General features: G+C 59.4%; 93 protein-coding genes, 2 tRNA genes, 1 rRNA gene and 2 pseudogenes. 46 read left to right on the top strand and 52 right to left on the bottom strand.

Going from position 1 to position 100,384, the window contains the following annotated elements:
* Window positions 1-179 precede the first annotated feature (179 nt).
* The 4 genes from MHX61_RS06870 to gyrA all read right to left on the bottom strand — a co-directional run bounded on the left by MHX61_RS06870 (window position 180) and on the right by gyrA (window position 3,395).
* Window positions 180-252 (bottom strand) — tRNA-Ala (locus MHX61_RS06870).
* A 9-nt stretch (window positions 253-261) separates the two neighbouring features.
* Window positions 262-338, bottom strand: a tRNA-Ile gene (locus tag MHX61_RS06865).
* Window positions 339-500: 162 nt separating this feature from the next.
* Window positions 501-839, bottom strand: a complete 339-nt coding sequence (locus MHX61_RS06860; RefSeq protein ID WP_049378050.1) for a DUF3566 domain-containing protein — start codon at window positions 837-839, stop codon at window positions 501-503.
* 3 nt (window positions 840-842) lie between these two features.
* Window positions 843-3,395, bottom strand: coding sequence for a DNA gyrase subunit A (gene gyrA / locus MHX61_RS06855; RefSeq protein ID WP_239193727.1), 2,553 nt, complete (start codon window positions 3,393-3,395; stop codon window positions 843-845).
* Window positions 3,396-3,473: 78 nt separating this feature from the next.
* Here gyrA and MHX61_RS06850 point away from each other — a divergent pair, with 78 nt between their 5' ends.
* The 5 genes from MHX61_RS06850 to MHX61_RS06830 are packed head-to-tail and all read left to right on the top strand — an operon-like array spanning window position 3,474 to window position 6,333.
* A complete protein-coding gene (locus MHX61_RS06850; protein WP_204610636.1) occupies window positions 3,474-3,695 on the top strand; it encodes a CopG family transcriptional regulator in 222 nt (73 codons plus the stop codon).
* A 6-nt stretch (window positions 3,696-3,701) separates the two neighbouring features.
* Entirely contained in the window at window positions 3,702-3,962 is a 261-nt protein-coding gene (locus MHX61_RS06845) for a cell filamentation protein Fic (protein ID WP_204610638.1), read from the top strand.
* A 38-nt stretch (window positions 3,963-4,000) separates the two neighbouring features.
* Window positions 4,001-4,357, top strand: coding sequence for a hypothetical protein (locus MHX61_RS06840; RefSeq protein WP_239193725.1), 357 nt, complete (start codon window positions 4,001-4,003; stop codon window positions 4,355-4,357).
* A gap of 20 nt (window positions 4,358-4,377) precedes the next feature.
* Complete coding sequence (locus MHX61_RS06835; protein WP_239193723.1) at window positions 4,378-4,815, top strand: hypothetical protein; 438 nt, start codon at window positions 4,378-4,380, stop codon at window positions 4,813-4,815.
* 42 nt (window positions 4,816-4,857) lie between these two features.
* Window positions 4,858-6,333: an MFS transporter gene (locus tag MHX61_RS06830; protein WP_239193721.1), complete on the top strand. Its 1,476-nt coding sequence runs from the start codon at window positions 4,858-4,860 to the stop codon at window positions 6,331-6,333.
* A gap of 69 nt (window positions 6,334-6,402) precedes the next feature.
* Here MHX61_RS06830 and gyrB read toward each other — a convergent pair whose 3' ends face one another.
* From gyrB to dnaA, 5 genes are all read right to left on the bottom strand, one after another.
* Window positions 6,403-8,472, bottom strand: a complete 2,070-nt coding sequence (gene gyrB, locus MHX61_RS06825) for a DNA topoisomerase (ATP-hydrolyzing) subunit B (RefSeq protein WP_239193719.1) — start codon at window positions 8,470-8,472, stop codon at window positions 6,403-6,405.
* 157 nt (window positions 8,473-8,629) lie between these two features.
* Window positions 8,630-9,199 (bottom strand): DciA family protein, encoded by a 570-nt coding sequence (locus MHX61_RS06820; RefSeq protein WP_005326879.1) that lies wholly within the window; start codon window positions 9,197-9,199, stop codon window positions 8,630-8,632.
* Complete coding sequence (gene recF / locus MHX61_RS06815) at window positions 9,192-10,367, bottom strand: DNA replication/repair protein RecF (RefSeq protein ID WP_239193717.1); 1,176 nt, start codon at window positions 10,365-10,367, stop codon at window positions 9,192-9,194. Before recF ends, MHX61_RS06820 begins: the two co-directional genes overlap by 8 nt.
* Window positions 10,367-11,548: a DNA polymerase III subunit beta gene (gene dnaN, locus MHX61_RS06810; protein WP_005325994.1), complete on the bottom strand. Its 1,182-nt coding sequence runs from the start codon at window positions 11,546-11,548 to the stop codon at window positions 10,367-10,369. The genes recF and dnaN overlap by 1 nt, the downstream gene beginning before the upstream one ends.
* Window positions 11,549-12,280: 732 nt before the next feature.
* Window positions 12,281-13,918 (bottom strand): chromosomal replication initiator protein DnaA, encoded by a 1,638-nt coding sequence (gene dnaA / locus MHX61_RS06805; RefSeq protein WP_239193716.1) that lies wholly within the window; start codon window positions 13,916-13,918, stop codon window positions 12,281-12,283.
* A 670-nt stretch (window positions 13,919-14,588) separates the two neighbouring features.
* Here dnaA and rpmH point away from each other — a divergent pair.
* The 8 genes from rpmH to MHX61_RS06765 are packed head-to-tail and all read left to right on the top strand — an operon-like array spanning window position 14,589 to window position 19,475.
* Window positions 14,589-14,732, top strand: coding sequence for a 50S ribosomal protein L34 (gene rpmH, locus MHX61_RS06800; protein WP_003847033.1), 144 nt, complete (start codon window positions 14,589-14,591; stop codon window positions 14,730-14,732).
* A gap of 3 nt (window positions 14,733-14,735) precedes the next feature.
* Window positions 14,736-15,098, top strand: coding sequence for a ribonuclease P protein component (gene rnpA / locus MHX61_RS06795; protein ID WP_005326013.1), 363 nt, complete (start codon window positions 14,736-14,738; stop codon window positions 15,096-15,098).
* A 47-nt stretch (window positions 15,099-15,145) separates the two neighbouring features.
* Complete coding sequence (gene yidD, locus MHX61_RS06790; RefSeq protein ID WP_005326014.1) at window positions 15,146-15,361, top strand: membrane protein insertion efficiency factor YidD; 216 nt, start codon at window positions 15,146-15,148, stop codon at window positions 15,359-15,361.
* A 13-nt stretch (window positions 15,362-15,374) separates the two neighbouring features.
* A complete protein-coding gene (gene yidC / locus MHX61_RS06785; protein WP_239193715.1) occupies window positions 15,375-16,352 on the top strand; it encodes a membrane protein insertase YidC in 978 nt (325 codons plus the stop codon).
* Between the two features lie 29 nt (window positions 16,353-16,381).
* Window positions 16,382-16,981 carry a 16S rRNA (guanine(527)-N(7))-methyltransferase RsmG gene (gene rsmG / locus MHX61_RS06780; protein WP_239193735.1) on the top strand — a complete coding sequence of 200 codons (600 nt, stop codon included), beginning with the start codon at window positions 16,382-16,384 and terminating at the stop codon, window positions 16,979-16,981.
* Between the two features lie 10 nt (window positions 16,982-16,991).
* Window positions 16,992-17,840: a ParA family protein gene (locus tag MHX61_RS06775; protein ID WP_005326017.1), complete on the top strand. Its 849-nt coding sequence runs from the start codon at window positions 16,992-16,994 to the stop codon at window positions 17,838-17,840.
* Between the two features lie 6 nt (window positions 17,841-17,846).
* On the top strand, window positions 17,847-18,887 hold the full coding sequence (locus MHX61_RS06770; protein ID WP_239193714.1) for a ParB/RepB/Spo0J family partition protein: 1,041 nt from the start codon (window positions 17,847-17,849) through the stop codon (window positions 18,885-18,887).
* A gap of 9 nt (window positions 18,888-18,896) precedes the next feature.
* The gene (locus tag MHX61_RS06765) at window positions 18,897-19,475 is read left to right on the top strand and encodes a hypothetical protein (protein WP_239193713.1); all 579 of its coding nucleotides are present in this window, start codon (window positions 18,897-18,899) and stop codon (window positions 19,473-19,475) included.
* 10 nt (window positions 19,476-19,485) lie between these two features.
* Here the strand turns inward: MHX61_RS06765 and MHX61_RS06760 are convergent, their stop codons facing one another.
* The 5 genes from MHX61_RS06760 to pepN all read right to left on the bottom strand — a co-directional run bounded on the left by MHX61_RS06760 (window position 19,486) and on the right by pepN (window position 25,252).
* Window positions 19,486-20,667: an N-acetylmuramoyl-L-alanine amidase gene (locus MHX61_RS06760; protein WP_239193712.1), complete on the bottom strand. Its 1,182-nt coding sequence runs from the start codon at window positions 20,665-20,667 to the stop codon at window positions 19,486-19,488.
* A gap of 87 nt (window positions 20,668-20,754) precedes the next feature.
* Complete coding sequence (trxA, locus tag MHX61_RS06755; RefSeq protein ID WP_049378064.1) at window positions 20,755-21,078, bottom strand: thioredoxin; 324 nt, start codon at window positions 21,076-21,078, stop codon at window positions 20,755-20,757.
* Between the two features lie 6 nt (window positions 21,079-21,084).
* Entirely contained in the window at window positions 21,085-22,011 is a 927-nt protein-coding gene (trxB, locus tag MHX61_RS06750) for a thioredoxin-disulfide reductase (RefSeq protein WP_239193711.1), read from the bottom strand.
* A gap of 84 nt (window positions 22,012-22,095) precedes the next feature.
* Entirely contained in the window at window positions 22,096-22,644 is a 549-nt protein-coding gene (locus MHX61_RS06745; protein ID WP_005326023.1) for an RNA polymerase sigma factor, read from the bottom strand.
* Window positions 22,645-22,726: 82 nt separating this feature from the next.
* Window positions 22,727-25,252 (bottom strand): aminopeptidase N, encoded by a 2,526-nt coding sequence (gene pepN / locus MHX61_RS06740; RefSeq protein ID WP_239193710.1) that lies wholly within the window; start codon window positions 25,250-25,252, stop codon window positions 22,727-22,729.
* 503 nt (window positions 25,253-25,755) lie between these two features.
* Between pepN and MHX61_RS06735 the strand changes: the two genes are divergently transcribed.
* Window positions 25,756-26,028 (top strand): alkyl hydroperoxide reductase, encoded by a 273-nt coding sequence (locus tag MHX61_RS06735; RefSeq protein ID WP_034973367.1) that lies wholly within the window; start codon window positions 25,756-25,758, stop codon window positions 26,026-26,028.
* A gap of 62 nt (window positions 26,029-26,090) precedes the next feature.
* Here MHX61_RS06735 and MHX61_RS06730 read toward each other — a convergent pair whose 3' ends face one another.
* On the bottom strand, window positions 26,091-26,474 hold the full coding sequence (locus MHX61_RS06730; RefSeq protein ID WP_370505896.1) for a heavy metal-responsive transcriptional regulator: 384 nt from the start codon (window positions 26,472-26,474) through the stop codon (window positions 26,091-26,093).
* A gap of 601 nt (window positions 26,475-27,075) precedes the next feature.
* On the opposite strand from MHX61_RS06730, the gene MHX61_RS06725 reads away from it, so the two are divergent.
* The 3 genes from MHX61_RS06725 (at window position 27,076) to merA (ending at window position 30,148) form a co-directional block, all read left to right on the top strand.
* On the top strand, window positions 27,076-28,041 hold the full coding sequence (locus tag MHX61_RS06725; RefSeq protein ID WP_005532162.1) for a cytochrome c biogenesis CcdA family protein: 966 nt from the start codon (window positions 27,076-27,078) through the stop codon (window positions 28,039-28,041).
* Window positions 28,038-28,586, top strand: coding sequence for a TlpA disulfide reductase family protein (locus MHX61_RS06720; protein ID WP_239193709.1), 549 nt, complete (start codon window positions 28,038-28,040; stop codon window positions 28,584-28,586). Before MHX61_RS06725 ends, MHX61_RS06720 begins: the two co-directional genes overlap by 4 nt.
* Before the next feature lie 119 nt (window positions 28,587-28,705).
* Window positions 28,706-30,148, top strand: coding sequence for a mercury(II) reductase (gene merA, locus MHX61_RS06715; protein ID WP_014309781.1), 1,443 nt, complete (start codon window positions 28,706-28,708; stop codon window positions 30,146-30,148).
* Between the two features lie 286 nt (window positions 30,149-30,434).
* Here merA and MHX61_RS06710 read toward each other — a convergent pair.
* Window positions 30,435-31,778: pseudogene (locus MHX61_RS06710) on the bottom strand (IS256 family transposase).
* A 64-nt stretch (window positions 31,779-31,842) separates the two neighbouring features.
* Here MHX61_RS06710 and MHX61_RS11385 point away from each other — a divergent pair.
* Window positions 31,843-32,553 (top strand): ASCH domain-containing protein, encoded by a 711-nt coding sequence (locus tag MHX61_RS11385; protein WP_239193708.1) that lies wholly within the window; start codon window positions 31,843-31,845, stop codon window positions 32,551-32,553.
* Between the two features lie 179 nt (window positions 32,554-32,732).
* Here MHX61_RS11385 and MHX61_RS06700 read toward each other — a convergent pair whose 3' ends face one another.
* The 5 genes and pseudogenes from MHX61_RS06700 to MHX61_RS06680 form a co-directional block, all read right to left on the bottom strand.
* A complete protein-coding gene (locus tag MHX61_RS06700) occupies window positions 32,733-33,236 on the bottom strand; it encodes a hypothetical protein (protein ID WP_239193706.1) in 504 nt (167 codons plus the stop codon).
* A gap of 180 nt (window positions 33,237-33,416) precedes the next feature.
* Window positions 33,417-34,127, bottom strand: a complete 711-nt coding sequence (locus tag MHX61_RS06695; protein WP_049361038.1) for an IS6 family transposase — start codon at window positions 34,125-34,127, stop codon at window positions 33,417-33,419.
* Window positions 34,128-34,363: 236 nt separating this feature from the next.
* A complete protein-coding gene (murJ, locus tag MHX61_RS06690) occupies window positions 34,364-37,792 on the bottom strand; it encodes a murein biosynthesis integral membrane protein MurJ (RefSeq protein WP_239193704.1) in 3,429 nt (1,142 codons plus the stop codon).
* Between the two features lie 18 nt (window positions 37,793-37,810).
* The gene (locus MHX61_RS06685; RefSeq protein WP_239193702.1) at window positions 37,811-40,006 is read right to left on the bottom strand and encodes a DUF6049 family protein; all 2,196 of its coding nucleotides are present in this window, start codon (window positions 40,004-40,006) and stop codon (window positions 37,811-37,813) included.
* Window positions 40,006-40,509, bottom strand: a pseudogene (locus MHX61_RS06680) (NUDIX hydrolase); the annotation flags it as partial. The pseudogene MHX61_RS06680 and the gene MHX61_RS06685, both read right to left, overlap by 1 nt.
* Before the next feature lie 178 nt (window positions 40,510-40,687).
* On the opposite strand from MHX61_RS06680, the gene MHX61_RS06675 reads away from it, so the two are divergent.
* The 4 genes from MHX61_RS06675 to MHX61_RS06660 are packed head-to-tail and all read left to right on the top strand — an operon-like array spanning window position 40,688 to window position 43,820.
* The gene (locus MHX61_RS06675) at window positions 40,688-42,124 is read left to right on the top strand and encodes a CCA tRNA nucleotidyltransferase (protein WP_239193700.1); all 1,437 of its coding nucleotides are present in this window, start codon (window positions 40,688-40,690) and stop codon (window positions 42,122-42,124) included.
* The gene (locus MHX61_RS06670; protein WP_239193733.1) at window positions 42,124-42,720 is read left to right on the top strand and encodes a YqgE/AlgH family protein; all 597 of its coding nucleotides are present in this window, start codon (window positions 42,124-42,126) and stop codon (window positions 42,718-42,720) included. The genes MHX61_RS06675 and MHX61_RS06670 overlap by 1 nt, the downstream gene beginning before the upstream one ends.
* A gap of 39 nt (window positions 42,721-42,759) precedes the next feature.
* A complete protein-coding gene (locus tag MHX61_RS06665; protein WP_239193698.1) occupies window positions 42,760-43,488 on the top strand; it encodes an AzlC family ABC transporter permease in 729 nt (242 codons plus the stop codon).
* Window positions 43,488-43,820 (top strand): branched-chain amino acid transporter permease, encoded by a 333-nt coding sequence (locus MHX61_RS06660; protein ID WP_239193696.1) that lies wholly within the window; start codon window positions 43,488-43,490, stop codon window positions 43,818-43,820. The genes MHX61_RS06665 and MHX61_RS06660 overlap by 1 nt, the downstream gene beginning before the upstream one ends.
* A 12-nt stretch (window positions 43,821-43,832) precedes the next feature.
* Here the strand turns inward: MHX61_RS06660 and MHX61_RS06655 are convergent, their stop codons facing one another.
* The 5 genes from MHX61_RS06655 to MHX61_RS06635 all read right to left on the bottom strand — a co-directional run bounded on the left by MHX61_RS06655 (window position 43,833) and on the right by MHX61_RS06635 (window position 46,704).
* Window positions 43,833-44,141, bottom strand: a complete 309-nt coding sequence (locus MHX61_RS06655; RefSeq protein ID WP_239193694.1) for a hypothetical protein — start codon at window positions 44,139-44,141, stop codon at window positions 43,833-43,835.
* A gap of 15 nt (window positions 44,142-44,156) precedes the next feature.
* The gene (locus tag MHX61_RS06650; protein ID WP_239193692.1) at window positions 44,157-45,122 is read right to left on the bottom strand and encodes a bile acid:sodium symporter family protein; all 966 of its coding nucleotides are present in this window, start codon (window positions 45,120-45,122) and stop codon (window positions 44,157-44,159) included.
* 101 nt (window positions 45,123-45,223) lie between these two features.
* Complete coding sequence (locus MHX61_RS06645) at window positions 45,224-45,589, bottom strand: Rieske 2Fe-2S domain-containing protein (protein ID WP_239193690.1); 366 nt, start codon at window positions 45,587-45,589, stop codon at window positions 45,224-45,226.
* Between the two features lie 85 nt (window positions 45,590-45,674).
* Entirely contained in the window at window positions 45,675-45,896 is a 222-nt protein-coding gene (locus MHX61_RS06640; RefSeq protein ID WP_239193688.1) for a hypothetical protein, read from the bottom strand.
* A gap of 337 nt (window positions 45,897-46,233) precedes the next feature.
* A complete protein-coding gene (locus tag MHX61_RS06635; protein ID WP_239193687.1) occupies window positions 46,234-46,704 on the bottom strand; it encodes an SdpI family protein in 471 nt (156 codons plus the stop codon).
* 191 nt (window positions 46,705-46,895) lie between these two features.
* On the opposite strand from MHX61_RS06635, the gene MHX61_RS06630 reads away from it, so the two are divergent.
* Entirely contained in the window at window positions 46,896-48,107 is a 1,212-nt protein-coding gene (locus tag MHX61_RS06630; RefSeq protein ID WP_239193686.1) for a dicarboxylate/amino acid:cation symporter, read from the top strand.
* A gap of 65 nt (window positions 48,108-48,172) precedes the next feature.
* Here MHX61_RS06630 and trpA read toward each other — a convergent pair whose 3' ends face one another.
* Genes trpA through MHX61_RS06600 form a run of 6 tightly spaced genes read right to left on the bottom strand, consistent with a single transcriptional unit; the run spans window position 48,173 to window position 54,862 of the window.
* Window positions 48,173-49,039, bottom strand: coding sequence for a tryptophan synthase subunit alpha (gene trpA / locus MHX61_RS06625; protein WP_239193685.1), 867 nt, complete (start codon window positions 49,037-49,039; stop codon window positions 48,173-48,175).
* Window positions 49,039-50,244: a tryptophan synthase subunit beta gene (gene trpB / locus MHX61_RS06620; RefSeq protein WP_239193684.1), complete on the bottom strand. Its 1,206-nt coding sequence runs from the start codon at window positions 50,242-50,244 to the stop codon at window positions 49,039-49,041. Before trpB ends, trpA begins: the two co-directional genes overlap by 1 nt.
* Before the next feature lie 13 nt (window positions 50,245-50,257).
* The gene (trpCF, locus tag MHX61_RS06615) at window positions 50,258-51,664 is read right to left on the bottom strand and encodes a bifunctional indole-3-glycerol-phosphate synthase TrpC/phosphoribosylanthranilate isomerase TrpF (RefSeq protein WP_239193683.1); all 1,407 of its coding nucleotides are present in this window, start codon (window positions 51,662-51,664) and stop codon (window positions 50,258-50,260) included.
* Window positions 51,664-52,698 carry an anthranilate phosphoribosyltransferase gene (trpD, locus tag MHX61_RS06610; RefSeq protein ID WP_239193682.1) on the bottom strand — a complete coding sequence of 345 codons (1,035 nt, stop codon included), beginning with the start codon at window positions 52,696-52,698 and terminating at the stop codon, window positions 51,664-51,666. Before trpD ends, trpCF begins: the two co-directional genes overlap by 1 nt.
* Window positions 52,699-52,700: 2 nt before the next feature.
* Window positions 52,701-53,348, bottom strand: coding sequence for an anthranilate synthase component II (locus MHX61_RS06605; protein WP_239193681.1), 648 nt, complete (start codon window positions 53,346-53,348; stop codon window positions 52,701-52,703).
* Window positions 53,345-54,862, bottom strand: coding sequence for an anthranilate synthase component 1 (locus MHX61_RS06600; RefSeq protein WP_239193680.1), 1,518 nt, complete (start codon window positions 54,860-54,862; stop codon window positions 53,345-53,347). The genes MHX61_RS06605 and MHX61_RS06600 overlap by 4 nt, the downstream gene beginning before the upstream one ends.
* 322 nt (window positions 54,863-55,184) lie before the next feature.
* Here MHX61_RS06600 and MHX61_RS06595 point away from each other — a divergent pair, with 322 nt between their 5' ends.
* On the top strand, window positions 55,185-56,666 hold the full coding sequence (locus tag MHX61_RS06595; RefSeq protein ID WP_370658408.1) for an NAD-dependent succinate-semialdehyde dehydrogenase: 1,482 nt from the start codon (window positions 55,185-55,187) through the stop codon (window positions 56,664-56,666).
* Between the two features lie 262 nt (window positions 56,667-56,928).
* Entirely contained in the window at window positions 56,929-58,140 is a 1,212-nt protein-coding gene (locus MHX61_RS06590; RefSeq protein WP_239193667.1) for an MFS transporter, read from the top strand.
* A gap of 283 nt (window positions 58,141-58,423) precedes the next feature.
* Here the strand turns inward: MHX61_RS06590 and MHX61_RS06585 are convergent, their stop codons facing one another.
* Window positions 58,424-59,056, bottom strand: a complete 633-nt coding sequence (locus tag MHX61_RS06585) for an MOSC domain-containing protein (RefSeq protein WP_239193665.1) — start codon at window positions 59,054-59,056, stop codon at window positions 58,424-58,426.
* Window positions 59,057-59,066: 10 nt separating this feature from the next.
* On the bottom strand, window positions 59,067-61,640 hold the full coding sequence (locus MHX61_RS06580; RefSeq protein ID WP_239193663.1) for a hypothetical protein: 2,574 nt from the start codon (window positions 61,638-61,640) through the stop codon (window positions 59,067-59,069).
* A 173-nt stretch (window positions 61,641-61,813) separates the two neighbouring features.
* Here MHX61_RS06580 and leuS point away from each other — a divergent pair, with 173 nt between their 5' ends.
* Window positions 61,814-64,660: a leucine--tRNA ligase gene (gene leuS, locus MHX61_RS06575; protein ID WP_239193661.1), complete on the top strand. Its 2,847-nt coding sequence runs from the start codon at window positions 61,814-61,816 to the stop codon at window positions 64,658-64,660.
* Here leuS and MHX61_RS06570 read toward each other — a convergent pair whose 3' ends face one another.
* Window positions 64,661-65,302: a hypothetical protein gene (locus tag MHX61_RS06570; protein ID WP_239193660.1), complete on the bottom strand. Its 642-nt coding sequence runs from the start codon at window positions 65,300-65,302 to the stop codon at window positions 64,661-64,663.
* 335 nt (window positions 65,303-65,637) lie between these two features.
* Here MHX61_RS06570 and MHX61_RS06565 point away from each other — a divergent pair, with 335 nt between their 5' ends.
* Window positions 65,638-66,096, top strand: coding sequence for a MarR family winged helix-turn-helix transcriptional regulator (locus MHX61_RS06565; protein ID WP_204610700.1), 459 nt, complete (start codon window positions 65,638-65,640; stop codon window positions 66,094-66,096).
* Between the two features lie 78 nt (window positions 66,097-66,174).
* Here the strand turns inward: MHX61_RS06565 and MHX61_RS06560 are convergent, their stop codons facing one another.
* Complete coding sequence (locus MHX61_RS06560; RefSeq protein WP_179387129.1) at window positions 66,175-67,149, bottom strand: MDR family oxidoreductase; 975 nt, start codon at window positions 67,147-67,149, stop codon at window positions 66,175-66,177.
* A 78-nt stretch (window positions 67,150-67,227) separates the two neighbouring features.
* Here MHX61_RS06560 and MHX61_RS06555 point away from each other — a divergent pair, with 78 nt between their 5' ends.
* Window positions 67,228-67,818 (top strand): VanZ family protein, encoded by a 591-nt coding sequence (locus MHX61_RS06555; protein WP_239193659.1) that lies wholly within the window; start codon window positions 67,228-67,230, stop codon window positions 67,816-67,818.
* Between the two features lie 148 nt (window positions 67,819-67,966).
* On the opposite strand, the gene MHX61_RS06550 is transcribed toward MHX61_RS06555, so the two are convergent.
* The 4 genes from MHX61_RS06550 to MHX61_RS06535 form a co-directional block, all read right to left on the bottom strand.
* Window positions 67,967-68,719, bottom strand: a complete 753-nt coding sequence (locus tag MHX61_RS06550; protein ID WP_239193658.1) for a DUF364 domain-containing protein — start codon at window positions 68,717-68,719, stop codon at window positions 67,967-67,969.
* Window positions 68,720-68,801: 82 nt separating this feature from the next.
* Entirely contained in the window at window positions 68,802-69,776 is a 975-nt protein-coding gene (locus MHX61_RS06545; RefSeq protein ID WP_239193656.1) for an NAD(P)-binding domain-containing protein, read from the bottom strand.
* A complete protein-coding gene (locus MHX61_RS06540; RefSeq protein ID WP_150850579.1) occupies window positions 69,776-70,393 on the bottom strand; it encodes a response regulator transcription factor in 618 nt (205 codons plus the stop codon). The genes MHX61_RS06545 and MHX61_RS06540 overlap by 1 nt, the downstream gene beginning before the upstream one ends.
* Entirely contained in the window at window positions 70,386-71,534 is a 1,149-nt protein-coding gene (locus MHX61_RS06535) for a sensor histidine kinase (RefSeq protein ID WP_150850584.1), read from the bottom strand. The genes MHX61_RS06540 and MHX61_RS06535 overlap by 8 nt, the downstream gene beginning before the upstream one ends.
* 105 nt (window positions 71,535-71,639) lie before the next feature.
* On the opposite strand from MHX61_RS06535, the gene MHX61_RS06530 reads away from it, so the two are divergent.
* Window positions 71,640-72,623, top strand: coding sequence for an ABC transporter permease (locus MHX61_RS06530; protein WP_150850578.1), 984 nt, complete (start codon window positions 71,640-71,642; stop codon window positions 72,621-72,623).
* A 1-nt stretch (window position 72,624) separates the two neighbouring features.
* Window positions 72,625-73,266: an ABC transporter ATP-binding protein gene (locus MHX61_RS06525; RefSeq protein ID WP_005326966.1), complete on the top strand. Its 642-nt coding sequence runs from the start codon at window positions 72,625-72,627 to the stop codon at window positions 73,264-73,266.
* Window positions 73,267-73,272: 6 nt separating this feature from the next.
* On the opposite strand, the gene MHX61_RS06520 is transcribed toward MHX61_RS06525, so the two are convergent.
* Together MHX61_RS06520 and MHX61_RS06515 are read right to left on the bottom strand one after the other, a co-directional pair.
* A complete protein-coding gene (locus MHX61_RS06520) occupies window positions 73,273-74,850 on the bottom strand; it encodes a bifunctional ADP-dependent NAD(P)H-hydrate dehydratase/NAD(P)H-hydrate epimerase (RefSeq protein WP_239193654.1) in 1,578 nt (525 codons plus the stop codon).
* A gap of 18 nt (window positions 74,851-74,868) precedes the next feature.
* Window positions 74,869-75,684: an Fpg/Nei family DNA glycosylase gene (locus tag MHX61_RS06515; RefSeq protein ID WP_239193652.1), complete on the bottom strand. Its 816-nt coding sequence runs from the start codon at window positions 75,682-75,684 to the stop codon at window positions 74,869-74,871.
* 127 nt (window positions 75,685-75,811) lie between these two features.
* Between MHX61_RS06515 and MHX61_RS06510 the strand changes: the two genes are divergently transcribed.
* The gene (locus MHX61_RS06510; protein ID WP_005326977.1) at window positions 75,812-77,308 is read left to right on the top strand and encodes a DUF1846 domain-containing protein; all 1,497 of its coding nucleotides are present in this window, start codon (window positions 75,812-75,814) and stop codon (window positions 77,306-77,308) included.
* A gap of 112 nt (window positions 77,309-77,420) precedes the next feature.
* A complete protein-coding gene (locus MHX61_RS06505; RefSeq protein WP_239193650.1) occupies window positions 77,421-78,356 on the top strand; it encodes a rhodanese-related sulfurtransferase in 936 nt (311 codons plus the stop codon).
* Here the strand turns inward: MHX61_RS06505 and MHX61_RS06500 are convergent.
* From MHX61_RS06500 to MHX61_RS06475, 6 genes are all read right to left on the bottom strand, one after another.
* The gene (locus MHX61_RS06500; protein WP_239193648.1) at window positions 78,353-79,099 is read right to left on the bottom strand and encodes an aminotransferase class IV; all 747 of its coding nucleotides are present in this window, start codon (window positions 79,097-79,099) and stop codon (window positions 78,353-78,355) included. The two genes, MHX61_RS06505 and MHX61_RS06500, sit on opposite strands and share 4 nt — an antisense overlap.
* Window positions 79,096-80,955 (bottom strand): chorismate-binding protein, encoded by a 1,860-nt coding sequence (locus MHX61_RS06495; protein ID WP_239193646.1) that lies wholly within the window; start codon window positions 80,953-80,955, stop codon window positions 79,096-79,098. Before MHX61_RS06495 ends, MHX61_RS06500 begins: the two co-directional genes overlap by 4 nt.
* Window positions 80,956-80,972: 17 nt before the next feature.
* On the bottom strand, window positions 80,973-81,455 hold the full coding sequence (locus tag MHX61_RS06490; protein ID WP_239193644.1) for a hypothetical protein: 483 nt from the start codon (window positions 81,453-81,455) through the stop codon (window positions 80,973-80,975).
* Window positions 81,456-81,464: 9 nt separating this feature from the next.
* The gene (locus MHX61_RS06485; RefSeq protein WP_239193642.1) at window positions 81,465-82,436 is read right to left on the bottom strand and encodes a universal stress protein; all 972 of its coding nucleotides are present in this window, start codon (window positions 82,434-82,436) and stop codon (window positions 81,465-81,467) included.
* A gap of 87 nt (window positions 82,437-82,523) precedes the next feature.
* The gene (locus tag MHX61_RS06480) at window positions 82,524-83,024 is read right to left on the bottom strand and encodes a MarR family winged helix-turn-helix transcriptional regulator (protein WP_179387141.1); all 501 of its coding nucleotides are present in this window, start codon (window positions 83,022-83,024) and stop codon (window positions 82,524-82,526) included.
* A 54-nt stretch (window positions 83,025-83,078) separates the two neighbouring features.
* A complete protein-coding gene (locus tag MHX61_RS06475; protein ID WP_239193640.1) occupies window positions 83,079-84,167 on the bottom strand; it encodes an inositol-3-phosphate synthase in 1,089 nt (362 codons plus the stop codon).
* Between the two features lie 117 nt (window positions 84,168-84,284).
* Here MHX61_RS06475 and MHX61_RS06470 point away from each other — a divergent pair, with 117 nt between their 5' ends.
* The 8 genes from MHX61_RS06470 to dnaB all read left to right on the top strand — a co-directional run bounded on the left by MHX61_RS06470 (window position 84,285) and on the right by dnaB (window position 91,983).
* Window positions 84,285-84,662 carry a DUF5318 family protein gene (locus MHX61_RS06470; protein WP_034667960.1) on the top strand — a complete coding sequence of 126 codons (378 nt, stop codon included), beginning with the start codon at window positions 84,285-84,287 and terminating at the stop codon, window positions 84,660-84,662.
* A 75-nt stretch (window positions 84,663-84,737) separates the two neighbouring features.
* A complete protein-coding gene (locus MHX61_RS06465; RefSeq protein ID WP_239193638.1) occupies window positions 84,738-86,987 on the top strand; it encodes a transglycosylase domain-containing protein in 2,250 nt (749 codons plus the stop codon).
* A gap of 6 nt (window positions 86,988-86,993) precedes the next feature.
* Window positions 86,994-88,391: a glycosyltransferase 87 family protein gene (locus MHX61_RS06460; protein ID WP_239193636.1), complete on the top strand. Its 1,398-nt coding sequence runs from the start codon at window positions 86,994-86,996 to the stop codon at window positions 88,389-88,391.
* A complete protein-coding gene (locus MHX61_RS06455; RefSeq protein ID WP_198492222.1) occupies window positions 88,388-88,576 on the top strand; it encodes a hypothetical protein in 189 nt (62 codons plus the stop codon). Before MHX61_RS06460 ends, MHX61_RS06455 begins: the two co-directional genes overlap by 4 nt.
* A 122-nt stretch (window positions 88,577-88,698) precedes the next feature.
* Complete coding sequence (gene rpsF, locus MHX61_RS06450; RefSeq protein WP_005326996.1) at window positions 88,699-88,989, top strand: 30S ribosomal protein S6; 291 nt, start codon at window positions 88,699-88,701, stop codon at window positions 88,987-88,989.
* Window positions 88,990-89,038: 49 nt separating this feature from the next.
* Window positions 89,039-89,584 carry a single-stranded DNA-binding protein gene (locus tag MHX61_RS06445; RefSeq protein WP_005325943.1) on the top strand — a complete coding sequence of 182 codons (546 nt, stop codon included), beginning with the start codon at window positions 89,039-89,041 and terminating at the stop codon, window positions 89,582-89,584.
* A 48-nt stretch (window positions 89,585-89,632) separates the two neighbouring features.
* The gene (gene rplI / locus MHX61_RS06440) at window positions 89,633-90,085 is read left to right on the top strand and encodes a 50S ribosomal protein L9 (protein WP_005325949.1); all 453 of its coding nucleotides are present in this window, start codon (window positions 89,633-89,635) and stop codon (window positions 90,083-90,085) included.
* A 467-nt stretch (window positions 90,086-90,552) separates the two neighbouring features.
* Window positions 90,553-91,983 carry a replicative DNA helicase gene (dnaB, locus tag MHX61_RS06435; protein WP_005325950.1) on the top strand — a complete coding sequence of 477 codons (1,431 nt, stop codon included), beginning with the start codon at window positions 90,553-90,555 and terminating at the stop codon, window positions 91,981-91,983.
* 1 nt (window position 91,984) lies between these two features.
* On the opposite strand, the gene MHX61_RS06430 is transcribed toward dnaB, so the two are convergent.
* The 3 genes from MHX61_RS06430 to MHX61_RS06420 form a co-directional block, all read right to left on the bottom strand.
* Window positions 91,985-92,449, bottom strand: coding sequence for a VanZ family protein (locus MHX61_RS06430; protein WP_239193729.1), 465 nt, complete (start codon window positions 92,447-92,449; stop codon window positions 91,985-91,987).
* A gap of 120 nt (window positions 92,450-92,569) precedes the next feature.
* Window positions 92,570-94,723 carry a cation-translocating P-type ATPase gene (locus MHX61_RS06425; RefSeq protein WP_239193634.1) on the bottom strand — a complete coding sequence of 718 codons (2,154 nt, stop codon included), beginning with the start codon at window positions 94,721-94,723 and terminating at the stop codon, window positions 92,570-92,572.
* 8 nt (window positions 94,724-94,731) lie between these two features.
* Window positions 94,732-94,932 carry a heavy-metal-associated domain-containing protein gene (locus tag MHX61_RS06420; RefSeq protein WP_005325954.1) on the bottom strand — a complete coding sequence of 67 codons (201 nt, stop codon included), beginning with the start codon at window positions 94,930-94,932 and terminating at the stop codon, window positions 94,732-94,734.
* Window positions 94,933-95,049: 117 nt separating this feature from the next.
* Between MHX61_RS06420 and trxA (MHX61_RS06415) the strand changes: the two genes are divergently transcribed.
* Entirely contained in the window at window positions 95,050-95,418 is a 369-nt protein-coding gene (gene trxA / locus MHX61_RS06415; RefSeq protein WP_005325956.1) for a thioredoxin, read from the top strand.
* Window positions 95,419-95,501: 83 nt separating this feature from the next.
* Entirely contained in the window at window positions 95,502-96,239 is a 738-nt protein-coding gene (locus tag MHX61_RS06410; RefSeq protein WP_005325958.1) for a PspA/IM30 family protein, read from the top strand.
* On the opposite strand, the gene MHX61_RS06405 is transcribed toward MHX61_RS06410, so the two are convergent.
* A complete protein-coding gene (locus tag MHX61_RS06405) occupies window positions 96,236-97,333 on the bottom strand; it encodes an NYN domain-containing protein (RefSeq protein WP_005325960.1) in 1,098 nt (365 codons plus the stop codon). The genes MHX61_RS06410 and MHX61_RS06405 overlap by 4 nt on opposite strands.
* Window positions 97,334-97,536: 203 nt before the next feature.
* On the opposite strand from MHX61_RS06405, the gene MHX61_RS06400 reads away from it, so the two are divergent.
* The 4 genes from MHX61_RS06400 to MHX61_RS06385 all read left to right on the top strand — a co-directional run.
* Window positions 97,537-97,911 (top strand): GntR family transcriptional regulator, encoded by a 375-nt coding sequence (locus MHX61_RS06400; protein ID WP_005327000.1) that lies wholly within the window; start codon window positions 97,537-97,539, stop codon window positions 97,909-97,911.
* The gene (locus tag MHX61_RS06395) at window positions 97,908-98,711 is read left to right on the top strand and encodes an AAA family ATPase (protein WP_239193632.1); all 804 of its coding nucleotides are present in this window, start codon (window positions 97,908-97,910) and stop codon (window positions 98,709-98,711) included. The genes MHX61_RS06400 and MHX61_RS06395 overlap by 4 nt, the downstream gene beginning before the upstream one ends.
* Window positions 98,708-99,679, top strand: a complete 972-nt coding sequence (locus tag MHX61_RS06390) for a beta-carotene 15,15'-monooxygenase (protein ID WP_239193630.1) — start codon at window positions 98,708-98,710, stop codon at window positions 99,677-99,679. The genes MHX61_RS06395 and MHX61_RS06390 overlap by 4 nt, the downstream gene beginning before the upstream one ends.
* Window positions 99,680-100,266: 587 nt before the next feature.
* Window positions 100,267-100,384 (top strand): 16S ribosomal RNA (locus MHX61_RS06385); the annotation flags it as partial.

Here is a 100,384-nt window from a genome sequence, read left to right as displayed (position 1 = left end):
CAAACCACGCAAAGCACTCAACTGGCGCACCCCAGCCGAAGTCATGACCAACGCCCTCACACAAACCGGTAGCATCAAACCAAACTAACCATCATCGTTGCAACGACCCCTAGAATCCGCCACGACCGCGGAAATGAAAAAGTCCGGCCCCTCCGAAGAGGAAGCCGGACTTCATGCTGTGGAGCATAGGAGAATCGAACTCCTGACCTTCTGCTTGCAAAGCAGATGCTCTACCAATTGAGCTAATGCCCCATTGTTCCGTGGTGGGCCTAGCTGGAATCGAACCAGCGACCTCATCGTTATCAGCGATGCGCTCTAACCGACTGAGCTATAGGCCCTTGTGCGGAACGAGAATTAACTCTACATACTATCCCCGGATTTATACAAATCGCCTGTTCAAGAAGCATTTCAGACCACTAAACAAAAGGGGACGATTCGCACGGAAGAAAGAAAAATACCGGCACCCGAAGGTGCCGGCATCTTCAAACGCAAGAGAGGCGCTAGCGATTGTCTAGGTCGACCCGCAGGCCGCCAAAGACATCCACGATGGCGTTGTAAATAACCGCCATCAGTGGTGCCAGCAACGTAAGGAGAACGGCGAAAATAACGCCGATGAGCGCGGAGGCGGAGATAATGACACCGAAGGTGACCTCGAATCCGCCGCCGACGCCGCCGACGAGGCTATTGAGCGATTCCCAGATGCCCACCTGGTTCAGGCCGATGTAGAGCAGGCATACGGCCAGCATCCAGGCAATGAGTCCGACGAGTGACAAGGCCAGACCAACGCGGAAAGCGGAGGTGGGCGAGATTCGCGTAATCGTTACGTCTCGTCGTGCCATTAATTACTCCTCATCCTTGGAAGCATCGCCAGCCTTGTGCTCCTGCTGGACCTCATCCACGGTCTTTTCGCCCTTGGCTACAGCCTGAGCGTCTTCCTCACCATCTTCTTCGACGTTGCGGTCGATGGCAAGCAGTTCGACGTCGTCAGCCAGGTTCACCAAGCGCACGCCCATGGTCGCACGGGAGGACGGACGAATCTGGTCCACCTCGGTGCGGATGACGCCGCCGGCGGAGGTGATGGCGAAGATCTCGTCATCCTCATCGACGGAGATGGCGCCGATGAGCTTGCCGCGCTTCGGGGTGTACTTGAAGGTCATAACGCCCAAGCCACCGCGGCCCTGCAGGGTGTATTCCTCAATGGCGGTGCGCTTGCCGTAGCCGCCAGAGGTGGCGACCAGAAGGAACTCGCCATCGTGAACCACGGACATGGATAGCAGCTGGTCATCGCCGCGGAAGCGCATGCCCTTCACACCGGCGGTAGCGCGGCCCATGGGGCGCAGCTGGTCGTCGTCGGCAGTAAAGCGGATAGCCTGGCCCTGCTCAGAGGTGAGCAGGATGTCATCGCCCTCGGAGACGAGCTGTGCGCCGATGAGCGCATCGCCCTCGTTGAGGTTGATGGCGATAAGGCCAGCGGAACGAGCGGACTCATAATCGGTCAGGCGGGACTTCTTCACGCGGCCCTGCTGGGTGGCGAGGACCAGGTAAGGAGCGTCCTCGTAGGACTGAATCTGGATGACCTGCGCGATCTTTTCTTCCGGCTGGAATTCCAACAGGTTAGCCACGTGCTGGCCGCGTGCGGCGCGACCGCCCTCTGGCAGCTCATAGGCCTTAAGACGGTAGACGCGGCCGAAGTTGGTAAAGAACAAGATCCAATCGTGCGTGGAGCAGACGAAGAAGTTCTTCACAATATCGTCCTGCTTGAGCTCAGCACCGCGCACGCCCTTGCCGCCGCGCTTTTGCGCCTTATAGGAATCCACCTTGGTGCGCTTAGCGTAGCCGGTGGAGGTAATGGTGACCACGACGTTCTCGCGGGCAATGAGGTCCTCATCGGTGACATCGCCGGTGGCCGGGATGATCTCGGTGCGGCGTTCATCGCCATACTTATCGACGATCTCTGCCAGCTCATCGTGGACAATCTGGCGCTGACGCTCCTCGCGGGCGAGGATGTCCTTCAGGTCAGCAATCTCGCGCTCGATCTCGGCCAACTCGTCGATGATCTTCTGGCGCTCCAAGGCAGCCAGCTTGCGCAGCTGCATGGCCAGGATGGCATCGGCCTGGATATCGTCGACGTCGAGAAGCTCCTTCAAGCCTTCGCGCGCCTCGTCCACGGTGGGCGAACGGCGGATAAGGGCGATGACCTCATCCAGCATGTCCAGGGCCTTGACCAAACCGCGCAAGATGTGGGCGCGCTTCTCGGCCTCGTTCAAGCGGTACTGGGTACGGCGAACGATGACCTCGATCTGGTGCTCCACGTAGTAGCGCAGCATCTGATCCAGGCGGAGGGTGCGCGGCACGCCGTCAACAATGGAGAGCATGTTGGCACCGAAGGAGGTCTGCAGCTGGGAGTGCTTGTAGAGGTTATTGAGCACCACGCGAGCCACAGCGTCGCGCTTCAGGGTGACCACGATGCGCATGCCCACGCGGTCGGAGGACTCATCCTCGATCTTGGAAATGCCCGCAATCTTGCCGCTGGCCACGGACTCCGCGATATTGGAGATGAGGTTATCCGGGTTGACCTGGAACGGCAGCTCGGTAATCACGATGGTCTGACGGGAGCCAGACTCCTCGATGGAGGTCACACCGCGCATGCGGATGGAGCCGCGGCCGGTGGTGTAGGCATCCTTAATGCCCTGATCGCCCACAATGAGGCCAGCGGTGGGGAAATCCGGGCCCTTGACGCGTTCCATGCAGGCTTCCAGCGCAGCCTCTTCATCGGCGTCTGGGTTATCCAGCATCCAGTAGATGGCCTCGGCCAGCTCGTTGAGGTTATGCGGCGGAATATTGGTGGCCATACCCACGGCAATACCGCCAGAACCGTTCATGAGCAGGTTCGGAACGCGGGACGGCAGGACGTCCGGCTCGCTGGTCTTGCCATCGTAGTTGGGCGAGAAGTCCACGGTGTTCTCGCGGATATCGCGCACCATCTCCATGGCCAACGGGGTGAGCTTACACTCCGTATAACGCATTGCTGCCGGGCCATCGTTACCGCGGGAACCGAAGTTACCCTGGCCATCCACCAGCGGATAGCGCATGTTCCAGGACTGGGCCAGACGCACCAAGGTGTCATAGATGGCGGAGTCACCGTGCGGGTGGAACTGACCCATGGTGTCCGAAACCGGGCGGGCGGACTTCACGTAGCCACGCTCCGGGCGGTAACCGGAATCGAACATCGCGTAGAGGATGCGGCGGTGCACCGGCTTCAGGCCATCGCGCACCTCCGGCAGGGCGCGGCCGACGATGACGGACATGGCGTAGTCGATGTAACTCGACTCCATCTCCTCATTAATGTCAATGGGAAATATGCGATCAAAAAGATCGTCGTTATTGTCACTCATAACGCCAAATTCTACCCTCTAGCGCCTTTCAGGGCTCGAATTGCCGCACGGGTGGTATCACCGTGGTATCACTGAAGTATGGCAATGACATTGCGGCTCACAGACGAGCAGGATCACGCCCTTACCTTGTTGGCTTCCGCGCAGGGCACCTCCAAGCACGAGGCGGTGGTGCGCGCCGTTGTTTCAGCGGCAGCCCGCACGCTTGCCGACGCCCACGTGCAATCCACCGCCCGCGCCCTCCTCCCCGGCCGCGCTGAACTAGAGACGGAAATCCGCCGGGCTCGGCCCGCGCGGCCTTAGGTAGTCATGAGCACTGAGCAGCTCTGCCTCTTAGCGCAGGAGTTTTGCGCACGCTTTAACGTTCGCATCACCAACTTCGCCGCTCTTGCGGCCGCCGCAGCCGCCAGCACCGCCAAGTTAGAAGGAATAGCCATCCACGACAGCCACCGCGATGCCGCCGGTTCCATGGCGGAGGTCTTAGCTCGTGTGCCGGCGCTAAGCGGGCATAACGCAGAGTTCGCAAAGTTCAGCGTGCGCGTCTACCTTAGTGTTAAAGAAGTTGCCTAAGTTATTGGGGATAGTGACCCAAGAAAGGAACTACCACCATGTCCCACTTCAAAAAGATCGCCGCCTCGAGCCTGACCGCCGTGGCGCTAGCTGCCACCGCCGTCACTGCTCCTACCGCCACTGCAGCTGATGCTGATTCCTGGAAAGACAACATGAATCCAGACTTTGAACAAGGCCAGCCTGGTGGCTCCTCTACTGGCTCTTCCCAGCTGGACCTCACTTTGATCATCACCGCAGCGGCTGCTGGCGTCACCGCGCTGGCTGGTGCCGTGGCTCTTTACTCCCCTAACGTGGATCTGGAAAAAGCCGCGCGCGATGCCGGCTTGAGCCAGATCGCCGATCAGATCGCCGCGATTCAGGCCAACCTTCCCGGCTTGCCGGGACAGCCCGCCTAACTCGCGTAAGGTGGTGCAGCATGACACATCTTTCTGAACTTATGTGGGGTCCGCAGCGCACTGCGGTAGTAAGCGATTGTGGCGAGTTGGTTGAGGGGGTCGTCGCCAAGCAATCGGGCATTACCGGTATGGCGCTGAAAGGCGCCGTCGCCGCCGCAAAGAAGGTCGATTCCGCCATCATTACCAAGGCCCTAGGCCGCGTGTTGCCGGATGTCCTGGATGCTCTGGATCCGCACTGGCAAGAATTTTCGGAAAGTTCCGAGCAGGATTTCGGTTCCTTCGTGGAGCCGCGCAGCGCCCAGGTGAGCGATTCCATCATGTCGGTAGCCGATAAGCACGCAGAGCAAATCAATTCCCCCGCGCTGTCCAAGCCTTATAACTCCCTGCGCGGCAAGGCCTCGAAATTCCTCACCCCCGCGGTCCCAGATTTCGGCCGCGTACTGCAAAAGCATATGTAGTTTCCTTGCGGTTGAATCGCATTCCAAACGCCAGGTATAAGTGTGGAAGTGACTACTTCCGAAGCTAACCAAACTGAGTACCCCGCCGGCCAGGATCCTGCCCGCTGGCGGGTACTTATCGTTTTGCTCACGGCACTCTTTATGTCGCTGCTGAGCGTATCCATCGTCAACGTGGCCCTGCCGTCTATTCAATCTGGCCTCGGAGCCTCTAATTCGGATGTGCAATGGGTACTCTCCGGCTATGCACTCACCTTCGGCGTTATCCTCGTGGCGGCCGGTCGCGCCGGAGATCTCGTCGGCCGCGGCGGAATCTTTTTAGCGGGCATCGCTATTTATTCCATCAGTGCTGCGGTCGCCGGCTTCGCTCCAAACGCTGAATCACTCAATGCCGCCCGCTTTATCCAAGGCGTAGGTGCCGGCCTACTCAACCCACAAGGCGTGGGCATGATCCAGCAGTACTTCCGCGGTGCCGAACGGGCCCGCGCCTTTGGATATTTTGGCTCCACGGTGGGGATAGCCGTAGCCATCGGGCCAGTGCTCGGCGGCCTGCTCATTCGCCTCGGCGGACCGGATCTGGGTTGGCGATTGACCATGCTGGTCAATTTCCCCGTCGGCCTAGTCGCTATCGTTTTGGGACTGACCTGGTTTCCACGGCCACTGTTTTCCCGGGTGCGCGATGAAGCAGGAAATAAGCTGGGTGTTTTCAAGACCTTGGCTACCCTTGATCCCATCGGCGCGCTGATCCTGGGTACCGCCGTGTGGGCTATCCTCTTCCCCTTCATGGAATCCTCTGGATCACCGGCCGTGTGGTGGCTTCTACTGCTAGGGGCCGTTCTGCTCGTAGCGTGGGTACAGTGGGAGCGCCACCACAAATCCACTGGTCATCCGCCGATGGTGGACCTCAATATCTTTTCCACCCCAAGCTTTCGCAATGGCACCATCATCGCCACCTTGTGGTTTATGGGCATTACCAGCATTTGGGTGCTCGTGGCACTCTACTTCCAAAGCGGACTCGGACACTCCGCCCTCGCGGCCGGATCCGTAGGTATCCCCGCCGCCTTATTGAGCTCCATTTCCGCTACACTGGCCGGCCGATCCGTATCCGTCCACGGCCGCAAAGTCGTGGTGCTGGGCATGCTCGTGACCATCTCCGGCCTCATTGCCACCATTGCGCTCATCTGGGCCACTGAGCAATGGGGCGCTAGTGAATGGTGGATGGTCCTTTCGCTGGCCTTTGTTGGCGGCGGGCAAGGCTCGGTCATCTCCCCCAACCAAACGCTCACCTTGGCGCATGTTCCACAGGCCTACGCCGGATCGTCCGGCGCCGTCCTCCAAACCGGGCAGCGCATCGGTACGGCCATTGGGCTTGCCGTTATTACGGCCATCGTTTTTGCCACCTTGCACGGCACGAGCGCGGACTGGCCGCTGTCCATCATTGCCGGCTTCGGCGTCATCCTCGCCATGTGCCTCGCTTCCCTAGGATTCGCCATAGCGGATCAGCGCAGCTCCCAGGCCTAGGCCCGGCGCTTTCCGACGCCACAATTAAAGCCCACCGCGGTAATTCCACGGTGGGCTTCATGCTGCGCTTTAGATATCCAGGAAGCGGACGTCCTTCGCGCGGCGGGTAATAAAGGAGCGGCGGGCCGAGACATCGTCACCCATGAGGATGGAGAAGAGCTCATCGGCGCGCTGCGCGTCTTCCAAGTCCACACGGCGCAGGATGCGGGTGCTCGGGTCAAGCGTGGTCTCCCACAGCTCAGCGGCGTTCATCTCGCCCAGACCCTTGTAGCGTTGGATGCCGTCATCTTTGTTGATCTTGCGGTTTTGCTCCAGGCCCTCGGCCAGCAGCTTATCGCGCTCGTCGTCGGAAAAGGCATAGCCCGGAGTACCCTTGGACCACTTGAGCTTGTACAGCGGCGGGTTAGCCAGGTACACGTGCCCGTCCTCAACCAACTGGGGCATGAAGCGGAAAAGCAGGGTCAATAGCAGCGTAGCAATGTGCTGGCCGTCGACGTCGGCATCGGCCATGAGCACGATCTTGTCGTAGCGCAGCTTCTTGATATCGAATTCCTCGTGGATACCGGTACCCAGTGCGGTAATAATCGCTTGGACCTCAGCATTCTTGAGGACCTTATCCATGCGGGCCTTCTCCACGTTCAAGATCTTGCCGCGCAGCGGCAAGATGGCCTGGAACATGGAATCGCGGCCGCCCTTAGCAGAGCCACCTGCGGAGTCACCCTCCACGATGTAGAGCTCGGAAATCTTCGGATCCTTCGAGCGGCAATCCGCGAGCTTGCCTGGCAGGCCACCGAGGTCGGTGGCGGACTTGCGGCGCACCATCTCGCGAGCCTTGCGGGCAGCCATGCGAGCATGCGCGGAGGACACGGCCTTATTGATGATGGCCTTAGCCTCAGCCGGGTTGGCATCGAACCAGTCATTGACGTGCTCGTTGACCGCGCGCTGGACAAAGCCCTTGATCTCGGAATTGCCCAGCTTGGTCTTGGTCTGGCCCTCGAACTGCGGATCGCCCACCTTGACGGAAATGACTGCCGCCAAGCCTTCGCGGCAGTCATCGCCGGAAAGGTTGCCGTCCTTTTCCTTGAGGAGCTTATGCTCCTTGGCGTAGCGGTTCATCAGGGAGGTCAGGGCCGCACGGAAGCCCTCTTCGTGCGTGCCGCCCTCGTGGGTGTTGATGGTATTGGCAAAGGTGTGAACGGACTGCTTATAGCCCTGGTTCCACTGCAGCGCTACCTCGACCTCGTGATCCTCGCCCTTCGCATCGAAGGAAACGATGGTCGGGTGGATCGCGGTCTTGGACTTATTGAGGTACTTGACGTAGTCGGTCAAGCCATCCGGGTAGTGGAAGGTTACCTTCTTGCGGCGCTTCTTATCCGCCGCAGCGTCCTTCGCCTCGCCGGATTCTTCGTTGAAGGTATCTCCGGCGTCCGGGGCATCATCGAAGGAGGTTTCATCCGCGCTGGTCTCGCCGGATTCTGCATCGGCGATCTCTTCCAGCTCGATCTGTTCTTCGGTGACGCGCTCATCAATGAGCTCAATGCTCAGGCCCTTATTCAGGAAGGCCATTTCCTGCAGGCGGCGCGAAATGGTGTCGTAATCGTACTCGGTAGTTTCAAAAACTTCCGGGTCCGCCCAGAAGCGGATCTTGGTACCCGTGCCGCGGGCATTGCCGCCCTCAACCAGATCATCCGGGATGGCGTTCTGGAAGTTTTGGTACCAGTGCTTGCCGTCGCGCTTGATCTCCGCCTCCACGCGGGTAGAAAGCGCGTTCACCACGGAAATGCCGACGCCGTGCAGGCCGCCGGAAACGGCGTAGGAGTCGGAGTCGAACTTACCGCCGGCGTGCAGCTGGGTCATGACCACCTGGATGGTAGGTGCGCCAGAGGCGTGCATTTCTACCGGGATGCCGCGGCCATTATCGATGACCTCGACGCCGCCATCTTCCAGCAGCTTGACGGTAACTTTGTCGGCGTAGCCGGCCATGGCCTCATCGACGGAGTTATCGACGATCTCCCAAATGAGGTGGTGCAGGCCGCGCGAACCGGTCGAACCAATGTACATGCCGGGGCGCTTACGGACGGCCTCGAGACCCTCCAGGATCGTAATTGACCCGGCATCATATGCGTGTTCTTCAGCCACGGATTCGTGCTCTCCTTTTGGCTATAGCTAATTCTAAGACCTTGACTATTCTACACGGATACCCCCTACTGAAAGACACCCCACACCCGTGAGAGATAGGAATCTGGGGCGCTCTGAGGTTATTTACGTTGTGCAGGTCTGAGTAAACCTCAGCCTATTAGCCATAGGTATCTTGTGATCCTTGCGGTTTGACCCACTGCCGCCCCTCATAGTTGCGCCTTTGCTTCGGCCCGTGAATCCGCAGTTCCACAATGACATCGGGGCCTAGGCGGTCAGAGATTTTGCGCAGGATTTGCCGCTGCAGGTAGCGCAGCTCCGTTGCCCACGTGGAGTTATCGCAGGATACATAGACAATCTTGTCCTTAATCCGCTGCGGCTGCGTATGCGCGGCAATGCGCTCGCCCACCAGATGCTCCCAATTGCCCATCACCCAGCCATTGGCCAGATCATGCTCCCACCCACGATTGACCACCTCGCGGTTAATTTGGGATCCCAGGCTCGGCACGGCCAGGGTGCGCCGCTTCTTCCTGCCATCCGGGCCAGTGGGTATGCCCCGTTGATAGCCCATATACCCCTGCTTTTGCGCCTTCTCCAGCGAAGGCACCGGCATCTTCGGCACCGGGCGGGTCAGCTTCGGCGGGTTCTTGGAGGTGGACCGAACAAGCTTGAAGTACTGGGTGACGGGATCGATGCGCTGCTTGCCGACGCCCCCTTGATCCTCACTCATTCCCCTCACCTTCCTCGGCGCTGAGCTTGGAAATGCGGCCGGTCTCGGTATCTTCTACGCTCACGCGGTAACGCACGATGGGTTCCAAGTTTCCGGGCAGATCCTCATCTACGGCCGCGGTGATGAGCACCTGTTCGGCCTCGGCGGCCAAGTGGACCAGCTGCTTGCGGCGCTTGGCATCGAGCTCGGCAAAGACATCGTCCAAGATGAGCACCGGATCGGATCCTCCCTCCTGGCGCAGGAGGTTGAATTCCGCCAGGCGCAGCGCGATGGCATAGGACCACGTCTCGCCGTGGCTGGCAAAGCCCTTGGCCGGCTGATCGCCCAGGTTGAGCACCAGATCATCGCGGTGCGGGCCCACCAAGGAAATGCCACGTTCGATCTCGCGCTGCCGGGCGGCGGCCAGCTCAGTGAGCATAACCGCTTCGAGTACGTCGCGATCGGAGGTATCGATCGTGGACTTATATTCCACGTGCGCCGGCCGCGATTCTGGTGCCAGGCCGGAATAGGCGGCGGGGATGTGGTCCAAGAGGGCGTCGACAAGCGCAAGGCGTGCGGCGATCACCTGGGCACCGAGCCGGGCAAGCTGCGCATCCCAGGTATCCAAGGTGGCCAACGCAGCGGCGCCATCGCTATCGGAATAGCCGCGTCGCAGGCTGCCGGAGGCCGATTTCAGCAAGGCATTGCGTTGCTTGAGCACCTTGTCGTAGTCGGCCTTCACGCCCGCTAGGCGCGGAGTCCGCGAGGCAATGATGCTATCGAGGTAGGCGCGGCGCCCGGCCGGCTCCCCGCGCACCAGGGCCAAGTCCTCCGGGGAAAAGAGCACAGTTTTTACCACGCCCAGCAACTCACGGGGGCTGCGCAGGCGGGTGCGATTAATCTGTGCTTGGTTGGCCGCGTGGGGCTTAATCAGCAAATGGGTAGTAAGCTCGCGGCCTTGGTTCACCGCGGTAATGGATACCCGCGCGCTGTCTGCGCCCTGGCGCACCAGCGGTGCATCGTGTGAAACGCGGTGGGAAGAAAGGTGGGCGGTATAGCCAATGGCCTCGACGATATTGGTCTTGCCAAAGCCGTTGCGCCCGACAAAAAGGGTGATCCCCGGCCCTAGCTGCACATTAAGTTCGGGCCACGAGCGAAAATCCCGAACATCGAGATCCCTGACGTACATTAGCCCGGCAGGCGAACCGGCATGAGCAGGTAGGTGAAGTTGGTCTCCGGCGTGGGGAAGTTGCCATCTTCATCGGCCTCAGGCAGCTCTTCCGGTTCTGGGATCATGATGGCTGGGCGGGAAGGCTCGGTAAAGCCGAAGACCACGCGGTCGGTATTGATAACGCCCAAGCCATCCTTGAGGTAGCCCGGATTAAAGGCGATGAGGAATTCATCGCGGCCATGGAATGCGCACGGCAGGGTCTCGGTCGCATTACCAGCATCCGCACCGGCGGAAAGGGTTACCTGGCCATCGGCGAATTCCATCCGAATCTGCGCGTTGCGATCCGTCAGCAAAGACACGCGGCGGATTGCTTCCTGCAGAGGGGCGACCTCAATGGAGGCAATATTGGTGTGATTCTTCGGCAGCAGCGGCTGCACATTAGGGAAGTCCGCATCCAGCATGCGCGTGGTGGTCTCGCGATTATCCGCGTGCAGGCCAAAGAGGCCATCGGCACCAATATTGTCATCGGTGCCCACAGCGATTTCCACTGGGATATTCAGGTGCGGATCCAAAGAACGACCGGTTTCCTGCAGGGTCTTCGCAGGCACCAAGAGCTTGGCTTCTACATCCGGCGATTTCGGCTCCCATTCCAAGGTACGCATGGCCAGGCGGAAGCGGTCCGTCGCCGTCATCTCAATGTCCTTGCCACGGATATCCATGTGCACACCGGTGAGCATGGGCAGGGTGTCATCCTTGCCGGCCGCGGCAGCGACCTGGTGGATGGCCTCGACGAACAACTGCGGCTGAATGGTGCCGGTAACCTCCGGCAGGACCGGAAGCTGCGGGTAATCATCCAGAGGGATCAGTGGCAGCTCAAAGCGGGAAGAACCACAGGTAACCAGGGCCTTGGAATCTACCTGGGAGATCTCCACTTCCTTATTGGGAAGGGAAGCGACGATGTCAGAGAGGAGCTTGCCGGCTACCGCGATCTGTCCGGGTTCATCCACCATGCCGGCGATGCGGACGCGGGTGGAAACCTCGTAATCGAAGCCAGTGAACTCAAGACCATTGTCATCCGCGGTGATCAGCATCGCGCGGAGCACGGGCTGGGTGACCTTGGACGGCAGGCTGCGAGCAACCCACGCTACGGCGTTGGCAAGGTCATCTTTGGCAACGCGAAATGACACGGCTTCATCCATGGTGCGAAGAGCTCCTCTGAGGCAAGTAGGAAATTTGTTACTTACAAAAGACTGGCTTCCAACTTACCGCATCGGGCGCGGTGCGCCACAACGTGTAATTCCATCTTTGCCCGCCCGATCGGCGCCTGGCCGAAGATAGGCCGGGCCGAATTCCACACACCCTCTTTCTTCTATACAGATCAGAGAAATAATTTAGTAGTAGTAATAAGCGCTGTGAGATCTGTGGGTAACTAGGTAAATGACAAGTTCAAGACGCAGATCCGGGGTGTGCCAATTCTTGTGATCTTGCTGTGATCAATCGGGGCGAATTGTGGACAACTAACGGGATCACCGTTTTATCCACAGGTTTTGTCATTTGATCACCGATCTACACACAGCGCTGATCACAGGGCAGTTCTCCCAGCATAGGGCCTGTGGAATTTAAAACTGTGAGTAAGATCTACGAATTACAAAAATGAAATTACACAAGTGTGAATAACGCTGTGGATAACTCTTTTCCCAGCTAATTGATTACTTTTAGTGGATCTTCCGGGTTCTTTGTGGAATTACACGAGTGTGTGGGCGGCTGACGGACGGTTCTGTTCCTAGTTTCGGTGTCTCGGCTAAGGAGCTCGGATCTTGTAGTTCTGGTTTCACCTTTAAGTAGCGCGATCAGAATCCGCGAACTGCCAGAGGGAAAACAAAAGCGCCCTCCTTTATATAAGGAAGGCGCTGCGGCAGTGGTGGGGAGAACTACGCGCGACCGCGATTCTTGATGCGCTGGGTAAGCGCCTGGATCTCGTCGTAGGTATTGCGCTTTTCAGTCATCTCTTTGCGGATCTTGCGATCTGCATAAATGACGGTGGTGTGGTCCTTGCCGCCGAACTGTTCACCGATCTTGGGAAGGGATAGTTCGGTCAGTTCGCGGCACAGATACATAGACAACTGGCGTGCATGCGCCACCGCACGCTTCTTGCCAGCACCGCGCAGAGTTTCTACATCAATATCGAAGAATTCTGCCGTGACCTCCATGATCGAGGTAGCGGTGATTTGCCGGTCAGCGGAATCTGGGGCCAAATCACGCAGTGCGATTTCCGCCATCTCTACGTTGATCGGCTCATTCACCAAGGAGGAATAGGCCGAAACGCGGATCAACGCGCCCTCGAGCTCACGAATAGATGACTCAAAACGCGAGGCAATGAGTTCAAGCACGGAGCGATCCACCTCGGTGCCGTCATTGGCCGCCTTCTTCATCAAAATCGCGATACGCGTTTCTAGATCTGGCGGCTGAATATCGGTGATAAGACCGCCTTCAAAGCGGGTGCGGAGGCGATCTTCCAGCGTGGTTAGCTGCTTCGGTGGGCGGTCCGAAGACAAAATGATCTGCTTATTGGCTTGGTGCAGCGCATTGAAAGTATGGAAGAACTCTTCCTGGGTGGATTCTTTGCCTTCCAAGAACTGGATGTCATCGACCATCAAAATATCGAGATTGCGGTAGCGCCGCTTGAATGATTCCTGACGGTCATCGCGCAGGGAATTAATATAGTCATTCGTGAATTCTTCCGAAGACACATACTTCACGCGCAGACCCGGATGCAGTACCTGGGCGTAATTGCCGGCGGCATGCAAAAGGTGCGTTTTGCCCAGACCAGAGCCACCCCAGATAAATAGTGGGTTGTACGCACGTGCGGGGTTCTCGGCCACAGCTACGGCGGCACCATTGGCAAAACGATTCGAAGAACCGATCACGAAGCTATCGAAGGTGTGCTTCGGATTGAGGGAAGTCTCACGGTTGGGATCGTGTGCCGGGGCCTCGCGCGGGATGCGGGCGGAATTGGTGTCAGAACCGGAGAAATTTCCCGCAGATTCTGCCTGCTGTTGGTTATAGTGCTGAGCCAGCTCATCCAGGCTTGCAGGGGCGTGACTTGACTGCCAATTGTTCTGGGAAGGGGCCTGCTGTGCAGCGGCATCCGTTTGCTGCGGGCGCGGAATGTAGTTCTGGGTAGATTCCGTGTTCTGTGGCGGTTGCGATTGAGAGGGCTGCTGTTGTTGAGGGGGAGTTGGCTGTGGTGCAGGGTCCGCGGCCGGCGGCTGTGGCTCTTGCGGGGTGGCAAGGGTAACCGCAAAGGAACACGGCCGACCGAGGTGGCGGGTTAGGGCCTTGGCGATGTGCTCTCCCAACTCATTTTCGACCACATTTTTGGCATCCAGGTTCTCGGCGGCGACGAGGGTGTAGCCCTCGACCATCATGATGGGGCGAACCAGTTGGAGGTAAAGGCGCTGTGAGTGCGAAAAACTAGGGACCTCGGAATTGGGTTGCTCGGATTGTGCGAGCAGGTCATCAACGACCGCGCGCCAAACGGCATGCAGGTTCGCTTGTGGGTCAGTCACAACAGGCTACCTTTGTGGAATTTAGTCGGGGACGGGTGGACATTGAATAACAATTTTCACCGCGGATTCCACTGTGGTTTTCACATCGGTTTTTATCGAGTCACCTCGAACTCCACAGAGTTATCCACAGATGTGGATGAAATAGTTATTCACAGCTTAGTTCATGACTGTGGATAACTCTTCATTGGCCGGTTTATGGCCTTACGCTGCGGAAACTACAAAAGTCTCAAGCGTTGATTTAGAGTTATCCACATGACCGGTTGGGCTGTGGAATTTGATTCTTCTGTTCTACCGCCGAAACGGCGGGTGTGTCTAGCGAGAAAAATTCACCACCCGGGAGTAGGTCGGGGTGGGCCTTGCGGTGTGGTGGATTAGGTGCAGCAAGAGCACAGAATCTGGCCCTCTAGCTGCAGGAAAAAACATTTATGTAATTTCGGGTGTACCCGGGTGTCGATTTGTTCCCAGCGGCAGAAATCACGTAATCTGGCATGGTCTATTGCAACGAAGAGTTGCGCGTGAAAGTGACAGCGTCACCTCGCACTGGCTGGGCCCGTCGGCTAGCCGTGCACCGGAGAGACTGTGATGCGTCAGGTTCATGGAATCTATTCATCAGTGGGCGTGCCGCTGCATCGCGGTGGTGTGCCTACGCACAACTTCAAGGAGAATTAACGTGGCAAAGGGTAAGCGCACGTTCCAGCCGAACAACCGTCGTCGTGCTCGCAAGCACGGCTTCCGCACCCGCATGAGCACCCGTGCAGGTCGCGCCATTGTTGCAGCTCGTCGCAAGAAGGGCCGCGCAAAGCTGACTGCATAAGTTATGCTTCCAGCCCAGCACAAGCTCACGTCGCCGACGCAATTTCGGCGCACGATGAAGGGCAGTCGCCGGGCGGGCACTCGTACGGTCGTCGTGCATGCGCGCGACAACGCAGGTACGGACAAGGCAGCCGATATCGCCGCCACTGGGCCGCGATTCGGGCTGATTGTTTCTAAAGCCGTCGGGAATGCAGTGGTTCGCCACCGCACCTCCCGGCGGCTTCGCCATGTGTGCATGACATTCATTCCCAAGCTGCCCGCCAGCGTGGACGTTGTCATCCGTGCCTTGCCCGCCAGCGCCACTGCTAGCAGTGAGCAATTAGAAAAAGATCTTGCCAAAGCACTGCGCAAGCAATGGGATATCTAAATTCCCGCGGGGAGGAAATTCCCCCAGCCAGAGGATTGGCCAAACCAATGGTCAAAGTGGTTCGTTTCTACCAAAAACATGTCTCTGGCCTTAAGATGGTATCGACCTGTCGGTTCGAGCCGACATGCAGTGCTTATGCCCTAGAGGCGCTTTCTCAACACGGCGCAATCAAGGGTACGGCGATGGCAATAGCCAGGGTCTGCAAATGTGGCCCCTGGCATCCGGGCGGATTCGATCCGGTCCCGGGTACCAACAACAACTGAGGATTAAACACTCGTGCTTGATTTAATTTACTGGCCAATTTCGGCCGTTTTGTGGTTCTGGCACTGGCTGCTGTCCCTCGTAATGGACCCTGCCTGGGGCATTACCTGGATTCTGGCCATTGTGCTGCTGACCTGGACGCTTAAGGCACTCATGGTCAAGCCGACCATTAGCCAGATTCGTTCCTCGCGCAAGATGCAGGAAATCCAGCCTAAAGTGCAGGAAATCCGCGCGAAGTACGGCAATGATCAAACCAAGGCCGCGCAGGAAATGCAGAAGGTCTACAAGGAGTCCGGCGTTCGTCCGATGGCCGGCTGCCTGCCAGTCTTCGTGCAGATTCCAATGTTCGTTGGTTTGTTCCACGTGCTGCGCTCCTTCGACCGCACCGTCGCGGTAGCCGGTGGCATTGGCCACCCCAGTGGCGATCCAATGTCCGTTGAGGATAACGCCAATACCGCGAACTACATCTTTAAGCCGGAGCTAGTCCAGCAGTTCTTGGATGCCAAGATTTTCGATGTCCCGCTGGTGACCAATCTGCGCTTGAACTCGCCGATTGTGGAGGGCGTTACTACCAGCCAGGCCGCCGTTATCATCGTTCCGATGATCGCCGTGATTGCGGTTATGACGCACTTCAACGCCCGCATGAGCCTGAACCGCCAGGAAAAGCGCCGCGCCGCTGGCAAGACCCAAGCACCGCAGGGGCAGAATGCGGAAATGATGCAGCAGCAAATGGCCATGATGTCCAAGATGATGCTGTGGGTCATGCCAGCCATGCTGGTTTTCTCCGGCTTCATCTGGCCGATTGGCTTGCTGTTCTACATGATGGCCAATACGGTCTGGACCTTCTTCCAAACCCGCATCGTCTATGCCAAGATGGACCGCGAGGAAGAAGAAGAGGAAGCCGCTAAGGTAGAGGCCAAGCGCACTTCCGCGCCTAAGCCGGGTGCCCGCAAGAAGGACAACCGCACCAAGAAACAGCGCAAAAACAAATAAACACGGAGGAGAACCCCATCGTGTCCGAGATGGACCCGTCAGTAGTATTCGGCTCCCGCTTGCCCCTCGCGCAGGCTTACCATGATTCGCTCGCTACAGACGGGTCCACTCGTGGTTTTATAGGCCCCCGCGAGGTGCCACGCCTGTGGGACAGGCACATTATTAACTGCGCCGTCGTCAAGCAGGCAATCCCGGAGGGTGCCATGGTTATCGATGTCGGCTCGGGGGCCGGATTGCCCGGTATTCCGTTGGCCATTGCGCGCCCGGACCTGCAGATCACCCTGATCGAGCCGCTGCTCAAGCGCTATAACTACCTCAACGAGGTCGTAGAAGAGCTGGGCCTAGACAACGTGACGGTCTTGCGCGGCCGTGCTGAGGAAGGCCCGATTAAAAAGGCCGTGGCGGGCGCAGACGTGGTCACCTCCCGCGCCGTCGCACCGCTGGGCAAGCTGGCGAAATGGTCACTGCCGCTCGTACGCAAGGGCGGTGAGATGATTGCGCTGAAGGGCTCTTCGGTACACGAGGAACTGGAACGCGATGCCGATGACATTAAGAAGGCCGGCGGTGGAAAGGCCGAGGTCAGCACCATCGAGGGAACCACGATCATTCGTGTCCCGCGCGTGAACTAAAGTAGACGGCATGACTAATCCGCGCCTTATCACCATTGCTAACCAGAAAGGCGGCGTAGGCAAAACCACCTCCGCCGCCAACTTGGCCGCAGCACTAGCCACAGAGGGCAAAAAAGTGCTGGTGATCGATCTTGACCCGCAGGGAAACGCCTCCACGGCCATGGGCGCGGAACATAATTCCGGCACCGATTCCAGCTATGAGGTGCTCCTTGGGGACTGCACCGCCGAGAAGGCCATGCAGCCCTCCTCGCACAACGAGAACCTTTTTTGCATCCCCGCCACCATTGATCTGGCTGGCGCAGAGATTGAAATGGTCTCCTTGGTGCGTCGCGAATTTCGGCTGTACGACGCCCTGCATAATGGCTTCCTTGAAGAGCATGGCTTTGAATATGTCTTCATTGATTGCCCGCCATCGCTGGGTTTGCTCACCATCAACGCCATGACGTGCGCTGAAGAGGTCATCATCCCGATTCAATGCGAGTATTACGCTCTGGAGGGCGTGGGCCAGCTGCTGGGCAATATCTCCATGATTCGCGAGCACCTCAACGAGGATCTGCATATTTCCGCCGTGCTGCTGACCATGTATGACGCCCGCACGCGCTTGGCCGAGGACGTGGCAGATAACGTCCGCGAACAGTTCGGAGCCGTGGTGCTGGCCAATGTTATCCCGCGCTCCGTGCGCGTTTCCGAGGCACCGGGGTACGGTACTACGGTTATTGATTATGCTCCCTCGTCCACCGGTGCCCGCGCCTACCTTGCGGCCGCGCGCGAGCTTGACCGGCGTGGCGATTACCGCCCGCACCCGACCACCGGGGCGATTGGCGTGAGCCCAGAGATTTACGCGGAATTGGAAGGATAGGAACTCATGGCAGAACAGAAGCAAGGCGGCCTTGGCAAGGGCCTAGCCGCACTCATCCCGTCCGGTCCTGATGCCCCTACCCGCAAGCCGCGCCTGGGTGATTCCGCCGCGGATATTATTTTGGGCAATTCCACCCCGCAGCCGGGCCGGAAGGGTGGTGAAGGCAAGCGCGTAAAGGGAGCCCCCACCATTCAGCAGGGTTCTGGCTCTAAGTCCTCCAAGAAGCGCCAAGCCACCCCGGCTCCTATCGGTGCGACCTACCGTGAGATTTCCATTGGGGATATCATCCCCAACCCGAAGCAGCCGCGCACCGTCTTCGACGAGGATGAACTCGGCGAGCTCGTCCACTCGATCCGCGAGTTTGGTCTGTTGCAGCCCGTTGTCGTCCGTCCTTCCGAGGAAGGCGGCTTTGAGCTCATTATGGGTGAGCGCCGTTGGCGCGCTTCCTCCAAGGCGGGCCTAGCCACGATTCCGGCCATCGTGCGCGATACCAAGGATGACAACCTGCTGCGCGATGCTTTGCTGGAGAACATCCACCGCGTACAGCTCAACCCCTTGGAAGAGGCGCACGCCTACCAACAGCTGCTGGAAGAGTTCGGCGTTACCCAGAACGAGCTGGCGGATCGCATTGGCCGTTCGCGCCCACAGGTGACCAATATGCTGCGCCTGCTCAAGCTGCCGGTAGAGGTACAAAAGCGCGTTGCCGCCGGGACCTTATCTGCCGGCCATGCCCGCGCGCTTTTGTCCTTGGAGGACACCGAGGCCATGGAGTACATTGCCAACCGCATTATCGCGGAGGGCCTTTCCGTGCGCGCTACTGAGGAGGCCGTGACCCTCTACAAGCGCGATGGTAAGCCGGCCGAAGCCAAGAAGAAGCAGCCGGCACCGCAGCCGCAGTACTTTACCGATTCCGCTGAGCGCCTGTCCGACCGCTTCGATACCAAGGTCACCGTGACCATGGGCAAGCGCAAGGGCAAGATGGTCGTGGAATTTGGTGACCAAGAAGATTTCGAGCGCATCATGTCGCTTATTGAGGGCCAGCAGTAGTCCGAGGCGATGATCCTCGAGCCGGTGATCGAAGGCACGCGCATCCACCGCCAGGCTGCGCGTAGTACCTTTTGGGAGCTTGAGGCTGCGGTCAGCGATCCCGTTTTTGAAAAGGAAGCATGGCTGGCTACCACCCTGCTGTCTTTTGGGCAGTGCGGCTTTACCGTGGGCGAGGACGCCACCATTTTGTTTTGCTCCCGCGAGGATGCCGCCGGCACCGCCAAACTTCCCACAGCACCCATTTCTGAGGATGCGGAGGTTATTACCTCGCTCTTCGTCAAGGCGCATCTAGCGGGGCGTGGCATTGAGGCAGTGCTTGTCTACGCCGCCATTATGCACCTAACTAACCGCGGCAGCTGCGCAGTAGAGGCTTTTGGCTATTACGGTGACCCCGTCACTGCGGCAGAATTTTTGGGCCATAAGCCAGCCTATATCGGGCTAATGGCTTATGACACCCTGCGCTCAGCGGGCTTCGAGGTGGCCGCCGATCACCCAGTACTCCCCCGCCTGCGCTTGGAGCTTCCACCGGAGCACGATGTGCTCAGTGCGGCGGCTGTTGAAGATTTGCTTGCTCGCGCTTTGGCTTAGGTGACTAGGTCTAGGCCTGCTCGGCTTGCAGAAGCTCGGAGAACTTATATGCGCCTGTCACGGCGGTGTCCTGCTCCATGAGGTACATGCGCTTTACTGCAATGACGATGGCTTCGGCAATGTCATCGCGGCGGGACGGATTGGTGAGAATCTTTACGTCTTCTGGGTTGGTCAGATATCCTAGCACGATCTGGATGACCGGCATCTGGGTCAGGCGCAGCAGATCCCAGGTGCGGCCGTGGTTGCCGCAGTCTAGCAGCTCGGTGCGGGCGACGATTTCGCGCTGGATGAACCCGGAAAGGGTCTCACCAATGAGCGAGGAATTGCCCAACTCAGAACCAAAGTAGAAGGTAGCAACACCATTGGCCTTCTCATTGGGGTAAGAATCGCAGGCTAGGGAAATGACCATGTCCGCATCGAAGGCATTGGCCAGCTCGGCGCGGGACTTGACGTCCGCATCGGAGGTTCGAGGACGGGAGATGATGGTTTCCATTCCTGCGGCAATCATGCGCCCCTCGATGCGTTGGGTGAGATCCCACAGGATTTCCTGCTCGGAAATATCACCGAAGCGACCCTTGACCAGCTGGCCGGCGTCGCCGCCGCTTAGGGCGGGATCGATGACGACGCGCTTGCCCGCGAGCTTTGGGCCGGCGTTGCGAACGCGCTCACGCTCTTGGATATTGTGCGCGGAACCACCGGTAATACGACGGCCGAGCAGTCCAAGGGCGCGGATGGTGGCGGGGCCGCACACACCGTCTTCTTGCAGGCCGCAGTTGTGTTGGTATTCCTTCAGCGAGGCGTGGGTTTTAGGGCCGAAGTGGCCATCTACACGCTGCTGGTAGAAACCAAGTTCCTGCAGTTGCTGCTGCAGCTGGGAGATATCGTCACCCACCAGTGTATTTGCGGGCTCGTAGCTGAGCACGCGGCTGCCGAGCGTGTACGAGGCTTGGCGCAGTTCGCGCAGGGTGAGGTCATCGATCTCACCCGTGGGCACGATGCCGCGCGATTGCTGAAAGGCCTTGAGGACCTCAGACAAATTGGCATCAAAGCTCTTGTCGCTCTCGGAGTACTTCTGCTTCTTCCATGCAGAAAGCTCCCCCTTGAAATCTGACAAGAGGCCGAGACGGGCCAAGGTGGCGCGAGCCTCAGCTACACGCACGCTTGTATCGCCGACTCGAAGAACGCGATTCACGCCTTTTACCCCTTTCGCAGCCCGCTTTAGTTTGGGCCGCATTCCAGAATTTCTACACGCTTAATCTAATAGAAATTAGATTAACAGTTAAAGCTGCTTTTTCACTTGCGCCACGATGTCATCTTTAGAACGCAGACCAACAAATTCATCTACCTTCTCGCCGTGGTTGAAAATCAGCACATTTGGGATGGACATGATCTGGAACATGGCGCCCAGATTGCGCTCTTCATCGACGTTAACCTTGGCGACGGTGACTTGGCCGTCCAACTCCTCCGCTACCTCTTCCAGGATGGGGGAAAGCTTCTTGCACGGGCCGCACCATTCGGCCCAGAAGTCGACGACGACGGGCTTATCGGACTCGATGACGTCCTTACGGAACGTATCGGTGGTTACTTTCTTGACATTGCTCATACTGAATTAACGGTTTTCTGCGAGGAAATGTTCCGCATCAATTGCCGCACGGCAACCGGAGCCGGCCGCGGTAATTGCCTGCTGGTAGTGGTCATCCACCAAGTCACCGCAGGCGAAAACGCCTGGCAGGGAGGTCTTGGTGGTGGGTTGTTCAACTACAACATAGCCGTTGTCATTGAGTTTGACCTGATCATTGAGGAAGGAAGAGCGCGGATCATGGCCAATTGCTACGAACATGGCAGTGACGTCCAAGGTGGAAGTCTCGCCGTTGGTGACGTCCTTGAGTTTGAGTCCGCCGACCTTGCCATCGGCTTCAATAACTTCTTCGACGACCTTATTGGTCTCCCACTTGATCTTTTCGTTGGCCTGGGCGCGCTCCAGCATGATCTTGGAGGCGCGGAAGTTCTCGGAGCGGTTCACAATGGTGACAGAGTCCGCGAACTTGGTGAGGAAGGTAGCCTCCTCCATGGCAGAGTCGCCGCCGCCGATAACGGCAATATTGTGGTCCTTGAAGAAGAAGCCATCGCACGTAGCGCAGGTGGATACACCGCGGCCGGAGAGTTCTTCCTCACCGGGAACGCCGAGGTGGCGCGGGGCGGCACCGGTGGCGAGGATAACGGTGCGGGCTTCAAAGAGCTCGTCACCCACGTGCAGCTTTTTAATATCGCCTTCCAGCTCTACGGAGTCAACTACCTCCATGCGGAGATCCGCACCGAAGCGGATAGCCTGGGCGCGCATTTCTTCCATGAGCTCTGGGCCCATGATGCCCTTTTGGAAGCCGGGGTAGTTTTCTACCTCGGTGGTATTCATAAGCTCGCCGCCGTACTCGAAGCCCTCGAAGACAATCGGGTTGAGCTCGGCGCGTGCCGCGTACAGCGCGGCGGTGTAACCGGCAGGGCCGGAACCTACGATGGCAACATCGTGGACGGTCATTGCTAACTCCCTAAAATCAGAGTGTGGTTTCGCGTAACGCCCTGAGTCTACCCGCCACGCTGACAAACGTCGGTATTAGCAAACTCACCCCATGGCGGCGCGTAGGACTTCCCTCGCTCGGGCGCGGCGGGATTTAATGGTGCCGGGCTTTACCCCTTGGGCGGTGGCAACTTCGCCGACACGGAACCCGGCGACGTCGGTAAGCACCAGCGCCTCGCGCTGATCCTCGCGCAGCAGCTGCATGGCTTCTCGCACCACTAGCTGCTCCGCTAGGTTTTCGGAAGGGTTATGCGCGAGCAGCGGGTTGCGATCGTCGTCGAAGTCCTCCGCATCTAAAGAAGCATTTTCCCTGTTAGAGCGGTGGTTCAAGTAGTCATAGCCAGAATTTTTCACCAGCCGGTGCAGCCAGGTCGAAAGCGCAGACTCGCGGCGATAGGAGTGCAGGTTGCAGCTGGCGCGCAGGAAGGCCTCCTGGACCACATCTTGGGCATCATGATCGTTTCTGGTGTAGCGCCGCGCCACCGTGGTCAGCCGCGTGCGGTGGCGTTCCACGATGGTGGAAAAGGCCTTATTATCCCCCTCAATAAAAGCATCAACTAGTTCTTCGTCACTGCGGTCATGGCTCAGCGTCATATGTAGATTCCCCCCGGATCAACAACTGTTATACACAGTGTGACCCGAGGGGAATTAGGGCGCGAGCGCTAGGCGGTACAGTCTATTGACCAGCCCGCACGCGCAGGGTGCGCCGCAGGTTATCGCGGCATTCCAGCAGGATGCGGCGCAGCGCTCCTGGCAGATCCCGATGCAGCAGGCGCGTGGTGGCGGCATCGGCCATCGGCAACTCTGGGTAGAAGCCACGGATGAGGCGGTTAGCAATCTCAATCGGGTGCGCGGCCCAGATATCTTCCACGCGGGAGAAGAACTCCTCCGCAAAGGCCTCCTGCAAGCTAGCTGAGCGCGGGGCATTGAATCCGGCGACCAGTGCGTCGACCTCGGCATTGGAATATGCGCCGGGCGTGAGCGCCTTATCGAACGCGGAGCGCTTGGTCTCCGGCGTGGGGAACGCGTGGCTGGCGCCGAGGAATTCGGTAGCGCCGGTCAGCGTATTATCGCGCTGCTTTTCCTCTTCGAGCTCGGCCAGAGTTACGCCATTGCGGGCAGCGAGGGCGCGCAGGATCGACCAGCGGATTTCGGGGTCCAAGCGAAGGCCGACAATGTCACCGGAGAGCAGGGCCTTAAGGCGTTCGGTGCCGGATTCCTCCGGCGTTGTGGCGAGTGCGCGGATGGCGGCGCGAGCGAGCACAAGCTGGGCGTCCGAGGCTGGTTCGGCCTCGGCCAGGTGGCCCCAGATCGCCTCGGCATAGTCGGTGCGGACCTGCTCGCGGTCGGCGTCTGCCACATAGTGTGCAATGGCGAAATTGGCATTGGCGCAGGCAGTAGCCAGCAGCGTCGTGTTGGTCTCGTAGGCTTCGTGCTTGACGACGACCCCCACATAGTCAATCGCCGACATTTCCCCATCGCGGGTGAGGTTCCACAGGGCGGTCCAGATTACCGCGCGGGTCAATTCATCCTCGATCTCGGTCAGGCGCTCGCCCGCTGTGTCTAGGGAGGTCTCGTCGAAGCGAATCTTGGCGTAGGTATGGTCGGCGTCGTTAAGCAGCAGCAATGCCGGGGCCGGAAGGCCTGCCGCTTCATCGATGATGGTGCGGGTGGTGCCATCGCCGGCGGGGAGATCGATGTCGATCTCGCGGTACTTGTGCAGGGACGCATCAAAGAGCGAAGCGCTCAGGCGGTGCGGCCGAGTGACGTCCTCGGCGTCTGCACTGACGGCCAGCTCCGCAATTTTCTCGCCTTCGGTGTGCAACTCCGGGGTGAGGGTATCCGGGCCCCAGGTTCGCAGCCAGGCCTGCGACCAGGCATCAAGATCGCGGTCCGTGTGCTTCTTGAGTGCCCGCAGGAGGTCATCAAAGGTGGCGGCGGCAAAGGCGTGCTCCTGGAAGTAGTCGCGCGCACCGGCGTAGAAATTATCGCGGCCGACGTAGTGCACCAGCTGCTTGAGCACCGCCGCTCCCTTGGCATAGGTAATGCCATCGAAGTTCTGACGTGCGGCATCCACGTCCGGGATTTCCGCCTTGATGGGGTGCGTGGTGGGCAGCTGATCCTGCAGGTAGGCCCAATTCTTGCGGGCGCCGGCAAAATTGGCCCAGGCCTCGGTGTAGTCGGTGCCGTGGACGGAAGAATCCGCGCCCATAAATTCCGCGAAGGACTCCTTGAGCCACAGGTCATCCCACCACTGCGGAGTGACCAGATCACCGAACCACATATGGGACATCTCGTGCAGGATGGTATTTGCACGGCCGGCATGCTGCGCGCGGGTGGCGCGGGAGCGGAAAATGTAGTTCTCCGTAAATGTCACTAGGCCGGGGTTTTCCATGGCACCCAGGTTGTATTCGGGTACAAAGATGGAATCGTACTTGCCCCACGGATAGGGATAGCCAAAGTTCTGGTGGAAAAAGTCCATGCCTTGGGCAGTAAGCTCCAGGATTTCCTCGTCCAGGTGCTCAAACATGGATGCGCGCGCAAAGGCGCGCAGCTGTGCCGAGTGGCTGCCATCCGGGGCGGTCCACGTGCGCTCTTGGTACCGGTAGGGGCCGGCGGCGAAAGAAGTCAGGTACGTCGACAGCGGCGGGGTTGGCGCAAAAGTAACGGTGGCGAGATCGCCCTCCTCGCTGCGTTCGACTTCCGGTTGGTTGGAAAGGATCTGCCACCTTTTCGGTGCGGTCATGCGCACGTGGAAGACGGCCTTGAGATCCGGCTGCTCCAGGCAGGGGAAGATGCGGCGAGCATCGGAAGGCTCGAGGTGTGAATACAGGTAGGTCGCGTCATCGGCCTGATCGTGCATCCGATGCAGACCCTGGCCGGTGCGCGAATAGCGCGAGTAGCCGGTGACCTCGATGGCGAGCTCCTCCCCTACCGGCAGGCCGTGCAGCCGGATGATGCTGCCATCAAAGTCCACCTCCTGCGGGGTGCCATTGACCTTGACCTCCGCGACGGATTCGCCCAGGTAATCCAGAAAAAGCTCAGGCTCGCTGCTGCTGAGTTCGAGGCGGGTAGTCACGCGGTAGGTGGGGCTATCGAGTACCTCCGAGAGATCGAGGTGGAGGTGATAGGCGCGCAGGTCCACCGCCGCTGCGCGTTCTTGGAGCAACTCGTGCTGCGTCTTAGTTCGTGGTGCGGTCATATCTACGAACTATAGTTACCGCCGTCACGTAGGGTGCGGGGTTGGGGTCTAAGTTCCGCTGCCTTTTAGAGGCAAACTACCCAGCGGGTATTGGGACCTCGCTGTGGACCAGTTGGATTAGTTTTTGCCGTCTCACACTCTTCAAGTGGCGCAAGATGTCAGTGACCATCAGCAAGCGTCACACCACACTGAGGGATGCAACCTATGGAAACCGTCAGGCGATAACACCACACTCACCACTTTCTGTAAACATAAGGCCTAGACCCCACTAGACGCGTGTAAAACAATGCTAGGAACGGCCATATTTACAGGAAACATTCTGCTCCAAAGCGGCGTAACAATAGGGTGTAATCAACTTTTACAAGTGTTATCTGTCTCGGAGAGGATAAGAATCAGAGCACGATCCTCTACGTCCGGTTCCTACCCCAGATCATTCCCACCGAAAGCCGCCGCCAACCGGCCTGACCTCGCTCACTCGCCGGGCCACGGCATCACCATGGGGCTTGACCTTCGAGCCGGGAGCCCGGGTGCTTGCCAAGGTCCAGCGAAGCTCTCCTGCTGCCGTGAACTATGTCGCGGTGGACATCGCGTCCTACGAGACGGCCGATGAAATCAGGGAATTCCTGGCCGGAAATGGGGCGTCATCCCTGGCCTTTGCCTCTGATACCGATACGCGGCTCATCACCGCCTACCGGATAAACCAGGTAAGCACCGCTGTAATCCTGGACGCCGCGGGCACGGAGGTCTTCCGTGCCGTGGAGCCGGGTGCTGCGTAACTGCGGACGGCACTGGCCGCGGCGGGAGCCGGCTCAGTGAAGCCCCTTAGCCTGCGGCGGGCTCAGATGTAACTGCAGATTTGTTCAGCATCGCAGCGCTGAGGGTCGGCCACCTCGGCGGTTGCATATTGTTCGGCCACGGTCACCCGGAGCGCGGTGAGCTCCGCGATTTTCCGGTCCAGGTCCTGCAACTGTTTCCCCAGGACATCCCGTACGTGGGTGCAAGGCGTCAAACCGCTATCGCGGATCCGCAGAATGCCCTGGATCTGCGCCAGGGTCAGCCCGGCGATTTGGCTGCGGCGAATGAATTCGAGGCGGCTGAGGGTGTCGTGGGCGTAGTCACGATAGCCGTTGGCCGAGCGCTCAGCCGGTGGGAGCAGGCCCCGGTCCTCATAGAACCTGATCGTCTTGGTTGTTATACCGGCAGCATCAGCAACTTCACCGATTCGCATTTCGGGTCCTCATCTCGTTCCAAAAAATCGCATATGACTCTTCCATCGTACTGGAACGTTCCGCATCGGCACCCGCAAACCAACAGGTCCCGTCGCCAGCTTGACCTTCCCCCTTAGTGGAAGGTTGATGATGGGGTGTGACGTACTACTGGCCGTCCGGTTTCGTGTTGGGGTCCCCTGTCGGGGTCCCGGGCACGAGCCGGACATATGAAGGGATGATCATGTCAATAAAAGTGAAAGGCCGGGAGCGCTCTGGCCTGGTGCTTGCGGCAGGCACTCTGCTGTCCTCCCTTGGTGTTGTGATGGTGGCGCTCGTGTGCTGCGGGGTACCCGTTCTGACGGCTGCAGCCGGTGTTTTCGCCGCGGCCGGCGCAATGGCCGGCAACCTCTGGTTCATTGCCGCCGCAGCCCTTGCCGCGGGGGCCCTGCTCCTGCGGGCGCAGCGTCGGGGCAGCCCGGGGACGGATTGTTGCGCCCGTTCCCGCCCGGGGGCCAGCCTGTCCGCGGGTTCTACTCCAACACCTCATTCATCGTCGGAGCAGGAGCGGTCCGGGCAGTCCCGGGCCGGTGCTTCTGAGGATGCGGGGTCACAGGGATGACGGGTGTTTTGGGTCTGGCCTTTCTGACCGGAATGCTTGCCACGGTGAATCCATGCGGGTTTGCGATGCTGCCAACCTATCTGGCGTACTTCATTGGTTCCGGCCCCGGTGCGGGACGGAAGCGGCCGTTGCTTGCAGGTCTTCAGGCCGGGGTTGCCCTCAGCGCCGGTTTCGCCACTGTCTTTGTTACGGCCGGCCTGCTCGCCGCTGTAGGCCTGCGGTCGGTGGCGTCGGCGCTTCCCTGGGCGGCGGCGCTGATCGGAGCGGTTATTGTGGTTGCCGGCCTTGGCATGGTGTTCGGATGGCAGCTGCCCGGGGCGAGGTTGAACCTGCCCCGGATTCTGAAGACGGACGGGACCAGTTCGGGCCTCAGGGCGGTCTTTGGCTACGGGGTGGCCTATGCGGTGGCTGCGCTCTCTTGCAGCCTGGCCCTGCTGCTGGCTGTTGTCGCCCAGGCTGTGTCCACCGGGAGCCTGGCCGGACTGCTGGCGGTCTTCGCCGCCTACGCCCTGGGCTCCTCGGTGGTGCTGGTCCTTCTGTCCCTCGGTGCAGCGGTAGCGCGGGACGTCCTGGCACGCCACGTCCGAAGGATCCTGCCGTTTGTTAATCGTCTCGGCGGAGCCGCGCTTATCCTCGCAGGGATCTACCTGTTGCTCTACTGGGTTCCGGCCCTGTCCGGCGGGCAGGCCGGGGAGATCATGGGCGGGACGGTCACCGAAGCCAGCGTGGCGCTGTCCGGTTTCATCTCGGGCAACTGGCCCATCATCACCCTCACCGCGGTGGCCGCCGTCCTCGCCGCCGCGGCCCTGGCCCTGCGGCGCCGCAGTAAAAGCAAGGCACAGGACAACAGCGCAATCACGGATGGGGCTGAGAGCAGCGACAGCACCGAAGCGTGCTGCGGCCCGGAACATCTTCTTCCCGACACGGCGCCAGGGCGCACCAACCAGAAAGGAAACCCATGACAACGACCAGAAACCACCGGCGGATCTTCACCATTACTGCCGTCGTAGCGGCCGCGGCCCTCATCCTGGTCCTGGCCCTCACTGCGTTGAACCGCGGGAGCGAAACCGCTCCCGCCGCCGGGCCAGCGGGCGCAAACAACGTGGACAGGATCGAGATCACATCTGTGGACGGCAAGGCCCTCACCGTCCCTTCCACCCGCCCGACAGTGCTGTATTTCATGGCGAGCTGGTGCTATACCTGCGTTCCGCAGGCAGAAGCGATGAAGGAACTGGAACAGGAATATGCCGATAAGGCAGACTTCGTCGCCGTGGACGTGACGCCGGAGACCACAAAAACCCAAGTGGACCAGTTCCGCGAACTGGCCGGCACACCCGGATACCCCTTCGTTGTCGACCGGACCGGGGAACTCACCCAAAAGTACGCGGTCACATCCCTGGACAGTACCGTCGTCATCGCACCTGACGGTGACATCCTGGGCCGGGCCGATTCCCGGCCCATGAAGGCCGATGCCCTGAAGGCATTTCTTGACACAACACTTCCGTAGCAACACCGATCTCTTCGCTCCCGTTCTTGACCTTCCCGTGCAGGGGAAGGTGCAGACTGGGGACAGCATGCAAAAAGGAACGCCCCCGGGGTGTTCATTCGAGACTCCATGGAGGACTAATGCCTGAGGCAGCACCAGATTTTGATTTAGCCGTGATCGGTTCCGGAGGCGGCGCCTTCGCCGCCGCCATCCGGGCCACCAAGCTGGGCAATCGGGTCGTGATGATCGAACGCTCCACGGTGGGCGGGACCTGTGTGAACACCGGGTGCGTTCCCTCCAAAGCCCTGCTGGCCGCCGCCGAAGCCCGGCATGTCGCTGTGGATGCGACCGGAAGGTTCCCCGGGATCAGCACTTCCGCCGCCCCGGTGGACATGGGTGTACTGATAGACGGGAAACGCTCCCTGGTCGAGGGAATGCGCTCGGATAAATACGTGGATCTGGCCGCCGACTACGGATGGGACCTGCGCCAGGGCACCGCGGTGTTCGCCGGCACCCCGGAGGAACCGGTCCTGGAAATCACCGGACCCGACGGCACCCGCGACTCCCTGACCGCCGCCCATTATCTGGTCGCGACCGGTTCGACCCCGTGGGCACCCCCGGTGCCGGGACTGGATGAAGTCAACTACCTGACCTCGACCACCGCTATGGAACTGAACGAGGTGCCCGAGTCCCTGATCGTCTTCGGCGGCGGGTACGTGGCCCTGGAGCAGGCGCAGCTTTTTGCCCGCCTCGGATCCAAAGTGACCTTGCTGGTCCGCTCCAGGCTTGCCTCGCACGAGGAACCGGAAGCCTCCCGTGCGCTGATGGGCGTCTTCGCCGACGAGGGCATCCGCGTGGTCCGCCGCGCAGCCGTAACTTCGGTCCGCACAGATCCCGCCGGCGCAGAGGTCCTTGTCACCGCCACGGTCGCCGGGGGCCAGGAGGAATTCCGCGCCGCAAAGCTGCTGGTAGCCACCGGCCGACGCGCCGTCACCGACGGACTGAACCTGGACGCCGTCGGCGTCAAAACCGGCGACACCGGCCAGATCCTGGTCGAGAGCACACTCGCCAGCTCCAACCCCAGGATCTGGGCCGCAGGGGATGTGACCGGGCACCGAGAATTCGTCTACGTCGCGTCCGCCCACGGAACCCTGATGGTGGAGAACGCCTTCAACAACGCCGGGCGCGAGGTCGACTACCGGCACCTGCCCCGCGTGACGTTCACCAGCCCGACACTGGCCGCGGTCGGCATGACCGACAAGGAAGCCAACGAGGCGGGCATCCGGTGTGAATGCCGGGTCCTGCCCCTGGAATACGTTCCCCGGGCACTGGTGAACCGGGACACCCGCGGCTTCATCAAAATCGTCGCCGACGCCGACACCGGACGGATTGTGGGGATCACCGCCGTCGGCAAGGAGGCCGGTGACCTGGCCGCCGCCGGAGTCTACATCCTCGAGGCCGGCATGACCGTTGACCAGGTCGCGAACCTCTGGTGCCCATACCTGACCATGGCCGAAGGGATCAAAATCGCCGCACAGTCCTTCACCACCGACGTCTCCAAACTCTCCTGCTGCGCCTCCTGACCCGCGCCAGATCCCAGCCTAATCCCATTACGTTGTTGGCAGTTCCGCTTGAAGGAGCCCAGGATTCGTACTCCTAGCCCCATGCTGGGGCAGGCTATGTTTATCTGCGTTCCTTCTGCCTTGTGGCAGTGGAACTAGTCGCTGGCTTCGGTATGGCTTATTTTCGTCCCTGTCTGAAAATGATCCGGGGGGTGTTCCCGATCTCTGTCTTCGCATAGATCAAGCGCGTTAGCATTTATTACCCTTAAAGAGGAGCGTGTCAAGTTGTTTGTGTGTGGGGCTAGGTTTATAGGTATTTGTCGAAGCGGTCGGGGTAGGCCACGGCCATTTGGTTAATGGCTTGTTTCCAGCCGGAAACTCTGGCTCCTTCCATGAGTCTGCCGGCTGTCGCTGAGACTCGTTTGCCCTGCTTCGCCCTCTTGGCAGCGCGTTTGTCTTCAATATTGCAGATCATCAGCCACAGCGTCTTCAGCGCTGATTCATCGTTGGTGAACTGCACCCTGTTACGGGTAGCTTTACGCAGTTCATTGTTGAATGATTCAATGGAGTTCGTCGTATAGATAACCTTTCTGGCTGCTGGTGGGAACTGCAAAAACGGTACGAAACGCTGCCATGCACCTCGCCAGACCTTGACTGAGCGTGGATACTTTTCTCCCAATTCAGAGGCTTCAAATTCGTCTAAGGCCGCCTTAGCTGTGGACTCGTCCGTGGCGGTGTAAATCTTTTTCAACGCGGCCGATACACCCCGGCGATCCCCATAGGCTACTCACCGGTTCGCTGCGCGAATCAGGTGCACGATACAGGTTTGCACCATAGAGTTCGGCCAGGTTGCCTCGACTGCTTCTGGTAGGCCTTTCAGCCCGTCACAGCAGACGATAAAGACGTCTTTGACACCACGGTTAGAAAGATTCGCGCATACTTGCGCCCAAAATGAAGCGCCTTCTTCTTTGGCAATCCACAATCCTAAAATGTGCTTGATACCGTCGAGATCCACGCCGATTGCCATGTACGCGGACTTGTTGACTACTCGGCCACCGTCGCGGACTTTAATGCGCAGCGCGTCCAGGAAAATGACTGGGTAGAACTCGTCTAGCTGGCGGTTTTGCCAGACCATGACTTCATCCAAGACGGCGTCAGTAACCGCAGAAATCGTCTCATGGGAAACGTCAACACGCATCGCAGTTGCCATATGATGCTGGATATCCCTAATTGTCATCCCACCGGCATACAAGCTGACGATCATGTCATCGACATCAGTCAAGCGCCTAGAACCTTTAGGGACCATAGTCGGCAAGAATGTGCCAGCCCGATCCCTCGGGACATCAACGGTAACTGGCCCGTAGTTAGAATCCACGGTCTTTGGATACGACCCGTTGCGGTGATTGTCTGTCCCAGCAGCAGCTTTAGCGCTCCTGTCGCCAGACTCGTAGCCCAAATGGGCATCCATTTCAGCGTTGAGTCCCCTGGTAATCGAGGCCTGCAACATACCGCGAACCAGGTCATTGGCATCCGTTGTGGACGTGCCTAGGTCATCAATCAGTTTCGCGATTTCAGGGTTAGCAAGCAGCTTCTTTTCAATCGCATCAATCTTGGCTTTATCAGCCGGATCTCGTCGTGCCACAGTAGTCATTCTGGTCCATCTCCTCATGCAGGTTGGGAACCCACACACAAACCATCAGACACTCTCTTAAAGAGTGATTACCAACGAACTTCGAAATTTACTAGCCAAAGCAACCACCCATGCACAGCGTTTTCAAGACGGAGAAGACCACACTGTAGCCGCAGCACTCCTTACCAAATCAGGCAAACACGTACTCGGTTTGAACGCGCACCACTTCCTCGGTGGTCCTTGCGGGGAAGTCTCGGCTTTAGCCAACCATGCTGCTAGTTATCCAGAGGACCCAATCCAAGCAGTAGTCGCCGTATACGGACCTACTGGTCAAGTTATTCCTCCCTGCGGTAAATGCCGCCAGGTGCTTTTTGATGTTGATCCGTCCATTCGGTGCATCGTGCGCGGAAGCAATGGGCTTGAAGCACCTGCTGTGAAAGAGCTTTTACCGTTCGCATTTAACTGGCGAGATATGGAACAAGAGCAGCGCATCTACATGTGGGAAGGCTACGAGGAATCAATTCGTAGCGGAGAAAAGCAACAAACCATCCGGGTAGATGATCCTTTCCATGAAGGAAGTGCCCAAATTGTCTTCGAGAAAGAATCCGGAGAGGTCGTCACTATTCCGGCACAGGTTACGTCCGTTGTCTCTACCCAGCGAAGTGAATTGTCGGAAAAGCAAGCTAGAAATGACGGTTTTGGCTCTCTTTCCGAGCTTCAGGAAGCGCTAGATACTCACTATCCCGGATTAGCTGCCGATGACGAAGTAGACGTCGTAGGGTTCAAGCTCCAGTAACTCGAACGAGCTCAAAGCGTGTTTGCTTTCTGTAGAAGCAGTAGAAACTACAGCAAAAGGCTGGGGCAATCCATGGCGAACGGTGCAGATTGTGGCGCTTGGGTGTACTCAAACAGAACAAAACCCGGGACACTTCAGATTTCAGAATCAACCTACGTAGTTGATGAACAGCCAGACGGTCATCGGTGCTTATGGACAGGCAAGTAAGTAGTCCTAGGGGAACTCCCAAAGACTGCGGCGAGAGGATGCGCTTTCCAGTTTTCCCCAGTATGGAGAAGGTGTTCTATCCCGGCTTGGCAAAACATACCGGCCCAAATCTGCGCAGTCATCTTTCCAATACGTTTCGTTGACCTCAACTGCAGCGCCGCCGCAAACTCACCCGTAACTCTGTCGGGCTGGTTGAGCACTGAAAACACGAAAGAATAAGGATCCGCGCTCAATCTTTTTATCGCTTCGCCAAACTCGTCGGTCTGCTTCACGAGCAAATTCTGATAAATATCATCAGTCTGCTCTTGCTCTTTAGCTGAAACAGAAATATAGCGCTCAGTGAGCGTAGTCAAACTGAGTAATGGTATGTTGACGAGTTCTGTTTTTGAAAAAACACCAATTCTCGCAAGATTCAAGCGGACGTCATCGACCGTCTCGGCCTCGGTTAACCCCCGAGCCCACACATCAGCTTCCAACGCACCACACCTTAATAGAGGCAAACTCCATAATTACAAGTGTAACGATTGCTTTGGAAACTCCACTCACCTGAAGGCGTCTGTCCAAGGGTCGTTACGTTGGGTGCTGTTGCAAAGTTGGGCGGAGAGCCGAGACGACCCAGTTTCTCATTTCCTGATGGCCGCTGCGTGCCGGCGTTCTCAGGCCGTCTCGAAGACCCGGTTGACGATCACCGCGTCCGGATTGGGGTGCCCATAAGCAAACATCGTGCCCTGACCTTTCCGTAATGAATGCATCGCTTCCATCCCTTTCAACGTCCGGTAGGCGGAAATTCGGTTTTTGAACGCCCCCTTCGGTCCCAGGATTCTTTTAAGTCGGCCATGATCTCCCTCGAGAACGTTGTTCAGGTATTTCACCTGCCGGTGCTCCACCGTCTGAGGGCAGATTCCCTCCGCCTTCAGCTCGGATATTGCCTTGGCCAGAGCTGGTGCCTTGTCGGTGTTGATGACCCGCGGGGACCCGGCTGTCGTATTCGATCGCAGCGTCTTGGCCAGGAAACGCTTGGCCGCAGCCACATTCCGTTTTGGTGAGAGGTAGAAGTCTAAGGTCTGCCCACCGGCGGTAATAGCCCGGTAGAGATAGCACCACGTGCCGCCGACCCGGATATAGGTCTCATCCACCCGCCAGGACCGGGCCTGCCAGTCGGGTACCTGCCGGTACCAGCGAGTGTGCTTATCCAGCTCAGGGGCGTATTTCTGCACCCAGCGGTAGATCGTGGTGTGATCGACTGGCGCACCCCGCTCGGTCATCATTTCCTCCAAATCGCGGTAGCTCACCCCGTAGCGGCAGTACCACCGCACCGCCCACAGGATGATGTCACGGGGGAAATGACGACCGGAGAAGATGCCCATGGCTCTGATTATTTCACGCCGGTCTTTCTACTGCCCCAACTTTGCAACAGCACCATGAATACTCCTAAGGCTGTTGTGTGCGTTACGCCCCACAGTGTAAGTACCACTTCTAAATAGTCAACATGTGAAGTAAATAATTTTTGAACGTGCAGGTCAGAGAAGTGTGAATGCGGAAAAGATTTAAAAAGAAGGCCGAATCGAGGGGCGTGTCCTCGATTCGGCCGTGTGGGTTGTGCCTAGGGCTGTCCGACGAGCTCAATATCTGCGATGGTTGCCTTATCGGACTTGGGCAGCTCGGTGATCATGAAGAGGATCCCATCGAATTGCTCGGTGGTTTCCTCCAGTTCGATATCTTCCTTGCCGCTTTCGAACTTGCCCCTGGCCAGTTGATGCAGGGAGCCAGCTTGTGGGTTCTCCGGATTGAAGCTGTCCTGATTTACGCCATAGACCGCGTACCTCGCCCCAGTGGAGTTGGACTGCACCACCGGCAGGACCGCAAGGTGCGTTGGCGTATCCAAAGTGACGAGGACGCCGGTGTCCTCCTCGGCGGTGGACCACGTGGTGGCCGTTTTGCCATCGATAAGCGCTGCATCGTCTTGGTTATCGGGGACGGTAACCGCAGAGGAAGGCTGGAGACGCACCGGCGGGGTATCCGGAATATCCGTGCTGCCGTGAATGGTCTCGCTGACCGGGTTGGATGCCTCCACATTGCTGAGCAAGGACATGATCCAGGTGGTGAGCGCGGCCATTGCTACGACGAAGATAGTGGCGAAGATGCCGATAATGATGACGCCGGAACCGGAATAACCGCGGCCGCCAAAGCCGGGTTCTTGCGCCGGGTCATCCTCTTGATCCGGTTCTACCTGTGCCTTCACCGGCAGGGCCTCAGGCGCTTCTTCTGGTTCATGCGGTGCAAAGTCGTGCAGGCGCTGGGCGATGCCGGCCAAGGTTAGCGCCTGTGCCTCTTGCAGCTCCTCCATCTTTTCCTCGCGGCTGTCCTCATCAGCACTATCGAGCGCGTAGTGCGCATCTTCGACGCGCTGGGCGGCCTCGTCCGCGGGGAGGTTGGCGTCCTCAGAAATATCGCGCAGCTTCTTCGGCGAAGGTTCGGTGGACTCCACCAGCAGCTCGAGGGCGGAGCTTAATGCTTCGCGGTCGGTGGCTGCGGAGGTGCCGTCCAGCACGGCGGGGAAGGCAACCTTGACCACGCCATCGGTAGAGACGCGGAAACGGTCGCGGTGCTCCACGCCGAGGGTGAGGCCGGCGTCGTGGGCAGCGGCGGCATCAGCAAAAAGCGGCGCAGTAGCACGAGCCACGGAATGGGGATCGAGGTTATCGGCCTCAGCCACCTGCTTAAGGGAGGTGCCCTCAAACCAATCCGCTACCACCAGGCAGCCGGTGCGGTAGGACAGGACCTGGATATTATCCGCCACGGTATCGAGCTCCAGCTCGGCAAGGCGGCGGGTATTGCGCGAAATCTCTGCGGAGCGGCGGGCAGCGATTCCTGGCGTCGACGGCGCAATTGGCGCCAGGCTATTGGTATCGACGAACGTCAAGGCGACCAGGCGACCGGTGGACTGTTCGCGTGCCTGCCAGAACTGCGCACCGGTGACCGCACCGTGATCCTGCAGCAGGCGGAAGCGGCCATCCGATACCGGGGCACCCGGGACTAGGCGTGGGCCGCGGACGATGCCCGCGGACATCGGCGGCGGCACCAGGGTGGCATTGAAGGCGTCCTGGGTAAATACCGGCCGGATTTCCGGCACGTCGGGCTCCTCCAGCTCGATGGCCTTCGAGGAATCGACCTTGATGAAGCGGGACATGCCCGGGATGCGCTGCAGGGCGCGGGCCAAGTTCTGCACCTCCGGCAAGGAGGATTTGGACAGCACCAGGCCGGTGGCGATGAGGAAGATGACGCCGAGCACCGCGACCTTGATCAGCGAGACGATGGACGGCAGATTCTCCGGGAGGAGGAAATTCACGCCCCAGTACAGCACCCAGGAGACGACCAAGCCCACTAGGCCGGCACCGGAAGCCCACAGCACGGTCTGCGTGACGGCCTTGCCGCCGAGGCTGCCGAGCTTGCGCTTGAGCAGGAAGCCGCCAATTACCGCGCCGGAGACGAAGCCAAAGCCATTGGCCGTACCGAGCAGAATCACCACGCGGTCCGGGTTGGATGTCATCAATGGTGCCAAGAGCGTGAGGACGATCTTGGTCAGCGTGATGCCGGCGATGATGAAGGTAGGCGTCCAGGCTTCCTCGCGGGCATAGAACACGCGCAGGTGCAGCAGCACCAAGGCATACGGGATAAGCGTGAAAGCGGAGAAGCTGATGGTCAGGCCGAGCTGCTCGGCGCTCTCGGCGCCGTAGGCACCGTATTGGAAGAGGGCGCGGGCGATAGGAACGCCGAAGCCGGTCATGAAGATGACGATGGGGATAAGCGCGATGAAAGTCAGCTTGGAGCCCAGGGTGAGATCGCGGACCACGGCATCTACATCGCCGTCGGCGGCGTTGCGGGACAGGCGAGGCATAATTGCCGTCAGAAGCGTCACGCCGATAACGCCATAAGGCACCTGCAGCATGAGCCAGGCATTCTGATAGACCAGCGGTGCGCCGGCATCCGCATAGGCGGCCACGCGGGAGGTGACCACGTAGCCCAGCTGGGAGATGGCCACATAAGTAATAATGGCCAAAGCCATGCCGCCGAATTGCTTGATGCGCGCATCCAGGCCCCATTTGGGGCGCAGATTAATGCCGGCCTTCTTGAGATACGGCAATAGGATGAGGCACTGCACCATCACCGCTGTGGTGGTGCCCAAGCCCAAGAGCATGACGTGGGGATCGGCCACCGGCGTGGGCTCATGCGGGTCTAGTTGGCCGGGCAGGAAGCGATAAGCCAGCAGCACGCCAATGGAGATGAAGTTATTGATCACCGGTGCCCAGGCGCCCGGACCAAAGACATTCTTGGTATTGAGGACGGCCTGGAAAAGGGCGAAGAGGCCGTAGAAAAGAATCTGCGGCAGCAGCAAGAAGGCCAAGGAAGTTGCCTGCACGGCATTGGCCTTGGAATCTTCCGGCAGCATCATCCTGGTTAAGAAGGGTGCGAGGACCACGGAGGCGATGGTGACTATGCCCAGGATGGAAAAGGCCAGGGTAAATAGCCGCCGGACAAAGGTCTCGCCGCGGTCCGTGTCTTCCTTTTCGGCGCGCACGAGGACGGGCACAACCAGAGAGGTCAGCACTGCACCCAAAACGATCTCGGTGACGAGGTTGGGGATCTGGTTGGCGCTACTAAACGCAGTTCCCACCGTGGCGCCGAGCGTGGCGCCGATGAGCATCTGGCGCAAGAAGCCAGTGATGCGGGATAGTAGCGTCGCGATGGCCATCGTGCCCGTTGCGCGAATGACATCCTGATTGGATGATTCATTGTCCGCGTTGCGTCCAGTGAGCGCGGACTTATCCTCCTCAGGAGGAACGGTGGTGTCCTTCACCGCTGGGGTGGGGCGCTTTTCTGGTACCGGAGCGGGAGGAGAGGCCTGGACGATGCGGCCGCGGGCACCCGCTGGGGCGGGGTGCTCTGCCGGCACGGCGGCATCCTTCGGGTCAACTACACCCGCAGGTGACTTCTCCACGTGTTCGGCCTCGCGGCCAGTCTTATCAGTCATAGAGGATACAACTTCAACTTACTTTTTAAGCCTTTGTGATTTTTTGCGCCGATGGCGGCCTAGCCGGAAGAGCGTGGCTAAGACCAGCGCAAGGGCGCCGGCTATGCCGACGCCATACACGCTTACGATACCGGCACGCGTCTGCACAGCGATATTGATGGGCTCGGAGATGGTTTGCTTTTCCGGGGTAGCAAGCCACAAGCCAATGTCCGTGCGATCGACGTCCTTAGGCATATCGGCGGTCATGGATACAGTAATAGAGCCCTTGGCCGGAATACGGACGCTCTTGGGCGTGTTGAGGCGCGCGCCGTCGGGGGCATCGTATTGCAGCTTGGCCTCCACCGGTAGTGGCAGGCCATTTTCTGCCACGATGAGCAGCGGCGATGACTCGGATACGCGGGTGTAGACATTGCCCGGTGGGATAAGTGCCACAGAAGAACGCAGGTCCCGCAGCGTATCGGAATGCACATCCATCGTGTGAGTGAACCGGCGCTGCGCCTCCGCATTGGCGCCCAAGCTATCGCGGTTGGTCAGCGAGAGGGCGGCTAGCAGATCCCGGCGCAAAGGCAAGACAAATTCATAGCGAGTGAGCGCGATATCGGGATCATCGACCATGATATTCATCAGCTCATCGGTATAGCGGGCCTGCTGCTCCACGCGGACGATATCGGATTCGGCGAAGGCGGCGGGATCGCTAAAGGGGCTGCCGGGCAGTGAACCAGGCTCTGCGGTCTCCTGCTTTAGGCTGCCGACGGTGCGCGGATGGGACTTACCGGAAGCGATGAGTGCCTCGGCAGAGTCGAGTGCGTACTCGGCCGCGCTGGGATCCAAGTAATTAGGCAAGCGCGCCACGGTGTCATCGCTGGCGGCCAAGCTCAGTGCGGCGCCGCCGGTGATGGCACGAGAAAGATCGGAATCGAGCGAGTAATCGTAGCGCAGCTCCGGGTTGGAATAGCCCACCGTCTGTGGTTTGGAGCCGGTTTGGGCGAGGAGGGCGCCCAAGGAGGCGTCGAAAGTCACGGCGCGGCCGGGCCACGAAGTATTATCCGCCACCAATGCGGGCAGGGGCAGCTGCTGATCCACATAGCCGGAGCCGACCGCGAGCACGGTGGTGGCCGGCTTGGCACCGAGGATTCGCTCGATGGTGTGATTGCCGCGTTGCAGTCCTTCGTAGGTAAGGAAGGGATTATTCGCTTTGGCCACGGAGGAAGCATTGGCGTTCGCCCACGGCATAGACATAAAGCAATCGAGCTCGCGCAGTCGCTTGAGCCAGCGGGCAGCATCCTCTTTCCCCGTGCCGGGTTCGAGGTGCACATCGTCCTCGTTAGTAAACCACGAATCGCGCAGGCGCTTAGGGCGCTCGGCTTGAGGTGGGCGGGCCGAACCTACTTTATAGCCCTCCGCCATGCGGTTGACCGTATCCAAGAGAGCGGGATCGATGGCTACGCAGCCTGCCCCGCGCAGATCGTGGCTGGCATACGTGCTGACCAATCGATCGAGCCGGCCACCCTCCGCCAGCTCACCGGCCAGCTCATCAGAGGAGAGGATAAGGTCCTCTCCCCCAGCGCCGCCTGGTACCGAGTCAATATCGGCGCTGATGGGATAGATCACGGTGAGATCGTGGGGTGTGGGATCCGAGGGGGCATCGCCAAGCGCCTGCTCCTTCCCCTTTATCTGGCCAACAAGGCGTTCCTCCGCAAAGCTGACCGCCTCGCCGCCTACGGTGCCGGTGAGGGTAAACAGCAGCGGATAGGAGCCAGGCTCTTCGATGGCCAGGGTCTGCTCGCCGTGCAGGGAGGTAGGAACCTGGAAGGTGACCTCCCGGGATTCGCCCGGCTGCAGGGGCGCGGTGGTAGTGCTGGGACCGTAATACGGGAATTCGCCGGTGGCCAACTGCGTGCGGGCCTGCGCGGTATCCTCCACGGCATCGCCGCGGCGGCTTGTGAGCTGGAGATCCTCCATAACTTCATCGGTAGGATTGTGCAGCCGGAAGGTCAGTTTGAGGTCTTTGCCCACGGTAAAGGGCTCGGCCGCAAGGAGATCAAGGTGGGCCCGCTCCGGCCCGCGCGCACCCAACCATGCCTGGATATCCTGCTGCTTTTCGGCGGCCGCGTCCATCTGCGCGGCGGCTTCTGGTAGCGGCATGCACAAGCCCCACCCCGCTACCGCCATGCAGCCGCCCACGGCGGCCCAAGACTTCAGGCGCTGGCGCATTACCGTGGCGTCACTTTCCCCGCCGCGGCTTCCTTTCGTGCGAGATCGGGAAGGAGATCATGCGCGATGCGCGCCAGCTTGCGCTCATCGGCGTAGGCCAAGTGCTCGATGAGTTCGGAGACGGGGATCCACGAGACCTCAGTGACCTCTGGATCCTCATCGTTCATAATGCCGTCTACAAAACGCAGCAGGTGGTGGTGCACGGTCTTATGGATGCGCACCCCATCAGAGACGAACCAGTAATCAATCATGCCGAGGTCCGCAAAAACCTCACCAGAAATGCCGGTTTCTTCCCATACCTCGCGTTCAGCGGTGACCTCCTTGGCCTCGCCATTTTCCACGTGGCCCTTGGGCATGGACCACAGCAGGCGCCCGCGGCGGTCGAGGCGGCCGATGAGCGCTACATAAAGCCGGGAAAGGTCGACGTTGCCATTGGCATCGACGCACTCCGCCAAGCCGGAGACAACGAGGCCACCCGCGGAGGTTTCATCGCGGGTTTCCATGGCCGTGGATTGGCCATTGCCACCGCGGTAGGGCTTGCGCTGCTGGGTGGTGCGGCGCGCGCGATTATCCGGCCGGCGGCGCCGCCTGCGCCGGGACCGGTTGCGGTTGCGGCCGCCTCCCTTGGAGGGGCCCTGTTCTTGGTTAGTCATCCCTGCCAATCGTAGTAGACTCTCACCCGTGAATTTTCAGGACACTCAGCTAATCGGCGTTCTTGCCCGCGCGGAATCCACCGTCTCCTCCCTCAGCAACCTGCTAGGCGGACTGGTGGAGAAATTTGCCGCGCGCGGCTACTCGCTCTACCTCGTGGGCGGCTCTGTGCGCGATGCGCTTTTGGGCCGCTTGGGAAACGACCTGGACTTTACTACCCCAGCCCGCCCCGAGGTGGTCAAGGAGATCCTCGATGAGTGGGCCGAAACCGTGTGGGATACCGGCATAGACTTCGGTACCGTCTCCGCGGCCTACAAGGGCCAGCAGATTGAGATCACTACCTTCCGCTCCGATTCTTATGACGGCCAGTCCCGCAATCCTGAGGTCGTTTACGGCGACACCTTGGAAGGCGATCTTGTCCGGCGCGACTTCAAGGCCAATGCGATGGCCATTGAGCTGCTTGCCGACGCCTCCTTTAAGTTCCACGATCCCCTCCACGGCCTCCAAGACATAGCTGACCGAGTGCTCGATACCCCGGATAAGCCGGAGATCTCCTTCCACGATGATCCGCTCCGCATGCTGCGTGCGGCTCGTTTTGCCTCTCAGTTGGAATTCCGCGTGGCTGATCGCGTCGTGGAGGCCATGCGGGATATGGCTGGCGAGATCCAGCGCATCACCGTGGAGCGCGTGCAGGTGGAGCTGGATAAGCTCATCTGCGGCACGGCCCCGTGGGAGGGCATCGATCTACTGGTATCTACGGGAATCGCGGACTATATTTTCCCCGAGATCCCCGCGCTACGCATGACCGCGGACGAACACGCGCAGCACAAGGACGTCTATGCGCACTCGCTCAAGGTGCTGAGCCAGGCCATGGACCAGGAAGAAGATGGTCCAGACCTCGTCCTGCGCTGGGCGGCGCTGCTCCACGATATTGGCAAGCCGGATACCTTTGATAACACCGATGGCAAGGTCTCCTTCCACCACCACGAGGTGGTGGGCGCCAAACTCGCCCGTAAGCGCCTGCGCAAGTTGAAGTATCCCAAGGCCACCACGGAGTCCATCGGCCAGTTGGTGTACCTACACATGCGCTTCCACGGGTTTGGGGAAAATCAATGGACTGATTCCGCCGTGCGCCGCTATGTCACCGACGCCGGCGATCTTCTCCCTCGCCTGCACAAGCTGGTGCGCGCCGATTGCACCACCCGCAATGCCAAGAAGGCCCGCCGCCTCCAGCGCACCTACGATCAGCTCGAGGAGCGTATCGAAGAGATCGGCCGCAAGGAGGACCTGGCCCGCGTGCGTCCAGACCTCGACGGCAACGAGATCATGGAGATCTTAGGCCTCCAGCCCGGCCCTGAGGTGGGCCAGGCGTGGTCCTATCTCAAGGAGCTGCGCCTCGAGCATGGTCCCCTCGAGCGCGAGGAAGCGATTGCGAAGTTGCGCGAGTGGTGGGATTCTAAACAGTGATGTTTGCCGATAGATTATTCAACGCCCTCGAGCGCAATGACCCCGCCCCCGGCCAGCTGCTTATCGCCGCTCCGGGCATGCTTTCGCCGGAATTCGCCCGTTCCGTCGTTCTCGTCATTGAGCACAATGACATGATGACCTTCGGCGTAGATCTGACCAAGCGCTCCGAGGTGGCGATTTTCAATGTGCTGCCGGAATGGCTTCCCGTCGTGGCCAAGCCGCAGGCGCTGTACATCGGCGGCCCGCTCAATCAGCAATCCGTCGTAGGGCTCGCGCAAACCAACCAGGGCGTCGATCCGGACAAGCATGACCGACTCACCCGCCTCGCCCCGCGCCTCGCGCATGTGGATCTGCGCGCGGAGCCGGAAGAGATAGAGCCCTTGGTCTCGGGTATGCGCATGTTTGCCGGCTACGCCGAGTGGGGCCCGGGCCAGCTAGAAGAGGAAATCGAGGCCGGCGAATGGTTCGTCTCCCCTGCCCTGGCCCAAGACGTTATTACGCCGGGCCCGGCCGACCTCTGGTCCGATGTTATGAAGCGCCAACCCATGCCGTTGCCGCTGTACTCCACCTACCCTGTCAACGTGGAAGACAATTAATTCCTATCGCGCTGCAGGCAGTGGGCTAAACTAGCCCGCATGCGTGAGGATATTTCACAAGGTTTGCGGGATACCTGGGCCGCCGCCATCGGCCTCATTCCCCTCGGCGTTGCCTTCGGCCTGCTCATGGTCCAATCCGGCTTCAGTTGGTGGTGGACGCCGATTTTCTCCATCGTCATTTATGCCGGTTCGATGGAGTTCCTGGCCATTTCCATGGTCACCGGCGGCGCCACAGCCGTGGCTTCCCTGGTCACCGGTTCCATGGTGAACTTCCGCCATATTTTCTATGGCCTCACCTTTCCTCGCCACCGCATTCACTCGCGCCTAGGCAGGGCTTATTCCACCTATGCGCTTACCGGCGAAACCTATGCCATCGTCTCCTCCCTCCCCACCGATGACCGCCCGACCGGGGCCCGGATCCTCACCATCCAAATTTTTTGTCAGGCTCTGTGGGTAGGCGGTGGCGTTGTCGGTGCTCTCGCCGGCCAGGTGATTCCCTCTACCGTGCAGGGCATGGAATTCGCCCTAGTGGCGCTGTTCGTCGTGCTGGCGATGGATTCCTTCCGCAATAACCAGGATTTCTCTTTACCCCTAAGCGCGGCTCTGGTGGGAATCCTCGCAGCCGCCTTCGCCCCTGGTCAACTCCTCATGGTGGCCCTGAGCGCCTACTTCATTCTGCTGATTATCCGGTATCTATCTCCAGGCTTCGATGCAGCTTTTAGCTTGCGTAGGCGAGGCGACGTTAAGAGATTCCGGGAGGAGTGCTAATGCCCGCTGGAGTCACCCTTGCTTCCATCGCGGCCGTCCTAGTTCCCGTCGGCCTCATTACCGTTGTACTACGCCAACTTCCTTTCTCCTTTGTGAAATGGATGAAGGATAGTCAGTTCTTTTCCTTGCTCGGTATGATGATGCCTGTGGGCGTGATGACCATCTTGGTGGTGTATACCGTCCACGGGCAGTCCAGCGCCCCCGGTGGCATCTGGGCGGCTCTCCTCGGAGTGGTGGTTACTTTCCTGCTTCACCTGTGGAAGCGGGAGTCTGCGCTGTCCATCTTCGGTGGAACCGCCTTCTATATGCTCCTCGCCAACGTAGTCTTTTAGCCCTTGCGACTCTTATAGGCCGAACTTGGCGGTGGCCTCGGACCACAGGGCGTCGAACCGAGACTGATCCACGTACTGCGCGCTAATGTCCGGAAAATCGTCGTAGGTGTCCGGGTGCGGGACAACCTCTTGCGGCTGATCTACGTTTCCCGTGGAACTATTCGGTGTTGCTACCCCGACGATGGCATCCGAGGGATCCAGCGCAATCATGCGCACCATGCGGCAGCTGCTTGCGTCGCGCTCTTCCATTTCTGCCATGTGGATCGCTGAGCCTACGCCGGGCACATTCAGTTCGGTTCGTACGTAAAGGTAATTCGTCATGGCACTTAAGTGTAGTTACGTGCCGGGGTGCTGCGCGTAACGGGCCGCTAGCCACGAGCACATCATCAGCTGAACCTGGTGGTAAATCATCAACGGGAGGATTAGTAGACCAAGAGACGCGCCGCCAGAAGCAAAGATGACCGACGCCATTGGTAGTCCCGTGGCTAATGACTTTTTCGATCCACAGAACTCGATTGCGATGGTATCGGCGCGGTTGAATCCCATCTTTTGGCTTGCCTTTTTGGTGAGCCACAGCATGAAAGCGACGAAGATCGCGGCGAAGGCGACGAGGAACACCAGGTCCCACAGAGAAATAGAGGACCAAATTCCGTCCACCACACCCTTGGAAAAAGCGGAATACACCACCATCGCGATTGAGCCGCGGTCCACGACCTTAGTGGCCTTGCTTTGTGCAACCTTGCCTACCCAGCGCCGAGTAAGCTGACCTAAAACAAATGGCGCCAACAATAGAAGTGCAATTTCGCCGAATACTGACGTATCGATGTGAACTCCTCCCCCAGTTCCCATGAGGAACATGACGAGCAATGGAGTGATGATCACTCCGACCAAGTTTGAGGCGGAAGCCGATACGATTGCGCCCGCCACGTTTCCTTTCGCGATTGAGGTGAAGGCAACCGAAGACTGCACCGTGGATGGAACCAGCGTGAGGAATAGGATTCCTAAGTACATGTCATTCGATATGACAGCGGTGAGCGGCCGCAGTGCTATGCCTATAAGTGGGTAAACCACAAAGGTAAAAGCGAGAATTGTGAGGTGTAGCCGCCAGTGTTTTAGTCCGTTGAGGGCTTCTTGAGTGGAAAGCCTCGCGCCATACAAAAAGAAGAGTAGCGCGATGGCTACGTTTGTTAATTGGCCGAAAATGTCGGCAAAGTTCCCGCGGGCTGGTGCGATTATCGCAATGATGACCGCCAAGATAATGAGGACAATTAGTGGGTCGGGCTTCTTCAAACGCTGCAGCATGCTAAGAGTTTAAACCCGATTCGTCATCACATGCTGCAGATACTCGGGCCAAGAAAACACAACCCGTGTAGTTTCACGTGAAACTACACGGGAGATGCACCTTAGGCCGTGGTGACGTTAGAGCCGTCTTGTTTAACTTCGTATTCTTCCAATGGATCGCGCCCTGGGCCGGAGATTACGCTTCCATCGCTGAGATTGTAGGAGGTGTTGTGTGCCGTGCAGGTGGCCGTCATACCATCAATCTCGGTGATTGGATTGTGTTGGTGGGGGCAGGTTTGAGAATAGGCCTTAAACTCGCCTTCCTTGGGCTGAGTGAAGATCACGCCATCGACAATCTTCGCGGAGCCAATCGGAATCTCGGTAGCCGCAATTTCTGCGGACGGAGAGGAGCCACAGGCCGCGGCGTAGACGCCTGCAAATGTGGTGGCGGATCCAAGCAAGAACATTCGACGGGAGCACTTGATCATGCTTCTACTCTAGCCTGTCGGTCTTGTGTATTGTGCCGTTCCCGTTTGTGCGGTTGAAATCAACGTTTCACGTGAAACACTGTAGTTAGTTAGCTAGGAGCCCTTCCCAAGTCTCCGGAGAGCCCTCGGAACTAGCGATAAGTTCATAGGTGCCAGACTCGATGCCTAAATCATCTACGATGCTCTGTGCAGATTGCTGTTCGTGTGCTTTTGCTACGGACGTCGCTACCTTGTGGTCTTGCTCAGTGTGAGCGCCGATAACAAAAGTTGAAGCGGCGATGGCCGCCAGGGCGGTACTTTTCTTCATGGACTATATTCTGCCCTTTAGGGTACTGATTACGTCCTTAGCCGCCGGGGCTCCATGGCAGTTTTACGCAACCTCTACCCTCCCTCGCAGGAACCAGAATGGGACGATGGACCTACTGTAGGTGCGGTCAAGTATGGGTTAGGCCAGAAGATATCCAGAGTTATAATATCGGCTGTTACTAAAATCGAGTAAGCAACTGCTCCGGAAAGTAACGTCACTGTGACTAGACTGAAGCGTGTGACGATAATTCAATACGAAAGGCATAGCTACAAAAATTCCCCTTCTGGATGAAATGTGATTCTTTTCCAGAAGGGGAAGATTACGCAGCAGTGCTTGGTCACCTATCGGATTCGCGAGCGGCGTGACGGAGCGCGTCGACATCAACCTGAGGGGCGGCTGCTGCGGCGGCCTCTTCCCCACCGCAACCGTCGGAACCACAATTACAGGAGTCTCCGCAACCCTCCTCGTCTGCGTGTGCTTGTTCGTAGAGGAACGCGGCACGTGAGCCGAGGTTGGAACCGATGGAGAGGGCTAGTACAGCGGCCACAAAAGTAAGAACCGGGATGAGCCACATCCAGCCCTCAGCGCGGAGCGCGACGATGCCGCCGAAGACTAAGCAGACGCCACTCAGCATCCAGAATGGCCCGGCAATGCGATGGGCATTGTCCCATGCTTCGCGGGATTTGCGAATCTCCTGCAGGCGCAAGCCGATATAGCTATTTCCAGGTAGGCGCTTGGTTGAGGCCAAGGCTCCCACGATGATGAGGAAGACGGCGAGGATTAAAAAGATGATTCCCACAGCGATCATGTACTTAGTTTAACCTTGTAGCGCCAAGATAAAAATCGTCGCTGGGGTGAGTGTTCTGACTATGCCTCCAGTCGGGTAGTATGCCTTTAAGGTCGATCGATAGATATTGAAGCGGCCGTTGCCTCTGTACCGCGCTGTTTCACTCTGGAACTTTTACCAAGGGGCGAAACACCCGATTTGATTGTAAGTACATGAATTTCAAGAAACTCTCGGAATCTCTGTTGTTCCGCATCATCGTCGCCATCATCCTTGGCGTGGTGGTGAGCCAATTCGCGCCCGAATGGTTTGGCCGCGTATTCGCCACCTTCAATGGACTCTTTAGTAACTTCCTCAATTTCTTTATTCCGGTCCTCATCTTCGCGCTTATCGCCCCGTCGATTGCTGGTCTGGGACGAGGGGCCGGAAAATGGCTGGGTGTTACTGCAGGTATTGCCTACGGCTCAACGATTGTTGCGGGTCTTCTTGCCTACGTACTTGCGCACTGGCTCTACCCCACCATGCTCAGTGGTCAGGATCTGATTACAAATGTCTCCGATATTGATGAGGGGGCACTCACTCCGTACTTCGAGGTGGAAATGGCTCCGCCTTTTGAGGTTATGACGGCTCTCTTGTTGTCATTCTGCATCGGCGTAGCGATGACTACAGTGAAGTCCGATACCTTGTATGCGGTTACAAAGGAATTGGAGAGCGTAGTAGTCAAGGTTATTTGGGGCTTTGTAGTGCCAATTCTGCCCTTCTATATCTTTGGCATGTTCCTAGGCTTGGGCATGAATGGCAATTTGGGCTCAGTACTCTCGGCCTTCGCGAAGGTCCTGATCCTGGCGGTTGTCATGACTCTGGTTTACCTGGTGCTCCAGTACATCATCGCCGGTGCCATCACCGGTAAGAATCCTTTCAAGGCATTGCGCAATATGGTGCCGGCTTATTTCACCGCACTCGGAACTTCTTCTTCTGCCGCCACCATTCCGGTGTCTATGGAGTCCACCTTGAAGAACGGCATTTCGAAGCCAGTGGCAAGCTTCGTTATCCCGTTGTGTGCTACCATTCACCTCTCTGGTTCCATGATTAAGCTGACGCTCTATGCCTTTGCGATTGTGTACATGGCGAACCTGGATATTAGTACGAGCACCGGCCTTGGTTTCATCTTCCTGTTGGGAATCATGATGATTGCGGCACCAGGTGTGCCTGGCGGCGCGGTTATGGTCGCAGCTGGACTACTAGCGGATATGATGGGCTTTGACGATGGCATGGTGGCGCTGATGATCGCGGCCTACATCGCCATTGACTCGGTCGGCACAGCTGCCAACGTTACTGGCGACGGCGCTATCGCGATGATCGTGGACAAGTTCGCGGGCTCCAAGAAGGACCACACCGAAGAGGAATCTGCAGAAGCAACCGCGTAGAGGCTTTTTATAGGGAACCCTCCTCAGCTGCCGAGAGCTGAGGAGGGTTCTTCGCGTCTTCAGGACTACTCTTGAGTCGCTGCCTTCATGCGAGCTACATACTCGGCGAGTTCCTTATGTAATGCTCTCTCGTCGGAAATGCGGCCTGGAGTTCCTTCCACTGGCCTGCCTTCCGCGTCTGTTTCACGTGAAACGTGGAGATCGATAATCTTGGTGATTGCGGAGCCAGTAATGGCGCCCGCTGCCCCAGCGGTCACGGCATCGCGCACGTGTTTCGGCTCGGAAATGCCGAATCCTAGCATTACCGGAGGTCCATCGAATCTTTTGATGTTGGCGACGACTTCTTCGAGCCCAATAGTCTCGGATTCCTTTTCGGCACCGGTAACTCCATCTCTCGATACTGCGTAGATATAGCCGCGCGAGCTTTGAGCGACGACCTCGAGGGTGTGCGCAGTCGCGCGGGCCGGGGCGATAAAGATTGGGTCAATGCCGGCCTTTTCTGCTGCGGCGATGAAGGGAGCGCCTTCGCGCACGGGGACGTCGGGAAGCAAGATGCTGTCCGCACCCGCTTCTGCAAACTCGGCGTAGAACCGGTCGAAACCGCGAGTGAACGCCACATTGCCGTAGATGAGCATGCCGATGGGAAGCTCGGGAAATTCCGCGCGGATTGTTCGCACCTGTTCTAAGGCGGAATCTACGGTGGCGCCGCCATCGATCGCGCGAAGGTGGGAGGCCTGAATGGTGGGGCCGTCAGCCACTGGGTCAGAAAATGGAACGCCGAGCTCCAATGCATCGGCTCCGGCCGCGACGACGGTTCGCACGATGGCCAGTGTGTGCTCTGGCGTGGGATCGCCCAACATGAGGAATGGGACGAAAGCGCCCTCTCCCCTGTTACGCAGAGAGCGGAATAGGTTTTCGTATCGGTTGCTCATTAATTCTTCTCCTGGAGTTTGAATTCTGGGTGGGCCTTAAGGGTGTGGCGAACGTGGTCGATATCCTTATCGCCGCGGCCGGAAAGGGAGACCAAGATGTTGATGTCCTCATCCTTCCGCTTCAAGGCGTAGGCCAACGCGTGAGAGGATTCGAGAGCGAGAATGATGCCTTCCTTAGTGGAAAGAAGCTGGAATGCTTCGAGTGCTTCGGCGTCAGTAATGCCGACATATTGTGCGCGGACACTGGCGTGTAAGTGAGCGTGCTGTGGTCCTACATCTGGGTAGTCGAGCCCGGCGGAGATCGAATAGGATTCCTCCACTTGGCCGTCCGCGTTGCGCATGAGGTAGCTGCGCGCGCCGTGGAGGATGCCAACCGTACCGTTGTTGATGGTGGCACCGTGCTTGCCGGAGTCTAGGCCTTCGCCGCCAGGTTCTGCGCCGACGAGTTCGACTTCCTCTTCTTCAATAAAATCTGCGAACATACCGATTGCATTAGAACCACCGCCGACGCAGGCCACTACTACATCCGGTAGCTCACCGGTGCGCTCAAGCATCTGGGTCTTAGCCTCTTCAGAGATGACCTTGTGGAACTCTCGGACGACGGTTGGGAATGGGTGGGGTCCGGCCGCGGTACCGAGGAGATAGTGGGATTCATGGAAAGTGGCGGTCCAATCACGGAGGGCTTCATTCACCGCGTCCTTAAGAGTTCCGGATCCAGTGTCGACGGCGACGACCTTTGCGCCCATCAGCTCCATACGGAATACATTTGGCTGCTGTCGGGCCACATCTTTCGCGCCCATGTAGACCACACACTCGAGATCCAGTAGTGCGCAAGCAAGTGCAGTAGCGGTGCCGTGCTGGCCTGCTCCGGTCTCCGCAATAATGCGTGTCTTCCCCATCCGCTTTGCTAGCAGTGCCTGGCCGAGAACTTGGTTCGTCTTGTGTGCTCCACCGTGTACGAGGTCCTCACGCTTGAGGAAGATGCGCGCCTTGCCCCCGAGGTTCCTCGCCTCTGTAATTGGTGTGGGACGGCCGAGATAGTCACGCAACAGCGCGCTTAGCTCTTTGCGAAAGGCTGGGTCGTTTTGTGCTTCGACAAAAGCCTTCTCAAGTTGGTCGAGTGCTGGGATGAGGGATTCGGGGACGAATTGTCCGCCGAATTCACCAAAGTATGCCGGAAGGAGCGTTTCACGTGAAACTGTCATCGTTCTCTTCTTTCTATGGGTGTGTGTAGTTTCGGATAGTGCTAAAGGCTTGGGCGATCAATGAGGAGTCCTTGCGGCCGGGTGCATACTCCAAGCCTGAGTTGAGGTCGAGTCCTGCCGTGCCGATTGACAGTGCCTCTTCGAGGTTGTCTAGTCGGAGCCCGCCGGCGAGGAGGGATTTCTCCTTCACTTCAGGGGGAATCGTCTGCCAGTCAAATGTGGTGCCCGTCCCTCGATTGCCGGAGTCGAGGACAAGGGCCTCTACCTCTGGGACAAGGTCTGGCGTCAAGGCAGCGAAGTCAGGGTTATTCATGTCGATGGCTCGCCAAAGGTGAAGACCGTCAGCGACGTCGTGTACATCTCGAAGGAATTCCAGCTCTGCTTCCCTACTCCCTTGGAATGGGGCGTGAAGCTGAAGAACTTTGAGGCCGGGGATCTTGGCTAGGCTCCGTAGCGTTTCCAAATCCGTAGACCGCGTCACGGCTACGTACTCCAACTCTGGTTCCGTGGAAATGATGCTTTGTGCGGTTTCACGTGAAACACTGCGGGGTGAATCCGGCGCGAAGATGAGTCCCCCGTAGCGGGCGCCAGCAGCGCGGGCTGCTTGGGCGGAGGAGGCGGTGGTAAGGCCGCATACTTTATTGGCGCCAAAGACGAGGTCGCGCGCCGCCCGATCGATGTCCTCCTGGGAGGTGAGCTGCGAGCCTATAAGGAAGGCGTGCGCGTGGGCTCCTAACCGGCGGACGGTGGCGTTATCTCGGATTCCAGATTCGGAAACTATCACCTTTCCGTCTGGAACATGGCGGGCTAGGCGTTCGGTGCGGCCTAAATCAATGCTGAGATCGTGGAGATTGCGGTTGTTGATGCCGATGATATCGACTCCAAAATTCACCGCGCGATCGATTTCGTCCTCGGTGATGACTTCAGTCAGGACGTCTAGACCGAGTTCGTCCGCTAGTGCCTTGAGCTCACCGTAGGTGTCATCGTCGACGATAGACATCATGAGCAAGATGGCATCGGCGCCGTAATAACGCGCGGCATAGACCTGGATGGGATCGACAATGAAGTCTTTGCACAGCACGGGCACATGGGTGGATAGCGCGACAGTCTGTAAATGGTCATAGTCGCCGCCAAACCGATCGGGCTCGCACAAGACCGAGATGGCGGAGGCGTAGCGAGAGTAGATCCGGGCAATATCGCCCGGGCGATAGTCCTCGCGAATTTTGCCAAGGGACGGCGAGGCAGACTTGCACTCTAGGATGCAGCGGTTGGTGCCACGGAGGGCGTCGGCAAGCGAACGCTCCGATCGTGGCACACTAGCCAGGTCTACGTGGGATAGCCGCTCACGGAGTGCGGGCAGGTGAGTGCGGCGCTCGGCGACGATCTCCTCGAGCACCGTAGGTAAAGTATTCTCCGACATTAATTCTCCTCCCCTACTGCATAATTCGTGCTCTCGTGGAGCGCGAGCCAATCTTCAACAGTGCCGCTGCTAATCAGTTCCTTTGCGTGAGTGACTCCTGCCGCGATAGTCTCCGTGGTCCCGTTGAGGTAAAACATGGCGCCGGCGGTGGCGGCAATGGCGTCACAATGGGCGGGCTCGCCGTGGCCGGCAAAAACCGCACGGAGGGCTTGGGCATTGGCGGCGCCGTCGCCGCCGGCTAGGTCCGTCAGCTCGTGGCGTTTGATGCCGAGGTCTTCTGGGGTGAGCTCATAAGAGACAATCTCGCCGTCGTTGAGCTCCCAGACCTGTGTCGTGCCGTGGCTAGCGATCTCATCCGTGCCAGCGCCATGGACGACTAGGGCGCGCTCCCGGCCGAGCTCCCGGAACACTTCCGCGATAAGTTGGCCTTGGGCCGGGTTGGCGATGCCCATGATTTGCAGTGACGGGCGTCCTGGGGACAGGAGGGGCCCTAGTGTATTGAAGATGGTGGGGATGCCTAGCGCCTTGCGCACCGGTTGTACGTGGGCGACCGCTGGGTTGTATGCAGGGGCGAATAGGAAAGTGAAGTTGGAAGCTTCAAATTGGCGCACTGCTCGGGCGGCGTCTAGGTCCAGTGGGATATTCAGGGCTTCGAGGACATCGGCCGATCCGGACTTGGAAGAGACCGAGCGGTTGCCATGCTTGATCATCCTCACTCCCCCAACGGCGGCAACGAGGGAGGCGCCGGTAGTGATATTGATGGTATTCGCGCCATCGCCACCGGTTCCGGCCGAATCCATGAGTCCTTCTCCGGTGATGGGGAATGGATAGCCCACTTTCAAAAATGCTTTGGCCGCGCCGGCAATGTCTGCGAAGGTCTCGCCGCGGGTGCGGATATGGGTAAGTAGCGCCGCAATATGAATATCGTCGTAGTCGCCGACGGCCAAGGGGGTAAATACCTCCATGGCTTCTTCGATGGTGGGCTGAGGGTTATTCAGGAAGGCTTGCAAGGTACGCAGGGGGTGGTGATTCATTTTTAGTGCTCCGTATCCATAGTGGTGTGCGTATATAATTGATGAATGCAACGCTCGAGCATGAGGGGGCCGCGGGGCGTGAGGATAGACTCGGGGTGGAACTGGAAGCCGAGGGCGCTACCGTCATCCGTCTCGGCCGCCATGGCTACCTCTCCGATGTCCGTGGGCGTACGCGCGAGACAACGCATCCCCTGAGGGAGGTCCGCGCATCCAAGCGAGTGATAGCGCGCCACCGGAACTTGCGTACCTAGGTGACCCGGTTGGTCCGGCTCGGTATCAGTGGCAAGGTCCTGAAAGACGGGGTGCATTACCCCGGCCTCGGTAAGAGTCATCGGGACGGATTTCCCGTGTACGGGCCCGCACGGTTCGACTGCGCCGCCGTGGTGCTCGAGTAGCGCTTGGAAGCCGAGGCACACGCCTAGGATGGGAATGGTGCCTAGGGTGGCGTCGATAAGCTCCATCATGCAGCCGGCGTCCCGTGGATGGCCGGGGCCCGGGGAAAGCACAATAATGTCGGGCTGCGCGCGCAGCACGTCGTGCACCGCAACGGTATTGCGAAACACGGTGGTATCGAACCCCGCGAGGGCATCGACTAGGTTGTAGACAAAAGAATCGTGGTTGTCTAGAAGGACAATATGCGGCGAGCTCATCGCTGTACCACCAATTCGGCTCCTTGCGCCATAGCGATGGCATTGAGAACGGCGTAGGCCTTATGCACCGTTTCATCGGCCTCGGCTTGCGGCATGGAATCCTTGACCACGCCGGCACCGGCCTGCACCACTGCGGTGCCGTCCTGGACGTAGGCCGAGCGGATGACGATGCAGTTATCCATGGCTCCATCGCCGCGCAGGTATCCCACCGCCCCGCCATAGGATCCGCGGCGCTTTCCCTCCGTGCGGCGCACCAGTTCGGTGGCGCGCAGTTTGGGTGCTCCCGTAAGCGTTCCCATGTTCATGCACGCACGGTAGGCAACGAGCGCATCGAAGTCCGGGTGGAGCGTCGCCGTGACGCGGGAGACCAAGTGCATCACTCGCGAGTAGCGGTCAACGTGCAGGAGTTCGGCCACCTGCCGGCTGCGGGGCACGGCCACGCGAGCGAGGTCATTGCGCGCTAGGTCTACCAGCATCGTGTGTTCCGCAATCTCCTTGTGGTCTGTGCGCATGTCCAGCTCGTTGCGAATATCCAGTTCATGGTTGATGCTGCCATCCGGGTTGAGCCCGCGCGGCCGAGTTCCGGCGATGGGATAGAGCTGGACCTGCCTATCTTCCGGCGTGAATTTGAGGTTCGATTCTGGCGAGGCGCCAAAGAGCTCATAGTCGGCACCGCGGACGTAGAACATATAGGGCGAGGGGTTGGTCTCGCGCAGCGCCCGGTAAGCAGCCAGGGCGTTGGGGCAGTCCACGGTGAAGGCGCGTGCGGGCACTACTTGGTAGATATCGCCGGCGTGAATATTGCTTTTAAGCTTGTCGACGTCCGCCCGAAACCTTGTATCATCCACATCGGCCACCGCTCGGATCCTTTCCCTTTGCGGCGCCGCGGGGCGAGCGGCCGCCGGCAGTGAGGCAAGAGAGTCCAACTCTTCCCGCAGGCGCTTGTCGTCGATGTCCCAGCCTTCTAGGTGCGCAGTCCCTTGCAGGTGGTCCACTGCCAGGACCGTGTGGGCTACCAAGAATTCATAGTCCGGGTAAGTGTTGGCCCCCGGTTTAACCTCGGGCAGTTCCTCGAAAGTAGCGAGGTAGTCATAGGCGAATCCACCCCCAAGGAACGGCAATAAGGGAGAGGAATAGTTGGCTTCTAATTGCAGGAACCGCAAAATATCGGCGGTAGATTCGGCAAGAAGCCGCTCCCGCTCGTCGGGGTGTGTGGACAGCGAGAACTCGAAAGCCGCGGTGGTAGTTTCACGTGAAACTAAGCGATGGTGGAACCGCTCCTCCAGGGAACGAAGGAGCGACTCCCCTGCCTCCGTGAGGACGCGTACCTCTACCCTCTGGCCGTGGCACGTTACTTTCAGGGCCGCCTTGAGTACGGCGAGGCAATTGAGATTCTTCTTGGTCTCAATGTCCGCGCTTTCAAGAAGTAGGGAGTCGTGCGGTAGTGCGAGGGCGTCAAAGATTGCGGCCGCATCGCTGCCGTAGGAGATGTTGCGAGTGGCGGTGTATGGCATTGCAGTGCCCTTTCGATGGGTGTGGGGAACGGGGAAACGGATAATGGGCTTCCGCGAGCAGAGGCACTAAAACGCCAAAAGGCCCGCAGAATGCGAGCCTAAAAATGGGAGGTGGAATAAGGCCCGCGGGTTACGCGCGCCACCACCAAGCAGTAGTCATCTTCTTCATATCGGTCATACTAACCTACATTTCTATAGCTTGGAAGATAATCGTTAAAAATATTCGCCCACTCCCCTGTGCTGCCGTGCTTGGCGCAAAACCAAGAAGACCGGCTATCGATTCGCGGTACTGTGGGGTGCATTCACGCAATGGAGAAAGGTGATGAATATGAGCATCGACCAGAAGGAACTACTAGCGAAGGTCCCCACTCAGCTTTTGATTGGCGGGCAGTGGCGCGAGGCGTCTTCCGGCGAGACTTTTGACGTAGAAAATCCGGCGACGGGCGCGATCATCGCCACGCTGTCGTCGGCGAATTCTGACGATGCGGTGGCTGCCCTTGATGCTGCCTGTGCGGTCCAAGATGAGTGGGCGCGCACCACCCCGCGCGAGCGCGCCGATATTCTCCGCCGCGCCTTTGAATTGGTACACGAGCGCGCCGATGAGTTCGCCACCCTGATGACCCTTGAAATGGGAAAGCCCTTTGCCGAGTCGCAAGGTGAGGTCACCTATGGCGCGGAATATTTGCGGTGGTTTAGTGAGGAAGCCACGCGTGATTACGGCCGCTACTCCCCTGTCCCGGAAGGCACCTTGCGCATGGTTACCCGCCGCAAGCCCGTGGGTCCGTGCCTGTTGATCACTCCGTGGAACTTCCCCCTCGCCATGGCCACCCGAAAGGTTGCCCCAGCCGTTGCAGCGGGCTGCACCATGGTTCTGAAGCCGGCCAAGCTGACGCCGCTTACCACGCAGTACTTCGCGCAAACCATGCTCGATGCCGGCCTACCCAAGGGCGTGCTCAATGTTGTCTCCGGCAGCTCCGCCTCGGCCATTTCGGAGCCCTTGCTTGCCGACGCCCGCTTGCGCAAGCTCTCCTTTACCGGTTCTACCCCAGTGGGCAAAACCCTTCTCAAGGGTGCCGCGGATAATGTCTTGCGCACCTCTATGGAGCTAGGCGGTAATGCACCGTTCATTGTTTTCGAGGATGCGGACATCGACCAAGCGGTTGCGGGAGCCATGGGCGCCAAGATGCGCAATATTGGCGAGGCCTGCACCGCGGCCAACCGCTTCGTGGTGCACGAGTCCGTGGCGGAGGAGTTTACGCAGAAGCTGGCAGCAGAGTTTGAGAAGCTCGTCGTTGGCGATGGCATGAATGAAGGCGTGACGTGTGGTCCGCTGATTGAGGCTAAGGCATTCGATAATGTCGCAGCCCTGGTTGAGGATGCGGTGGACAAGGGTGCGACCGTTGTCACCGGTGGCACTCGCGGCGAGGGCGCGGGTCACTTCTATGCGCCCACAATCCTGAGCAATGTTTCACGTGAAACTCGCGTGGCCCAAGAAGAAATTTTTGGACCGGTCGCGCCCATCCTTACCTTTAAGGATGAATCGGAAGCGCTAGAGATTGCGAACGATACGGAGTACGGACTTGCCTCCTATGTATATACGGAAAATTCCGATCGCCTCTGGCGCGTAGCCGACGGCCTCGAGTTTGGCTTGATGGGATTCAATGCCGGTGTCATCTCCAATGCCGCTGCCCCATTCGGCGGCGTCAAGCAATCTGGTTTAGGACGCGAAGGCGGTGCCGAAGGTATTGAGGAATATACCGCGGTGCAGTACTTGGGTATCCGTGACCCTTATATCGGTGTCTAGAGGTTCGAGCACTTAACAGGCGGGAGAAGCCAGCCGGGTCCCCTTTCCGCGACCCGGCTCAAGTTACGGCGATTGGCGGTAGCTACCTGTACGAGGGCGGCGTCGATAAGGGCCTGGAAAGCCTTTCAATTAACCTTTGTAGCCTGCGGGGCGTATAGTGCCTCTCCGTATAATTTAATTTCTATTTCCTTCGTCTGCGATGCGTGGTCTTATGGCCAGCGCGTGGAGAGGGAATTTTCTTTTTGTTATTTGGAGTGAGTATATGACGCCTACAGAATCTGCAGCGGCTAAGCCGCGGCTGATTACGCCTACGTTTGTTCTCGCGTGGGTGGCTAATTTTTGTCAGTTCTTGGTCTTTTACCTGTTCGTAACCACCATGGCCCTCTACGCGGTGGAGAGCTTCGGGGCATCGGATACCGTGGGCGGTTTCGCCTCTAGTGCCTTTGTTCTGGGCGCGACGTGCATGCGCGTGTTCTCCGGCTGGATCGTGGACCGCGTGGGCCACAAGAAGGCGGCTTTGACTTCCCTGGCCTTCGTCACAGTTGTAGCTGTGGCGTACTTTTTTGCGCATAATGTTGCGGTCTTGATTATCGTGCGAATGGTGCACGGCGCGGGCTATGCCCTGACTTCTACCGCGCTCATGGCGGTGGCGCAGTCCGTTATCCCACACGAGCGCCGTGCGGAAGGCACCGGATACTTCGCCCTAGGCACTACCCTGGCAACCGCGTTTGGTCCAGCTATCGGCCTGTTCTTGGCCAACAACATCGGTTACAACACGCTATTCGCCGTCGCCCTTGGTGCAAATATTGTTTCCCTGATCCTGGCCTTGGTGCTGCGCTATCCGGCCGAGGTTTCCTCCGAGAAGCCGGCCTTTAAGTTGCGCAATGCCGTGCACCCCAACGTGGTTCCCATCGGTCTCTTCATGCTCCTAATCGGCATCGCCTACTCCGGCGTGGTGACCTATCTCAACGCCTACGCTCGCAAGGAAGACCTAGCCACCGGCGCAGGGCTCTTCTTTATCGGCTATGCGGTCACGATGCTCATCATGCGCTTCGTTTTGGGTCGCATCCAGGACCATAAGGGTGATAACGCCGTGATGTACCTCGGCTTGGTCGCCTTCGTCGTGGCCCTGCTGCTCATGGGCTTCCCCACCAATGACGTCATGCTGGTGGTCGCGGGCGCCTGCACCGGCTTGGGCTTCGGTACCCTCAGCCCCGCCTGCCAAGCTATCTCTGTGCGCTCGGTGCCTGCCGCGCAGATGGGCGCCGGCATCTCCACCATGTTCCTGCTCATGGACCTCGGCATTGGCCTGGCCCCGTTCGGCCTGGGCCCCATTGTTGGGGCAACAGGCTTTGACACGATGTATCTCATTCTCGCGGGTCTCGTGGTCATCGCCGCTATCTACTACTTCTTCGTGCACGGCCGCTTCCCTAAGGCGAAGGGGCACCATCTGAGCTTTGAAGAGGGAAAGTAACACCCTCCTTCGCACTCAGCATGTAAAGCACGCCAGCGCTTAGCGCTGGCGTGCTTTTGTTTTGCGCGCACTCCGGGCAAGAAGAGTGTGCTGGCCTCGCCGGTAAGCTAAAGATCCAGACACAGTCTGCGGTTCCGGAAGTAGAGTATGCGTCGAGACCCGCTGAGCATGGATGTGCTGATTAACGGTCCCGTTGCCTACTGCATGTTTGGGCGCATCGAGTACCGGCGGAACAACGGGACATTGCTGAGCTCGACATGGCGGACTATGAGTGCTTGTGTAACTAGGTTCGAAGCGAGTTCTGTTGGTGAGCGGGAAGGCAGCCAGCATCGATAACGCGCCGGGCAAGGGCGCGGTCGCCCATCTTGGCGGCAAAGGCCATGCGCATCGTGATGCCGTGGCTGGGCGGAGTATCCAGCTCAATGGCATCGCCGGGGCGAATGCGGCCGGGGGAAATGATGCGCAGGTAGGTGCCGCAGTCGCCGCGCGCGGTCCAGCGCTTGAGCCAGCCGCGCTCCCCTAGCCAGCCGGCAAAGGTGGCACACGGTTGGCGGGGCACGGATACTTCAAGCACGGCGGTGCCGATGCGCACGCGCTGATTGATGAGCAGAGCAGAAAGATCGATGCCCTGCGTCGTGAGGTTTTCGCCAAAGCCGCCGGAGGCCAGAGGGCGGGAAAGCTTGGATTGCCAGTAATCCAGTTCCTCACGAGAGTAGGCGTAGACGGCCTTATCGTTGCCGCCGTGATGTTTGGTGTCACCAATTATATCGCCGCGCACGCCAGAACCATCGCCATAATGGGGTCCGGGTGCTGCCAGATCGATGAAATCCTGCGGCTTTTTGTCGATGTCTGAGAACTCATGCCGCCCGCTCGGGTCCGGCCGGCGGACGGCGACATTGGTGGAGACGACCTGCATGCCTGTCACCCTAGCTGAGTGTGAGCGCCTCCGCGGTGAGAATATCGCGGTAGAAAAGCTGTGGGGCGAGGGAGACGGCCTCGGCGAGCTGCGGGAGGGCGTCGTCAAGCGTGGCGGCGAAAGCAGGGTCCGCCAGCTTGCCATTGGCCACACCGCGCGCCGTGATGGCAAAGACATAGGAAATAAACGGCATCCAGGCGGAATCGCCGAGCTCCGAATTGCCATCGCCAAAGGCGTCCAGCGCGAGCAGGGTATGCAGCACGGACTTATCGACGCCCAGCTGCTGCAGCGTCACCCGCAGCTGCATTGCGGTGCTACGCAGGTTAGAAATGGTGCCCAGGCGGGTGAGCGCAAGGTCATTGGCAAAGCACTCGCGCAGTGCGGCGATGCGGTGGGCATCATCGCAGAGCTGGTCACTGTCCGTTGCCGGCGTAGGCGCCTCGCCCGTGGCGCTCATCAGCAGCATGGGACGGGTGACATCGTCGACGCCGGTGGATGGCACGCGCGCGAGGGAGGCGGAGCCGTGGGCTTCGACGTAGTCATGGGCGGCGTCGGCAAGCGCGGCCAAGAGCGAGGAAGGCTCGCCGGCCGGCTCCTCGCGGCGGAAGGTGCGGGAGACCAAGCCGGTGCGAACAAAGGCGCGCATGCGCTGCCCCGGCTCAAAGTCCGCGGCCATAAGGGCATCCATGCTGGCGCGCGGATCGGCCTCAATCTCTTTGATGATTCCCTCGAAGGTTTCCTTGGCCTTGGGTGCGAGGCGGCGCATGGCCGCGTAGGTAGGCCACAGGCCCTCGGTGTTTTCGGTTTCACCGTCGTGGAAGATGATGAGTGCGCTCGCCGGCGGGTACTGCGGCGCGGCCAAGTCGCTGGCCGGCTCATCCTCGCGGAAGTCCACGATGAGGTGGCCGGCGTCCAGCAGCTCCTCGGGCAGCTCAAAGCCTTCCTCAGTGGGCTCCAGCGGTTGCGGCTCGCCCGCAGGATTGCCCAGCGGCCACGCCCAAGCTAATAGCTCTACCTCTTCCTCATGCGCCTGCTCGGGGATGAGGATGCCGTCCTCAATGGTTGCGCGGGCGACCAACGGTGCCTTGCGCACGGTGGCGATGGCGGCATAAATGAGGTCGCTGGCCGCGGTAGTCTCATATTCCATGACGCGACGCTCAAAGCTGCGCTTTTGGTGCGCTGCGCGCTCCTTTTCCGGCAGTCCTTCGAGGTATTCCTCATAGGACAACGTGGACCACAGGAGGTAGAGCTCCAGCGAGGTCTTCTTCGTCAGCGCCGACTTCAGCGCGCGGTTTGGTACGGACAGGCTGGTGGCCGCTTCCGTCGAGCCATTGGCGGTGACCAGGTCCCTAATCTTCTGGTTCTTGTCAATGACCACGAACTTTGCCAGCGGCAGTGGCTCCGGTGAGTGGATGGTAAAAAGTGCATCCGCATCGAGCTGGTCCGCCAGGATGACCTGCTTATCCAGGTAATCCACGGGCTCGGCCGCGGTGCGCTTCACGCGAGTACGAATCGTCGCCGGCTCCACCTGGAAGGTCAGCTCATAGCCGGCCTCACTGCCGACGGTCTCCTCGCGCACGCTCTCGTCCTCGCCAAAGACGCGCTGGCCCTTTTCCATCTGGATAGCCTTGCCCGGCGCAGAAGCCAGGGCATAGCTAAACGGCGAAAGATTGCCCAGGGCATCGATAAAGCGGAAATTGGTGCCGCGCGGGCCCTCGTTCTTGGCACGCATGTGCAGCGACTCCGCAAAATTGAGGTACTGGATATCCACCAGCTCCTCGTCCTTGTACAGGGTGAAGCGGTAGCGGCCTACCCAGGGATCCTCGAAGGCGTCTGCGGGGAGCACCTCGTGAATACCCTCCGGTAGTTCATCCTCCAGCACGGCCTCCTCTTCCCCACCGATGGGGACATAGGTCAGCTCCATGCTGAGTTCCGTATTGGCGATGACCCGCGGGGACTGGGTATAGACCAGTTCGCCATCGAGGCCATGGGCATTGGGTAGCGTCTTCACGGCCATGTCCCAGGCAAAATCAGGGCTGCCGGAGACCTTGATGGTCGTGGATTCTTGGCGCGGAACCTCCACGGTGAAAGACTGGCTGACCTCTATCGGGGCGATGGTCCAGCCCTCCCATGCGCCGTGGGGACGGGCCTCGCCGACCTTGGCCTTGGCGAGCTCCGTGCCGGCGGGGGCGATGAAGGTATAAGAACCCTTGGCCACCGCGGTGGTGGTATCGATTGGTCGATGGGTGGAATCGAGCAGCAATCCGCCATTGGCCACGCCGGCGAATTCCACGGTGTGCTCCTCAAAGGAGACGCTGAGGTGGCTAAAGGCACGCGGCATGCTGATCCACAAGCCGGGCTCTTCGCCCTCCACGTAGTAGAACTTGCGGGTGTCCTCGCTGCCGTCGAGCAGCTGTGCGGTCACGGTCCACTGGGGATCTTCTGGCTCATAACCTGCGGTTACGGCCGGTAGGTACAGATCCAATGTGTCGGTAGCTGGGGAGAGGCGCAGGTGCGGGATTCCCTGGAATACCGCTGCGTCTGCAAAAGATGATAGCTGGCTGCGAAACTTCTCCTGGCTCATTTACCCCAGCCTAGATCATTTTCATGCAGATCTGCATTTTGGCTGCGAGCGGCGGAAATGACGCGAAAACCGGGGGCGATTACGGCGGGGATTTTGGGTGTGCGTGCCCTGCGGAACGCGGAAAGCGTAGTGAACTACCCCGCGCCGGGATGCGGCTATTACACTGTGTGATTATGACTACCCAGAGCGATTCCACTTCGTACCGCTATACCCCGGAGCTGGCGAACCAGATCGAGAAGACTTGGCAGCAGTACTGGAAAGACAATGGCACCTTTAATGCCCCGAACCCGGTAGGCGAGCTCGCCACCGATGCGGGCGAGTTGCCTAAGGAAAAGCTCAATGTGCAGGATATGTTCCCCTACCCTTCTGGTGCAGGCCTGCACGTGGGACACCCACTGGGATATATTGCCACCGATACTTATGCCCGCTATAACCGCATGCTGGGCAAGAACGTGCTGCACACCTTGGGCTACGACGCCTTCGGCCTGCCGGCCGAGCAGTACGCCATTCAGACCGGTACCCACCCGCGCACCACCACCGAGGCAAATATCGAAAACATGCGCCGCCAGCTGGGCATGTTGGGCCTGGGCCACGATCCGCGCCGCTCCGTGGAATCAACCGATCCGGAATTCTTCAAGTGGACGCAGTGGATCTTCCTGCAGATTTATAACTCTTGGTTCGATGAGGAGCAGCAGAAGGCGCGCCCCATTGCAGAGCTCATCAAGGAACTAGAGGCCAATAAGCGCACCACTAAGGATGGCCGCTACTACGAGGACCTCACCGAAGAGGAAAAGGCCGCGGCCATCGATGAATTCCGTTTGGTTTACCTGTCTAATTCCACGGTGAACTGGTGCCCGGGCTTGGGTACCGTGCTGGCAAACGAGGAGGTCACCGCTGAGGGTAAGTCCGAGCGCGGCAATTTCCCGGTCTTCCGCAAGAACCTCTCGCAGTGGATGATGCGCATTACCGCCTACTCCGATCGCTTGCTGGATGATCTGGAGCTATTGGATTGGCCGGACAAGGTCAAGTCCATGCAGCGCAATTGGATCGGCCGTTCCCGCGGCGCAGAGGTTTCCTTCCCCGCCGAGGGCTACGAGATTGAGGTCTTTACCACCCGCCCGGATACCCTCTTCGGCGCCGAGTACGTGGTGCTGGCCCCAGAGCACGAGCTTGTCGACGCCCTCCTCTCCCCCATCCCTTATGACGATGACGTGGATGAGCGTTGGACCTATGGCCACGATGATCCGAAGGAGGCCGTGGAGTCCTACCGTACCGATATTGCCGCCAAGTCCGACCTGGAGCGCCAGGAGAACAAGGAAAAGACCGGCGTCTTCCTTGGTACTTATGCCACCAACCCGGTCTCTGGCAAGAAGGTCCCGATCTTCATCGCCGACTATGTGTTGACCGGCTACGGCACCGGCGCCATCATGGCAGTTCCCGCGCACGACACCCGTGACTACGAGTTCGCCCAGGCCTTCGGCCTACCCATCACGGAGGTTGTCTCTGGCGGAAACGTGGAGGAAGAAGCCTGGACCGAGGACGGCGCGCTGGTTAATTCCTCCAATGACAAGGGCCTGGATCTCAACGGCCTGAACAAGGCCGAGGCCATTGCCGCGGCCATCGAATGGCTGGAAAAGGACGGCTCCGGCCGCGAAAAGGTGCAGTACAAGCTGCGCGATTGGCTCTTCGCCCGCCAGCGTTACTGGGGCGAGCCCTTCCCCATCGTCTACGACAAGGACGGCTTTGCCCACGCCCTGCCGGAATCCATGCTGCCGGTAGAACTGCCAGAGGTAGAAGATTATAAACCCGTTTCCTTTGATCCAGAGGACAAGGATTCCGAGCCACAACCACCGCTGGCAAAGGTGCGCGACTGGGTCGAGGTCGAGTTGGATCTGGGCGGCGGCCCAGAGACCTATTTCCGCGATACCAACGTTATGCCGCAGTGGGCGGGTTCTTCCTGGTACCAGCTGCGCTATATCGATCCCCGCAATGATGATGCATTCTGCGATATCGAAAACGAGCGCTACTGGACCGGCCCGCGTCCGGAGCAGCATGGCCCGCAGGACCCGGGAGGCGTGGACCTCTACGTCGGCGGCGTCGAGCACGCCGTGCTGCACCTGCTCTACTCCCGCTTCTGGCATAAGGTGCTCTTTGACCTGGGCTTTGTTAGCTCCCAAGAGCCCTACCGCCGCCTGTATAACCAGGGCTATATCCAGGCCTATGCCTATACGGATTCCCGCGGCGTGTACGTTCCGGCCGCTGAAGTAGAGGAAAAGGACGGCAAGTTCTACTACAACGGAGAAGAGGTCAATCAGGAGTACGGCAAGATGGGCAAGTCCCTCAAGAACGCCGTTGCTCCGGACGATATTTGCCGCGGCTTCGGTGCCGATACCCTGCGCGTTTATGAGATGTCCATGGGTCCGCTGGATACGTCTCGCCCGTGGGCTACCAAGGATGTCGTAGGCTCCCAGCGCTTCTTACAGCGCCTGTGGCGCCTAGCCGTCAACGAGGACACCGGCGAGCTGGCGACTACCGACGCCGCCTTGAGCGAGGATGACCTCAAGCAGCTCCACCGCACCATCGCGGGCGTGCGCGATGATTACGAGAACCTGCGGCTTAATACCGTGGTGGCGAAGCTCATCGAGTACGTCAACTACCTGACCAAGACCTACCGCACCGAGGCCCCACGCGCCGCCGTAGAGCCGATAGCACAGTTGGTCTCCCCCATTGCCCCGCATATTGCGGAGGAATTGTGGCAGCGCTTCGGCCATGACGAGACCATCACCTACCAGCCCTTCCCCACTTTTGAGGAAAAGTACCTGGTAGACGATGAGATCGAGGTGCCGGTTCAAATCAATGGCAAGGTCAAGGCTCGCATCAACGTTGCCGCTGATGCGGACCAGGACGCGGTCTTTGAGGTTGCCCTCGCCGACGCAAAGATTACTGATTTGACCAGCGGAAAGAACGTAGTGAAGAAGATTTACGTTCCGGGCCGCATGGTCAACCTCGTGGTCAAGTAGTTACTCGTCCCAATATTCCGTGGCGCATAGCGCAATGCCGTGCGCCCGGATCCCCTGGCCTACCTCCAGCTTCTCGTTCACAATGAGCGGGAGGCCGTCGAGGTCGCATACCCAAAACTCCCCCATGCCCAGCTCATTGCTGTGCTTGGCGACGCCCCCGATAGTCCCCGCCACCTCTACCTGCGGGTTAAGCATGCTGGGCTTGAAGTTCCGGTAGAAGCGCTCGGTAGCGGGCGAAGTCAAGGAAAACTCTTCCGGCTCCCCTACCTCGTATTTCAATGCCACAACCGCCGGCCGCACCTGTCCCTGGAGCTTCTCTCCGCCGACCGGGTTGCCTGCTGGCAGGGCAAAAGGCGCATCCGCCAGCGCCGCGAACCGTAAATCCCCCGTTTCCACAATGCCGATATAGGGCGTTGCGCGATATATCGTGCCCGGTGCCTCTTCCCCACCCCGGTACGAAGGCACCGCGGCCCACTCCCCTTCGTATTCCATAGCTGTGACCGCCATGCCGGACGGGTCGGCGTGGAATAGCACTCGATCAAATCCGGGCGCCTCCCACATGTCGTGGTCGGTAGGTAGCTCCGCAACGAGCTCTTCCATATCCGCGAAGTCGAAACCGCACGTGCTAAATAGCTTATCCATGTTTGCCATTCTAAACGCTGCTGTCTTCTCTGCTGGAGCGGTGATTGCGTTCGCAGCCGCATCTTTTCCGCGAGTAGTTGCTTCACTATTTAATTTTCCGTTCAAGAACATATCTACTCAAACAATGGTGAGTTTCAGTAGATAGGTATTCAAAAGAAAAATTAAAGTGCTTTTGGTGGGAAAGGTACTGGTTTGTGAAATTGTGGTTCTCATAGACCCACATCTCTGTGCAGTAGTGGGAGTTGGTATATCAACTCCCAACAATCCAATGAGTTGCTAGATCAACTTTGCAGTATAGACTGTTGATAGGAGGAGACCGCCAAAGGAGGAATGCGATGCGTGTTGAGCAGAGTGCGGCGTGGGGTGACTTTGTTGCCATGCAGGAAGCGCTCCACGCGCGGCTTTCTGGGGAGTTGCAGAGTGGCTCTAGTTTGAGCGAGGCAGACTACGCGGTCTTGGCCGTGCTGTATCGTCGCCGCCAGATTCCAACACGCCCGCATGAACTGGCGGCAGAGCTTCGGTGGGAGAAGTCGCGGCTGCATCGGCAGTTAGTGCGCATGGAGTCCCGAAAATTGGTTTCCAGGCGCGAGGCGCCGGAGCTAGGAACCCGCGCGGTTGAAGTCACTGTGACGGAAAAGGGAAGTAGTGCTTTCAACGCGGCGATCGCGCGACATACCGCCGCAGTCGAGGAAATCGTGGTGGGCACCCTTAGTGATGAAGACCTACAAACCTTGGGCAGGATTTCCCGCACGTTGCTACGCGGGGTAGTTAAAGAGGGCACGTCGGAAAGCTAGAGCTTCGCGTAGTAACCGGGCATACAAAAAGGCACCCGCCGAGATGGCGGGTGCCGTACAAGACTATGTAGGGGTGGCCTAGGAAATCTTGAGGACGGTGCGTCCGTGGTGGGTTCCCTCGAGGAGGGACTTGGATTCCTCGACAACGTCCGACAGTGGAATCGTATTGGTCAGGGACTTGAGGATGGACAAGTCCAGCTTGCGCGCGAGCAGCTGCCATGCGTTCTGGCGGTAGTGCAGCGGGGCGTCGACAGAGTTAACGCCGGCCAGGTGTACGTTGCGCAGAATGAACGGCAAGACGGTGGTGGGAAGGTCTGGGCCGGCGGCCATACCGGTGGAAGCGACGGTGCCGCCCCACACGGTACGGGCCAAAACATTGGCCAGGACGTGGGAGCCGGAGGTGTCGACGGCACCGGCATAGCTAGCCTTTTGTAGTGGCTTTCCGGCCTCGGCGAACTCGGCGCGGTCCACAATGGTGTGGGCGCCTAGCTCGTGGAGGTACTGGGAGTAGTCATCCGGGCGGCCGGTCATCGCGTGAACCTCGTAGCCGGCATTGGAAAGGAGGTTCACGGCGATGGAGCCCACGCCACCGGTGGCGCCGGTGACCAGGACCGGACCGTCGGGCAGCCCGCGCAGAGAATTAACGCACAGTGCGGCAGTGTAGCCTGCGGTGCCAACGGCGGCCGCCTGCTCTGCGGTGAAGTCCGCGGGCAGGGCGACGGTTGCTTGGGAGTTGACGCGCTGCTTCGGGGTGTAGCCGCCGTGGCGGAATTCACCGAGGCCATCACCGAAGGAAGCTACCAAGGTGCCAACTGGGAGACGCTCGACGCTAGATTCAGAAACCGTGCCGACCACGTCGATGCCCGGAACCAGCGGGCTGGTGCGCATGACGCCGCGGTCACCTGCGATAGCCATGGCGTCCTTGTAGTTCAGGGAAGAATAAGAAACATCAACGGTAAGGTCGCCCTCGCCGAGGAACTCTCCCTCTTCGAAGGAGGTCGTAACGGACTTATCTTCGTTGCGAGTTACTAGTAGCGTGCTCATGCTCACCATCGTACGTTAAATGTGATGCAGGGATTTAACAGCGAATCTCACGGCGATTTTTCAGGCTCACTTGTTAACTTGAACAACATGACGATGACCACAACATCCACCCGCATCTCGCGCCAGGTTGGGGCGCCGGGCGTGCCCGCCCGGCCCACCCTGTGGCGCAGTGCCGGTATCGCCTGTGTGGTCGTTCTGATGGCAATCGCCGTAGCTACGGTGGGTAAGCCATTTATTGATATCCCCGGCGTGATCGATGCCAGTGCGCATGCTCGCCGCAGCCTCGATCTGCAGATGTTCAACGGCTTTAATAACCCTCATCCGTGGTGGGGTCCGTGGACCAATACCTTTGGCAATATCGCGCTGTTTATGCCGCTTGGGGCGTGCCTGGTGGTGCTGGGACAGAATTCGCGGCGCGTTCGCTTCGGCCGCGGTGGAACCATCCTTCTGGCGATGGCGCTCAGCCTGGGTATCGAAATTACCCAATACGTATTCTCGTTGGGATTTAGCGACGTCGATGACCTCGTTTTCAACACCCTCGGTGCGTCTGTGGGCGCGTTCTTGGTAAGCCGCAGCAGCGCGAAGGTGCAGCTGCGGACTGTACGCGTTATTGGGTGGCTTGCGGCATTGAGCTTGGGAGCATTACTGCTTGCCGTTATGGCCGGGGTAGTTCTCTAGAAACTAGGCCTCGAGCGGTGGGCCTTAGGCTGGTTGGCGTGGCAACTACGCGCAACGTGGTTCGCGTTCCCTATGTGCGGGAGAAAACCATCGACGAGCTAGCAGAAATCTATGCAGCGGCATGCGAGGCGCTTTTGGAGGCGCGGCCTTAGGCGGATAATTCCGCTCGGTGCCCCCATTCGAACATGGTGGTGGCTGCATCGGTGCCGCTCAAGCCCTCGAACATAGCGAGGGGAGAGGTGGGAACCATTCCGGTGACCTGCGATACGCCGTAGTCTTCCAGCAGTACCGGGGCTAAGGGAGTTGACGGGCCCAGGACGACATTGAAGGACTCGCGGGAGAGCTCGAGCAGGCGGGGAGCGGTCTTATTAACAAAGGCAGAGCCGGTAATGAAGACATAATCGCACTCGGGCAGGATGTATTCGGCGGCGGAATCGGGATAGTCGCCATCATTGAGCGAGCGCTCCAACATATAAAAATCCGCAGCCTGGTTGAGTGCCTTCGGGGCAAATGGGAAGTGGCCGATGACCGCGACCTTCTTCCCCGCGACGGCGTTGCGGAAGGGATCAAAGAAGTGGGGCCAGGGGGCGTCGGCAAGCGCAAAGCCATTCTCGTCGGCCACGGAAGGCGTGGCGTAGTAGGAATTTAGCGCGGCCATGCCGAAGGACGCCTCCGAGAAATTCCAGCTCTTGGCCAGCTGTGCAATGGCGCGTAGAGGAACCCCAGAGTACTCGGCGCGCATCTGGGCCGGGCGGGAGGTTGCTGACATGGTCATGGCCATGTCGCAGCTAGGACTTTCGGTGTATACGCGGGTCCACCGCGGTCCTTGGGCGGCGCGGGAGACCACTATGTCACGGGGAATGGCATCGATGAGGTCATCGTAGAGATCCCAGGCAGACATGTATAAACCAGCTTTCCCACATTGTGTCGCACTCTTTGTGTGAAGGCAGTGTAGTCGAATTAGCTGGGACTAACCTATAGCTTTAGTCACATATATTCGCTACATCGTTCGCGGTCTGCCTGGCAAAGGGGCTTACCCCGGTAATAGTTGCGGAACCGGGTCCGGTCCACGTGCCGTAACCCACGAGGAAGAGGCCGTCGACGGTGGGGGAGGTGCCATCAAGAAGCCCGCGGATGGGCCGGAGGGCAGGCCGGAAACCGGTGCACCAGATGAGGTGGTCTGCGGTGACTTCATCAAGCGAAGAAAACATGGGGGTGGCCTGCAAAAGTCCGGAATCCCGTGCGCGTAGGACCGGCGGGACCATTACGATATCGCCCAGATTGGTATCCGCGCCGGGGTCTGGTTTGCCGCGGAGCATGGCGTTGAGGCGGGCGCGATTGCGCTGAAAGAGCACGCGGCCGTCAACATCATCGGGCATCCACCGCGGGGAGTTGCGGGTATACCAGGTGGTCTCCACGCCGGAGAGCAGGAGCTCGGCCGCGATCTGGGCACCGGAATTGGCCGCGCCTACGACCGCCACGCTGGACCCGACAAAGTCCTCCGGGCCCGGGTAGAAAGCCGAATGCCATTGCTGTCCGCCAAAGTCGCCGGGGTAGTAGGGGATAAAGGGCGCAGACCACGTGCCCGTGGCAGCTACGACCGTGCGCGCGGTCAGATGCTCTTTGCCGGCGAAGACGTGAAAGCACGAGCCATCATGGTCGACCTTATCCACTTTGACTGGTCGGCGAATGGGCAGCTCATAGCGCTGTTCATAGCGTGCAAAATAATCAATAACGTGGCTAGCTGGCGGAAAGCCATCGTGGTGGGGCATGGGCCACCCAGGCAGGTTGGAGGAGGCGGAATTGCTAAAAAGCGTGAGTGAGGGCCAGGTATGGCGCCAGGCCGCGCCGGGGCCGGGCTCTGCATCCAGAATGACAAAATCTAGGCCCTTTTTGCGCAGGTAATAACCCACCGCAAGGCCCGCCTGGCCGGCGCCGATGACTATGCAGTCCAGCATTAAATGAGCTTTCGCTCGCGCGCCACGGTGACCGCAGCGGTGCGGGTTTCCACGCCCAACTTTTGAAAAATGTGGATGAGGTGGGTTTTTACCGTGGCTTCAGAAATGAATAGCTGCTTGGCTAGTTCCTTATTGGAGGAACCGCTGGAAAGCGCCCGCAGGATTTCTAGCTCGCGGGTGGAGAGCGATTCTTGCGGCCGGCCCACACGTTGGGCGAGGAGATCTACCACCTCCGGCGCCAAGGTGCGGCGGTGCGCGGCGGTATTGAGGACGGCCTCGTGCAGCGCCTGCTCCGGGGAATCCTTGAGCAGATAGCCCATTGCGCCGGCCTCCACGGCGGCGAGAATATCGGCCTGCGTGTCATAGGTAGTCAGGATGAGCACCGGTGGGCCGCCGGCCTCCACCACACGCTTGGTGGCTGCGATGCCATCCATGCCGGGCATCTGGATATCGCAGACCACGGCGTCTACCTGCGGGGCGTCATCAGTAAAGAGCTTATCCACATCAGCACCGGTGGAACCTTCCATGACTACCTCGACATCGGAGAAGGTATTGAGGATAGCGCGCAGACCGGCGCGGACCACTGGGTGATCGTCGATTAGCATGACATTAACCATTGCTTCGCTCCTTCAGGGGGATACGGACGGCTAAGGCAGTGCCATCGCTAGATTCTAGGTTCATGGTGCCACCTACACGCTCCACACGGGTGCGCAGGCCCGCGAGCCCGAATCCGTGGTCCTTCTCGCCGGTACTAGGGGAGGCGGATACGCCGCATCCATTATCAACGACGTCCAAGGTCACCGCATCCTCGAAGAGGCCGAGCGTGACCACCGCGCGCGAGGCATGGGCGTGTTTGATGACGTTATTGAGTCCTTCCTGCGCAGCGCGTACGATGACCTCTTTGATTCGGCCGGGTACCTTGCCGCTTCCAGATACCACCAGTTCGAAGGTGGTTTCTTCCCCCAAAGCCTTCACGCGGCTGCGCATCTGGGACAGCAGGGAAGTGAGCTGGGTTTCCAGTCGCTCATCGGGGCCAGCGAGTTCGCGGACAAAGCGGCGGGCCTCGGCCAGATTCTCGCTCGCGACATCCTCGATGACCGCCAGCTGCTCTTCTTTGGTGCGGGGATCATCGGTGCCGCGGGCCGCGCGGGAGAGTAACAAAATGGAGCTAAGGCCTTGCGCGACGGTGTCATGGATCTCGCGGGAGAGGCGCTCGCGCTCCTCCAGCCGGCCGGCTTGGTGCTCGCTGGCGGCCAGCTCGGCTTGGGTTTCGCGCAGCTGCTTGGCGATGTCCCTGTGGTGCGCCGCTTCTGCTTGCAGCCGCCGCTGGATGAAAAAGACCGTTGCCGCAAAGGCGGTGCCGATAAGCGGTCCCACGGCCGCAGCGATGGACCAACCTTCTGGGTGCAGCCAGGCGGGGATGAACGCAGCCGCTGCCCACAGCACGGCGATGGAGATCAGCCCGGGCACGGTGGGCAAAGCGCGCAAAAAGACAAAAATAAGCGGGAATTCCAACCACATGAAATCCTGCGCATGGACCATCAGGCCCAGCCACAGCAGGCATAGCCCGCCTAGCCATAACCATGTGGGCAGCCAACGTTGTGCGGCGTACACCACGGCGAGGGCGATGGCTAAGCCGATAACCCGGGCGTCGAGCCGGCCATCCACATAGGCGCGCGCCACGCCGAAGACCAGCAGAAACGCGAACATGGCGTGCAGGCCATAGACCCATAATTTCTGTCCTCTAAACACAACCACCCAGGATATCCGCGCACCGGTGGACCGTGAATCAACCACTTGGTTGACTCGAGGTTCCGCGAGCTGGCCGATTACTTCTGACCTGCACAAAGCGAATATAGAACTATGTTCCTAGCAATCAGAGAAATCACCACAGCGCGCGGTCGCTTCGCGCTCATCGGCGGCACGGTTGCGCTCATTACCCTTCTGCTTGTGATGCTCTCCGGCCTCACGGAGGGCCTGTCCAAGCAAAATACTTCCGCGTTGGAGTCCCTGGAAGAGGAGTACCCATATATTTCTTTCTCCACCGAGGACCCTTCCTTTAGCGAATCCGAGATGCACGCCGGCGATGTCGCCAGCGATGGCATTCCACTCGGTGCGGCCCAGACCAAGCTGGAGGGGCACGGCGGTGTTGCCGTCCTCAGCCTGCCGGCCGGCACTCAGGTTCCGGGTAGCGATAAGACCATCCCGGAGCAGGGCGTGCTTCTGCCAGAGTCCATCGACGCGGCCGATACCGTCACCCTCGGCGGCTCCGACTTTTCGGTAGAGGGCACCGTCCCAGAGACCATGTACTCCCACTCCGAGGTGGTGTGGGCCTCCACCGAGTCCTGGCAGCAGATTAGCCATGCTCCAGAAGGCGTTATCGGCACCGCAGCGCTGTACAAGTATGCAGTGCCCGGCTCCGTGAAGGTGTCTACGTCCTTCTCCGGCCTAGCGGCCTATCAGTCTGAGCGCGGCTCGCTGCTTACCATGCAGGGCTTCTTGTACGGCATCTCCGCGCTGGTCACCGTCGCTTTCTTGACCGTATGGACCATTCAACGCACCCGCGACCTGTCCATCCTGCGCGCGCTCGGTGCCACCGTGCGCTACCTCTTGCGCGATGCCCTGGCACAAGCCGCCATCATCTTGGCGGCCGGCACCATTGCGGGTGCTGTCGTTGGTTGGGTGCTCGGCACGCTTGCTTCCGGCACCGTGCCCTTCGATGTTTCCCTGCGCACCATCGCCGTTCCCGCGGTTGGCATCTGGGCCCTCGGCATGGCCGGCGCCCTTATTGCTACCCGCCGCGTAGCTAAAGCCAACCCACTCGATGCTCTTGGAGGAAATGCTTAACATGTCCACCATTCTTGATATCCGCAACGCCACCGTGACCTACCAGGACGGTGAGACTACTACCACCGCGCTTGCCGACGCCTCCCTCATCGCCGAATCCAACACCCTTACCGCCATCGTGGGTGAGTCCGGGTCCGGCAAGTCCACGTTGCTGTCCGTAGCCGCAGGCCTCATCACCCCAGACTCCGGGTCCGTGCACGTGGACGGTACCCGCTCCATCATTTTCCAGCAGGCCAACCTGCTGTCCTCTCTCAATGTGCGCGACCAATTGGTGATCATGGACCATATCGCTGGCCGCAAGCTGCGCCCACAGCGCGCCGATGAGCTATTGGAGTTTGTCGGCCTGGCAGGAATGGGCAATCGCCGCATGGGTCAGTTGTCCGGTGGCCAGCGCCAGCGCGTCAATATCGCCCGAGCGCTCATGGAGCAGCCGGACCTGCTCTTGGCCGATGAGCCCACCTCCGCGCTCGATTCCCACCTCTCGCAGGAAATCATCCGCCTCTTGCGCGATGTCACCCAGGAGATGAACACCGCCACCGTGCTGGTGACCCACGACCGCTCCCTGCTGAACTTCGCTGACCGCGTGGTGGAGGTCAAGGATGGCCACGTCTCCGAGCAGGAGAAGGTTTCTGCGCTCAGCTAGCCTTAGCTAGCGCTGCATGAGGAGTAGCCGTGCGATTGCCTGCGGCACGGCCGCGGCAATCTGAGAGGCGGAGCAAAGGCCAAAGCCGTCCGGGGTGTGGGCGGCAATGGCCGCCGCGTGTTGGTGGATGGCCGCGGCGTGCAGGATTTCCATAATTATCGCCTCCGCATCCGCCTCGGCGGCATCCAGTTGCGCGAGCGTGGCTCCGAGGATGCCAGAGAGTACGTCACCAGAACCGGCGGTGGCCGCGTAGGAGTGCCCTGCGTTCATGCCATAAATTTTCTGGCCTGGGGCCGTGACCGTGGTGATCCGGCCCTTGTGCAGGATGAAGCAGTCGAGGGCATCGGAAAGCTCTCGCAGGCGCACCCCGAGCCCCTCCGAAAGATCAGGTTCGCGGCCGAGAGTTGCCGCGTAGAGCCGCGCAAACTCCCCGGCATGCGGGGTCAGGACAGCGCAGGGATGATCGCGCACGAGTTCGCGTAGATCGCCGTCGGTCGAGAGCACGGTCAGCGCATCGGCGTCGGTAATCGTGGGCAGCCCGCGTTCTAGCACGGCGCGCAATTCCGCGGCCGCCTCCGGTCCGGTGCCCCGCCCTGGGCCTACGACCCAGGCTTGGGCGTGGACCTTTTCTTGGGCACTGGCATGAGGCACTACCTCCGGCAGGCTCGTGACCACGGAGTCACTGCCCACGACGCGAACCATGGACGGCGTGGCGCGCACCGCGCCCGTGGCGGCGAGGATGCCCGCGCCGGGATAGGCGCTGCTGCCAGCACAGACCGCGGTCACCCCGCCGGTGTACTTGGTGCTTGTCGCCCCCGGAGTCGGATCCAGGATTGGTCCAGTGCAGCCCACCGGCTTCGGGGCGGTGACCAGGCCTTGTTCTCCCGAAAGCACCGGCTCAGTCGGCCACTGGTAGGGCAAGGTAATAGTGGGTTCATTGGCGATATAGCCCACCGGCTCCGCGGTAGCGGAAAGCTCTTCTGCAAAGGAGCGCGGGGCGCCGGGCAGGCGCAGATCGCAGAGGACCACCGCACCGCATTCCGGGGCAAAGATATGTCCGGCACGAGCCCAGCCAAAGCTAATGGTCACGTCTGCCTCTACGGCTTCGGCTGCGGCCACGCCGGTATCGGCGTTAATGCCCGAAGGAATGTCCACCGCTAATACCGGGACCCCGCGCTCCTTGGCCTCGGTATAGGCCCGCAGCGGGGCACCGGATAGGCCGCGGGTGGAGGCGAGGCCGGCGACGGCGTCGATAAGCAGATCGGCGTCTCCTAGACCGTGCGCAATGGTTCCGCCGGCCGCGGTAAATGCCTTCAGTGCGGGTTCGTGGGCGCTATCCGCTGCAAGGATGGCCTCCACTGAGTAGCCCTCTTCTGCCAGGAAAACGCCGGCATAGAGGCCATCGCCACCGTTGCCGCCTGGCCCGGCAAGGATAGTTACGTGCCGTCCAGAGTCGAGCATGCTTGTAGCCGTGGCTGCTACGCCTCGTGCAGCTAGGCGCATGAGCTCATCGTCAAAGGTCTGCTGGGCGAGAAGGGAATGCTCCGCCGCGCGGACGGCGGCAACGCTATAGGCATGTCGCATGACCGCCAGGATAGGCCTTTAAGGAGCCGGTTGGCAGGTAGGGCACCAAAATAGGTTGCGTCCCTCCATGACCTTTTCTGCCACTGGGGTGCCGCAGATATAGCAAGGTAGGCCGGCGCGGCGGTAGACGTAGACCTCGCCACCGTGGTCATCCTTGCGCGGTTCGCGGCCCATGGCCTCGGGGGAGTGCTCGGGCCGTACGGTATCGATGCGGCCGTGCTCCACCCCGTACTCCATCAGATCCACCAAGTCTTCCCAGGAGGCGTCAAAGGTTTCACGGGAAACGTCCCGTCCCGGCAGGAAAGGGGAGAGGCCGTGGCGAAAGAGGGTCTCGGCCCGGTAGATATTGCCCACGCCGGCATAAAGGTGCTGATCCATCATGAGGGAGCCGATGCTGCGGCGCGATTTATGCACTTTGTCCCAGAGCGCCTCCACGTCAGCGTCCGTGCGCAGCGGGTCTTGGCCTACCTTGGCTAGCTGTGCGCGGTACTCCTCTTCGGTGAGCAGGCGGCAAAACTGCGGTCCGCGCAGGTTAGCGGCCTCGGCGCCATTATCGATACGCACCCGGATCTGTCCGCCGGTTTCCTCGCGGGGCTCGAAGCGCAGCTTGCCAATCAGGCCTAAGTGAATATAGAGGATATGGCGCGGATCCTGGGCGCTAGAGTGCACGAAAAGGTGCTTGCCGTAGGTCTCTGCCAGCTCGATGCGCTCGCCATCGAGAAGCTCCGCCTCCGCCGCGAAGCGCCCCTGCGGGCTGGTCACGCGCAGCGGCATGCCGCGAAAATCGGCGTTGAATTTATTAGCTAGGCGGTGGATGACGTGACCTTCAGGCATGGAATCCAGTCTAATCGGGAAGAATTTTCGGCCAAACCGGGCGCTAACCAGCTCACTTATTTGCAGAGTCGCAATAGCGTAAACTCGAAATGCGGAATGATTTAACTCAGGGGAAGGCTTTCAAATCATGACGCAAAAAATCGGCTTTGACCGCGAGAAATATATTGAGCTGCAGTCGAAGCACATCCACGCCCGCCGCGAGGAAATTGGCGGCAAGCTCTACCTAGAGATGGGCGGCAAGCTTTTTGACGATATGCACGCCTCCCGCGTGCTGCCCGGCTTCACCCCGGACAATAAAATCGCGATGCTGGAGCGCATCAAAGAGGACGTAGAGATCCTCATCTGCATCAACGCGAAGGATATCTCCCGCCAGAAGGTACGCGCGGATCTGGGCATCCTATACGAAGATGACCTGCTGCGCCTGGTGGACGTATTCCGCAGCCGCGGATTCTTGGTGGAAAACATCGTCATGACCCAGCTGGAGGAAGGCAATTCCCAAGCGGAGGCCTTCATCGAAAAGGTCGAGCGCCTCGGCCTCAAGGTGGCGCGCCACCGCGTTATCCCTGGCTACCCCACCAATACGGACCTTATCGTGTCCGAAGAGGGCTTTGGCCGCAATGAGTTTGCGGAAACCTCCCGCGACCTCGTCGTGGTCACCGCGCCCGGCCCTGGCTCCGGCAAGCTGGCCACCGCACTCTCGCAGGTCTACCACGAGCATCAGCGCGGCAATAATGCCGGCTACGCCAAGTTTGAAACCTTCCCTATCTGGAATCTCCCCCTGGAACACCCCGTGAACTTGGCCTATGAGGCAGCCACGGTGGACCTCAACGATTCCAATATTATTGACCACTTCCACCTGTCCGCCCACGGCGAATCTACCGTGAATTACAACCGCGATGTGGAAGCATTCCCGCTGCTGCGCACACTTTTGGAAAAGCTCACCGGCACCACCCCATACCAGTCTCCGACGGACATGGGCGTGAACATGGCCGGCTTCTGCATTACTGATGACGCCGTGTGCCGCGCCGCCGCCCAACAAGAAATCATCCGCCGCTACTTCAAGGCACAGGTGGAAGAGGCGCGTGCGGGCCTGGGCACCGAGCAATCCGAGCGCGCCGCTGTCATCATGGCCAAGGCCGGCATCAAGGTAGAAGACCGCCCCGTGGTGGCACCTGCGCGCCAGCGCGCGGAAGAAACCGGGGAGCCCGCCTCCGCTATGCAGCTGCACGATGGCACCATGATCACCGGCCGCACCGCGCCCCTGCTGGGCTGCTCGGCGGCGATGCTGCTCAACGCGCTGAAGCACCTCGCGGGCATCGATGACGATATCCACCTGCTGTCGCCAGAGTCCATCGAGCCGATTCAAACGCTCAAGACCAAGCATTTGGGTTCCAAGAATCCCCGCCTGCATACCGACGAGGTGCTCATCGCCTTGTCCGTGTCAGCGGCGAAGGATGACAACGCCCGCAAGGCGCTGGAGCAGATCAAGGAGCTTGCTGGTTGCGACGTCCACACCACCACCATCCTGGGTTCTGTGGATGAGGGAATCTTCCGCAACCTCGGCGTGCTCGTGACCTCTGATCCCGTCTTTGCCCGCAAGAAGGCGTTGTACCAGAAGCGCTAGATTCCGCATGCTCAAGATTCGGCCCTTTCAGCTTGTGCTGGAGGGGCCGCAGTCATATAAGAGAGAGCTACAAGATTGGGGATCTGCGCAGCTGCAGGCCTAAGATTGGGGCGTGACTATTGGCAAAGTTCTCCTGTATTACTGCTTTACCCCCATCGAAGATCCCACCGCGATCATGCTGTGGCAGCGCACCCTGTGCGAGTCCCTGGGGCTCAAGGGGCGCATCCTCATTTCCGAGCACGGCATTAACGGCACCGTTGGCGGCGATATGGAAGCCTGCAAGCGCTACGTCCGCCAGACCAAGGAATACCCCGGCTTTAAGCGCATGCAGTTCAAGTGGTCCGATGGCGGCGCGGATGACTTCCCGCGCCTTTCGGTCAAGGTGCGCGATGAAATCGTGGCCTTTGGCGCGCCGGGCGAGCTGAAGGTCGATGAAAACGGCGTCGTTGGCGGCGGCGTGCACCTCAAGCCAGAAGAGGTAAATAAGCTGGTAGAAGAACGTGGCGAGGAGGTCGTCTTCTTTGACGGCCGCAACGCCATGGAGGCAGAGATTGGCAAGTTTAAAAATGCCGTCGTGCCCGATGTGAAAACCACGCATGACTTCATCGAGGAAATCGAGTCCGGCAAGTATGACTGGATGAAGGATAAGCCGGTGGTGTCCTACTGCACCGGTGGCATTCGCTGCGAAATCCTGTCCTCGTTGATGAAGAACCGTGGCTTCCAAGAGGTTTACCAGATCGATGGCGGAATCGTGCGCTACGGCGAAAAGTACGGCAATGATGGCCTGTGGGAAGGCTCCATGTATGTCTTTGACAAGCGCATGCACCATGAGTTTGGCCAAGGACTCCAAGATCCCGGCTTCATCCAGCTGGGTCATTGCGTGCACTGCGGCAAGGGTACGAATACCTTCCACAATTGCATCAATGAAGACACCTGCCGCCAGCAAGTACTCATCTGTGATGATTGCATTCAGCACGTAGAAACCCAGCACTGCGGCCGGCCGGATTGTGCCGAAGTGGCAGCGCAGCTAGCCATGCAGGAGAGCTAGTCGCCCGCCGTTTCCTTGCGGAAGCAGCCCCACCACCATTGTTGCCACGCTACGGTATGCGGGCTGCTCGGCGGATAGATGACGCCGGTGGGGGCGTGTAGCTCGCTAACCGGGCTCATGCCGTGGAGCGAGTTGAGGAACCACAGTGGGCACTCGGCGGCGAGCTCTGGGGTGATGGGGCGCGTTTCGGTGTGAATTCCAAGGTCCGAGGCGCGCCGGGCAACTTGGCGCAGCGTGATGCTGGGCAGCGCCTGACCGGTGGGAAGGATTAGCGTTTCCTCGTCCCAGGCGACGAGCGCGCCGATGGTGGTCTCCACCATGGCACCAGAGGAATCCACGATGGCGGTGTCATCGGTGCCGTCTGCCTGATACTCGTCGCGGTAGCGTGCCAGCGCTGGGAAATCGGGGCCCTTGACTAAAGGCTGCATGCGCGGGTCGGGGGCTTGCACATAGGTCAGCCGGGTGGTTCGGCGCGCAGGGGGTGCGGGGCGAATATCGAGGCGCAGGTGTCCGCCGGCTAGCGAGATGCGAGGGAAGAGATCGCCGGGGCCCACGAGCTGCAGCATCGCGGGGACGAAGCCGGCGGGAAGCGGTCCGGCCACCGACTCGAAGCGCTGGAGGTGAAGGGGGAGGGCGTTGGAGTGGGCGTCGCCAAGCATCCGCCAAGAATCCGCCACGTCAAAGGGCCCGGGGTGAGGCTGGCTTGGAATGAAGCTGCCCTCGTGCCAGAGATAGGTGCTCATTGCCACGCCCCCAACACGGATTGGGCCTTGAGGTTGCGCTCCTCCAGCTCGGCGGCCGGATCTGAATCCAGGACGATGGCCCCGCCGGCGCCGATGGTGACCTCACCGACCGCGCGCACGGCCGTGCGGATGACCACGCTGAGATCGGATTGACCGTCAAACCCCAAGTAGCCCACCACGCCGGAGTACACGCCGCGCGGTCCCGTTTCGAGTTGGTCAATGATCTCGCAGGTGCGCAGCTTCGGCGCGCCCGTCATAGAGCCAGGAGGAAAGGTGGCACGGAGGGCATCGACCGCGGTGGCACCGTTTCGCAGCTGTCCGGTAATGGTGGAGACCAACTGATGCACGGTGGCATAGCTTTCTACCTGCATTAACTTTGGCACGCGCACGCTGCCGGGTTCGCATACCCGGGAGAGATCATTGCGCAGTAGGTCAACGATCATGAGGTTTTCGGCGCGCGTTTTCGGGTCCGTGGTCAGCAGCGCCGGATCCTGGTCGGCCGAGATGGTGCCCTTAATCGGCTTGGCCTCTACCTCACGGTCGCGCACGGTGAGGAAGCGCTCGGGCGAGGCACTGCAGACCTCGACGCCGTCGAAGACGAGGTGCGCGGCATAGGGGGCGGGATTGTGCGAGCGCAGGTGGGGATAAAGCTCGCCTTCGGCCGCGGCCGTGTAGGTATCGGTCAGGCAGACCTCGTAGCTCTCGCCGGCGTGCAGGAATTCTTGGGCGCGCGTAATCCGCTCCAGGTAGCCAGGGCTGCGCCAGGAGCCGGCGCTTAGCGACGCCCCACCGTCCTCCCCCGTTGGCCCTGGTTCCTCCGCACCCAAGGCGGCTTCCAGGCGGTTTAGCAATTCCTCGGCGCCGTCACCGGCAAGGCAGCACAGGTGCGCGGTTTCTGCGTGGTGGTCGTAGACGATGAAGGACTGCGGCCGCACAAAGTAGGCATCTGGGTAAGGGGAGCGGTGGCGTAGCTCAATGGGCAGGGTGAGCTGGGCGCATTCATAGCCCAAGTACCCGATGACCCCGCCGGTAAACGGGAGGGCCGGTACGTCGATGATACGGGTGGCGAGCTCGCGGTCGAGGAGGGTGAGGATATCGGGGGCGTCGCCAAGCCGGTAGCGGAAAGAGCGACTCAATGCGCCGGCGGTATCGCCGAGGATGGAATAGCGCCCGCGGGGATCCGCGGAGTCGAGGAAGAAGGCATCGTTGCCCTCGGCGCGCAGGGCGGCAAAGACCCGTGGGCAGTCCACCGCGCCGGGGACTTCGCGGTGGAGCAGGTGAAACCCGCCCAGAAAGTTGCGCATAATCTCCCGGCCGTACTGGGTAAGCACCGACTCCGGGTGAAATTGCACGCCCCAGTGCGGCAAGCCGTCGACCTTAAGCGCTTGGATGACGCCATCCTCGCTGCGGGCATGCACGGTAATGCCGGGAGCCTTATCTATATGCAGGGAGTGGTAGCGCACCACTTCAAAGTCTTGCGGGATTCCGGCAAAGATGCCTTCGCCCGAGTGGCTGATGGTGGAAACAAAACCGTGGCGCGGCTGCGGCGCGCGCGACACCTGGGCACCGGCCAGTAGACCTAGCCCCTGGTGGCCAAGGCATACGCCCAGTACCGGAATCTCGGCCGCGGCTGCGGCGGCGATAATGCCCCGGGCAGCACCGAAATCCTCCTCGCGCTCCGGCGTGCCCGGGCCAGGAGAAATCACCACATGCGAAAATTCGCCGGCACGGACGCGCTCGGCCAGCCCTTCCGCTTCACCGGCGGCGACGACGAGTGGTTCGCGTCCGGCTACCTCCGCGATGAGGTGGGCAAGGTTGAAGGTATAAGAATCGTAATTATCAAGCAGGAGGATCATAGGGAGGCGGAAAGTTTCTATGCGGCGGCCGAGTCCATGAGGAACAGCTGGATATCGGTAATGGTCCACAGCATGAAATTGCAGGCCATGACCCAGAAAATGGCCATCCAACTGCGCCACCGCAGATAGCGGTGCAGCTTGCGCACCATGATGATGGCGCAGCCGATCATGCCGAAGAAGGGAATGATCGGGGTGGTCAGGCTAAAGAAGGTGCGCTGCCCGTCGGTGCAGAGCCACGTGGCGGTGCCATCCTCACACAAGGGACCACCGGAGAGCCGGGTGATGAGTGCGACTGCGAAACCATAAAGCGCGGAGAGCACAAGAACGCCGATCATGTACCAGACGGCCTGGCGGGTGGAGCGGCGGTTAGCAGCGGCAATCTCTAAAGGGTCCGGCTCATCGGCCAGCTCATCAAAGCTCCGCGGTTCCGGGCGGCGCAGATTGGCATAGTCCGCATCGGAAGTCAGATCGTTTTCGGGATGCTCTGGTCGCAGGCTCATGCCCCAATCCTAACCGCAGGATGGGTGGACCAAGATAGGCACCCGAATATGCGGCAGCAGCTCCGTGGCGGTAGATCCCAAGAACACGCGGGCGATGGGGCCCTGCGGGGTGGAGGCCATGAGCATCAGATCGCCCTTCTTCCACTTGAGCGAATCCACCGCCCCGCCCCAGCCTGCACCGGAACCGATTTCTGAGGTGACATCCAGATCGGGGAATTTTTCTTGGATGCTATCGCGGGCGCGGTCCAGCATGGCGAGGGAATCCTCGAGCCACTCGGCTGCCAGCTTGAGCGCCATATCGTGCTTGTCTTTCGACGGCGTATTGAGCAGTCCCTTTGCTGAGAAGACAAGCAGGCGCAGCGGCAGATTCCAGCGGTTGGCGAGCTCCGCTGCGGCGAGCATCTCATGGTCTTCGCGCGGGCTGCGTTCGGTGATGGCAAAGTTGAAGCGGGTGACGCCGTGCTTGGACAGCTTTACCTTGCGTGGCACCAAACCCAACGGCTGAGGAGAATAATGCAGCAAGGTATCGGCCGTAGAACCAGCAAAGAAACGGCCCTTTGGCGCAGCCTGGTTGGGGCCTAAGATGATGAGGTCTGCCTGGAATTTCTTGGCCATCTCCGTCAGTAGGTGGGGGCGCGAAGGCCCGTCGACCAAGAGGGAAGGCTTGTCATCCCAGCAGCTGCGGGGTACGCCGGCTTCATCGAGGGCGGCATGGGTAGCGGCTGCGCAGGCCTCCTTTTGTGCTTTAAACCATTTCTTATATTTTCCGCCCAGCTTGGTGAGGGAAGTAGTAGTCCACGGCTGGAACACGGTAGAGATGACCCGCACCTGGGTAGTGGCGGTACGGGAAAGCCACGCGGCACAATCTAGAGCCTCGGTTCCGGAGGAAGAAGGGCTCCAAGAAATAAGAATGCGAAGGGGTTTATCGGCCGAGCCCTTGCTCAAGGCCGGCAGATGCCCATCGGAAGAATCAGTTGCCATACGGAGTGAACTAGTGAGAGATTACGGTTTTCGTTTCCCTCAATTATCACGTTAAGGCCAAGAAAAATGAAATCACCGCGGGCAGAACTAGTGCTGTTCGCCGTTCATTGTGGGGCGATAGACATCAGCCAGCTTGGAGATGACGGTGGCAACGTCGTTCGCGGTCTCCAAATCCTTCGGCTCGAGCCACCGCATGATCTCTGCTAGGGCGGAGGCGCGCTGCTGCGAGACGATGGCTAGTTCGGATTCGCCTAGTTGCGTCAGCGCTACCAAGACGCCGCGGCGGTCCTCTTCATCGCGGTGGCGTTCCACGTAGCCGCGGCGCTCTAGCTGATAGAGCGCGTTGGAGGCGGTGGGCATGCGGATAAGTTCTGCCTGCGCGATGGTGGAAACGCGGGACGGTCCGCGCATACGCAGCTGGTTCATGATGGACACCTGCGAGGTGGTCAATGAAGAGCCTTCCGCCGTGCGCTGGAAAATAAGAATGAGCTTATTGAGCGACGGCTGGATGGAACGCGCGACCTCGACAGCATCCTCGTACGTAGACGGGGATTGAGCGGGGCCCTTCTCCTCATGTTGCTGCGTCATAGAAAACGATTGTATAGCCCGTTTTCCCTGCGCGGTAGTTCGGAAGTTAAAAAATTAGTTTCCGGCAATAAAGTCTTCTAGCTCGGCGCGCGCCACGTCATCGGCCTTTTGCACCGGCGGGGATTTCATCAAGTAGGACGAGGCAGCCAGTACCGGGCCCGCCACCCCGCGGTCGAGAGCAATCTTGGCGGCGCGCACGGCATCAATGATGATGCCGGCGGAGTTTGGCGAGTCCCAGACCTCCAGCTTGTACTCCAAGTTCAGCGGTACTTCGCCGAAGGCGGAACCCTCTAAGCGGACATAGGCCCACTTACGGTCATCAAGCCATTCCACGTAATCGGAAGGTCCGATGTGGACGTTGCGGTCCTCCTGCTTGCCGGCGATGGGTGAGTTGTGCAGGTTAGAGGTTACGGCCTGCGTCTTGGAGATCTTTTTGGATTCGAGGCGCTCGCGCTCGAGCATATTCTTAAAATCCATATTGCCGCCTACATTGAGCTGCATGGTGCGCTCCAAACGCACGCCGCGATCTTCAAAAAGCTTCGCCATGACGCGGTGAGTAATGGTCGCGCCCACCTGGGACTTAATATCATCGCCCACGATGGGCAGCCCGGCGTCTTCGAATTTCTTCGCCCATACCGGATCAGAGGCAATAAAGACCGGCAAGGCATTGACAAAGGCGCAGCCGGCATCGATGGCCGCCTGGGCGTAGAACTTATCCGCTTCTTCAGAGCCCACCGGTAGGTAGGAGACTACGACGTCGGCGCCGGACTGGCGGAGTGTGGCGGGGACGTCGGCAAGCGGGGCTTCCGATTCCGCGATGGATTCTTGGTAGTACCGGCCGAGGCCGTCCAGGGTAGGACCGCGCTGCACGGTAACGCCCAGCTCAGGGACGTCGGTAATGGAAATGGTGCAATTGCGGGAGCTGCGCGTAGCCTCCGCCAGGTCCTTGCCCACCTTGTCCGCATCCACGTCGAAGGCGGCAACGAATTCCACATCGCCTACGTGGTACGGGCCAAACTGGGCGTGCATCAAACCGGGAATATCTGCATCGGCCGCGGCGTTGCGATAAAACTCCACGCCTTCAATGAGGGACGTGGCGCAGTTGCCGACGCCCACGATGGCGACCTTTACTTTTTCGGACACGGTCTACTCCTTTAACTCCATGAGTTGTAGCTGTCAGTGACTGCGCAAGGGTAAGCCGAAAATTATGCCCTACGGTGGCATAACGCCATGTGGATCGATCAAGAAGAGGTAATTAGGATGATCCGGGTGAATTCCGTTGCCTATAAGCACGTGCTCTCCCATGAGTGGGAGCGCGCCCACCACTTGCGCGAATTTCGCGCCGGGCAGCTCACGCGGGAGGACGTGTGCGATGCTGACTTTTTGCTGCGCGCCGCAGCTGAGCACCACGGGCGCACCATGGATAAGGAATGCCCCGTGTGCGGCGAGCCTTTGCGGCTTACGCGCTGGGTCTATGGCGAGAACCTCGGCCGCCGCGCCGGGAGTGCCCGCAGTGAGAAAGAAATAGCGGAGTTTGTAGCTGAGGGCTTGGAGTTTACGGTGCACGAGGTGGAGGTATGCCGCCAGTGCCGGTGGAACCACTTGTTGCGTTCTGCTACTGCATTTAACGCGTGTTAGTTTCCCGCGCACCGCCTTAGGCAGTAAGCTGCAATTATTTAGTTTGTGATCAGGGATGAATGAGGACACGAATCAGTGACCGAGAAGGAATCTACCGGCAAGTCCGCTAAGGGGGCTCGCCCCAGCAAAAAGCAGGCGACAAAGAAGCGCCGCATCTGGCCGTGGGTCGTTTTGGCGTTCCTACTGGTCTTTGTAGCACTGCCCGCAGGACTTTTTGCCTACGCATACTCGCAATACTCCGTTCCGGAGCCGAAGGACCTAGCCAATAACCAGGTCTCCACCATCTATGCGGGTGATAATCAGACCCAGCTCGCCCGCTTGGTGCCGCCGGAAGGCAACCGCACCCACGTGAAGCTGGATGAAATCCCGGAATACGTGCAGGACTCCGTGCTGGCCGCGGAGGACCGTGACTTTTGGGATAACTCCGGCTTCTCCTTCACCGGCCTCGGCCGCGCCGTGGTTGGTAAGGTAACCGGCAATGAAGATGCTGGCGGCGGTTCCACCATTACCCAGCAGTATGTGAAAAACACGCTGGTGGGCAACGAATACTCCTACGTGCGCAAGATTCGCGAGCTCATCTACTCGGTGAAGATGACCAATGAGTGGGATAAGGAGGATATTCTCAACGCCTACCTCAACACCGTGTACTTCGGCCGCAATGCCTACGGCATCCAGGCGGCATCCAATGCCTACTTTGATAAGGACGCCAAGGACCTCACTCCGGAGGAAGGCGCCATGCTCGCCGGCCTCATTCAGTCCCCGTCCGGCCTCGACCCGCGCGTGAACCAGGAGGGCTCCGAGGACCGCTGGAACTACGTCCTTGATGGCTTGGTAGACATGGGTGACCTCACCCAGGAACAGCGCGATGGCATGGTCTTCCCAGAGACCCGCGACCCAGCTGAGTACTCTGCCTACACCGAAGCCCCAGGCGCTAATGGCCACATCAAGGATCAGGTCATCCGCGAACTGGAAAAGGTAGGCATCACCGAAAACGAGGTGTCCACCGGCGGCCTGCGCATCACCACCACCATCGACATGAATGTGCAAAACAACACCATTCAGGCAGTCGATGACCAGATGGCTCCGCTGCAAGAGGACGCGCGTGCGGCTTCCGTGACCATCGATCCGAAGACCGGTGCGGTCCGTGGATACTTTGGCGGTCACGATTCCAATGGTTGGGACTACGCCAACTCCCCGCTGCAGACCGGTTCTACTTTCAAGATCATGACCCTTGCGGCCGCCTTGCAGCAGGGCATCAGTCTAGATACCAATTACTCGTCCGCTCCGTACCAGCTGCCTGGCTCGGATGTTGTCACCAACGTGGGCGGCGGCTGCGGCGTATGCAACCTGCGCGAGGCTACCAAGCAATCCCTGAATACCTCCTTCCTTCGCCTGCAGGAGGACCTCAAGAACGGCACGCAGGACACCGCAGATATGGCGCACGCCCTTGGCGTGGCTAAGTCCCTGCCGGGCATTGAAAAGACGCTGACGGAAAACGGCAAGCAGCCATTCGAAGGCATTGTTCTGGGCCAGTACCAGTCCCGCCCGCTCGATATGGCCACCGCAATGTCCACCCTGGCTAACCAGGGCGTGTGGCATAACCCGCACTTTGTGCAGCGCGTAGAAAACGCTGCCGGCGAAGTGCTGTACGAGCACCCCGAAGACGAGGGCGAGCGCCGCGTATCGTCCAACGTGGCTAATAACGTCATCGAAGCCATGGAGCCGGTGGCCGCATGGTCTAATGGCGCTCTTGCCGGTGGCCGTGTTTCCGCCTCAAAGACCGGCACCACTCAGATGGGCGATACCGGAAATAACAAGGATGCCTGGATGGTCGGTGCTACCCCGCAGCTGGCTACCGCCGTGTGGGTAGGTACCGCGGATAACACCTCCGCTATCTTCGATCAGTACGGCGGCATCATGTACGGCGCCGGCGCGCCAACCAAGATTTGGAAGGCCGTGCTGGACAACTCCCTGGCCAACTCCGAATTCCAAAACTTCCCGGCTGCCTATCCGCTGGGATTCGGCAACATGGGCGCCGGAACGGCCGCTCCGGCCTATGACCCGAGCTGGGATAGCGGCGCTGACGATACCCAGTACTACGAGGCCCCGACCGAGCAAGCAGCTCCGGAAGAGGAAACCAAGCCGGCTCAGCCGGAGAACAAGCCGGAGAGCCCGAAGCCAGCCCCGAATCCGCAGCGCGGTAATGGCAATAGCGGCAATGGTGGCAATAGCGGTAATAGCAACCAGGCACCGGCCCAGCCAGAGGCGCCGTCGTTGGATGACCTCATCGGCCCCGATAGCGACTTGGCAGACCTCCTAGGGTAGGCGGCAGTGACAGCGAATCCGCACCAGCGCATTCCCGCCTCCTCAGAACCCTTGGCCCGCGGGGTAATTGAATTCCTCGGCGGGCCAAGGGGCCGTTTTGCCGGTGTACGCCGCACCCAGTGGTGGACCCCGCTGCGCGCCATAATCGCCGTCGGCTGGGTTTTCCTGGCGTGCGGATTCCTCTCGAAGGCTAATTGCGCCGGCGGCACCCGCGGTGATGACGGGGTCATTAACCTAAATTGGGCGGGCAACCGCCAGTACACCTCATTTTGCTATAACGACATCATCCCGCTTTACGGCGGCCGCGGCCTCGATGAAGGCGGCTTCCCCTATGCCTATTCCTGGCAAGAGGGTGACCTGACCCGCTATATGGAGTACCCAGTCCTCGCAGGCCTATTCCAGGGGTTGATGGGATGGATCGCCCGCAATACGTACTCTCTGGTTGAGTGGGCCGGCATCCCGGAGGCCGGATGGTACTTCGGCCTGACCGCCTTGGTTATGGCGTGCATCTGGGTAGGCGTGCTCTACATGGTCTACCTGCTGGTGGGCAATCGCACTTGGGACACCATCCTCGTCGCCGCCAGCCCTCTTATCATTATTCACGCCTTCAGCAACTGGGATATCTCCTCCATTGCCTTTGCCGTAGGTGCGCTCCTGGCCGCCGCGCGCAAGCGCCCTGCCGTAGCGGGTGTCCTCATCGGCCTTGGCACTTCCTTTAAGCTGTGGCCGCTCTTTCTCTTGGGCGCATTCTTGGTCTTGGCGGCGCGCAACCGCCGCTGGCCGCAATTTTTCTACGCCTTGCTCGGCGCGGCCGTGACCTGGATCGTAGTCAACGCGCCGGTGGCCCTGAAGTACCCGGAGGCATGGCGCGAATTTTTCCGCCTCAACCAAGAGCGCGGTGCGGAGTGGACCACCATCTACTCGGTGCTTAGCCGCAATACTGGGATTAGCTTTAGCCCTGAGTTCCTCAATACCTTCAGCCTGGTGGCGTTTTTGGCTCTCTGTGCGGCGATTGCGGTGCTGGGCCTGCGCAGCTCAAGGACCCCGCGTATGGCCGAGCTGGTTTACCTCATCGTGGCCGCCTTCTTACTATTCAACAAGGTGTGGTCGCCCCAGTATTCGTTGTGGCTATTGGTGCCCGCGGCGCTAGCCCTGCCACGCTGGCGCTTGGTCTTTAGCTGGGCGCTTGTCGATGCCCTCGTATGGCCCCTACTCATGTGGCACATGCTGGGAACAGACAATAAAGGTATTCCGCACGAGCTGCTTGACGTTGCGATTATCTCCCGCGATGCCCTCATTATCGCCATGGCTGTCCTCGTTATTCGCCAGATGTGCGGAAAAACCACGGATAAAGTGCGCGATGCGCACGCCGGCCGCGACCCCTTGGCAGGAGCATTCGCATGATCGTTACCTATATCGGAATGGCATCCATCTTCTTGGGATTCCTTTGCGTGATGGCAGCCTTCTGGCTCTTCCACAATCGGGAGGATCGTCGCGGGCCCATCGTGCTGGGGCTTTTGGCCATTCTTTTCCTCACCATCATTCCGGCGACTGCCGCTGTGTTTTTCGCCGCAACGACCACTGGTTAGATTTCTTTTCGCCGGTCATTTGCGGTACTGTAGTGGGGTTGCTTGACGCAACGTACCCTCCTGCTGCATCCGCAAAGGTGATGCAGCCGAAAACTACTAGACCATAGGAGGTGATGAGGTCCGTGCGTCACTACGAAGTCATGATCATTCTGGATCCTAATCAGGATGAGCGCACCGTAACCCCGTCCCTGGATAAGTTCCTCGAAATCGTCCGCCAGGAAGGCGGCAAGGTTGAGAACCTTGATGTATGGGGCAAGCGCCGTCTTGCATACCCCATCAACAAGAAGGAAGAGGGCATTTATGCCGTCGTCAACCTGGAGTGCGAGCACACTTCGGTTGCCGAACTCGACCGCCGTCTGAACCTGAACGACACCATCCTGCGTACCAAGGTTCTGCGCACCGACAGCAAGTAACGGATACTGGGATCAAGCACAATCCACGTAACCGATAAGGAGTAAAGACATGGCACAGGGAGATACCAATATCACGGTGGTAGGCAACATCGTTGCTGACCCCGAGCTGCGCTTCACCCCGGCGGGTGCGGCAGTAGCTAACTTCCGCGTCGCCTCCACCCCTCGTCGCTATAACTCGCAGACGAATCAGTGGGAAGACGGCGAAGCTATGTTCCTGACCTGCAACGTATGGCGTCAGGCAGCGGAAAACGTTGCCGAGACCATGTCTAAGGGCATGCGCGTCATCGTTACCGGCCGCTTGAAGCAGCGTTCCTTCCAGACCCGTGAGGGCGATAACCGCACCGTATTCGAGATTGACGTCGACGAAGTCGGTCCGTCTCTGCGCTACGCCACCGCTCAGGTAAACCGCAATCCGCGTGAGGGCGGCAATAACTTTGGCGGCGGCCAGCAGCGCTCGAATAACAATAATCAGGGCGGTTTTGGAGGCGGCCAGCAACAGCAGCCGCAGCAGAACCAGGCTCCTTCTGAGGATCCGTGGAACTCCGCACCACCTGCAGGTGGTTTCGGAGGCGCTGATTCTGAACCTCCGTTCTAAGTCTGTCACCCGCAACTATTCAACTAACTCAATTGAAAGGCAGGGATCATGAAGCTGATCCTCACCGCTGCCGTTGAGAACCTCGGCGCCGCTGGCGAAATTGTTGAGGTTAAGGACGGCTACGGACGTAACTACCTGCTTCCTCGCGGCCTGGCCATCGTGGCTACCCGCGGCGCAGAGAAGCAGATTGAGGGCATCAAGCGCGCCCAGGAAGCTCGCGAGATTCGCGACCTGGATCACGCACGTGAGGTCCGCAACCAGCTCGAGCAGCTGACGGATGTCAAGGTAGAGGTTAAGACCTCCGAATCCGGTAAGCTCTTCGGTTCCGTTCAAGCAGAAGACATTGTCAACGCCGTCTCCAAGGCCGGTGGCCCTAAGCTGGATAAGCGCATCGTTGTGCTTCCTAAGGGCCTGGTCAAGAAGACCGGCAACTACCAGGTCGAGCTGAAGCTGCACGCTGATGTTATCGGCAAGGTGAACTTCTCGGTCGTTGCTGCCTAACTAGGCGCACGACGGTCCATATAGACCCAAAGACAACAGCAACGCTTTAGGCCTCAAGTTCCTGCTATGTGAGGTGGCAGGAACTTGGGGCCTTTAGCGCGTTTTAACCGGCCTGTGGATAACTGTGGAATTCTGTGGATAACTCTTTGGCAACTTAACTCTCTGTTTACGCGGAGGCCTCTTTATTAACTCGCAGGTCAGGCCGCTTATCCACCAAGGATGTGCCTATTTTCACATCTGGAAAAACATGCTCTGAGCTGGGATTATGATTTGTGCAGGTCAAGGAGTTTTGGAGTTATCCACAGGCCTATGCAGGGCAAATATGGGCAAAGGCTCCCGCGACCTGCAATTTTCACAGCACCCTGTGGATAACTGTGGAAGTTATGCCCAGGGGGTGGTGTCCGGGCACTAGACTAAACTGAGATTCCGATACGCTCGGTTGCTCGAATAGCTACAAGGGGGAAGACATGACCAACGCCAGTTTTGATGATGAACACCTGCCACCGGAGCCACCGCCGGAGGAGGAACCGGCCCCACGCCGCCGCTATCAGCAGGAAGAGCCAAAGCGCTATGGCGAATTCCGCCAGCCTCCCGCAGACCGCGAAGCGGAGCAGGGCGTCCTGGGCGCAATGTTGCTGAGCCCCCATACGGTGATGGAGGTCATCGAGGAGCTAGAGCCGGAGGATTTCTACTATCCGGCGCATACGTTGATTTACCGTGCCATGCTGGATCTATATTCCGAGGGCAAGGACGTCGACGCCGTCATTTTGGCCTCCCAGCTCGACCGCTTTAATAACCTCGAGCGCGTCGGCGGTGCTCCTTATCTCCACACTCTGCTAGCTACAGTGCCCACGGCGGCCAACGCTCGCTACTACGCCGAAATCGTCGCGGAAAAGGCAGTGCTGCGCAAGCTTGTTGATGCCGGCACGCGCGTAGTGCAGCTCGGATTTTCCGGCACCGAAGATGCAGAAATCGAGTCCGTGCTGGACCGTGCACAGCAGGAAGTTTTCGCCGTCGCCCAGCGCAAGACGGCAGAAGATTACCGAGTCCTGGGAGACCTCATTGACCCCACCATTGATGAGCTCGCCGCCCTGCAGCAAGCCGGCGGCGTGGAGCTAGGTGTGCCTACTGGCTTCATCGACCTCGATAAGTTGACCAACGGCCTTCACGCGGGCCAGATGGTCATCGTTGCTGCTCGCCCTGGTGTGGGTAAGTCGACCCTAGCCATGGACTTTATGCGCTCCTGCTCCTTGCAGCACGGCAAGTCCTCGGTGATTTTCTCTCTTGAGATGTCCGCCTCGGAGATTGTCATGCGCCTGCTCTCGGCGGAGTCAGAGGTAAAGCTGGCCGATATGCGCGGTGGCCGAGTTTCCACCGAGGACTGGGCAAAAATCGATGAGACCCTCAACCGAGTCCAAGATGCCCCACTCTTTATTGATGACTCACCGAACCTCACGATGATGGAAATTCGGTCCAAGGCCCGCCGCCTCAAGCAGCAGCACGGTTTGGATCTGATCGTCTTGGACTACCTGCAGCTGATGTCTTCGGGTAAAAAGGTAGAGTCCCGCCAGCAAGAGGTCTCTGAGTTCTCCCGTCAGCTGAAGCTCTTGGCCAAGGAGCTGGAGGTACCTCTTATCGCGATCTCGCAGCTGAACCGTGGACCTGAGGCGCGTACGGATAAAAAGCCGCAGCTTGCGGATCTCCGTGAGTCTGGCTCGCTGGAGCAGGACGCCGATATGGTCATGCTGCTCTACCGCCCCGATTCCCAGGACCGCGATAATGAGCGCGCCGGCGAGGCGGATATTATCCTAGCCAAGCACCGTGGCGGTCCGATCGATACCGTGCAGGTGGCGCACCAGCTGCATTACTCCAAGTTCGTCAATATGGCGCACGGATAAATTACAGGTCCACCACCGCGTTGGGGTCTCCCAATCGTGGACCAAGGATGACCAATACTAAGAAAACCGCAGCTGCGGCGAGCGCCAACCACCGCCACACGGGGAAAAGGCGTTCGCCGCAGAGGCGGGCGAACGCCGCGCCGATGAGAGCGCCTAGGGTATTGAAGAGAAGATCATCAATATCGGTGCGCCCGAGGGTGAAAACATACTGGCACACCTCTAGTACGAGGCTGAGGCCACATCCCCACGCGGCCGTGCTCTTAATGGAGCGGCAGAGGCTAAAGACCAGCATGCCGAAGGGGATGAAGAATGCGGTATTGCCCGCGTACTCAAAGAGCGGGCCAAACCAGCTGCCGCCGGAAAATTCATCGAATGGTACCCAGCGCAGTTCTCGGGCACGCTGATTTTCCGGCTTCCACAAGTAGCCAATCTGGTAGAAGGGCTTCAGCGTGGTCAATGCGATCATAACCGCAGTCCACGCGGCGAGGGATACCCTGCTGAGCACGCGCTAGTCCTTTCTTTCGTGGCGGGGGAGTTTACGCCTCCGCCAATGCTAGCCTGCACAGGGGTGCCTCGGCGGCCTTATTTAGCGACGGACGGAAAAGCCGCGCAGCCGCAGCGAGTTAGTAACCACGAAAACCGAGCTCAGTGCCATGGCCAGGCCCGCCAGCAGGGGATTGAGCCAGCCGAGCGCGGCCACGGGAATGAGTACGACGTTATAGGCGAAGGCCCAGAAGAGATTGCCCTTAATGATTGCTAGCGTGCGGCGCGAGAGCCGAATAGCATCAGCGGCGCAGCGTAAATCGCCGTTCATCAGGGTGATATCGGAGGCTTCAATGGCAACGTCGGTACCTGCGCCCATGGCGAGGCCGAGGTCGGCTTGGGCCAGTGCGGCGGCGTCGTTAATTCCATCGCCCACCATCGCCACGGTGTGCCCCGCGGCCTGCAGCTCCTTGATGTGGTTCACCTTGTCCTCGGGCAGGACCCCGGCGCTGACGTGATCGATTCCTACCTCGGCAGCCACGGCGCGGGCGGCCCCGGCATTATCGCCGGTCAGCAGGTAAGGGGTAAGCCCTAGCTCCTTCATCTGTGCCACAGCGGCGGACGAGCTCGGCTTGAGGGTATCGCGTACCTCAATGATGCCTGCAGGCTGCCCGTTGACGGTGACGACCACCGGCGTGGCACCAGCGTCCTGTGCGGCGCGGAATGGCGCTTCTAGGTCGCCCAACGGGCTTTGGCGCTTGCCGACGCCCACCCGGGCCCCCTCCACAGTTCCTTCCACGCCGCCTGAAACTACTGCAAAATCGGTAGCTGGTTCCACCGTGCTTTCTCGGGCGATAGCGCGAGCGATGGGATGCTCGGAGTTGTGTTCCACGGCCGCGGCCAAGTCGAGCACGTCGCCGTGTACGGCGGTAACGGACATCTCTCCGGCGGTGACCGTTCCGGTCTTATCCATGACGATGGTATCGATTTGCCGCGTAGATTCCAGGATCTCCGGGCCTTTAATGACAAGCCCCAGCTGTGCCCCGCGGCCGGTGCCGACGAGGATCGCGGTGGGCGTCGCCAAGCCCATAGCGCAAGGGCAGGCCACGATGAGGACGGAGACCGCGGCGATAAAGGCCGGGGCCACCCCGCCGAAGAAAAGATGGGCAAGGAGTGTCAGCACTGCTACGGCCATGACCGCGGGGACGAAGACCTGCGCAATGCGGTCCACGAGGCGCTGTACCGGCGCCTTGGACGTTTGTGCATCCGTGACCAGCTGGGCCATTTGGGCCAGTACCGTATCCTCGCCCACCTTGGTCGCTCGGACCTCGAGCTTGCCGGAGGCATTAATGGTTGCGCCGGTCACCGCATCGCCGGACCCGACCTCGACGGGCACGGGCTCGCCGGTGATCATGGAGGCGTCGACCGCCGAGTTGCCGGCAACGACGATGCCATCGGTGGCGATCTTTTCGCCCGGGCGTACTACGAAGACATCGCCTACCTGCAATTGGGCAATGGGAATGCGCTTCTCGCCTCCCTCGCGCAGTACCGAGGCTTCTTTAGCGCCTAGGGAGAGCAGCTCCCGCAGCGCCTCGGAGGACTGGCCTTTGGCTCGTGCTTCGAACCACCGGCCGAGTAGGAGGAAGGTAATGACCATGCCCACGGACTCGAAATAGATGTGATCCATCTGCGCCGCGTTCGCGTCCAGCGTCATGTGCATCTTCATGCCCGGTTCGCCCGCATTGCCGAAAAACAGCGCCCACAGCGACCAAAAGTAGGCCGCTGAGGTTCCCATGGTGATAAGCGTGTCCATGGTGAAGGAACCGTGCTTGAGGTTTGTCCACGTTGCAGTGTGGAATGGTGCGCCACCAAAGATATAAACGATGGTGGCCACGATGGCGCAGGCCCACTGCCAATTGGAAAACTGCAGTGCCGGCCACATCGATACCACCATGAGCGGTAGCGATAGGGCACCGGAGATGATGGTGCGGCGCAGCAGCCCTCCGTCACTGCTCTTCTCGGCCTGCGGATCCTCCGTCTTCGCCGCCGCCATATCGAAGGCGCCGTAACCTGCGCCCTCTACCACCGAAATGAGCTCCTGTGGGCTTACCGTCTGGGAGTCGTACTCGATTGCCGCCGCCTCGGTAGCGAAATTGACGCTGGCGCTTACTCCCTCGAGCTTGTTCAGCTTGCGCTCGACGCGGGAGGAGCAGGAGGTGCACGTCATTCCTGTTACGCCAAGGTCCAAGTGGGACATGGTGGTTCCTACTTCAGCGTGTAGCCGGCCTCTGCCACGGCGGCCGCTACCTGTTCATCGGTGAAATCGGTGCCGGTAACCGTTACGGCGCCGGTGGTGTGGTCCGCAGTGACCTCGCTAACGCCGGAAATTTCGCCGACCTCTTCTTTTACTGACATTTCGCAATGTCCGCAGGTCATGCCCTCTACGGTGTAGTTCTTGGTGCTCATGATGATCCTTTCTTAGGGTTGGTTTCCGGGCCCATTTTATACCCCCTAGGGGTATATGACAAGGATATTTCATGTACGTTGGGGAATAAAGCAATCCGCAAAGGAGTTAGAACAACCATGGCTACTATCGATGTCACCGAAGAAAACTTTGAAGAAACCGTTACCGGCGAGGGCATTACGCTCGTAGACGCGTGGGCCGATTGGTGCGGCCCTTGCAAGCGCTTTGCGCCGGTTTTTGAAAAGGCCTCCGAAGAGCACACGGATGCTACCTTTGCCAAGCTCGATACCGAGGCCAACCAGGGCCTCGCATCCGCGCTGGAGATTCAGTCCATTCCTACGCTGATGATCTTCCGCGATGGCATCTTGGTCTTCCGCGAGGCTGGCGCGCTGCCACCTGCAGCATTGGAAGACCTGCTGAAGCAGGTCAAGGAACTCGATATGGCGGAGGTTCGCCGCCAGGTAGAAGAGCAGAACGCGCAGGGTTAATCCCCGCTAGCTTCCTAGGCGCTTTCTGGTGAGTATCGCTAAACTCGCTAGAAAGCGTCTTTTTATGTCCAAAGGAGAAGATAATGGCTAACCCCTTCAGCAAGGGCTGGAAGTACATGATGAGTTCCTTCGATCAGAAAATTGATGAGAACGCTGATCCGAAGGTGCAGATCCAGCAGGCCGTCCAGGCCGCCAAGGAGCAGCACCAGCAGATCTCTGATCACGCTGCAGAAATCATCGGCCATAAGTCCCAGCTGGAGATGCAGATGAACCGCCTGGTTAAGTCCCAGCAGGACTACCAGTCTCAAACCCAGCGTGCATTGGAGCTGGCGGATTCTGCGGAGGATCCGCAAAAGGCCTCCGAGTATAACCAGGCTGCGGAAGTGGTTGCCTCCCAGCTGGTAGCGGTGGAGCAGGAGCTGGAAGACGTTAAGCAGCAGTACGCCGCCGCAGAGCAGGCTGCCGCGCAGGCCAAGAGCCAGCAGCAGCAGTCTGAGGCGCGCTTGAAGGAACAACTAGCGCAGGTTAGCCAGCTGGAGGCCCAGGCGGACCAGGCGGCTATGCAAGAAAAGAACGCCCAGGCTATTGATTCCATGAATCAGCTCAACCCGGACGATTCCGTTCCTACTCTTGATTCTGTGCGCGCCAAGATTGAAAAGCGCTACGCCGATGCCCTTGGCGCCCAAGAATTGCAGCACGCCACCGGCGGCGATCGCATTAATGAGATTCAAGCCGCCGGCAATGACATGAAGGCGACTGCGCGCCTTGATGCCATCCGGGCGGATCTTAAAAAGAAGAAAGAGCTCGAATCCGGCGATTAATTCTGCCGGCGAACATTAATCAGAACCCCACGAATCCCTGAGTGGAATCCATCGCGCAGGTTCACGCGCTGGGTTTCGGTCAGGGTGTATTCGTGCAGGGTTTCGCAGGCAAACTGCAACAGCGGGCGGTCGATCTCCGGGGGAAGCCCGCCGCCTGAAAGTAGATGTGCCTGATCTCGCTGCTCGGTGCTAGCAGCGTTATCGAACCACCACGAGGCGTATTGCTGGCCCACGTCGAATGGGGATTGGAACCCAGCCGAGCTCCATACTTCCTCCGGCAGCGGCACATACTTAGAGCGCAGCTTGCGGCGCGGTGCCATCATGGATGGCTTGGGCGCCGGCTTCTCCGCCGGAGAGTCCTCCTCGGCGGGGGAATCCTCTGCCGCATCCGCCTTGGGCGGAGCCGGCTTGGGCGTCGGGGCCGGGGTGGGCTTTTCTGTGGCGCCGAAGGCTGCCTCCACCTCTGAGGGCTCGCCGCATTCATCCGGTTCGGGCATTTCCTCGCCCTCTTTATGTGCATTTTCGCGCACCACTGGAGGAAGCGGGCCTTCCAAGACCTGCAATTCCATAGCGTCTGCGAAGTCCTCGCGAGGATCCAAGATGGTGGTGGAATCGCAGGCATGGCGCAGTGCGGAGGACATGGAGTCCCAGCCAAACCCATAAAGATGTACGCGGATGCCGTTATCCACGGCTGCTTGTGCGCCGGGGATCATGTCGGCATCGCCGCTGACGAGGACAAAGTCAGTGAATTGGCCCTTCATGGCGGCGATGACCATGTCCGCTACGAGACGGGTATCTACGGCCTTTTGGGTGCGGCGCTCACCCCATTCGATGAGCTGTCCGGTGCGCAGCTGGACCCCTTCGCAGGTGCGTAGGGCGCGCTGGTAGCGGTGTGGGCCGGTATCGGGAATGCCGTCATACCAGTATTGGCGCTGGATTGGGGTTCCCAGTTGGTTCTCGATCATCCCGCCCATGGTGCTGACCACCTCGGGCAGATCGATTTCTAGCTGTGCGCGGGCACCCGTTTCCCACGAGTTATAAAAGCTAGCGAGCAAGTAAGAGGTATCGACAAAGACGAGTGTGCGTTCAAGCATGGCTCCTAAGTTCCGTTCTAATTGTTCTAAATAAAATTCTTTGTGGTTTCCAGTGTGCCCCATTAGTCACAAAACGTCGATAACCTTGGGCAAAATCCCAGCGCAGTGGCAGCAAAAAAGTTTTCTCTTTGGAAGTATTGCAGGGATGGGGTGTTGCCGATATGGTTGGTTACACAAGTAACTAACCAACGAACCGAGGGTTAATGGATAATTCCACGCAACCACTCTTCCGCCAGATTGCTTCTCTGGTGGAGGACGCCATCGTGGACGGCACCCTGGGCGAGGGGGATAGGGCCCCATCCACTAACGAGCTTGCTGATTTTCACAACATCAACCCGGCCACTGCCCGCAAGGGCATCAGCCTCCTGGTGGATATCGGGGTGCTGGATAAGCGCCGCGGCATCGGCATGTTCGTGGCAGAAGGCGCCCTGAAAACGATCCGGGAGCGCCGCCGCGCCGATTTCGCGGCGGAATACATGGCACCGCTTGTCGACGAAGCCGTTCGTCTGGGCTATAACCGCGCCCAACTCCACGACCTATTTGATCGCGTTGCAGAAAGCCGAGGAATGTACTCATGATTACAACACGAGATTTCACCTTTGCCGATGGCCTCACACATGGCTTAGTTGGCCCCAACGGCATTGGCAAAACCACGCTCCTGCGCAAAATTGCCGGACAAATCCAATCTGGCGGTATCACCGTCTTCGGCGAGGAACCCTTTGACAAGCAGTCGGTTCTCAACCGAGTCATATTGATGGGTATTGATAACCCACTGCCGGATTCCTGGGGCATCGGGAAGCTGGGCGTTATTGGTAAGGCGCGCTGGCCGCGCTGGGATGAGGAGCGCTTCAATGAGCTGCTGGTTCGCTTCGACGTGCCGGCCAAGGCCTATTCTGCCCTGTCCCGCGGGCAAAAGTCTGCGGTGGGATTTATCTTCGCCGTTGCTTCTGGCTGCGAGGTCATGCTTCTCGACGAGCCCTATCTGGGCCTCGATACTCAGCGCCGGGAGCTTTTCTATCAGGTGCTGCGCGAGGAGCACGGCCGCACAATTGTCATCTCTACCCATCACCTCAATGAGGTAGCAGGTCTCCTCGACACCGTCTCGCTGATGGGGGATAACCCCATTTCCGGTCCCATCGATGACTTCATCGAGGGAATTCTCGAGCTCACCGGACCTTCTGAGGCCCTCACAGCAGCGGTCACAGAGCTCGACCTCCGCGTGCTCAGTAGGGAAACCACAGGTTTGGGCGACCGCGTGCTTATCGACGCCCGCTCTACCGCCACCGACCCCATCTTCCGCACTGCTCAGGCCTACGGTCTGCGCGCCACTGAGGTCTCTTTAGAGCGTGCGGTGCTGGCATTGGAGGAGAGAGCATGAAACTACTGTGGTACCTAGGCGATTGGTGGAGCTGGTCCTTCTTCTTTTTAGCTTTGTTGGTCATGCCCGTCATGGCGCAGGGAACGTGGAACGTGTTCCCGGTGATCTTTTCCTTGTCGCTAATACTTACCCTGGCACCAGACTTTAAGAAGTACCAGCTGGTGGGTCTGGGTTCGAAAATCTGGAATGAGCATCGCCGCAGTCTCGTTGCCCTGAGCGCATTGGCGGCAGCTATTGGCGCCCTCACCGTGCAGTTGTGGTGGGCATTGCCCATTTATGCCGTCGCAGCGGCGTGGGCAATGTACCGCAAAGCTGCGCCTCAACGGACCGGGTACACCACCACCGGCACCCAACCCTCAAGCGGCTTCGGATGGTTCCCCCGCACCTTGGCTGGGCAAGCGATATACCGCCCGCAGGTCAAGGCATGGGGTGCAGCGTGTCTGGCCCAAGCAATCGGGTATGTGCTTAACCGGTATAAGGAGGAAGTTCCGCTGCTTGGTTTCCTTGGCATCTTCATTTGGGCACTGTCATTTGCGATGTTCGCTGCAGCTCTCCACAGCTTGCGAGTATCTCTGCGCGAATACACGGTACTTGGTGGAAGCCGTGCTGTTTGGTCCCGGCATACTGCCGTGCTCGGTCTGATACCTGTCCTAGTCGCGAGCACCTTTAGCGTAGTACTAGCGAACGACGGCGAACTTGTGGCGGACATCGTGCTGCTTAGTGCCACCTGCGCCCCTATAGTGGTCAGTCTGGAATTTCTGGGAAAGAAGAACTGGCACTTATTCGCTCTCTACCTGGTCCTCATTGCTGGGATGGCACTTCTGCGCACTCTGGTGCCGGTCTCCGCGGTTGCCCAGCTCTTCTTGGCGGTGGCCTTCTATACAGTCTGGGCTTTGATGCTGCCCGCGTACATTCGCCGAGCAAACGCTCACCGTGGCGGAATAAGCGCTTGGATGGGCATAGATTAAACCGCTCAAAAGAAGGGTTGGCCTGGGGATTTGTGTTTGTTTAAGTCGCTGTGTAACTTAATACGAGTCAGCGCGACCGACAGCGCCCCACAGGAACAGAAAAGTTCCTGGCTGAAGCGGCGATAGGAAAACAGGCCCTGACAAAACAAAATTCTTTTTGCTCACAATGAGCTACACGCCAAAGTGTGTGTGGTTGTTGTGTGGTGATGATGTTTGAGAACTCAATAGTGTGCCAATGTACTTTTTATTTTTTGTGTGCATGGTTGTGTGTTGATTGGTTTGTCTGCCAATAGACCTAGGTGGTTTTTTGGTTGGTGTGTGCCGGTTGGGTATGTGGAACACGTACTCTTTTGAATGCTGTTTGGTGTTTCGGCTGCATTGAGATGGATTGGTTGGCATGTGATTGTGTTCAACTTTTTTCAGTTTCCTTATTTTTGACCCCGTCGGGTTGAGGGAACTTATTTTTTCTTTGTAGTAATTTTTTGGACGCCAGCACGGGCTGCATTGTTGTGTGGTTTGTGGTGGTTTGTTTGTTTGTTGGGTTTCGGGCTTTTCACGGCCTGTTTCGGATTTTTGTTCTGAAATTTTTTGTGGAGAGTTTGATCCTGGCTCAGGACGAACGCTGGCGGCGTGCTTAACACATGCAAGTCGAACGGAAAGGCCCTGCTTGCAGGGTGCTCGAGTGGCGAACGGGTGAGTAACACG

Source organism: Corynebacterium sp. ACRPF (assembly GCF_022347395.1).
GTDB lineage: Bacteria > Actinomycetota > Actinomycetes > Mycobacteriales > Mycobacteriaceae > Corynebacterium > Corynebacterium tuberculostearicum_D.
This window is presented reverse-complemented; position numbering and strand designations above follow the sequence as displayed.

Bases quoted from the DNA above. Each gene is read 5' to 3' on its own strand.
- MHX61_RS06555 (WP_239193659.1), top strand. From the start codon at position 67,228: ATGACGATGACCACAACATCCACCCGCATCTCGCGCCAGGTTGGGGCG.
- MHX61_RS06395 (WP_239193632.1), top strand. From the start codon at position 97,908: ATGATTACAACACGAGATTTCACCTTTGCCGATGGCCTCACACATGGC.
- MHX61_RS06765 (WP_239193713.1), top strand. From the start codon at position 18,897: ATGATCCTCGAGCCGGTGATCGAAGGCACGCGCATCCACCGCCAGGCT.
- trpCF (WP_239193683.1), bottom strand. From the start codon at position 51,664: ATGTCGGAGAATACTTTACCTACGGTGCTCGAGGAGATCGTCGCCGAG.
- MHX61_RS06430 (WP_239193729.1), bottom strand. From the start codon at position 92,449: ATGATCGCATTGACCACGCTGAAGCCCTTCTACCAGATTGGCTACTTG.
- MHX61_RS06720 (WP_239193709.1), top strand. From the start codon at position 28,038: ATGACAACGACCAGAAACCACCGGCGGATCTTCACCATTACTGCCGTC.
- MHX61_RS06665 (WP_239193698.1), top strand. From the start codon at position 42,760: ATGCGTGAGGATATTTCACAAGGTTTGCGGGATACCTGGGCCGCCGCC.
- MHX61_RS06490 (WP_239193644.1), bottom strand. From the start codon at position 81,455: ATGAGCCTGCGACCAGAGCATCCCGAAAACGATCTGACTTCCGATGCG.
- MHX61_RS06405 (WP_005325960.1), bottom strand. From the start codon at position 97,333: ATGCTTGAACGCACACTCGTCTTTGTCGATACCTCTTACTTGCTCGCT.
- MHX61_RS06525 (WP_005326966.1), top strand. From the start codon at position 72,625: ATGTCCACCATTCTTGATATCCGCAACGCCACCGTGACCTACCAGGAC.
- MHX61_RS06655 (WP_239193694.1), bottom strand. From the start codon at position 44,141: ATGACGAATTACCTTTACGTACGAACCGAACTGAATGTGCCCGGCGTA.
- MHX61_RS06485 (WP_239193642.1), bottom strand. From the start codon at position 82,436: ATGGCAACTGATTCTTCCGATGGGCATCTGCCGGCCTTGAGCAAGGGC.
- MHX61_RS06500 (WP_239193648.1), bottom strand. From the start codon at position 79,099: ATGAGCACCTATCTCTGGCACGAGGGCAGCTTCATTCCAAGCCAGCCT.
- yidD (WP_005326014.1), top strand. From the start codon at position 15,146: ATGGTCAAAGTGGTTCGTTTCTACCAAAAACATGTCTCTGGCCTTAAG.
- gyrA (WP_239193727.1), bottom strand. From the start codon at position 3,395: ATGAGTGACAATAACGACGATCTTTTTGATCGCATATTTCCCATTGAC.
- MHX61_RS06455 (WP_198492222.1), top strand. From the start codon at position 88,388: ATGATCGTTACCTATATCGGAATGGCATCCATCTTCTTGGGATTCCTT.
- MHX61_RS06860 (WP_049378050.1), bottom strand. From the start codon at position 839: ATGGCACGACGAGACGTAACGATTACGCGAATCTCGCCCACCTCCGCT.
- MHX61_RS06850 (WP_204610636.1), top strand. From the start codon at position 3,474: ATGGCAATGACATTGCGGCTCACAGACGAGCAGGATCACGCCCTTACC.
- MHX61_RS06585 (WP_239193665.1), bottom strand. From the start codon at position 59,056: ATGCAGGTCGTCTCCACCAATGTCGCCGTCCGCCGGCCGGACCCGAGC.
- MHX61_RS06745 (WP_005326023.1), bottom strand. From the start codon at position 22,644: ATGACGCTGAGCCATGACCGCAGTGACGAAGAACTAGTTGATGCTTTT.
- MHX61_RS06685 (WP_239193702.1), bottom strand. From the start codon at position 40,006: ATGCGCCAGCGCCTGAAGTCTTGGGCCGCCGTGGGCGGCTGCATGGCG.
- MHX61_RS06595 (WP_370658408.1), top strand. From the start codon at position 55,185: ATGAATATGAGCATCGACCAGAAGGAACTACTAGCGAAGGTCCCCACT.
- MHX61_RS06540 (WP_150850579.1), bottom strand. From the start codon at position 70,393: ATGGTTAATGTCATGCTAATCGACGATCACCCAGTGGTCCGCGCCGGT.
- MHX61_RS06410 (WP_005325958.1), top strand. From the start codon at position 95,502: ATGGCTAACCCCTTCAGCAAGGGCTGGAAGTACATGATGAGTTCCTTC.
- MHX61_RS06635 (WP_239193687.1), bottom strand. From the start codon at position 46,704: ATGATCGCTGTGGGAATCATCTTTTTAATCCTCGCCGTCTTCCTCATC.
- rsmG (WP_239193735.1), top strand. From the start codon at position 16,382: ATGGACCCGTCAGTAGTATTCGGCTCCCGCTTGCCCCTCGCGCAGGCT.
- MHX61_RS06470 (WP_034667960.1), top strand. From the start codon at position 84,285: ATGATCCGGGTGAATTCCGTTGCCTATAAGCACGTGCTCTCCCATGAG.
- MHX61_RS06820 (WP_005326879.1), bottom strand. From the start codon at position 9,199: ATGAGTGAGGATCAAGGGGGCGTCGGCAAGCAGCGCATCGATCCCGTC.
- MHX61_RS06580 (WP_239193663.1), bottom strand. From the start codon at position 61,640: ATGAGCCAGGAGAAGTTTCGCAGCCAGCTATCATCTTTTGCAGACGCA.
- MHX61_RS06390 (WP_239193630.1), top strand. From the start codon at position 98,708: ATGAAACTACTGTGGTACCTAGGCGATTGGTGGAGCTGGTCCTTCTTC.
- trpD (WP_239193682.1), bottom strand. From the start codon at position 52,698: ATGAATCACCACCCCCTGCGTACCTTGCAAGCCTTCCTGAATAACCCT.
- MHX61_RS06445 (WP_005325943.1), top strand. From the start codon at position 89,039: ATGGCACAGGGAGATACCAATATCACGGTGGTAGGCAACATCGTTGCT.
- MHX61_RS06400 (WP_005327000.1), top strand. From the start codon at position 97,537: ATGGATAATTCCACGCAACCACTCTTCCGCCAGATTGCTTCTCTGGTG.
- leuS (WP_239193661.1), top strand. From the start codon at position 61,814: ATGACTACCCAGAGCGATTCCACTTCGTACCGCTATACCCCGGAGCTG.
- trpB (WP_239193684.1), bottom strand. From the start codon at position 50,244: ATGACAGTTTCACGTGAAACGCTCCTTCCGGCATACTTTGGTGAATTC.
- trxB (WP_239193711.1), bottom strand. From the start codon at position 22,011: ATGACCGTCCACGATGTTGCCATCGTAGGTTCCGGCCCTGCCGGTTAC.
- MHX61_RS06520 (WP_239193654.1), bottom strand. From the start codon at position 74,850: ATGCGACATGCCTATAGCGTTGCCGCCGTCCGCGCGGCGGAGCATTCC.
- MHX61_RS06425 (WP_239193634.1), bottom strand. From the start codon at position 94,723: ATGTCCCACTTGGACCTTGGCGTAACAGGAATGACGTGCACCTCCTGC.
- MHX61_RS06545 (WP_239193656.1), bottom strand. From the start codon at position 69,776: ATGCTGGACTGCATAGTCATCGGCGCCGGCCAGGCGGGCCTTGCGGTG.
- MHX61_RS06640 (WP_239193688.1), bottom strand. From the start codon at position 45,896: ATGAAGAAAAGTACCGCCCTGGCGGCCATCGCCGCTTCAACTTTTGTT.
- MHX61_RS06840 (WP_239193725.1), top strand. From the start codon at position 4,001: ATGTCCCACTTCAAAAAGATCGCCGCCTCGAGCCTGACCGCCGTGGCG.
- recF (WP_239193717.1), bottom strand. From the start codon at position 10,367: ATGTACGTCAGGGATCTCGATGTTCGGGATTTTCGCTCGTGGCCCGAA.
- MHX61_RS06550 (WP_239193658.1), bottom strand. From the start codon at position 68,719: ATGTCTGCCTGGGATCTCTACGATGACCTCATCGATGCCATTCCCCGT.
- MHX61_RS06515 (WP_239193652.1), bottom strand. From the start codon at position 75,684: ATGCCTGAAGGTCACGTCATCCACCGCCTAGCTAATAAATTCAACGCC.
- MHX61_RS06725 (WP_005532162.1), top strand. From the start codon at position 27,076: ATGACGGGTGTTTTGGGTCTGGCCTTTCTGACCGGAATGCTTGCCACG.
- MHX61_RS06560 (WP_179387129.1), bottom strand. From the start codon at position 67,149: ATGGTGAGCATGAGCACGCTACTAGTAACTCGCAACGAAGATAAGTCC.
- MHX61_RS06770 (WP_239193714.1), top strand. From the start codon at position 17,847: ATGGCAGAACAGAAGCAAGGCGGCCTTGGCAAGGGCCTAGCCGCACTC.
- MHX61_RS06605 (WP_239193681.1), bottom strand. From the start codon at position 53,348: ATGAGCTCGCCGCATATTGTCCTTCTAGACAACCACGATTCTTTTGTC.
- MHX61_RS06835 (WP_239193723.1), top strand. From the start codon at position 4,378: ATGACACATCTTTCTGAACTTATGTGGGGTCCGCAGCGCACTGCGGTA.
- MHX61_RS06530 (WP_150850578.1), top strand. From the start codon at position 71,640: ATGTTCCTAGCAATCAGAGAAATCACCACAGCGCGCGGTCGCTTCGCG.
- MHX61_RS06695 (WP_049361038.1), bottom strand. From the start codon at position 34,127: ATGGGCATCTTCTCCGGTCGTCATTTCCCCCGTGACATCATCCTGTGG.
- trpA (WP_239193685.1), bottom strand. From the start codon at position 49,039: ATGAGCAACCGATACGAAAACCTATTCCGCTCTCTGCGTAACAGGGGA.
- murJ (WP_239193704.1), bottom strand. From the start codon at position 37,792: ATGACTGATAAGACTGGCCGCGAGGCCGAACACGTGGAGAAGTCACCT.
- MHX61_RS06600 (WP_239193680.1), bottom strand. From the start codon at position 54,862: ATGCCATACACCGCCACTCGCAACATCTCCTACGGCAGCGATGCGGCC.
- trxA (WP_005325956.1), top strand. From the start codon at position 95,050: ATGGCTACTATCGATGTCACCGAAGAAAACTTTGAAGAAACCGTTACC.
- pepN (WP_239193710.1), bottom strand. From the start codon at position 25,252: ATGACCGCACCACGAACTAAGACGCAGCACGAGTTGCTCCAAGAACGC.
- MHX61_RS06510 (WP_005326977.1), top strand. From the start codon at position 75,812: ATGACGCAAAAAATCGGCTTTGACCGCGAGAAATATATTGAGCTGCAG.
- MHX61_RS06645 (WP_239193690.1), bottom strand. From the start codon at position 45,589: ATGATCAAGTGCTCCCGTCGAATGTTCTTGCTTGGATCCGCCACCACA.
- MHX61_RS06590 (WP_239193667.1), top strand. From the start codon at position 56,929: ATGACGCCTACAGAATCTGCAGCGGCTAAGCCGCGGCTGATTACGCCT.
- rplI (WP_005325949.1), top strand. From the start codon at position 89,633: ATGAAGCTGATCCTCACCGCTGCCGTTGAGAACCTCGGCGCCGCTGGC.
- rnpA (WP_005326013.1), top strand. From the start codon at position 14,736: ATGCTTCCAGCCCAGCACAAGCTCACGTCGCCGACGCAATTTCGGCGC.
- MHX61_RS06570 (WP_239193660.1), bottom strand. From the start codon at position 65,302: ATGGATAAGCTATTTAGCACGTGCGGTTTCGACTTCGCGGATATGGAA.
- MHX61_RS06660 (WP_239193696.1), top strand. From the start codon at position 43,488: ATGCCCGCTGGAGTCACCCTTGCTTCCATCGCGGCCGTCCTAGTTCCC.
- trxA (WP_049378064.1), bottom strand. From the start codon at position 21,078: ATGAGCAATGTCAAGAAAGTAACCACCGATACGTTCCGTAAGGACGTC.
- MHX61_RS06495 (WP_239193646.1), bottom strand. From the start codon at position 80,955: ATGATCCTCCTGCTTGATAATTACGATTCTTATACCTTCAACCTTGCC.
- MHX61_RS06630 (WP_239193686.1), top strand. From the start codon at position 46,896: ATGAATTTCAAGAAACTCTCGGAATCTCTGTTGTTCCGCATCATCGTC.
- MHX61_RS06650 (WP_239193692.1), bottom strand. From the start codon at position 45,122: ATGCTGCAGCGTTTGAAGAAGCCCGACCCACTAATTGTCCTCATTATC.
- MHX61_RS06845 (WP_204610638.1), top strand. From the start codon at position 3,702: ATGAGCACTGAGCAGCTCTGCCTCTTAGCGCAGGAGTTTTGCGCACGC.
- MHX61_RS06565 (WP_204610700.1), top strand. From the start codon at position 65,638: ATGCGTGTTGAGCAGAGTGCGGCGTGGGGTGACTTTGTTGCCATGCAG.
- merA (WP_014309781.1), top strand. From the start codon at position 28,706: ATGCCTGAGGCAGCACCAGATTTTGATTTAGCCGTGATCGGTTCCGGA.
- MHX61_RS06775 (WP_005326017.1), top strand. From the start codon at position 16,992: ATGACTAATCCGCGCCTTATCACCATTGCTAACCAGAAAGGCGGCGTA.
- dnaN (WP_005325994.1), bottom strand. From the start codon at position 11,548: ATGGATGAAGCCGTGTCATTTCGCGTTGCCAAAGATGACCTTGCCAAC.
- MHX61_RS06670 (WP_239193733.1), top strand. From the start codon at position 42,124: ATGTTTGCCGATAGATTATTCAACGCCCTCGAGCGCAATGACCCCGCC.
- MHX61_RS06420 (WP_005325954.1), bottom strand. From the start codon at position 94,932: ATGAGCACCAAGAACTACACCGTAGAGGGCATGACCTGCGGACATTGC.
- dnaB (WP_005325950.1), top strand. From the start codon at position 90,553: ATGACCAACGCCAGTTTTGATGATGAACACCTGCCACCGGAGCCACCG.
- MHX61_RS06480 (WP_179387141.1), bottom strand. From the start codon at position 83,024: ATGACGCAGCAACATGAGGAGAAGGGCCCCGCTCAATCCCCGTCTACG.